This is a genomic window from Streptomyces sp. NPDC002730 (genome assembly GCF_042888805.1).
Classification (GTDB): domain Bacteria; phylum Actinomycetota; class Actinomycetes; order Streptomycetales; family Streptomycetaceae; genus Streptomyces.
On the sequence record NZ_JBIAQG010000008.1, the window covers coordinates 228,338 to 342,734 of the forward strand.

95 protein-coding genes and 8 pseudogenes (2 of these 103 cut by a window edge) are annotated in these 114,397 nt (G+C 68.2%); 56 read left to right on the forward strand and 47 right to left on the reverse strand.

Annotation, left to right across the window (positions count from 1 at the left end; all coding sequences use genetic code 11):
• The 3 genes in view from ACFYXH_RS21750 to ACFYXH_RS21760 are tightly spaced (each overlapping or abutting the next) and all read right to left on the reverse strand, a layout consistent with a single transcriptional unit that may run on beyond the window.
• On the reverse strand, positions 1 to 1,755 hold the 5' portion of the coding sequence (locus tag ACFYXH_RS21750) for a xanthine dehydrogenase family protein molybdopterin-binding subunit (RefSeq protein ID WP_389565328.1). It extends 426 nt beyond the left edge of the window; only the first 1,755 of its 2,181 coding nucleotides appear in the window; its start codon is at positions 1,753 to 1,755; the stop codon falls past the left edge of the window.
• Positions 1,752 to 2,744: an FAD binding domain-containing protein gene (locus tag ACFYXH_RS21755; protein ID WP_389565332.1), complete on the reverse strand. Its 993-nt coding sequence runs from the start codon at positions 2,742 to 2,744 to the stop codon at positions 1,752 to 1,754. Before ACFYXH_RS21755 ends, ACFYXH_RS21750 begins: the two co-directional genes overlap by 4 nt.
• Positions 2,741 to 3,298 (reverse strand): 2Fe-2S iron-sulfur cluster-binding protein, encoded by a 558-nt coding sequence (locus ACFYXH_RS21760; protein ID WP_389565335.1) that lies wholly within the window; start codon positions 3,296 to 3,298, stop codon positions 2,741 to 2,743. Before ACFYXH_RS21760 ends, ACFYXH_RS21755 begins: the two co-directional genes overlap by 4 nt.
• Before the next feature lie 239 nt (positions 3,299 to 3,537).
• On the opposite strand from ACFYXH_RS21760, the gene ACFYXH_RS21765 reads away from it, so the two are divergent.
• Positions 3,538 to 4,179, forward strand: coding sequence for a TetR/AcrR family transcriptional regulator (locus ACFYXH_RS21765; protein WP_389565338.1), 642 nt, complete (start codon positions 3,538 to 3,540; stop codon positions 4,177 to 4,179).
• A gap of 662 nt (positions 4,180 to 4,841) precedes the next feature.
• A complete protein-coding gene (locus ACFYXH_RS21770; protein ID WP_389565341.1) occupies positions 4,842 to 5,822 on the forward strand; it encodes an alpha/beta fold hydrolase in 981 nt (326 codons plus the stop codon).
• Positions 5,823 to 6,085: 263 nt separating this feature from the next.
• Here ACFYXH_RS21770 and ACFYXH_RS21775 read toward each other — a convergent pair whose 3' ends face one another.
• Positions 6,086 to 6,661, reverse strand: a complete 576-nt coding sequence (locus ACFYXH_RS21775; RefSeq protein ID WP_389565344.1) for a hypothetical protein — start codon at positions 6,659 to 6,661, stop codon at positions 6,086 to 6,088.
• 190 nt (positions 6,662 to 6,851) lie between these two features.
• Complete coding sequence (locus tag ACFYXH_RS21780; protein ID WP_389565347.1) at positions 6,852 to 7,076, reverse strand: hypothetical protein; 225 nt, start codon at positions 7,074 to 7,076, stop codon at positions 6,852 to 6,854.
• Between the two features lie 373 nt (positions 7,077 to 7,449).
• Here ACFYXH_RS21780 and ACFYXH_RS21785 point away from each other — a divergent pair, with 373 nt between their 5' ends.
• Complete coding sequence (locus ACFYXH_RS21785; protein WP_389565350.1) at positions 7,450 to 8,460, forward strand: serine/threonine-protein kinase; 1,011 nt, start codon at positions 7,450 to 7,452, stop codon at positions 8,458 to 8,460.
• A gap of 220 nt (positions 8,461 to 8,680) precedes the next feature.
• On the opposite strand, the gene ACFYXH_RS21790 is transcribed toward ACFYXH_RS21785, so the two are convergent.
• A complete protein-coding gene (locus ACFYXH_RS21790) occupies positions 8,681 to 10,258 on the reverse strand; it encodes an alpha/beta hydrolase (protein WP_389565353.1) in 1,578 nt (525 codons plus the stop codon).
• A 1,338-nt stretch (positions 10,259 to 11,596) separates the two neighbouring features.
• Here ACFYXH_RS21790 and ACFYXH_RS21795 point away from each other — a divergent pair.
• Together ACFYXH_RS21795 and ACFYXH_RS21800 are read left to right on the forward strand one after the other, a co-directional pair.
• Complete coding sequence (locus ACFYXH_RS21795) at positions 11,597 to 12,049, forward strand: hypothetical protein (RefSeq protein ID WP_389565356.1); 453 nt, start codon at positions 11,597 to 11,599, stop codon at positions 12,047 to 12,049.
• 460 nt (positions 12,050 to 12,509) lie between these two features.
• Positions 12,510 to 13,652 (forward strand): annotated as a pseudogene (locus ACFYXH_RS21800) (IS110 family transposase); the annotation flags it as partial.
• A gap of 201 nt (positions 13,653 to 13,853) precedes the next feature.
• Here ACFYXH_RS21800 and ACFYXH_RS21805 read toward each other — a convergent pair.
• The 4 genes from ACFYXH_RS21805 to ACFYXH_RS21820 form a co-directional block, all read right to left on the reverse strand.
• Positions 13,854 to 14,096 (reverse strand): recombinase family protein, encoded by a 243-nt coding sequence (locus tag ACFYXH_RS21805; protein WP_389565359.1) that lies wholly within the window; start codon positions 14,094 to 14,096, stop codon positions 13,854 to 13,856.
• On the reverse strand, positions 14,056 to 14,280 hold the full coding sequence (locus ACFYXH_RS21810; protein WP_389565830.1) for a hypothetical protein: 225 nt from the start codon (positions 14,278 to 14,280) through the stop codon (positions 14,056 to 14,058). The genes ACFYXH_RS21805 and ACFYXH_RS21810 overlap by 41 nt, the downstream gene beginning before the upstream one ends.
• A gap of 415 nt (positions 14,281 to 14,695) precedes the next feature.
• Positions 14,696 to 15,865, reverse strand: coding sequence for a hypothetical protein (locus ACFYXH_RS21815; protein ID WP_389565362.1), 1,170 nt, complete (start codon positions 15,863 to 15,865; stop codon positions 14,696 to 14,698).
• Positions 15,866 to 16,172: 307 nt separating this feature from the next.
• The gene (locus ACFYXH_RS21820) at positions 16,173 to 18,605 is read right to left on the reverse strand and encodes a SpoIIE family protein phosphatase (protein WP_389565365.1); all 2,433 of its coding nucleotides are present in this window, start codon (positions 18,603 to 18,605) and stop codon (positions 16,173 to 16,175) included.
• A gap of 409 nt (positions 18,606 to 19,014) precedes the next feature.
• On the opposite strand from ACFYXH_RS21820, the gene ACFYXH_RS21825 reads away from it, so the two are divergent.
• Together ACFYXH_RS21825 and ACFYXH_RS21830 are read left to right on the forward strand one after the other, a co-directional pair.
• Positions 19,015 to 19,245: a response regulator transcription factor gene (locus ACFYXH_RS21825; RefSeq protein WP_389565368.1), complete on the forward strand. Its 231-nt coding sequence runs from the start codon at positions 19,015 to 19,017 to the stop codon at positions 19,243 to 19,245.
• Between the two features lie 552 nt (positions 19,246 to 19,797).
• Entirely contained in the window at positions 19,798 to 20,826 is a 1,029-nt protein-coding gene (locus ACFYXH_RS21830; protein ID WP_389565371.1) for a DUF4232 domain-containing protein, read from the forward strand.
• A gap of 25 nt (positions 20,827 to 20,851) precedes the next feature.
• Here the strand turns inward: ACFYXH_RS21830 and ACFYXH_RS21835 are convergent.
• The 3 genes and pseudogenes from ACFYXH_RS21835 to sbnA form a co-directional block, all read right to left on the reverse strand.
• Positions 20,852 to 21,238: pseudogene (locus ACFYXH_RS21835) on the reverse strand (transposase); the annotation flags it as partial.
• A gap of 171 nt (positions 21,239 to 21,409) precedes the next feature.
• Complete coding sequence (locus ACFYXH_RS21840) at positions 21,410 to 21,874, reverse strand: peptidoglycan-binding protein (RefSeq protein ID WP_389565374.1); 465 nt, start codon at positions 21,872 to 21,874, stop codon at positions 21,410 to 21,412.
• Between the two features lie 548 nt (positions 21,875 to 22,422).
• Positions 22,423 to 23,409: a 2,3-diaminopropionate biosynthesis protein SbnA gene (gene sbnA / locus ACFYXH_RS21845; protein WP_389565377.1), complete on the reverse strand. Its 987-nt coding sequence runs from the start codon at positions 23,407 to 23,409 to the stop codon at positions 22,423 to 22,425.
• Positions 23,410 to 23,963: 554 nt separating this feature from the next.
• Here sbnA and ACFYXH_RS21850 point away from each other — a divergent pair.
• The 7 genes from ACFYXH_RS21850 to ACFYXH_RS21880 all read left to right on the forward strand — a co-directional run bounded on the left by ACFYXH_RS21850 (position 23,964) and on the right by ACFYXH_RS21880 (position 33,532).
• Positions 23,964 to 26,534, forward strand: coding sequence for a Pls/PosA family non-ribosomal peptide synthetase (locus ACFYXH_RS21850; RefSeq protein ID WP_389565380.1), 2,571 nt, complete (start codon positions 23,964 to 23,966; stop codon positions 26,532 to 26,534).
• Between the two features lie 36 nt (positions 26,535 to 26,570).
• Positions 26,571 to 29,081, forward strand: a complete 2,511-nt coding sequence (locus tag ACFYXH_RS21855) for an amino acid adenylation domain-containing protein (protein ID WP_389565382.1) — start codon at positions 26,571 to 26,573, stop codon at positions 29,079 to 29,081.
• A 22-nt stretch (positions 29,082 to 29,103) separates the two neighbouring features.
• A complete protein-coding gene (locus ACFYXH_RS21860; protein ID WP_389565385.1) occupies positions 29,104 to 30,108 on the forward strand; it encodes a TauD/TfdA family dioxygenase in 1,005 nt (334 codons plus the stop codon).
• A complete protein-coding gene (sbnB, locus tag ACFYXH_RS21865; RefSeq protein WP_389565388.1) occupies positions 30,105 to 31,175 on the forward strand; it encodes a 2,3-diaminopropionate biosynthesis protein SbnB in 1,071 nt (356 codons plus the stop codon). The genes ACFYXH_RS21860 and sbnB overlap by 4 nt, the downstream gene beginning before the upstream one ends.
• A 755-nt stretch (positions 31,176 to 31,930) precedes the next feature.
• Positions 31,931 to 32,263, forward strand: a complete 333-nt coding sequence (locus tag ACFYXH_RS21870) for a putative quinol monooxygenase (protein ID WP_389565391.1) — start codon at positions 31,931 to 31,933, stop codon at positions 32,261 to 32,263.
• A gap of 220 nt (positions 32,264 to 32,483) precedes the next feature.
• Positions 32,484 to 32,786 carry a hypothetical protein gene (locus ACFYXH_RS21875; RefSeq protein ID WP_389565394.1) on the forward strand — a complete coding sequence of 101 codons (303 nt, stop codon included), beginning with the start codon at positions 32,484 to 32,486 and terminating at the stop codon, positions 32,784 to 32,786.
• Positions 32,753 to 33,532 (forward strand): alpha/beta fold hydrolase, encoded by a 780-nt coding sequence (locus tag ACFYXH_RS21880; protein ID WP_327327977.1) that lies wholly within the window; start codon positions 32,753 to 32,755, stop codon positions 33,530 to 33,532. The genes ACFYXH_RS21875 and ACFYXH_RS21880 overlap by 34 nt, the downstream gene beginning before the upstream one ends.
• Positions 33,533 to 33,570: 38 nt before the next feature.
• Here ACFYXH_RS21880 and ACFYXH_RS21885 read toward each other — a convergent pair whose 3' ends face one another.
• Positions 33,571 to 33,789, reverse strand: coding sequence for a hypothetical protein (locus ACFYXH_RS21885; RefSeq protein WP_389565397.1), 219 nt, complete (start codon positions 33,787 to 33,789; stop codon positions 33,571 to 33,573).
• 435 nt (positions 33,790 to 34,224) lie between these two features.
• The gene (locus tag ACFYXH_RS21890) at positions 34,225 to 35,043 is read right to left on the reverse strand and encodes an alpha/beta fold hydrolase (RefSeq protein ID WP_389565400.1); all 819 of its coding nucleotides are present in this window, start codon (positions 35,041 to 35,043) and stop codon (positions 34,225 to 34,227) included.
• A 262-nt stretch (positions 35,044 to 35,305) separates the two neighbouring features.
• Between ACFYXH_RS21890 and ACFYXH_RS21895 the strand changes: the two genes are divergently transcribed.
• A complete protein-coding gene (locus ACFYXH_RS21895) occupies positions 35,306 to 35,617 on the forward strand; it encodes a hypothetical protein (protein WP_389565402.1) in 312 nt (103 codons plus the stop codon).
• 333 nt (positions 35,618 to 35,950) lie between these two features.
• On the opposite strand, the gene ACFYXH_RS21900 is transcribed toward ACFYXH_RS21895, so the two are convergent.
• Complete coding sequence (locus tag ACFYXH_RS21900; protein ID WP_389565404.1) at positions 35,951 to 36,493, reverse strand: hypothetical protein; 543 nt, start codon at positions 36,491 to 36,493, stop codon at positions 35,951 to 35,953.
• Between the two features lie 583 nt (positions 36,494 to 37,076).
• On the opposite strand from ACFYXH_RS21900, the gene ACFYXH_RS21905 reads away from it, so the two are divergent.
• The 3 genes from ACFYXH_RS21905 (at position 37,077) to ACFYXH_RS21915 (ending at position 41,058) form a co-directional block, all read left to right on the forward strand.
• Positions 37,077 to 38,588 carry a hypothetical protein gene (locus tag ACFYXH_RS21905; protein WP_389565406.1) on the forward strand — a complete coding sequence of 504 codons (1,512 nt, stop codon included), beginning with the start codon at positions 37,077 to 37,079 and terminating at the stop codon, positions 38,586 to 38,588.
• A gap of 149 nt (positions 38,589 to 38,737) precedes the next feature.
• Entirely contained in the window at positions 38,738 to 40,150 is a 1,413-nt protein-coding gene (locus ACFYXH_RS21910; protein WP_389565409.1) for a DUF2716 domain-containing protein, read from the forward strand.
• 332 nt (positions 40,151 to 40,482) lie between these two features.
• Complete coding sequence (locus ACFYXH_RS21915; protein ID WP_389565412.1) at positions 40,483 to 41,058, forward strand: GNAT family N-acetyltransferase; 576 nt, start codon at positions 40,483 to 40,485, stop codon at positions 41,056 to 41,058.
• A gap of 69 nt (positions 41,059 to 41,127) precedes the next feature.
• Here the strand turns inward: ACFYXH_RS21915 and ACFYXH_RS21920 are convergent.
• From ACFYXH_RS21920 to ACFYXH_RS21945, 6 genes and pseudogenes are all read right to left on the reverse strand, one after another.
• Positions 41,128 to 41,352: pseudogene (locus ACFYXH_RS21920) on the reverse strand (IS5/IS1182 family transposase); the annotation flags it as partial.
• A 141-nt stretch (positions 41,353 to 41,493) separates the two neighbouring features.
• Positions 41,494 to 41,925, reverse strand: coding sequence for an ankyrin repeat domain-containing protein (locus ACFYXH_RS21925; protein ID WP_389565415.1), 432 nt, complete (start codon positions 41,923 to 41,925; stop codon positions 41,494 to 41,496).
• Between the two features lie 323 nt (positions 41,926 to 42,248).
• Positions 42,249 to 43,292 (reverse strand): AraC family transcriptional regulator, encoded by a 1,044-nt coding sequence (locus tag ACFYXH_RS21930; RefSeq protein WP_389565417.1) that lies wholly within the window; start codon positions 43,290 to 43,292, stop codon positions 42,249 to 42,251.
• A 182-nt stretch (positions 43,293 to 43,474) separates the two neighbouring features.
• The gene (locus tag ACFYXH_RS21935; RefSeq protein WP_389565420.1) at positions 43,475 to 43,879 is read right to left on the reverse strand and encodes a hypothetical protein; all 405 of its coding nucleotides are present in this window, start codon (positions 43,877 to 43,879) and stop codon (positions 43,475 to 43,477) included.
• Between the two features lie 535 nt (positions 43,880 to 44,414).
• A complete protein-coding gene (locus ACFYXH_RS21940) occupies positions 44,415 to 45,041 on the reverse strand; it encodes a sigma-70 family RNA polymerase sigma factor (RefSeq protein WP_389565422.1) in 627 nt (208 codons plus the stop codon).
• A complete protein-coding gene (locus tag ACFYXH_RS21945) occupies positions 45,041 to 45,295 on the reverse strand; it encodes a hypothetical protein (RefSeq protein WP_389565424.1) in 255 nt (84 codons plus the stop codon). The genes ACFYXH_RS21940 and ACFYXH_RS21945 overlap by 1 nt, the downstream gene beginning before the upstream one ends.
• Positions 45,296 to 46,087: 792 nt before the next feature.
• Here ACFYXH_RS21945 and ACFYXH_RS21950 point away from each other — a divergent pair.
• The gene (locus ACFYXH_RS21950) at positions 46,088 to 46,558 is read left to right on the forward strand and encodes a GNAT family N-acetyltransferase (protein ID WP_389565427.1); all 471 of its coding nucleotides are present in this window, start codon (positions 46,088 to 46,090) and stop codon (positions 46,556 to 46,558) included.
• Positions 46,559 to 46,975: 417 nt separating this feature from the next.
• Here the strand turns inward: ACFYXH_RS21950 and ACFYXH_RS21955 are convergent.
• Positions 46,976 to 47,110, reverse strand: a pseudogene (locus ACFYXH_RS21955) (site-specific integrase); the annotation flags it as partial.
• A 152-nt stretch (positions 47,111 to 47,262) separates the two neighbouring features.
• Here ACFYXH_RS21955 and bla point away from each other — a divergent pair.
• Complete coding sequence (gene bla / locus ACFYXH_RS21960) at positions 47,263 to 48,204, forward strand: class A beta-lactamase (protein WP_389565430.1); 942 nt, start codon at positions 47,263 to 47,265, stop codon at positions 48,202 to 48,204.
• 21 nt (positions 48,205 to 48,225) lie between these two features.
• Here bla and ACFYXH_RS21965 read toward each other — a convergent pair whose 3' ends face one another.
• Entirely contained in the window at positions 48,226 to 48,465 is a 240-nt protein-coding gene (locus ACFYXH_RS21965) for a hypothetical protein (RefSeq protein ID WP_389565433.1), read from the reverse strand.
• Between the two features lie 174 nt (positions 48,466 to 48,639).
• On the opposite strand from ACFYXH_RS21965, the gene ACFYXH_RS21970 reads away from it, so the two are divergent.
• The 5 genes from ACFYXH_RS21970 to ACFYXH_RS21990 all read left to right on the forward strand — a co-directional run bounded on the left by ACFYXH_RS21970 (position 48,640) and on the right by ACFYXH_RS21990 (position 53,507).
• A complete protein-coding gene (locus ACFYXH_RS21970) occupies positions 48,640 to 48,834 on the forward strand; it encodes a hypothetical protein (RefSeq protein ID WP_389565436.1) in 195 nt (64 codons plus the stop codon).
• Positions 48,834 to 49,292 (forward strand): hypothetical protein, encoded by a 459-nt coding sequence (locus tag ACFYXH_RS21975; protein ID WP_389565800.1) that lies wholly within the window; start codon positions 48,834 to 48,836, stop codon positions 49,290 to 49,292. Before ACFYXH_RS21970 ends, ACFYXH_RS21975 begins: the two co-directional genes overlap by 1 nt.
• A gap of 468 nt (positions 49,293 to 49,760) precedes the next feature.
• On the forward strand, positions 49,761 to 50,111 hold the full coding sequence (locus ACFYXH_RS21980) for a VOC family protein (RefSeq protein ID WP_389565439.1): 351 nt from the start codon (positions 49,761 to 49,763) through the stop codon (positions 50,109 to 50,111).
• Between the two features lie 358 nt (positions 50,112 to 50,469).
• On the forward strand, positions 50,470 to 52,026 hold the full coding sequence (locus ACFYXH_RS21985; RefSeq protein ID WP_389565442.1) for a DUF1254 domain-containing protein: 1,557 nt from the start codon (positions 50,470 to 50,472) through the stop codon (positions 52,024 to 52,026).
• A gap of 362 nt (positions 52,027 to 52,388) precedes the next feature.
• Entirely contained in the window at positions 52,389 to 53,507 is a 1,119-nt protein-coding gene (locus ACFYXH_RS21990; RefSeq protein WP_389565445.1) for a PP2C family protein-serine/threonine phosphatase, read from the forward strand.
• 415 nt (positions 53,508 to 53,922) lie between these two features.
• On the opposite strand, the gene ACFYXH_RS21995 is transcribed toward ACFYXH_RS21990, so the two are convergent.
• Positions 53,923 to 54,321 (reverse strand): DUF6221 family protein, encoded by a 399-nt coding sequence (locus ACFYXH_RS21995; protein ID WP_389565448.1) that lies wholly within the window; start codon positions 54,319 to 54,321, stop codon positions 53,923 to 53,925.
• A gap of 354 nt (positions 54,322 to 54,675) precedes the next feature.
• Between ACFYXH_RS21995 and ACFYXH_RS22000 the strand changes: the two genes are divergently transcribed.
• Together ACFYXH_RS22000 and ACFYXH_RS22005 are read left to right on the forward strand one after the other, a co-directional pair.
• Positions 54,676 to 55,134 (forward strand): hypothetical protein, encoded by a 459-nt coding sequence (locus tag ACFYXH_RS22000; RefSeq protein ID WP_389565451.1) that lies wholly within the window; start codon positions 54,676 to 54,678, stop codon positions 55,132 to 55,134.
• A 407-nt stretch (positions 55,135 to 55,541) separates the two neighbouring features.
• Positions 55,542 to 57,338 (forward strand): VanW family protein, encoded by a 1,797-nt coding sequence (locus ACFYXH_RS22005; protein WP_389565454.1) that lies wholly within the window; start codon positions 55,542 to 55,544, stop codon positions 57,336 to 57,338.
• 976 nt (positions 57,339 to 58,314) lie between these two features.
• Here ACFYXH_RS22005 and ACFYXH_RS22010 read toward each other — a convergent pair.
• Positions 58,315 to 58,929 (reverse strand): TetR/AcrR family transcriptional regulator, encoded by a 615-nt coding sequence (locus ACFYXH_RS22010; RefSeq protein WP_389565457.1) that lies wholly within the window; start codon positions 58,927 to 58,929, stop codon positions 58,315 to 58,317.
• Positions 58,930 to 59,066: 137 nt separating this feature from the next.
• Here ACFYXH_RS22010 and ACFYXH_RS22015 point away from each other — a divergent pair, with 137 nt between their 5' ends.
• On the forward strand, positions 59,067 to 59,972 hold the full coding sequence (locus tag ACFYXH_RS22015; RefSeq protein ID WP_389565803.1) for an alpha/beta fold hydrolase: 906 nt from the start codon (positions 59,067 to 59,069) through the stop codon (positions 59,970 to 59,972).
• Between the two features lie 9 nt (positions 59,973 to 59,981).
• Here ACFYXH_RS22015 and ACFYXH_RS22020 read toward each other — a convergent pair.
• From ACFYXH_RS22020 to ACFYXH_RS22030, 3 genes and pseudogenes are all read right to left on the reverse strand, one after another.
• Positions 59,982 to 60,928 (reverse strand): annotated as a pseudogene (locus ACFYXH_RS22020) (ABC transporter); the annotation flags it as partial.
• A gap of 53 nt (positions 60,929 to 60,981) precedes the next feature.
• Positions 60,982 to 61,359, reverse strand: coding sequence for a cupin domain-containing protein (locus tag ACFYXH_RS22025; protein WP_389565460.1), 378 nt, complete (start codon positions 61,357 to 61,359; stop codon positions 60,982 to 60,984).
• 346 nt (positions 61,360 to 61,705) lie between these two features.
• Entirely contained in the window at positions 61,706 to 62,554 is an 849-nt protein-coding gene (locus ACFYXH_RS22030) for a YwqG family protein (protein WP_389565463.1), read from the reverse strand.
• 853 nt (positions 62,555 to 63,407) lie between these two features.
• On the opposite strand from ACFYXH_RS22030, the gene ACFYXH_RS22035 reads away from it, so the two are divergent.
• Positions 63,408 to 63,851, forward strand: a complete 444-nt coding sequence (locus tag ACFYXH_RS22035) for a GNAT family N-acetyltransferase (protein WP_389565805.1) — start codon at positions 63,408 to 63,410, stop codon at positions 63,849 to 63,851.
• A gap of 479 nt (positions 63,852 to 64,330) precedes the next feature.
• Here ACFYXH_RS22035 and ACFYXH_RS22040 read toward each other — a convergent pair whose 3' ends face one another.
• On the reverse strand, positions 64,331 to 64,759 hold the full coding sequence (locus ACFYXH_RS22040; RefSeq protein WP_389565465.1) for a VOC family protein: 429 nt from the start codon (positions 64,757 to 64,759) through the stop codon (positions 64,331 to 64,333).
• A gap of 979 nt (positions 64,760 to 65,738) precedes the next feature.
• On the opposite strand from ACFYXH_RS22040, the gene ACFYXH_RS22045 reads away from it, so the two are divergent.
• Together ACFYXH_RS22045 and ACFYXH_RS22050 are read left to right on the forward strand one after the other, a co-directional pair.
• A complete protein-coding gene (locus tag ACFYXH_RS22045) occupies positions 65,739 to 67,538 on the forward strand; it encodes an HEXXH motif domain-containing protein (protein ID WP_389565467.1) in 1,800 nt (599 codons plus the stop codon).
• Positions 67,535 to 68,665, forward strand: a complete 1,131-nt coding sequence (locus ACFYXH_RS22050) for an FxsB family cyclophane-forming radical SAM/SPASM peptide maturase (protein WP_389565470.1) — start codon at positions 67,535 to 67,537, stop codon at positions 68,663 to 68,665. The genes ACFYXH_RS22045 and ACFYXH_RS22050 overlap by 4 nt, the downstream gene beginning before the upstream one ends.
• On the opposite strand, the gene fxsT is transcribed toward ACFYXH_RS22050, so the two are convergent.
• A complete protein-coding gene (fxsT, locus tag ACFYXH_RS22055) occupies positions 68,659 to 71,223 on the reverse strand; it encodes an FxSxx-COOH system tetratricopeptide repeat protein (RefSeq protein WP_389565473.1) in 2,565 nt (854 codons plus the stop codon). The genes ACFYXH_RS22050 and fxsT overlap by 7 nt on opposite strands.
• 532 nt (positions 71,224 to 71,755) lie before the next feature.
• On the opposite strand from fxsT, the gene ACFYXH_RS22060 reads away from it, so the two are divergent.
• Positions 71,756 to 72,640, forward strand: coding sequence for a tetratricopeptide repeat protein (locus tag ACFYXH_RS22060; protein ID WP_389565475.1), 885 nt, complete (start codon positions 71,756 to 71,758; stop codon positions 72,638 to 72,640).
• Entirely contained in the window at positions 72,637 to 76,593 is a 3,957-nt protein-coding gene (locus ACFYXH_RS22065) for a hypothetical protein (protein ID WP_389565477.1), read from the forward strand. Before ACFYXH_RS22060 ends, ACFYXH_RS22065 begins: the two co-directional genes overlap by 4 nt.
• Here the strand turns inward: ACFYXH_RS22065 and ACFYXH_RS22070 are convergent.
• Together ACFYXH_RS22070 and ACFYXH_RS22075 are read right to left on the reverse strand one after the other, a co-directional pair.
• On the reverse strand, positions 76,577 to 77,161 hold the full coding sequence (locus ACFYXH_RS22070) for a hypothetical protein (protein ID WP_389565480.1): 585 nt from the start codon (positions 77,159 to 77,161) through the stop codon (positions 76,577 to 76,579). The two genes, ACFYXH_RS22065 and ACFYXH_RS22070, sit on opposite strands and share 17 nt — an antisense overlap.
• Before the next feature lie 861 nt (positions 77,162 to 78,022).
• Positions 78,023 to 80,569 (reverse strand): discoidin domain-containing protein, encoded by a 2,547-nt coding sequence (locus tag ACFYXH_RS22075; RefSeq protein WP_389565482.1) that lies wholly within the window; start codon positions 80,567 to 80,569, stop codon positions 78,023 to 78,025.
• 574 nt (positions 80,570 to 81,143) lie between these two features.
• Here ACFYXH_RS22075 and ACFYXH_RS22080 point away from each other — a divergent pair.
• Positions 81,144 to 81,371, forward strand: coding sequence for a hypothetical protein (locus ACFYXH_RS22080; protein WP_389565484.1), 228 nt, complete (start codon positions 81,144 to 81,146; stop codon positions 81,369 to 81,371).
• Positions 81,372 to 81,734: 363 nt separating this feature from the next.
• Here the strand turns inward: ACFYXH_RS22080 and ACFYXH_RS22085 are convergent, their stop codons facing one another.
• Positions 81,735 to 82,538, reverse strand: coding sequence for an NAD-dependent epimerase/dehydratase family protein (locus ACFYXH_RS22085; RefSeq protein ID WP_389565487.1), 804 nt, complete (start codon positions 82,536 to 82,538; stop codon positions 81,735 to 81,737).
• A gap of 221 nt (positions 82,539 to 82,759) precedes the next feature.
• Complete coding sequence (locus tag ACFYXH_RS22090) at positions 82,760 to 83,338, reverse strand: AAA family ATPase (protein ID WP_389565489.1); 579 nt, start codon at positions 83,336 to 83,338, stop codon at positions 82,760 to 82,762.
• 211 nt (positions 83,339 to 83,549) lie between these two features.
• Here ACFYXH_RS22090 and ACFYXH_RS22095 point away from each other — a divergent pair, with 211 nt between their 5' ends.
• A complete protein-coding gene (locus ACFYXH_RS22095; protein ID WP_389565492.1) occupies positions 83,550 to 83,966 on the forward strand; it encodes a VOC family protein in 417 nt (138 codons plus the stop codon).
• Positions 83,967 to 84,449: 483 nt separating this feature from the next.
• Here ACFYXH_RS22095 and ACFYXH_RS22100 read toward each other — a convergent pair whose 3' ends face one another.
• Entirely contained in the window at positions 84,450 to 85,064 is a 615-nt protein-coding gene (locus ACFYXH_RS22100; protein ID WP_389565495.1) for a hypothetical protein, read from the reverse strand.
• Positions 85,065 to 85,825: 761 nt separating this feature from the next.
• Here ACFYXH_RS22100 and ACFYXH_RS22105 point away from each other — a divergent pair.
• The 5 genes from ACFYXH_RS22105 (at position 85,826) to ACFYXH_RS22125 (ending at position 92,619) form a co-directional block, all read left to right on the forward strand.
• Entirely contained in the window at positions 85,826 to 87,238 is a 1,413-nt protein-coding gene (locus ACFYXH_RS22105; protein WP_389565498.1) for a family 2B encapsulin nanocompartment shell protein, read from the forward strand.
• 178 nt (positions 87,239 to 87,416) lie between these two features.
• The gene (locus ACFYXH_RS22110) at positions 87,417 to 88,667 is read left to right on the forward strand and encodes a family 2 encapsulin nanocompartment cargo protein terpene cyclase (RefSeq protein WP_389565501.1); all 1,251 of its coding nucleotides are present in this window, start codon (positions 87,417 to 87,419) and stop codon (positions 88,665 to 88,667) included.
• Positions 88,668 to 88,699: 32 nt separating this feature from the next.
• Entirely contained in the window at positions 88,700 to 89,557 is an 858-nt protein-coding gene (locus tag ACFYXH_RS22115) for a geranyl diphosphate 2-C-methyltransferase (RefSeq protein WP_389565503.1), read from the forward strand.
• A gap of 365 nt (positions 89,558 to 89,922) precedes the next feature.
• Entirely contained in the window at positions 89,923 to 91,623 is a 1,701-nt protein-coding gene (locus ACFYXH_RS22120; protein WP_389565506.1) for a protein kinase, read from the forward strand.
• Positions 91,624 to 92,007: 384 nt separating this feature from the next.
• Entirely contained in the window at positions 92,008 to 92,619 is a 612-nt protein-coding gene (locus tag ACFYXH_RS22125; RefSeq protein WP_389565509.1) for a hypothetical protein, read from the forward strand.
• A gap of 69 nt (positions 92,620 to 92,688) precedes the next feature.
• On the opposite strand, the gene ACFYXH_RS22130 is transcribed toward ACFYXH_RS22125, so the two are convergent.
• Entirely contained in the window at positions 92,689 to 93,297 is a 609-nt protein-coding gene (locus tag ACFYXH_RS22130) for a hypothetical protein (RefSeq protein WP_389565511.1), read from the reverse strand.
• 354 nt (positions 93,298 to 93,651) lie between these two features.
• Between ACFYXH_RS22130 and ACFYXH_RS22135 the strand changes: the two genes are divergently transcribed.
• The 3 genes from ACFYXH_RS22135 (at position 93,652) to ACFYXH_RS22145 (ending at position 94,823) form a co-directional block, all read left to right on the forward strand.
• Positions 93,652 to 93,918, forward strand: coding sequence for a hypothetical protein (locus tag ACFYXH_RS22135; protein ID WP_389565808.1), 267 nt, complete (start codon positions 93,652 to 93,654; stop codon positions 93,916 to 93,918).
• Positions 93,919 to 94,259: 341 nt separating this feature from the next.
• Positions 94,260 to 94,580 carry a hypothetical protein gene (locus ACFYXH_RS22140; protein WP_389565514.1) on the forward strand — a complete coding sequence of 107 codons (321 nt, stop codon included), beginning with the start codon at positions 94,260 to 94,262 and terminating at the stop codon, positions 94,578 to 94,580.
• A gap of 102 nt (positions 94,581 to 94,682) precedes the next feature.
• Positions 94,683 to 94,823: a hypothetical protein gene (locus ACFYXH_RS22145; RefSeq protein WP_389565516.1), complete on the forward strand. Its 141-nt coding sequence runs from the start codon at positions 94,683 to 94,685 to the stop codon at positions 94,821 to 94,823.
• Between the two features lie 40 nt (positions 94,824 to 94,863).
• On the opposite strand, the gene ACFYXH_RS22150 is transcribed toward ACFYXH_RS22145, so the two are convergent.
• Positions 94,864 to 95,421 carry a TetR/AcrR family transcriptional regulator gene (locus tag ACFYXH_RS22150; protein WP_389565519.1) on the reverse strand — a complete coding sequence of 186 codons (558 nt, stop codon included), beginning with the start codon at positions 95,419 to 95,421 and terminating at the stop codon, positions 94,864 to 94,866.
• Positions 95,422 to 95,514: 93 nt separating this feature from the next.
• On the opposite strand from ACFYXH_RS22150, the gene ACFYXH_RS22155 reads away from it, so the two are divergent.
• Positions 95,515 to 96,672 carry an FAD-dependent monooxygenase gene (locus tag ACFYXH_RS22155; protein ID WP_389565522.1) on the forward strand — a complete coding sequence of 386 codons (1,158 nt, stop codon included), beginning with the start codon at positions 95,515 to 95,517 and terminating at the stop codon, positions 96,670 to 96,672.
• A gap of 417 nt (positions 96,673 to 97,089) precedes the next feature.
• Here the strand turns inward: ACFYXH_RS22155 and ACFYXH_RS22160 are convergent, their stop codons facing one another.
• Positions 97,090 to 97,311 (reverse strand): hypothetical protein, encoded by a 222-nt coding sequence (locus ACFYXH_RS22160; RefSeq protein WP_389565525.1) that lies wholly within the window; start codon positions 97,309 to 97,311, stop codon positions 97,090 to 97,092.
• A 238-nt stretch (positions 97,312 to 97,549) separates the two neighbouring features.
• On the opposite strand from ACFYXH_RS22160, the gene ACFYXH_RS22165 reads away from it, so the two are divergent.
• Positions 97,550 to 98,419 (forward strand): hypothetical protein, encoded by an 870-nt coding sequence (locus ACFYXH_RS22165; RefSeq protein WP_389565527.1) that lies wholly within the window; start codon positions 97,550 to 97,552, stop codon positions 98,417 to 98,419.
• Between the two features lie 520 nt (positions 98,420 to 98,939).
• The gene (locus ACFYXH_RS22170; protein WP_389565810.1) at positions 98,940 to 99,755 is read left to right on the forward strand and encodes a winged-helix domain-containing protein; all 816 of its coding nucleotides are present in this window, start codon (positions 98,940 to 98,942) and stop codon (positions 99,753 to 99,755) included.
• Positions 99,756 to 100,253: 498 nt separating this feature from the next.
• Here ACFYXH_RS22170 and ACFYXH_RS22175 read toward each other — a convergent pair whose 3' ends face one another.
• Positions 100,254 to 100,631, reverse strand: a complete 378-nt coding sequence (locus tag ACFYXH_RS22175) for a MerR family transcriptional regulator (protein ID WP_389565530.1) — start codon at positions 100,629 to 100,631, stop codon at positions 100,254 to 100,256.
• Positions 100,632 to 100,722: 91 nt separating this feature from the next.
• Here ACFYXH_RS22175 and ACFYXH_RS22180 point away from each other — a divergent pair, with 91 nt between their 5' ends.
• On the forward strand, positions 100,723 to 101,172 hold the full coding sequence (locus ACFYXH_RS22180; protein WP_389565533.1) for a hypothetical protein: 450 nt from the start codon (positions 100,723 to 100,725) through the stop codon (positions 101,170 to 101,172).
• A gap of 455 nt (positions 101,173 to 101,627) precedes the next feature.
• Here ACFYXH_RS22180 and ACFYXH_RS22185 read toward each other — a convergent pair whose 3' ends face one another.
• Entirely contained in the window at positions 101,628 to 102,470 is an 843-nt protein-coding gene (locus tag ACFYXH_RS22185) for a helix-turn-helix transcriptional regulator (RefSeq protein ID WP_389565535.1), read from the reverse strand.
• 133 nt (positions 102,471 to 102,603) lie between these two features.
• Between ACFYXH_RS22185 and ACFYXH_RS22190 the strand changes: the two genes are divergently transcribed.
• From ACFYXH_RS22190 to ACFYXH_RS22200, 3 genes are read left to right on the forward strand one after another with little or no spacing between them, the layout of a single operon-like run.
• On the forward strand, positions 102,604 to 102,882 hold the full coding sequence (locus ACFYXH_RS22190) for an Atu4866 domain-containing protein (RefSeq protein WP_389565538.1): 279 nt from the start codon (positions 102,604 to 102,606) through the stop codon (positions 102,880 to 102,882).
• Positions 102,879 to 103,613: an SDR family oxidoreductase gene (locus ACFYXH_RS22195; protein WP_389565541.1), complete on the forward strand. Its 735-nt coding sequence runs from the start codon at positions 102,879 to 102,881 to the stop codon at positions 103,611 to 103,613. Before ACFYXH_RS22190 ends, ACFYXH_RS22195 begins: the two co-directional genes overlap by 4 nt.
• Positions 103,614 to 103,639: 26 nt before the next feature.
• Complete coding sequence (locus ACFYXH_RS22200; protein ID WP_389565543.1) at positions 103,640 to 104,113, forward strand: nuclear transport factor 2 family protein; 474 nt, start codon at positions 103,640 to 103,642, stop codon at positions 104,111 to 104,113.
• Between the two features lie 115 nt (positions 104,114 to 104,228).
• Here ACFYXH_RS22200 and ACFYXH_RS22205 read toward each other — a convergent pair whose 3' ends face one another.
• Complete coding sequence (locus tag ACFYXH_RS22205; RefSeq protein ID WP_389565546.1) at positions 104,229 to 104,789, reverse strand: GNAT family N-acetyltransferase; 561 nt, start codon at positions 104,787 to 104,789, stop codon at positions 104,229 to 104,231.
• A gap of 99 nt (positions 104,790 to 104,888) precedes the next feature.
• Here ACFYXH_RS22205 and ACFYXH_RS22210 point away from each other — a divergent pair, with 99 nt between their 5' ends.
• A complete protein-coding gene (locus tag ACFYXH_RS22210) occupies positions 104,889 to 105,050 on the forward strand; it encodes a hypothetical protein (RefSeq protein WP_389565548.1) in 162 nt (53 codons plus the stop codon).
• A gap of 240 nt (positions 105,051 to 105,290) precedes the next feature.
• On the opposite strand, the gene ACFYXH_RS22215 is transcribed toward ACFYXH_RS22210, so the two are convergent.
• Positions 105,291 to 105,665 carry a VOC family protein gene (locus ACFYXH_RS22215; protein ID WP_389565550.1) on the reverse strand — a complete coding sequence of 125 codons (375 nt, stop codon included), beginning with the start codon at positions 105,663 to 105,665 and terminating at the stop codon, positions 105,291 to 105,293.
• A 312-nt stretch (positions 105,666 to 105,977) separates the two neighbouring features.
• Between ACFYXH_RS22215 and ACFYXH_RS22220 the strand changes: the two genes are divergently transcribed.
• Positions 105,978 to 106,694 (forward strand): Clp protease N-terminal domain-containing protein, encoded by a 717-nt coding sequence (locus tag ACFYXH_RS22220; RefSeq protein WP_389565553.1) that lies wholly within the window; start codon positions 105,978 to 105,980, stop codon positions 106,692 to 106,694.
• Positions 106,695 to 106,738: 44 nt separating this feature from the next.
• Here ACFYXH_RS22220 and ACFYXH_RS22225 read toward each other — a convergent pair.
• From ACFYXH_RS22225 to ACFYXH_RS22235, 3 genes and pseudogenes are all read right to left on the reverse strand, one after another.
• Positions 106,739 to 106,918: pseudogene (locus ACFYXH_RS22225) on the reverse strand (SMI1/KNR4 family protein); the annotation flags it as partial.
• 60 nt (positions 106,919 to 106,978) lie between these two features.
• Positions 106,979 to 107,601, reverse strand: a pseudogene (locus ACFYXH_RS22230) (isochorismatase family protein).
• Between the two features lie 74 nt (positions 107,602 to 107,675).
• On the reverse strand, positions 107,676 to 108,668 hold the full coding sequence (locus ACFYXH_RS22235; protein WP_389565556.1) for a GlxA family transcriptional regulator: 993 nt from the start codon (positions 108,666 to 108,668) through the stop codon (positions 107,676 to 107,678).
• 1,508 nt (positions 108,669 to 110,176) lie between these two features.
• Here ACFYXH_RS22235 and ACFYXH_RS22240 point away from each other — a divergent pair.
• Together ACFYXH_RS22240 and ACFYXH_RS22245 are read left to right on the forward strand one after the other, a co-directional pair.
• Positions 110,177 to 110,650 (forward strand): lamin tail domain-containing protein, encoded by a 474-nt coding sequence (locus ACFYXH_RS22240; RefSeq protein WP_389565559.1) that lies wholly within the window; start codon positions 110,177 to 110,179, stop codon positions 110,648 to 110,650.
• A gap of 314 nt (positions 110,651 to 110,964) precedes the next feature.
• Positions 110,965 to 111,339 (forward strand): hypothetical protein, encoded by a 375-nt coding sequence (locus ACFYXH_RS22245; RefSeq protein WP_389565832.1) that lies wholly within the window; start codon positions 110,965 to 110,967, stop codon positions 111,337 to 111,339.
• Between the two features lie 76 nt (positions 111,340 to 111,415).
• Here the strand turns inward: ACFYXH_RS22245 and ACFYXH_RS22250 are convergent.
• Positions 111,416 to 111,727 (reverse strand): annotated as a pseudogene (locus tag ACFYXH_RS22250) (transposase); the annotation flags it as partial.
• A 101-nt stretch (positions 111,728 to 111,828) separates the two neighbouring features.
• Here ACFYXH_RS22250 and ACFYXH_RS22255 point away from each other — a divergent pair.
• Together ACFYXH_RS22255 and ACFYXH_RS22260 are read left to right on the forward strand one after the other, a co-directional pair.
• On the forward strand, positions 111,829 to 113,337 hold the full coding sequence (locus ACFYXH_RS22255; RefSeq protein ID WP_389565561.1) for a class I adenylate-forming enzyme family protein: 1,509 nt from the start codon (positions 111,829 to 111,831) through the stop codon (positions 113,335 to 113,337).
• A gap of 48 nt (positions 113,338 to 113,385) precedes the next feature.
• A protein-coding gene (locus ACFYXH_RS22260; RefSeq protein WP_389565563.1) for a DUF3556 domain-containing protein crosses the window boundary here: on the forward strand, positions 113,386 to 114,397 show its 5' portion. It continues 758 nt past the right edge of the window; only the first 1,012 of its 1,770 coding nucleotides appear in the window; its start codon is at positions 113,386 to 113,388; its stop codon lies off the right edge, out of view.

Sequence of the window (114,397 nt, forward strand, 5' to 3'; positions counted from 1 at the left end):
ACCGGTGGTGACATCCACCGCGACCTCCGCGAAGTGTGCTCCGAAGGAGTGCCGTTCCTTCTGCGCGAGGGCGCCGATGGCCTCGGCGGTGTTCGACCGGGCGGTGATCCCCTCCGGCGGAATGCCGCCTCCCACGGCCAGTCGCTCCCGCAGTTCGTCCGCCGCGACCGTCACCGCCCACGCCCAGGAGCGGGTGCCCATCGAGCCGCCGGCGAACATCGCCGGGCCGAGGTCGCTGTCCGCGATGCGCACACGGATGCGGTCCGGATCCACCTCCAACGCGTCCGCGGCGACCAAGGTCATCGCGGTCCGTGCCCCGGTCCCGATGTCCGCCGCGTTGATCCGCACGGTGAAGGTTCCGTCCGAGTCCGCGGTCACGGCCGCCGTGGACGGGCCGACTCCCGAGGGGTAGGTGGCCGCCGCCGTCCCGGTCCCGAGCAGCCAGCGCCCCTCACGGCGCAGCCCGGGACGCGGGTCCCGGTCCGTCCAGCCGAACCTGCGAGCGCCCTCCTCGAAGCAGGCGAGCACATTGCGGCTGCTGAACGGCAGCCCGGACACGGGACCCGTCTCGGGTTCGTTGCGTGCGCGCAGCGCGATCGGGTCCATGCCGCACTTCTCGGCCAGTTCGTCGAGGGCGGATTCGAGGGCGAAGGATCCCGGTGCCTCGCCCGGTGCGCGCATCCAGGCCGGGGTCGGCACGTCGAGCCGTACGAGCCGGTGAAGGGTGTGATGCGCGTCGGCGTCGTACATCACGCGCCCCATCGCGGCGCTCGTCTCGACGAATTCATGCACGGTCGACGTAAGACTCTGCGCCTGGTGGTCGAGCGCGCGCAGCCGGCCGTCGGCGTCGGCGCCGAGCCTGATCCGCTGCGCCGTGGGGCTGCGGAAACCGACGAGGGAGAACATTTGACGGCGGGTCAGTACGACGCGGACCGGGCGATGGAGGACGGTCGTGGCCATCACGGCGGCCACTTGGTGCGGGCTCAGACCCTTCGATCCGAAGCCGCCGCCGACGTGTTCGGACCGCACCCGTACGGAGGCCGGATCGAGGGAGAAGAGCTGCGCGAGTTCGCTCGCCACCCAGGTGCTGCCCTGGTTGGAGTCGACGACGTCGAGCCGGCCGCCGTCCCAGCGAGCCGTCGCCGCATGTGGCTCCATCGCGTTGTGGTGTTCCTCCGGTGTGGTGTACTCCTCGTCCACGACGACGGCGGAAGCGTCGAGTTGGGCCTCTACGTCCCCCTTCTCCGTCTCGGCCTGGACCATCGGGGTGTTCTCCGGCGTGTACGCACCGGAACGTCCGGCGAAGAACGCGACGTCGTGCGGCTCCTCGTCGTATCGGACCACCAGCGCCTCGGCGGCCTCCCTGGCCTGCTCGGACGTCTCGGCCACGACCAAAGCCACCGGCCAGCCCACGAAGGGCACCCGGTCGTGCTGGAAGATCCCGAGGACCGGGTTCGGCCGCCCCAGCATGCCTACATACTCGGTGTCGACGCGCGGCGCGTTCTGGTGGTGCAGCACGGTCAGGACGCCGGGCATGGCCAGGACGGGGGCGTCCTCCACGGAGCGGATACGGCCACGGGCCACGGTCGACAACACCAGCCAGCCGTGGGCGAGTTCGGCGAAGGGTATCTCTCCGGCGTAGCGGGCCGCCCCGGTGACCTTGTCGCGGCCCTCCACCCGGGCGTGGGCGGAGCCGACGGCTCCCGTCACGGCGGCGATTTTGGTCGTCGTGGTCGGCGTCGTCGGCGTCGTCATCGGGTTGCCTCCTCGGTGAGTTCGGTCAGCACGGCCACGACGAGGTTGCGTATCAGCGTCACCTTGTATCCGTTCTCGGGAAGCGCCTCGGCGGCCGCCAGTTCGGCATCCGCCGCGGCGGCGAACGACTCCGCGCTCGCCGGGCCGCCGATCAGCACCCGCTCGGCCGCACGGGCCCGCCACGGCCGGGATGCGACCGCCCCGAACGCGAGGCGCACTTCGCGTACGACATCGTCCTGGAGGTCGAGCGCGGCGGCGATCGAGCCGATCGCGAACGCGTACGAGGCGCGCTCGCGCACCTTCCGGTACCGCGAGTGGGCGGCGACCGGGGCCGGCGGCAGCGTGACGCCGGTGATCAGCGCGCCGGGCGGAAGGGCGGTCTCGATGTGCGGGGTGTCGCCCACGGGCAGATAGAACTGGGCTATCGGCAACTCGCCCGGCCCGTCCGCCGTTTCGTACGAGATGACGGCGTCGAAGGCGGCGAGCGCGACCGCCATGTCCGAGGGATGGGTGGCGACGCAGTGATCGGAGGCACCGAGGATCGCGTGGTTGTGGTGCTCGCCCGTGAGGGCGGGGCAACCGCTGCCGGGGACACGCTTGTTGCACGGTTTGCTGAGGTCGGTGAAGTAGCCGCAGCGGGTCCGCTGGAGCAGATTCCCGCCGACCGTGGCCATGTTGCGCAGCTGTCCCGAGGCCCCGGCCAGGACGGCCTGCGCCAACGCCGGGTAGCGACGCCGTACTTCGGGGTGCGCCGCGAGATCGCTGTTGGTGACGGTCGCGCCGATGCGCAGCCCACCGTCGTGAGTGAACTCCACTCCGTCGAGAGGAAGTTCGGTCACGTCGATGAGCAGCGCGGGCCTTTCCACGCCGGCCTTCATCAGGTCGACGAGGTTGGTGCCGCCGCCGAGGAAGCGGGCATCGGGGTCGGCGCCGAGCAGGGCGACCGCTCCGGAGATGTCGAAGGCGCGTTCGTAGCCGAATTCCCTCATGCCGCCGCCTCCTTGACCTCGGCCTCTGCCGCCTCTGCCGCCCGCGCGACCGCCTGCACGATCGACACATAGGCGCCACAGCGGCACAGGTTGCCGCTCATCCGCTCGCGGATCTCTTCGGCGGTGAGCGCAGGCACTCCCGCTTCGGGCCGGACATCGTCGGTCACGGCGCTCGGCCAGCCCGCCGCGTGTTCCTCGATCACGGCGATGGCCGAACAGATCTGTCCCGGTGTGCAGTACCCGCACTGATAGCCGTCGAGGTCGAGAAAGGCCTGCTGCACCGGATGCAGCCGCTCACCATCGGCCACGCCTTCGATGGTGGTGATCGCGCGCCCCTCGGCCGCGACCGCGAGCTGAAGGCAGGAAACGGCCCGGCGCCCGTCGATCAGCACCGTACAGGCGCCGCATTGGCCCTGGTCACAGCCCTTCTTGGTACCGGTCAGATCGAGATGCTCGCGCAGGGCGTCGAGCAGGGTGGTGCGGTGGTCGACGGGCAGCGTGTACTTCTCGCCATTGATGTTCAGGGTGATGGCGCTGGACGTCGATGGGGCCATGATCAGCCTTCTTTCGCATTGCTGATGCGCGTCGAACGAGACGATCCCGGCAGACAGTCCGGGAGGGCGAGGGCGATGCTGGTGAATGAACCAGTGACGAGGGGCACCGGTCCGCCGCACTGGTCGGATCTGCCGCTATGGTGGACCTAACCGGACAGCTGTCCGGTAGTCATCGAACTTAGCGGACAGTTGTCCGGTTAGCAAGGCTGGGCTTGGCTGTGATTCCGAAAGGAGGACGAGTGCAGGAAGAGGAGAGCGTGACTCTGCGCTCGGACGCGCAACGGAATCGCGAGCGCATCCTGGAAGTCGCGCTGGCCGAGCTGACACGGGCTGCGGACGCCCCGCTGAGCGCGATCGCGAAGAAGGCGGGCGTCGGGCAGGGGACGTTCTACCGCAACTTCCCCAACCGCGAGGCCCTCGTCCTGGAGGTCTACCGCTACGAGATGCAGCAGGTCGCCGACACCGCTGCCCAGCTGCTCCAGACGCGCGCACCTGACCAGGCCCTGAGGGAGTGGATGGACCGCCTGGCCCAGTACGCCATGGCCAAGGCCGGCCTGGCCGACGCGCTGCGCAAGACCACCAGCACGTACGGCAGTCTGGCCCAGCTGGGTCACGGCCCGGTGACCCAGGCGGTCACGCTCCTGCTGAACGCGAACGAGGAGGCCGGCACCATCCGCCCGGGGCTGACCCCCGACGACTTCGTGCTCGCCATTGCCGGGCTCTGGCAGATCGACCCGCACAGCGACTGGCAGCCGCGTGCGATGCGTCTGCTGGACCTCGTGATGGACGGGCTGCGGGCGGGGGCGTCCAGAGTGGGCGGTCCTGCGACGGATGAGTCTGAGGCGGACGAGGCGGAGGTGCCGGGGGACGGACGGACCTGAGGTGGGCGGACCTGGGTGGCCCGGATGGACCTGGGCCGGGCGAACCTGGGGCCGGACGAACCCGGGCCGGACGGAACTTGGGCGGGCAAGACGCGGACCGGTCCTGCCCGAGAACGGTCCGCTGAACGTCATCGCGCACCTCCCAGGGCGAGGAGGGCGGCGAGCTCGCTGCCGTCGAGATCGCCGAGGGCGCTCTCTTGCGCTCCAGCAGAGCAGCGACGGTGGGCTTCCACGGTGCCCTCGGTGTCACGAGGTGGTGGACGTTGACGGCGTCTGGCCGATGCGGCAAGCGCCCGCCGCTCAACCCGTGGGCGTTTCACTGAAGCCAAGGGGGTCATCGAGCGCAAGGGGCGCTGGAACAAGTCGCTGCCGGTGGCGCCGGCCCAAGGGGCTGGTTCTGTTCACCGCGATGCGGACCGAGTGTGCGTGGCCGCCCCACAGAAGCTGAGCCAGAACCCGAGATCGGGAGGCACCCGTCCGGCCGGGATGCTTTTGGCGCGGGCAGGAACGTCGGAACGCGTGAGACAGGACCGTCCAGAGCCGTGTTGCTGAAGCGGCAAGAAGACTCGCTGTGCCAGCACCGTTCGCCACATGATCGGTATTGAAGCGTTGCGGGCCGGCACGGGCTCGGCGCATGGCAGGTCGAGAGCCCCGGAGGTTTCATGCCACAGCAAGCCACGGACGTCACTCACCGGCTGGTCTCCTCGCCCGCAGGCCGGATCCACCTGGTGGAACAGGGTACCGGGCCGCTGGTGCTGCTCGTGCACGGCTTCCCGGAATCTTGGTACTCCTGGCGCCACCAGCTGCCTGAGCTGGCCGCGGCCGGGTACCGCGCGGTCGCCATCGATGTACGCGGCTACGGCCGTTCCTCCAAGCCCGGCGACACAGACGCGTACCGGATGCTCAACCTGGTGGAGGACAACGCCGCAGTCGTGCACGCCCTGGGCGAACAGTCCGCAGTGATCGTCGGCCACGACTGGGGGGCGACCATCGCCGCCAACTCCGCCCTGGCCAGACCGGACATCTTCCGCGCGGTAGGGCTGCTCAGTGTTCCGTACATCCCGCGCACCGGACCGAGGCCCAGCGAGGTCTTCGCGCAGATGGGCGGGGACGAGGAGTTCTACGTCTCCTACTTCCAGGAGCCCGGTCGGGCCGAGGGCGAGATCGAGCCCGACGTCCGCGGCTGGCTCGCGGGCTTCTACGCCGCCCTGTCCGCCGACACCATGCCCGCCCCTGACGCACCCGGCCCGCACTTCGTCAGTCGGGGCGGGATGCTGCGCGACCGGTTCCCCGTCGGTCGGCGGCCCGCCTGGCTCAGCGAGGACGACCTCGATGTCTACGCCGGGGAGTTCGAGCGAACCGGCATGGGCGGCGCACTCAACCGCTACCGGAACATGGATCGGGACTGGGAAGACCTCGCCGACTTCGACGGCGCGCCCATCACCCAGCCGTCCCTGTTCATCGGCGGCAGTCTGGACGCCTCCACCACCTGGCTGGCCGACGCGATCAAGGCATACCCCGTCACGCTGCCCGGCCTGGTCTCCACCCACATCCTCGACGGCTGCGGCCACTGGATCCAGCAAGAGCGCCCCGCCGAGATCAACCGGCTCCTGACCGACTGGCTGACCTCTCTACCCGCCTGAAGCCTTCCTGGGAGCCTGGATACGTTTCCGGGCTCCCAGGCCCGATGCGGCAGTGTCTGCCTCCTGCAAGCCTGCCTGCCCCGGTCGCCGGGATTACTCAGTGCTGTCGTAACTCGTCAACATCTGAATCGTCCGACGGCGCTCGACTGCCTCCCGAACCGCTGTCGAAGTGCTGCTCATCAGCGGGTTCTGGCTCCTGCTCAGAGCCGGGCTGCCAGGCCGCACCAGCGGTGCGGCCTGGCAGCCCTTGGCCCTGCGCGGGGTCACCAGGTGTGCGCGACGTCCACGATCAGCTGGTCGCCGGACTGGAGCACCCGGAACGGCAGCTTGGCGCGAACGCCCAGGCCGACCTGGGTCTGCCCCTCGAAGCTCGCCCCGAACTTGGTGTCCTTGAACGTCTTGTATCCGGTGATGTTCACACCCGGCAGCGGCTGCCCAGCCTTGCCGGCGTAGGTCTGCCTACCGGTCGCCGGGTCGTAGCTCGGCGCGGACACATAGACCTGCAGGATGGCGCCGCCGTTGACCGGTATCTGCTCACCGGAGCCGTCCTGGTGGAACTTGTCGACGTAACCGACGTGGTAGCCGAGTTTGCCTGTCGCACCACTGACGTCGAAGACCATGCGGTCGTAGCATGTGTTCTGGCTGGTCTTGATGTTCTTCAGCGGCCTGGAGTCCGAGTCCGTGGCCGACTTGCCGCCGCTGCCCCAGACGGTCGAGCAGGCGGTGGCCGAGGCGGCCTTCCCCACCTGGCCGGTCGCGGCGCCGGCCACCCCGGCCGTGGCCACCAGCCCGGCGCCCGCCAGCGCGAGCGCCGCGGCCGCTGTCGTCAACCTTCGCATGCCTACCTCCAACTAAGAGCTGAGTACGAGTACTTGCGGTAGGACGGCCGGGCTTGTGGCGGCGTTGCGTGTCGGTCGGCTTTTCGCCAACGATGGGGCAAAGCTGTCTCGAAGGCGGCGCTATTGATCACCGGGTGCCTTCAGCGGAGCCGCGCGATGCACTCGAGCGCGACTCCGGGCAACCAGTGAATTACTCAAGAACCGGCCACCCGGGAGGGCGGCAGTCGGTGGGGCGATCAGACGGGCCCACTGTCGGCAGCGTCAGCCTGGAGGGACGCAGCAGCGCGTCGACGGCGCGGGCGAGTTCTTCCTCATGTTCGGCCCGGCTGCCGTGCCGCTCGACGACGCCGCGGATTGGCCGCCAGGTCGTGTCGGTGAGCGGCTGGGAGACCACGGTGCGGTGGATCCAGCCCACATCCGCCCACCCCTCGGGCAGGCGTACCTGGACGCGGGTCGATCCGTAGGGGGCCGTCGGCGGCCGGGCTGGTCTTTTGGCAGAAGGGTGTCCGGGGTGTGGTGGGTGGGTCGGCCTTGAGATCGGGGTTGATCATTCAAGCAGTTGTGTGGATCACTGGATAGAATTTGGGTATGGGTGAGCGGCCTGTCGGTTCGGCTGCGCCGGGACTTGTCTTCGAGGCCGGTTCCGGTTCCGTGGTGATGGGTCGGAGTCGGCACCGCGGGGTGGGTGTGTGGGGTGTGGGTCTGGGCAGGGGCGTCTGCCTCGGTGACCCAGCTGGTGGTCCGTGTGTATGTCTCGCGGCTGTCGCACGGTTGGGTGATGGCGTGTAATGGGTGCGGCGTCGGATGGGATGGGTCTGTATTCGGGTCGGGCTTCGGGTCTGATCGGGGCGCAGATTGCGGGTTACCGGGTGGAGCGTGAGATCGGTCGCGGGGGAATGGCCGTTGTGTACTGTGCCAGGGATTTGCGTCTGGACCGCACGGTTGCGCTGAAGCTGCTTGCCCCGGAGCTGGCCCGCAATGACACCTTCCGTCGCCGTTTCACGCACGAGTCGCGTGTGGCTGCTGCGATCGACCATCCTCATATTGTGCCGATCTTTGAGGCCGGCGAGATGGATGGTGTCTTGTATATCGCCATGCGTTATGTCTCGGGGCTGGATCTGCGGGCTTTGCTCGACCGGGACGGCCCGTTGCCGGTTGCGACTGCGCTGCGTATCGCCGCTCAGGTGGCGTCGGCACTTGATGCGGCCCATGAGCATGATTTGGTGCACCGGGATGTCAAGCCCGGCAATATTCTGGTTGCCGGGGGCACTGACAGCGATCACCCTGAGCATGTCTATCTCACGGATTTCGGGCTGACGAAGAAATCGCTGTCGCTGACCGGGTTCACTGAGGTGGGCGAGTTCGTCGGCACGCTCGACTATGTGGCACCGGAGCAGATTTCAGGACGCCCGGTGGATGGCAGGTGCGATCTGTACAGCCTTGCCTGCGTTGTCTACGAAACCCTCGCGGGTGGGCCGCCTTTCCAGCGGGATGAGGACATGGCGCTGCTGTGGGCGCATCAGTACGATCAGCCACCTCCCCTGAGCGAGAAACGGCCGGGGATCCCGTCGGCGGCGGACGACGTTCTGGCAAAGGCCCTGGCGAAGACTCCCGAGGACCGTTACGGCTCCTGCCTGGAGTTCGTGGCGGCTCTGCGTGCCACTGCGATCGGCGTGGGCAAGGGTGCGCATCCGCCGACACAGGTGGATCCCGGGGTTGTCGAAGCCGCGCAGCACCCCGGGCCGGCCCCGGATCCGCCTGTCTGGGCCCGGCCGGTCTTTGGCCGTCCGCCCGGTTAGGTTCTGTCCTCGGACCATGCTGGGTGGACCATGCTGGGTCTCGTCGTGTTGCCCTGCCTGTATGCACTTCTCTCGGGGTTTGGTGCAGATCTTGGGGAGCGGCAGCGGGGCCTGTCGGGAGTGAGCCCAGATCATCGAGTCCATGTCCCCTTGGCGCGGGGTGTGGAGTGTGGGAACGCGGTCTTGCCCTGGGCCCGGAGTGTGTGGTGTCGGGCCAGTGTTATGAGCAGGTGGTGTCGGGTGCCGGGACTTTGCCGTCCAGCAGGTAGCGATCCACGGCCTTCTTCAGGCAACTGTTGCCGCTGTCGTAGCCGCCGTGGCCCTGGCCGGCAAGGGTGATTTCGACGCCCACGCCGTCGCCCAGCTCCTGTGCCATCTTCTGTGCTCCCTCGTAGGGGGTGGCCGGGTCGCCGGTGTTGCCGATGACGAGGATCGGCGCCGAGCCCTTGGCGCTGACTTGTGGTTTGTCGGTCTTGCCGGTGACCGGCCAGCCGGTGCAGCTGGTGATGCTCCCGGCCATGGCCTCGCCGAAGAAGGGCGAGGCTTTGCGGAACTGCGGCAGCTTTGCCTGCACGTCGCCGTCGGTGTAGCGCTGCTTCTGGTCCGCGCAGCTGATGGCGATGCTCGCGTTGTCGGCGTTGGTGTAGTGGCCCTGTTCGTCGCGGCCGTTGTAGGCGTCGGCGAGCGCCAGCAGCCCGTTGCCCTGGCCGAGGACCAGCGCCTCGTCCAGCGCGGTCGTCAGCGTGGGCCAGTACGCCGTGGAGTAGAGCGCTGACATGATGCCGGTGAACGCCAGGTCCGAGGTGAGCTTGCGGCCGTCCTGGGTGGGCAGCGGCTGCTTGTCGATCTTCTTCAGCAGTGCGGCGAGCTTCTGACTGCCCTCGTCCCCGCCCTTGCCGGTCGGACATGCGGGGCCCTTGGTGGCGGCGCAGTCCTTCATGTAGTTGTTCAGCGCGAGCTGGAAGCCCTTCGCTTGGCCGAGCGTTTCCTGCAGCGGGTCCTGGGTCGGGTCGACCACGGCGTCCAGGACTGAACGGCCCACGTTCTTGGGGAAGAGGTGTGCGTACACGCCGCCCAGCTTGGTGCCGTACGACATGCCGAAGTAGTACAGCTTCTTGTCGCCGAGGACCTCACGCATGAGGTCCATGTCACGCGCGGCGCTCACGGTGTCCACGTGCGGAAGGACCTTGCCGGAGTTCCGCTCGCAGCCCTGGATGTACTTCTTGTCGAAATCGGCTGCGTCCTTCAGCCTGGTGGCGTCGTTTGGCGAGCCGTCACCCGCGTAGTAGGCGTCGATCTCCTTGTCGCTGAGGCATGTCACGCCCGAGCTCTCGCCGACGCCGCGCGGGTCAAAGCTGACCAGGTCATAGCGCGAGTTCAGCGTCTGGAATTCCTTGCCGAGGCTGGGGAGTATGGAGACGCCGGAGGCGCCGGGGCCGCCGAAGTTGAATAGCAGCGAGCCGATGCGCTGGTCCTGGTCCTTTGCCTTGGCTCGGATCAGTGCGACGTTGATCGTCTCGCCGTCCGGCTTGGCGTAGTCCAGCGGCGCCTTGAGGGTGGCGCACTGCCACGCGCCGCCCGGGGCCTCGTTTGTGCCCTGTGCCGGGGTCGGTGCGGCGCACGTGTGCCAGCTGAGCTTCTGTGCGGTCAGCGAACTTGGCGGTTTGCTCGTGGCCGGGGCGGAATCCGACGGCGTTGAGGACGCGTTACCGGCACCCCCGGCGACTGCGGTGGCGATCACTACGATGGTGGCGCTCAGCGCGCCGGCGCCTAGGACCTTGGAGGTTTTGGAGGACATGAGGCAGTTCCGATCTTTCGCACCGGGCGCGAGGAGCGCAGGGCGCGGACTCCTCGGGCGGCCCAGGACGGTATGGCGGGTAACGGGCGGTCCGGTGAGAGGGAGAATCCTCGCTGAGGTTTTCCGCCCTGCCATCCGGCCCCGGGCTCGTTCCGGTGAGGCCCGTACTCGAGTAGGGCCCGAGCGGCACCGCCTCGTCACGCTCCGACAACTCGGGGCTTGACGCAGCCGCAGACGTCAGGCAGGAGCCCGGCGGAACTGCCGCAGGGCACCCGTTGGGGGCCCGGCGGCCGCCGAAGGGGTCACGCGAGCCGTGCCCGGCCACGTTCTCGCAGGCAGACGGCCTGCCACGGGTCGGCGCCGACGTGACACCCCAATGGCTGGTGTGACACCCCAAAGACGGAGCGTGCCCGCCCTGTACCCGGGCGGCCTCCCGGCTCCCGCACGCCCGGCGCCGTCGGCACAGCCAAGGGGCCATACGGCAGTCCCCCGGGGCCATCCGGTCACCCGGCCCTTGACCACGCGAGGGCCGCGGTCCGGGGAACGATCACTGGTCGGCTGGGAGCGCTCTTCAATGCCCGGCGCCGGCGCAGGTCCCGGCGACTGCACCGCCCACAGGGCTGAGGGCAGGTACACCGGTCGGCTGTGGGGTCGACAGAGCCCGGTGCGGGGTACTCGAATCCGCTCGGGCAGCCGCTGCGTTCCAGGATCGTGTCGACGACACCGGGACGTTTGAGCCAGTCGCGGATTGCTTTGGAGGAGTAGGCCTGACGTCAGGGATCTGGCCCGGGCGGCTGTGAGGCCGTCAGTGTCCGGTGCGGGGAATGCGGGTGGTCTCCGGCACTGCCACGCAAGGGCGTGAGTCGCTGACGTTGCCGGGGTGAGCTCGATCGGCAGCGACAGCCTGCGGCTGTCGGCCGTGGGATGGGCTTTGCCGGTCAGCCTCCGCGGGGTGGGCCGAGGGCCTGCCGTGCAGCCCAGCGCTGCGGATCCCTGTGACAGGCACGCCGGACAGCGAGACGCGCCGGTGCGAGTCGCATCTCTTCGTACGGGACTGTGCGCACCCGCCGGTCATGCGCCGGCGCCCGCCGGGTGGCCCATGCCTCCTAATCGCGACCGTCGCGGTCTGTCAAGCCCCGACATTCAGCGGCATGACACGGTTTGCTTGCCGGGGCTTAATTGAGGCATGGGTTCACGCAGATCAGGTGGCCCAACCGCATCGTCGGGAACAGCCCTGGCGGCGCGTTTACGGGACATGTTTCCCGGTCGAAAGGCCCGTGAATTTGCAGGGTCGTTCGTTCAGTCCTTTCACCCTTTCCCACCGGAGGAGAAATTCCCATGGCTCGCATATCCTGCACACGTCGTCTCGTAATGCTTACTGCCTCGACCGCGCTGGCTGCAGGAGGTGCGCTGCTGCCTTCCACTAGTGCATTCGCCGCTGCCCCGGCGCACGTCGGCGCCGTCACCGCGACGGCATCCGATCACGGTGGTCACGGCCACCACGACAATCGAGGCAACCACGGTGGCGGGAAGGGAAACAAGCACGGTGGCGGCGGTAAGGGAGGCCGACATGGGGGTGGCGGGAAGGTTGTCGTCATCATCAACAACACCAACACGAATACGAACACCAATACCACCGGCACTGGCACTGGCACTGGCAATGGCAACGGCAATGGCAACGGCAATGGCAACGGGAACGGCAACGGCAACGGGAACGGCAACGGCAACGGGAACGGCAACACCAACACCAACACCAATACGAACACCAACACCAACACCAACGGGAAGTAGGGCCTGACAGTCGCGGCCAGTTTCGAGTGAGGTCGTGGTCTGGCCGGGTGGCAAAGTCAATGGACATGCCACCCGGCCAGATTGGCATGTCCGGGGGAAAGGGGCATGTGCGGGCTGTTTCGCGCGGTTCTGCACCGTGACGGGAGGTCGGCCACCCGAGTATTTGGCATGAATTCACCTCGAAGAGATCGAGGTTCTTCTCATTCCCGGAGGGAATGTGGCGGAGGAGGTGAAATTCTCATGCGCGGCACTATCCGGACGTGTCGTCCGGTCGTTGTCGCCGCCGTCGTCCTCCCCGCTGCCCGGGTCCTGCGCTGGGGCCCGCAGTCGGCGTCGGAAGGAAGCAGCAGTCGGGATATACCTCCACAGAGCCGTCCGCTTCTCCTGGACTGGTCGTTCCTTGGATGTGGCGATCAGTGGCGTGGCGCGGCCGGGTGAACAGCGCCGAAGGAACCGCGACGTGATCGACACCAGCGGCATCGATGTCTACCTCGGCCTGCACATCGGCGAAGCCGAACACCACGCCACCGCACTAAACCCCCACCGGGAAGAAGACCTTCGACCGGCGCCTGCCCAACAGCGAGCCCAAGCTGAGCGAGGTCCTCGCCAAACTGCAGGCCAAGCACGGCGACCATGTTCGTCACCGTCGACCAGGTCACCTTTATCGGCGCCCTCCCCCTGGCGGTTGCACGGGACCTGGGCTGCCCGGTCGCCTATCTGCCCGGTCTGACCATGCGGCGGATCGCCGACCTTTACCCTGGCGAGGCCAAGACCGACGCCCGCGACGCGGCCCGAGCGATGCCCCACACCCTGCAGTCGGTCGACTTCAACGACGAGACCATCGCCGAACTGCAGGTGATCGTCGCCTTCGAGACGACCTCGCCGCCGAGGCAAACCGCCACTCCAACCGACTGCGGGGGGTGTTCAACCAGCCCCCCCGCACCTGGAACGCGTCATCGGCCCCCGCATGCAGCGCCCCGCCGTGCTCAAGTTCCCGGACCAGCTCGGCTCCCCGGCGCAGATCCGCAAGGCCGGACGCCGGCGCCTGGTCACCCTAATTCGCCCCAAGGCGCCCAAGAGGCCGAGCGGCTCATCGACGACATCTTCACCGCGCTCGACGAGCAGACCGTCGTGGCTCCCGGCACCGACGCGGCCGCACTGATCGTCCCAAGCCTGACCGCCGTTCTCGACCAGCACAAACTGCTGGCCGCCCACTGGATTGAGAACTGCTGGAAGCCCAGCCTCTTTCCAAAGTCCTGATGTCCGCGCCCGGCATCGGCATCAGGACCAGCGCCCGCATCCTCATCGACGTCGGCACCAGTTTCCCCAGCGCCGCCCACCTCGCCGCCTACGCCGACCTCGCCCCCGCGACCCGCAGTTCGGGGGGTCCTCGATCCGCAGCGAACAGCCCTCCCGAAGAGGCAACAAGCAACTCAAGCGCGCCCTCTTCCTGTCCGCGTTCGCGGCCCTGGCCGACCCTGCTTCCCGCACCCACTAAGATCGCCCAGGCAAAGCACCACACACCCAAGCCCTCCTCTGCCTCGCCCGACGCCGGACCGATGTGCTCTTCGCGATGCTCCGCGACGGCATCTTCGACCAACCACCAACCACCAACCACCAACCACCAACCACCAACCATCAACCATCAACCCCGATTTGCCCCTTGACCAAAGTCACAAGGCCACCCCCCCGCGTTTCAACCGAACCCACGGACACAAAAAGCTGATGCACACGGCGCGTGCCTCGAGTTCCGCCGAACTCATCGGCGATTTGCTGGACGGCAGCAGTCGCAAGGAGTCGTCACTTACCGCGCCAACTGCACTTGGCGGGGGAGCGGGCTGGGCTGTTTGGCCGCCGGTGCGCCCTGGGCGCGGACGGCTTGGGGACCGTCCATCGTTCTTTGCGGCATGAGGGTGTGCTCGAATTCCGCGTTTACACCCGGAACCTGAAAGAACATGCGCCCGACGGCGGTGGAGGTGTCGATGTCCTGGCCGCGGACGATGAGGTCAACGTCGGCCCGCCTGGAGGTTCTTGAACAGCTCGACAAGCTTCTCCAGGGAGTGGCCGGGGCGGTAGCGCTTGGTGACGGCGATCTGGTCGCCTTCGCCGGAGACGAGGACGGCCCTTGTCGGGTCCGGGGCGGGCGAGTTTTCCGGACGCCTTGCCGGTGAACGTCTTCTCGCAGCCCGCCGCGCATAGGGCGTCCTGCTGGGATTCGGGGCGCTGGTCACGAGTGGACCACCCGCGCTACGCCGATTCTTACGGCTCGGAATGCATCGGATACGTGGTTGTGCGTGACATAGATGCGGACGCGGGAAGCGTTACGCCGACGACCTACGGGTACGCGCTCGCGGCAGGGGTGTAATGCGAACGATCGTTTCCCTGCGCCTGATCGCCGAGCATGCCTCGGGCAGTGTCAACTCACTCCCAAAGCCAGGCGCTTCCCGGACGGGCCGGTGGCCACGTGGACGATCCGGCTCGAACGCTTGGTGTGATCGCTGCGCCCGACCAGGATGCGGATGAACGCGATGGCGCGGGACGCAGGGCCCCTCTTCGTTCCGGCCTGTGCGCTGCCCGACGGTCATGTGCCGCCGCCCGGCCATGCCTCAGCTATCGTGCCCATCTCCGTATGTCAAGTCCCGAAATTCAGGGGCGTGACGCGATTCGCTCGCCGGGTCCTAATTGAGGCATGGGTTCACGCAAATCAGGTGGCCCACCTGCATCGTCCGGCAAAGCCCTGGCGGTGTGATGTGCGGGACATGCGTCCCGCGGCGAATGGCCCATGAATCGACATGGACCATTCGATAACCCCTCACCACTTCTCACCGGAGGAGAAATCCCATGACTCACACTAATAGGACCCGGCGTTTTCTGATGCTTGCCGCCTCGACCACCCTGGCTGCAGGAGGCGTGCTGTTGCCGTCCGCTGCATTCGCCGCCCCGGCGACGCCACACATGGCCGTAGCCGGTCTGGGCCATCACGTCCACCAAGGCAATGGCAACGGCAATGGCAATGGCAATGGCAATGGCAATGGCAATGGCAATGGCAATGGCAATGGCAACGGGAACGGGAACGGGAACGGGAACGGGAACGGGAACGGGAACGGGAACGGGAACGGCAATGGCAACGGCAATGGCAACGGGAACGGGAACGGGAACGGGAACGGGAACGGGAACGGGAACGGGAACGGCAACGGCAACGGCAATGGAAACGGCAATGGAAACGGCAATGGGAACGGCAATGGCAATGGCAACGGGAACGGGAACGGCAATGGCAACGGGAACGGGAACGGCAATGGCAACGGGAACGGGAACGGCAATGGCAACGGTAATGGAAACGGCAACGGGAACGGCAATGGCAATGGAAACGGCAATGGAAACGGCAACGGGAACGGCAATGGCAATGGAAACGGCAATGGAAACGGCAACGGCAACGGAAACGGCAACGGCAACGGCAACGGCAACGGCAATGGCAATGGAAACGGCAACGGCAACGGCAACGGAAACGGGAACGGCAATGGCAATGGCAACTAGGGCTTGACAGTCGCGGACCGCGTCTCTGGCTGGGCGGCAAGTGAACAGACTTGCCGCCCAGCCAGACTGAAGAATGTCTGCGGGTAAAAAGTGGCACGGGCTGTCTCGCGCGGCCCTGCATGGCGAAGTGAAGTGCTCCAGAGCCTTCGGCGCGGCGTCCGTGTAGGGGGTGTTGAACACGACGATGGCATGGAGGACGAATCCCTCCACCCCACCCAGGCGCAACCCCTTCGGCCCGTCCCCGGCCGTCCACGCCGCCGCATCCGCCCAGCCGGTGGACACATTCCCGACCTCGGCGATGTCGCGGTACTCATTACTTTCTGGATCTCACCGGCATGCTCCCGGTGGGAGTACGCCTTGATACACGGCGGGTCCGGCGGCCCCAGCTGTTCGGTGACGTAGTCGACGACCTCGGCTGGCACGTCTGCCGGGCCGCCAGGAACCGGTGGATCATCCGTATGGTCCCGATCTGGACCCTGGGCTCGCCGGCGGGGTGGCATGCTGCTTGGCTTGCACTGCTTCCCGGCCCGCGTCGTCTGGCAGAAGTACCGCTCCGGCTGCGTACGGGACGGCGCCCCGCGGAACGTGTTCAGCTCCCGGAGAGGGATTGCTCGGCCCAGATGGTCTTGCCGATGGGGAGATGCCGGGTGCCCCAGCGCTGGGCGAGCTGGGCGACCAGCAGCAAGCCCCGCCCTCCTTCGTCGAAGGTCCGGGCACGCCGCAGGTGCGGGGCGGTGTTGCTCGAGTCGAAGACCTCGCAGATCAGGGTGCTGTCCTCGTGGATCAGCCGTAGCTGGATGGGCGGCCGGCCGTAACGGATGGCATTGGTGACCAGTTCGCTGACCATCAGTTCGGTGATGAAGACGGCGTCGTCCAGACCCCAGGCAGCCAGTTGGTCAGTGGCGTTCTTGCGGGCCTGGGCGACGATGGCGGGGTCGGAGGCCAGGTCCCAGGCGGCGACCCGGTCGGCGTGGAGGACCCGGGTGCGGGCGATGAGCAGGGCGATGTCGTCATCGGGGCGATGGGTCAGCATGGCCGTCAGGACCCTGTCGCAGACCGTGTCCAGCGTCGGGGCGGGGTGAGCGAGGGCTGCGAACATCTTGTCCAGGGCTTCGTCGATGTCGTGGTGGCGGGGTTCGAGCAGACCGTCGGTGTAAAGGGCGATGAGGCTGCCCTCGGGCAGTTCGGTCTCCATGGTCTCGAAGGGCAGGCCGCCCAGGCCCAGCGGCGGGCCGGCCGGGACGTCGAGGAAGTAGACGGCGCCGTCCGGGGTGACCACGGCGGGCGGGGGGTGGCCGGCCCGGGCGAGGGTGCAGCGGCGGGAAACCGGGTCGTAGACCGCGTACAGGCAGGTGGTGCCGATGCCTCCGGCGGTTTCGGCGGCGCCTTCCATGTCGGCCTCGTCGGCGGACAGGTGGATGACAAGGTCGTCGAGATGGGTGAGCAGCTCGTCGGGCGGCAGCTCGACGTCGGCCAGGGTGCGCACCGCGGTGCGCAGCCGGCCCATGGTGGCGGAGGCACGGATGCCGTGGCCCACCACATCGCCCACGACGAGGGCCACCCGCGCGCCGGACAGCGGGATCACGTCGAACCAGTCGCCGCCCACGCCGGCCTGGGTACCGGCGGGCAGGTAGCGGGAGGCGATCTCGAGTGCCGCCTGATCGGGCAGCGTATGCGGGAGCAAGCTGCGCTGCAGAGTCATGGTGGTGGTGCGCTCCCGGGTATACCGGCGGGCGTTGTGGATGCTGACGGCCGCTCTGGCCGTGAGCTCCTCGGCCAGCAGCAGGTCGTCCGGTTCGAAGGGCTCCCGGCGCTGGTGACGGCTGAAGAAGGCCACGCCGAGCGTGATGCCGCGGGCGCGCATCGGCACCACAATCACCGAGTGTGTGCCCACCTCGCGGATCCAGGCGGCTCCGGGGTCCTGGGCCGCCCACCGGGCGATGGTGGGGTCGGCCACCTCGTACAGGGCGCCACGGCCTTGGGCCAGGCATTCGGCCACAGGTGAGAGCGCCGGGTAGGTGGTCGTCTCGCCCATCGCAGCCAGGGACTCCGGGCTCCCTTCGAGGACCGACCGCACAGCGGTGCGGCACATGGTGATGAGCCCTGCCGGAGGGGCGGAGGGTGGCTGGTCGCCGTGCTGGGGCAAGTCGAGCAGGTCGACGGCTGCGAAGTCCGCGAGCCGGGGGACTGCGACGTCGGCCAGTTCCTGCGCGGTGCGTGCGATGTCCAGGGTCGTGCCGATGCGGGCGCCGGCTTCGTTCAGCAGGAGCATCTGCTGCCGGGCGACGTACTCCGCGGACCTGGAGTGCGCCGCCAGGCACACGGCGCGTACCCGGCCGTCCGGGTCCTTCAGCGGGCCGAGGGAGGTCGACCAGCCGCGGTCCGGGCTGACACCCGTGGGGCGGATGTAGGCCTCCACGTACTGCGGCTCGCCGGTCTCCAGCGCCAGGCGCATCTTGTTCTCGGCCTCGTTGCTCACGGGATAGGGCGCGATTTCCGGCAGGTGCAGCCCGAGCATCTCGGCCTCCGTGAGGGAAAGCGCGCGCTCCATGCCGGTGTTCGCCCTTACCAGCCGCAGGTCTGCATCGAAGATCGCCAGGATGTCGGGGGACTGGGTGAACGTCCATTCCCTCAGCGCTTCGCTCCCGGGCGTGCGGGGCTTGCCAACCACGGCGGACACCAGGAGCCACTCGGTGACCGGGTCGTCCGCCGTCCGGCGATGCGCGAGCAGTCCCAGCTCCAGCCGGTGGCCGTCCCGGTGCCGCAGCGCCACGGTGCCGCTCCACCTCTCCCGCCCGGCCGCATCCCGCCGGGCAGTCTCGCCGACGTCATCGGCGAGCAGCCGGGCGGCGGTCTGCCCCACGACCTCCGAGGGCACGTAGCCCAGCAGCCGCCGGGCACCCTCGCTCCACCCCGTCACGATGCCCTGCTCATTGACGGTGGCCGTGGCCGTGTATGCCGACTCGGGGGAGGCGTCCGACTCGTCCGGCCGCTCACCAGGAGGGGTGGGAAGTCGCTCCATCGCCGCTCATCTCGCCCTTCGGGAACCTGCACGGCCGGGGCCCTCCTGACAAGCATGATCCTGAGGGGCACGGAGCACCAATCCAGCGCTGTCACGAGGTGCCCTGCCCCAGGCCCCGGCCGCCAGCGATGCCAGAGGAGGCGACCGGCGGCTCAAATGCCGGCCCGGCCCGCCCGTCTCCGCCGCCCCCCCCGCCGGCGGAGACGGAAAAGGGGTCTTCGGAGAGTGATCGTGCACGGCGCGCCTGTGGGCGTGCCCTGTGACAGGCCTGTGACAGTCGGCGGACACCGTCATGAAGTTGCCCGGGCACGCTTTTTGAAAGCGGACAAATAGCCGTATTCAGGCACATGTCCCCTGCTTCCGAGGGTGTGAGCAGTGATGACCGAGCCGATCCGTCGGAGGAAATCCCATGAGCCTCACACTCACCACGCCGTACATCGAAGCCCCCGCACCTACGCTGGCCCCGCGTGAGCGGGAGACACTGCGACATATCGCCGCAGGGCGCACCTACCTGCAAACGGCCCGCCACATGGGGCTCTCCAAGCACACGGTCGACGCCTATCTCCGCCGTATCCGGGCCAAGCTCAACATCAACAGCACGGCCGAACTCACCCGACTGGCCATCTCCCTGGGACTGTGACGCCCGGCTGCCCGAGCGGGAATCCGCAAAGAAGGCGACCCGGCGCCTGTGCTCGTCCCCGGCACACGCCGCGCTGCACGACCGCTGCTCAATGGGCCGGGCCGAGTCCCCATCTCGGCCCGGCCCGTGTCTGCTGCTCGGGCAGGCCGGCGGTGGCGGGCCCGGTCGGCGCCGGCGGCACCGCATGCAGGCCGGGGGGCTGGGGCAGGGCGTCGCCGTCGTGGTCGGCGCCTGGTTCGGTGACGGCCGGGGGCAGGCTGCCCGGGATGCGGTGGTCAGCGTCTGGGAGCCGAGGACGTCCTCGCCGTGCAGACCCTGCACTCAGTTGGTCCGGCAGGTGGTCTCCCGGTACCGCTCACTCAGATCCGGGGGCCGATGGTCACCGCGGTCAGCTCCCGCCCGGTTCGCGCGGGATCTCGGCGAGCTCCGGGACGAACAGACCCTCATCGGTAAGCTCCCGTCCGCACCGCTCACTCGCCTGTGACCGGCTTGTTACTGGAAGTATGGCTTCCGTCACGGCCTGGCGTGGTCTAGCCCTGATCGACTTGGCGAATGCGTAGCGACTCCCTCACCCTTCCCATCGTCGTCGCCGGCGTCCTGCTGCTCTCGGCTTGCGGATCGCAGAAGGGCGATTCGCAGAGCGCCGGCTTGACGCAGACGCAGGGGTCTGACGCGCCGGATCTTCCCGGCAAGTCCTCCTGCGGGGCTCAGCCCTCCGACACGCCGGGCGCGCCCAGCACTTCGGCCCTGCCTGGAGACTCTTCCGGTCTGGAGAAGGACGGAGTAAAGATCACCGGCTCGAGCGGCGGCGCCCGTGCCTGCGCCGAGTTCAAGGTGACCAACCAGGAGACCGAACCCTTCACCTACACGATCACCTTCGAGTTCCTGTCGGATTCCGGAGAGGCGCTGACAGGCACGAAGCAGACAGTGCCGTCCGTCAAGCCCGGTCAGACCGTGAAGCGCACCGTCGCCATGGGCGGACTTCCCTCGAGCCCAGGCGGCAAGGTGCGCGTGCAGATCGCCGAGGTGAGGAGCGTCCCCGCCGACGAAGCACCCTCCGAAGGGGGCCCCTGCCCGCCCTCGGGAGTGCGCGTGTACGCCGATGATGGCGATGCCGCCATGGGACTCCGCGTCGTGAGTCTCCACCTGGAGAACTGCGGCACCCGAACCAACCGGCTCAACGGCTACCCGCAGCTCCAGCTCCTCGACGAGGGCCACAAGCCCGTCAACAGCGTGAAGATCCTCCATGGCGGCAGCGCTGTCGCCACCGGCACCGGAGCCGACGGCGTGCCCCAGCCGCTGGACTTGAAGCCCGGCGAGCGCGCCTACGCCGGTCTGGTCTGGCGCAATACCGTAGAAGCCGGTGTCGGCAATCCCGTGAACGCCCCCTACGTGAGGGTGTGGGAGAAGCCCGGTGCCGTTCCGGTGATGGTGATCCCGGAGCTCGACCTGGGCACGACGGGGAAGGTCGGTGTCGGCCCCTGGAAGAAGGACGAGACGAATGGGCCGGTCACCGGCGGCGCGTCCGGCAGGCAGTCGCCTGAACCTCCATCCCTGTCCGCCGTCCCCGCACAACCGTGAAGGGCCCGCGACTCGCCTGCTCACGACGCGACTGCGTCCACGAGCGGGCTTGCTCGGCGGGACCGAGACGGACCGCGTCGAGCAGTTGGCACCACGAGGTGCGACCGGTCTCCAGGGTGGCGACGAACGAGTAGGGCCAGCCCGGGATCATCAGGTGCTGGTCCCGACCGCGGCCGAAGGTGCGGCAGAACAACCGCTCCGGCCTGCACGGCGCGTCGGGACGCAGCCAGTTGCTCGACATCCACCGTCATGACGAGCCGCACGTCGGCGGCCTTGGGCGGAGGCAGCGCAGCGCATCGGTGAGCTCGAACAGCTCGTCCCGATGCGCGTGCAGACACGCAAAGAATTCGTCCCGGACATGTGACGCGAAAGCGAAGGCTTCCTGCTGGATATCGGGGTGCAGCAGACTCACCTTCGACGGCGGTCTTGGGGCCAGTGAAACCCGCGCTCTGGATCAGCACGAAGGATCACAGCCAAGACCGCCGTCTCCGCCTGCCGAACTCCCGGCTGAGTGACACCATTCGGGACGTTTTTCGAGGTCAGACCGTACAGAACGAGCCTACGCGCTCATACAGAGAGTCGCTCAACACCAGCCGCTGCAGGCATTGGCGAACCGCTTGAACGCGGCCTGGGTCCCCGGTCCCGGGTCCCCGTCGATCGCGCCGGTGTAGCCCCAGCTGTCCTTCAGCAGGCGTTGCAACGCCTTGACCGTGCCGCTTCCGACGATTCCGTCGATCGCGCCGGTGTAGCCCCAGTACGCCCTGAGGTTGCGCTGGAATGCCTTCCAGCTATTGGTGCCCAGCTGGCCGTCGAGCGCGCCGGTGTATTGCCAGTTCGCCTTCAGCCAGCACTGGACGTTCTTGGCCTGCGCAGTACTCAGGCCGAGGTTGACCACCGCGAGCGGGACGACAGCCTCGGAGCTCGCCGCCGTCATCGAGGTCGGCGCGGACGCCGCGAAGCTGGCGCCCGCACTCGCCAGGCTCCCGGCGGCAATCCCGACGACGGCAGTGACACTGACGAGTGTCCTCGTTAAGACTTTCGGTCGCATTCGTCGTTCCCCCTTTGGGTCTGGGGCGGCACCTGGCGCGGCTGGCGCGCAAATCATCGGTCGAGTCGGTGTCGCCCTCTCTTGGTGTGCGCAGAAGCGATCATGGTCGTGGTGGACCTGCCCGCGTCAGCGCGGTACGGACAGAAGCTACCGCTCGGCGAATTGGCTGTCGTCGCCCTCTGCGCTGACGTTCACTCATCCAGGAGCTGACATCCGTCTCCATCAGCTGCAGTAGCGGCAACGGATGTACACCTTCTGCGGAATTCAGCTCAGTCCGCAGTGAGAACTGGCCGATAAAGGCTGCCCGTTAGCAGATCATCGATGCCCATACCCGGCTCCGCCTCGCCCGCCCCCTCGCCGAAGACCTCCGCCGCCCCTGGGATCGGCCCCGACCACCGCACCGGCTCACACCCGCCCAGGTGCGGCGCGGCACGGTAGCCGCATGACCGTTGGTGGTGCGTCTGCGTGCTGCGGCGGCCGAGGTCGCGCTCGGCCTTGGCCAGGTATGTGCCTGCGCAGGGACGGCGCAGGCGCGGTGGTGGCGGGGATCAGGCTGCCTGGGATGCCGTGGTCAGCGTCTGGGAGCCGAGGACGTCCTCGCCGTACAGGTCCTGCACCCAGTTGCTCTGGTAGATGGTCTCCAGATACCGCTCACCCAGATCCGGGGCGATGGCCACCGAGGTCAGCTTTCGTCCCTCCTGCCGGGCCAGCCAGTCCATCGCGCCGCTGACCACTGTGCCGGTGGAACCCCCGAACATAAACCCACGCCTGGCCAGCCGGTGACAGGTCTGGATGGTGTCGGCCTCCGTTACGCACACCACATCGTCGACATAGGACTCGTCCAGCAGCGGCGGGCGCCTGCTGGTGCCCAGGCCGGGAATCATCCGCCGGCCCGGGGCACCCCCGAAGGTCACCGAGCCCACGCTGTCGACGGCCACGATGCGCACCGGCCGGTGCCACTCGCGGAAGTAGCGCGCGCAGCCCATCAGGGTCCCGGTGGTGCCGGCCCCGACGAACAGCACATCCAGGTCCGGGAACTGCCGGGCGATGGCCGGGGCGGTCATGCGGTAGTGGGCCATGCCGTTGCTGGGGTTGGTGTACTGGTTGAGCCACACATAGCGGTCGTCGGAGGCGCACAGAGCGCGGACGTGGTCGATGCGCGCGCCGAGGAAGCCGTCGGCCGGGTCGGCCTCGGTGACGACGTGGACCTGGCTGCCCAGGGCCTCCATCATCAACCTGGTCGCCAGGTTGCAGCGGGAGTCGGTCACACACAGGAACCGGTAGCCCTTGCTGGCTGCGATCATGCTCAGGGCCACACCCAGGTTGCCCGAGGACGACTCGACCAGGACCGAGTCCGGGGTCAGCAGGCCGTCGCGTTCGGCGGCCTCGACCATCTCGGTGGCGGCCTTGAGCTTGATCGAGCCGGCGAAATTGAAGCCCTCGCACTTGAGGAACAGCGGGTGCCCGAAAATCCCCTCAAGGTCGACGTAGAGCTCGTCTTCGTTGAAGTCCTGGGGAACGGATATGACGGGCATGATCGCCTCCTAACCGAAGAATTCGCCGGCGAGATGTCACTCGCCGGAACATCTCCAGTACGCCCGAATCGGAGCGGTTCTGTCATGCCACCGAAATTCGGGACTTGACACACAGCCCCGCTCGTGAATAAGCGGCTGTGGTCGTGCCTGGGTCGGGGGTGAACGATCGCCGGCACCGGTTTCATCTGCGGCTTCCGGTGAGCCGTGGCTACAGCTGTGTCCGGCCCCCCGTGGCCTTCCTTGCCGGTGTACTCCGGCCGGCCCGGCAGATCGCCCGGGCCGGAGGGGCAGTCAGCGTTATCGCTGGGCGATTGTCGCGCGGATGCGACGGCTGCCCGTGTATACGCGGTCGTAAGCCAGGAGACGCGCCGGAACGCAGGGAAACACAAGGCGAAGACCGGCAGCAGGGGCCGCTACCAAGGCCGGTTTGCTGCGTCAAGCCCCGAAATCCAGGGGCAGGACAGGAACTCCCCGGCCGGGCCTACTGGAGAGGCGGGACTCAAGAATCCGTCCGCACTGACCGACGCTGATCGAAACGCACTCAAGGAGCTCACGTGCCAGGGAAAACCATCGAGATCCTGACGGCCGATCCGGCTGAAATCTCGACCATCCACAACGCCGGGTACATCGGCCCGACGACCGGCACCGAGAGCCTCCTGGCCGAGGTGCTGGAAGGCATCGTGCACGTCGAGCAGGTGCCCCTCGACAGTCACTTCTTCCATGACCTGGGCGCTGACTCCCTGGTGATGGCCCAGTTCTGTGCCCGGGTCAGAAAGCGGGCGGACCTGCCCTCGGTGTCGATGAAGGACATCTACCGAAACCCCACAATCCGAACGCTGGCCACCGCGCTCGCCGACGCCGCGCCCACCCCCGTCCCGCCGCCGGCCCCGTCGCCGGCCGAGGTACCGGCACCGGCCGGCACGCTGCGCTATGTCCTCTGCGGAACGCTGCAGCTCCTGATCTTCCTCGGATACTCCTACCTCACCGCCCTTGTCGGCGTCCGAGGCTACGAGTGGATCTCCGCCGGTTCCGGTCTGCTCGACTCCTATCTGCGGTCGGTCCTGTTTGCCGGCGCGAGCTTCCTGGGCATGTGCACCCTTCCAATCCTGGCGAAGTGGGTGCTCATCGGCCGCTGGAAAGCTGGGGAGTTCCCCGTGTGGAGCCTGGGCTACCTGCGCTTCTGGCTCGTCAAGACCCTGATCCGCACCAGCCCCCTGCGCCTGTTCGCCGGTTCACCGCTCTACGTGCTGTACCTGAGGGCACTGGGCGCGCGGATCGGCAAAGGCGTCACCATCCTCTCCCGAGCGATTCCGGTATGCACCGACCTGCTCACCATCGGTGACGGCACGGTCGTCCGCAAGGACGTGCTCTTCTCCTGCTACCGCGCCCACGCCGGCCTGATCCAGACCGGCACGGTCACCCTCGGCAAGGACGTGCTCGTCAGCGAGCACACGGTGCTCGACATCGAGACCTCGATGGGCGACGGGGCCCAGCTGGGCCACGCCTCTTCCCTGCACGCCGGGCAGGCCGTGCCGGACGGCGAGCGCCGGCACGGGTCCCCGGCGCAGCGGACCGAGGTGGACTACCGGGCAGTCGACCCCGTCGACTGCGGCACCTCCAAAAGGGCCGTCTACAGCGTCCTGCAACTGCTGAACACACTGCTTGTGTACCTGCCGCTGGCGATGGGCGGCGTGAGCATACTGCGCGCCGAATTCCCGCAGTTCCATGCGCTGCTGACCCCAGAGCCTGCGGCTTTCACGAGCTGGACGTTCTACCTCGACGCCCTGACCGCCTCCTTCGTGCTCTTCTTCGGCGCTGCGCTCGCCGGCCTCCTCGTCGTGGGCACGGTGCCGCGCGTGCTCAACCTGGCCATCAAAGCGGACAAGGCCTATCCGCTGTACGGCTTCCACTACGGAATCCAGCGGGCGATCGCCCTCATGACCAACAGGAAGTTCTTCGCCACGCTCTTCGGGGACAGCTCCAGCATCGTCCACTATCTGCGCTACCTCGGATACGACCTGTCGCGCGTCGAGCAGACCGGGTCGAACTTCGGCACGGAAGTGCAGCAGGAGAGTCCGTATCTGAGCTCTGTCGGCAGCGGAACCATGGTCGCCGACGGGCTGTCCATCATGAACGCCGACTTCTCGAGCACGTCCTTCCGCGTGTCCCGGGTGTCGATCGGGCCCCGCAACTTCCTCGGGAACCGCGTCGCCTATCCCTCGCAGGGCAAGACCGGCGACAACTGCCTGCTCGCGACGAAGGTCATGGTCCCGATCGACGGACCGGTGCGGGAGGGCGTCGGCCTGCTGGGCTCGCCCAGCTTCGAGATCCCGCGCACGGTCGAGCGTGACAACAAGTTCAACCACCTGGAGAGCGGCGACGAGCTGCACCGCCGCCTCGCCGCGAAGAACAAGCACAATGCCGTCACCACGGGGCTGTACCTGCTGGCGCGGTGGGTCCATCTCTTCGTGATCACCCTCATCGCCATGGGCGCCGCGGACCTCTACCCCTCGCTCGGTGCGTCGGTGATCGCGCTGGCCGGTGTCCTTACCCTTCTGTTCACCGTCGTCTACTTCGCACTGATCGAACGGGCCGCCACGGGATTCAAGGCCTTGAAACCGCTGTACTGCTCGATCTACGAGCCCTCCTTCTGGCGGCATGAACGCTTCTGGAAGATGGCTTCGGTCGATTACGTCGAGGTCTTCAACGGCACCCCCTTCAAGAACGTGATCTGGCGGCTGCTGGGTGTCCGGCTCGGCAAGCGGGTCTTCGACGACGGCTGCTTCTTTCCGGAGCGGACGCTCGTCACCATCGGCGACGACAGCACGCTGAACGCGGGGACCGTGATCCAGTGCCACTCGCAGGAGGACGGTGCCTTCAAGTCCGACCACAGCACGCTCGGTGCCCACTGCACCCTCGGGGTCGGCGCCTTCGTCCACTACGGCGTGACGATCGGCGACGGCGCGGTGCTCGCCCCCGACTCCTTCCTCATGAAAGGCGAGGAGATCCCCCAGCACACCGGGTGGGGCGGAAACCCGGCCCGGGAAATGCGGGACAACAAGGCCGGTCTGCCGGCCCGCCAAGACAGCAACGACACATGCGCCGCCCCGGCAGGCGGCAACTGACACCGCGGCAACAGCAACAAGCGGAGGAAAGATCCAATGGGAACGCAACCGATGCGCACGGAGGCCGGCCGAGAGTTCTGGCGCGGCGTACTGACAGCCGGCGGTTTCACCCCGGCCCCACGATGGACCCTCAACCCCGTGAACGGCGTGGGGGAGTACAAGACGACAGTCCCCGACGACATCATGACGGCGTCGCACCGACTGGCGAACGAGCTGGCACTGCCGCTCGGTTCGGTACTGCTGGCCGCGCATGCCAAGGTGCTCTCTGCACTGTCCGGCGAGCAGGAGGTCACCACCGGCTACGTCGCCGCCGCCGATGCCGGCCGACCGCTGCCGTGTCGGTTGACCACCGCACCTGGCTCGTGGCGGGCGCTGCTGCTGAACACCCATCAAGTCGCCTCGGAACTGCTGTCGCACAAGGACTTCCCGGTCGATGACCTCAGGCGCGAACTGGGCCTGACCCAAGCGCCGTTCGAAACCGTGCTCGACCTCACCGGAGGCGGCGGCGACATCGCCGAGGACACCGTGCTGGAGGTGGGAATCTCACAGGACGGCGACCAGCTCGCGCTGCGGCTGCGCTACCGCACCGACGCCCTGGACGCCGACAGCGCCGCCAGGATCGCGGGCTACCACCTCACCGCACTCGCACTGATCGCCGCCGATCCGGACGCCGGGCACGGGTGGCAGAGTCTGCTGTCCGACTGGGAACTCCGCTTCCAGCTCGAGGGGCTGGCCGGACCGCGCCGGGAGTTGCCGGACCGCCGGGTGCACGAGCTGTTCGAGGAGCGGGTGCGGGCGCATCCGGATGCCGTCGCAGCCGTGCACGGCGAGAGGCAGTGGACGTACCGGGAACTCAACGCCCGGGCGAACCGGCTGGCACGCGCCCTGCTGGCTCGCGGCCTTGGCCGCGAGGGCGTCGTGGCGGTGGTGACGGAGCGCAACCTGGACTGGCTGGCCGCCGTGCTGGCGGTCTTCAAGGCCGGGGGCGTATACCTGCCCGTCGAGCCGCACTTCCCGGCCGGGCGCATCGCGACCACGCTGGCCCGTGCCGAGTGCGGGCTCGTGCTGACCGAACCGGGCAGCACCACCACCCTCGACCAGGCCCTGACCACGTTGCCCGGAGTCCAGAGGCTCTGCGTCGACGCGGCCTACGCGGAGGACCATCCCGACGGTGATCCCGGCATCGACGTCGCGCCGGACCAGCTCGCCTACATCTACTTCACCTCCGGCTCGACGGGCGAGCCGAAGGGGGCGATGTGTGAGCACGCGGGCATGCTCAACCATCTGTTCGCCAAGATCGACGATCTGGGGATCGGCGAGGGGCAGGTGGTGGCCCAGACCGCACCGCAGTGCTTCGACATCTCGCTGTGGCAACTGCTCTCCGCGCTGCTGGTGAGCGGGCGGACCCTGCTGGTCGAGCAGGAAGTCATCCTGGACGTCCCCCGCTTCCTCGACACGATCATCGACGGTGGGGTCGCAGTGCTGCAGGTCGTGCCGTCGTATCTCGATGCCGTGCTGTCCGATCTCGAACGGCACCCCCGCACGCTGCCCGATCTGCGGTACGTGTCGGTGACCGGTGAGGCGCTGAAGAAGGAGCTCGCCGAGCGCTGGTTCACCGCCCAGCCCGGGATCAAGTTGGTCAACGCCTACGGGCTGACGGAGACCTCCGACGACACCAACCACGAGGTCATGGACCGGGCGCCGGACCGGATCCTGCTCGGCCGCGCGGTCAACAACGTCCACGTCTACGTCGTCGACGAACACCTCACACCCGTGCCGCTCGGCGCCCCCGGCGTGATCGCGTTCTCCGGGGTCTGCGTCGGCCGCGGCTACATCAACGACCCCGAACGCACCCAGGCGGCCTACCTGGCCGATCCGCACCACGAAGGCATGCGGCTCTACCTCGGCGGCGACTACGGCCGCTGGCACCCGTCGGGGAAACTGGAGTTCCTCGGCCGCCGCGATGCCCAGGTCAAGATCCGCGGGTTCCGGATCGAGATCGGCGAGATCGAGAACACCCTGCTGCGCCTCCCCGATGTCCGCGACAGCGCGGTGGTGGTGGCCGAACGGGGCGACAGGAGCAAGCAGCTGGTGGCCTTCTACTGCAGCCCCCGGCCCCTCGAGCCCGGCATCCTGCAGGACCGCTTGGCCGTCTCACTGCCCGCCTACATGGTCCCGGCGTCCTTCCACTGGCGGGAAAGTCTGCCGCTGACCGCCAACAGCAAGATCGACAAGAAGAAGCTGTGCGCGCTCGCCCTGGAACTCGGCACAGGCGAGGACGATCACGAGCCGCCGGCCACGCCGACCGAACAGCGGCTGGCGGCCGCCTGGGCGACGGTGCTCGGCATCGCGCAGGACCGGATCGGACGGCGGGACCACTTCTTCGACCGCGGCGGCACCTCACTGTCGGCGGTGAAGCTTGCGATTGCCCTGGACCGCGCCGTGTCCCCCAAGGACGTCATCGGCCACCCGGTCCTCGCCGACCTCGCCCAACTGGTCGACGACAGACCCCAGCGACACGCAACCGAACTACTGGCCTCCTCCTGAACCACATCGAAAGGAAAGCACCATGCCGTACCCGACCCCGGCGTCCCTGCTCAACGTGGACCTGCACCCCGGCAAACCCGCGATCCTGCACACCGACGCCCCCGACGACGCGCCGGGCTGGGCGGCCGAACATCGCCACAACCTGCGCTCCCTCGTCACCGAACACGGCGCGCTCCTCATCCGCGGCCTGCAGCTCCGCGACGCGGACCAGGCCGGCGCCGTCCTCCGCCGCCTGGCTCCCGCCCTGATGACCGACAAGGAAGCCTTCGCCCCCCGCCAGACCTACACCCCGGGCGTGTACTCCTCCTCGACCTGGCCGCCGAACCAGCCGATGTGCATGCACCACGAACTCAGCTACACACTTCACCCCCCGGGCCTCATGCTGTTTGCCTGCCTGACCGCACCCACCACCGGCGGAGCCACCGCCATCGCCGACGCCCCCACCGTGCTCGAGGCACTGCCGCCCGAACTGGTCCACCGGTTCGAACAAGAAGGCTGGCTGCTCACCCGCACCTACAACGACGAGATCGGCGCCCCCTGCGCCGAGGCCTTCGGCACCGACGACCGGACCGCCATCGAGGACTACTGCCGCGCAGGCGCCATCGACTTCGCCTGGCAACCCGACGGCAGCCTGCGCACCCGCCAGCGCCGCCCCGCCGTGACGGCCCACCCGGTCACCGGCCGCCGCTGCTGGTTCAACCAGATCGCCTTCCTCAACGAATGGACGATCGAACCCGAAATCCGCGAATACCTCATCGACGTATACGGCGCCGAGGGACTGCCGTTCAACACCCGCTTCGGAGGCGGCGACCCCATCGGCCCGGACATCATCCAGCTCCTCAACGACACCTACACGGCCCACACCACCCGCGAGCCGTGGCAGGCCGGCGACCTCATGCTCGTCGACAATGTGCGCACCGCGCACAGCAGGGAGGCCTTCCAAGGACCACGCGAGGTACTCGTCGCGATGGCCGAGCCGCTGCGCCTGGCCGAGTGCCCGCCGACCACCGAGGTAAGCGCCGGATGACTACCGTCCGTTCCACCGCAATGGAGCCCGCCATGTCCCAGCCGCACACCGTGCCACCGTTCGCAGTGATCTCCGGCGCCCAGGTCCAGCACGCCCTGCAGGACCGGGAAAAGCAGATCGTGGACCTCATCGAGGCCACCTACCAGCTGCACGCCGCCGGAGAGTCGGTCAACCCGCCCTCCTACTTCCTGCGCTTCCCCGACCGCCCCTCCTCCCGGATCATCGCGCTGCCCGCCTCGATCGGCGGGCAAGTGCGGGTGGACGGCCTCAAATGGATCTCCAGCTTCCCCGACAACGTCCAGGCTGGTATTCCCAGGGCCTCCGCAGTCCTGATCCTCAACGACCACGACACCGGCTACCCCTTCGCCTGCCTGGAAAGCTCCATCATCAGCGCCACCCGCACCGCCGCATCGGCCGCCCTCGCCGCCGACCACCTCACCCGAAACCGGCAACGGCCCACCCGCATCGGCTTCTTCGGCACGGGCCTGATCGCCCGCTACATCCACACCTTCCTGACCGCCACCGGCTGGACCTTCGACGAGACCGGCGTCCACGACCTGTCACCCGACAGCGCCGCCGGCTTCCGCGACTACCTCCAACAGACCGGCACGGCCGGACAGATCACCGTGCACGACAGCCCCGAGGAACTGATCCGCTCCAGCGACCTCGTCGTCTTCGCCACCATCGCCGGCGAACCGCACATCAGCGACCGGGCCTGGTTCGACCACAACCCCCTGGTCCTGCACGTGTCCCTGCGCGACCTCGCACCCGAGATCATCCTCGCCTCAACCAACATCGTCGACGACGTCGAACACTGCCTCAAAGCCAACACCTCTCCGCACCTGGCCGAACAGCTCACCGGCAACCGCGACTTCCTCCACGGCACACTTGACGACGTCATGACCGGACGAGTGACACCCCCCACGGACCGGCCACTGGTGTTCTCACCCTTCGGCCTCGGAGTACTCGACCTCGCCGTCGGCAAATACGTCTACGACGAGACGGCCCGCTCCGGGCAGCTCCACGTCATCGAGGACTTCTTCCACGACCTGCGCCGGTACGGATGACCGGCCCACAGCACCCTGCCGAAGGCCAGGAGCAGGGTGCTCGGCGGCCGGGACAGGCATCGACCGATGTCTGTGCGGAGCCCTGCCCGGGACGGACTGAGGCCGGGATGCGGACCCCTTGATGCTCAGAGGGAGTGCTTCGCACATACGAAAGGGCGCGGGGAGGCGGAGTCCACACACGCCGCCCGGACTTGGGCGGGACGGCCCGTCGGCAATCTCTCTCCGCGGTGCTCACGACACCGCTCCTCCAGGAGCCGCCGAACCTCGTCCGTGGGACCCGAGGACCCGAGGCCGGGTCGCGCGCCCACGCGGTGGCCAGGACCTGCCGTTCGCGGTGGATGTCCGCGGGACGTCGGCCGTGCCTGCGCCCGTGCGGCTCGGTACACACCGGCCACGACTCGTCCGCCGTCCGCAGTAGAGGCCACCCCTGGAACTGTCCGACACGACCGGGCTGCCCGGTCGTGGGCGCAGCCGGTTCGTCGTGTCGCGGTGCGCGGCAATTCCGGGAAGAGCGCCTCGACACCGAGCGGGCGGGGTAAGGGGGCAGCGACCCTGGCCTGCCCGCTGGCTGGCCTACGACAACCGGCGGTGACGCCACTCCGGCGATCGGCGACCTCACCCGGGCCGAGTTCGGCCGGGGATGATCACATCACGTAATCTGTCACGCGTCGCATGAAACCCGGTGTCCACTCCCGACGTTCAACCTCAAGCAGGCGGCGCGCGCATTCTGTGGACAGTCCAGCGAGAGGAATCCGATGATTTTCATCACGGCCAAGTTCAAGGTCCGCCCTGAGTACGCCGACCGGTGGCCTGAGATCGCCGCCGACTTCACCGCCGGCTCGCGCGGTGAGCCGGGCTGCCTGTGGTTCGACTGGTCGCGGAGCATTGACGACCCCATGGAGTACGTGCTGGTCGAGGCCTTCCGAGACGACGATGCCGGGGCAGCGCACGTGCAGTCCGAGCACTTCAAGACCGCGCAGCGGACTCTGCCGCCCCACCTGGCTGAGACACCCCGGATCGTGAACGTAAAGGTCCCGCATGACGACTGGTCACTGCTGGGTGAGATGGCTGTCACCGGCATGGAGTAGCCCCGAGCAGCCCTCTTCCCCTCTTGAGGGTGCAGCTCGATATGTTCGTACTCCTTGGGCCTGGCCTCCCTAATCGTGATGTCCATGCTCCGAAGTGCGCATCAGGGGTACGACAACCGGCCGCCGTATTCCGCCGTCGGAAATGCGGGCGGCCCGTCGTACGTTCCCCCGCTCAGCAGCAGCGGAACCCTTCGCGCGGATCCGCTTCCCGTGTACCCGTGTGCTGGCGGGCAGCGAGAACGGGCTGTGGCTGGACTGCCAGAAGCTCGGCCACGAGGTACTCGCCCACCGGCAGCCGCAATTGGACGTGGCGTACACCGAGATTCCCGGCTACGGTCACCCCGACACGTTCCTCGGCCGGGGCGCCGCCCTCGACATGTTCGGGCACATTTTCGACTTCCTCGGCAAACGGCGGCGACGGACGTCTTCCGGGGCGGCCGGATGCAGCACCCGGGCGTACCCGGACCACACCCCAGGAGGCAACGACCCATGCCGCAGCTCGCTCTCGACGGCGCAGCACTGACGTATGACGACGAGGGCCCCCGTGACGGTGACGGCGTGCCCCTGGTGTTCATCCACGGTTGGACGGCCAACCGGCACCGCTGGGACCACCAGACGGCACACTTCGCCCCGAAGCGGCGGGTCATACGGCTCGACCTGCGCGGGCACGGCGAGAGCAGCGGGTCGGGGGCGCGGACGATTGAAGAGCTGGCCGCGGACGTCCTCGCCCTCCTCGACCATCTGAAGGTCGACCGGTTCATACCCGTCGGCCACTCCATGGGCGGGATGATCGCGCAGACCCTCGCCCTCGGCCATCCCGAGCGGATCGAGCGCCTCGTACTGGTGAACTCGATCAGCCGGATGACCTACAGCCGGGGGAGGGGCCTACTGATGGCGGCATCCACGCTGGTGCCGTTCAAGTTGTTCGTCGCCGCCAACATCCAGCGGGCCTTTGCCCCCGGCTACCCGCGCGAGGAGATTCGCGAGTACATCCGGGCCTCCTCGGCCACGCCGCGGGAGGTGGTCATGACGTGCTACGCCGCCATGCGGACCTTCGACGTCCTCGACCGGGTCGGCGAGATCCGCACGCCCACCCTGTTGGTGCACGGCTACCACGACATCCAGCTGCCCGTCGCGCAGATGCTTCGGATGGCCAAGGCCTACCCGGACGCGCTGGTCCGGATGGTGGACGCCGGCCACGAACTGCCGGTGGAGAAGCCGGCGGAGCTGACTGCGGCGCTCGACTGGTTCGTGACCGACCGAGCATAAGGCGGTAGGCGGCCGAGTGGATCGCCTGCGGGACTTCGTCAAGGCCGTCTGGCCGTCGGGAACTCGGAAGTGGCGGTACGCGTAGGCGCGCTCGCCAGGCGGTTGAACTTGCCGAGAGTTCCCCCCGTCCGCAGCCAGTCCGGCTGACGGGTTGTGATGTCCTCGAAGCGGAAGCGGAAGCGGAAGCGGAAGCGGAAGCGGAAGCGGAAGCCGAAGCCCATGGGCATCGGTGTCCGTGCGGCGGATTCTTGGGACATGGCCGAGTTACCGGCACGAGATCCCGGTGGGCAGCCCCATGTTGCGCGCAGTTCGTTGCCGGTCCGGGCCGCCCAGGGGCGGGAGGGTCGCCGAGCGCCAGGTGGGCTGTTCGCTGAGGCCGCGGCAGTTCGGCTCGTTCAACGAATCGTCGCCAGACCCGGGGTACCTGCCATGCCACTCATGGCGATCTCCCGCTGCTGTGGCGTCAGTGACGCAGATCCGCCCGGTGGAGTTGGGACTACCCGCATCGATGAGGCAGTCCCTGGACGCCTTGGACACCGCAGCTGGGCGTGACCTCCTGCGCCGCCCTGTGTGACGCGCTGGCGCAGTGTGGTCACGCACGCTTCGAGCCGGCCGCGCATGGTGTCCACGAGTCCATGCGGGGCCGACGTCCGCGGCCTCGCGTTCGGCAGGAGTCGGTGGCCGCTTCGTGCTCAGTTGGTGAGGGCGCGCAGGAGGGGGCGCAGGGCCTCGGCGAGCGCGGCCGGGTGCGTGAGGTAGGGCACGTGCCGGCCCGGGAGTTCGAGGAGTTCGGTGTGCATCTGGGTGGCCAGCCACTGCGATTCTTCGTACCCGTGGTGGTAGACCGCACTCGGGTCGCGGTTGTCGGCGCCGGCCGTGACGATGCGCGGGACCTTCACACGGGAGAGTTCCTCAGGTGTGGGCAGGTACTCGATGAAGGCCCCGAGTTCCATGCCGAGGAACACCTCTGCGTTGGACAACAGCCGTTCACGGACCTGTGGTTCGACGGCCGCCAGGCCCTCCTCGCCCCAGGCCCAGCGGAGCAGAGCTTCCAGCGCACCCGCCAGCCCATCCATCGCCATGCCCTTTTCGAACAAGGCACCCATGAGCCTGCCTACCTCATCAGGGTCGGAGCTGACGGAGATGAACGGCGGCTCATGGAAGATCGCCGCGCGCACCACTTCGGGGTGACGCAGCACGAGGTTGGTCAGAATGACTCCACCGCCGCTCGCACCGAACACCACGGCCGGAGCGAGACCGAGTCCGCGCAGCAACCCCGCAGCGTCATCGGCCTGTTCATCGACGGACGTCGAGAACCAGTTCTCAGGACGCGGACTTCGCGAGTTGCCCCGCCGGTCATAGGACACCATCGTGAATTCGTCCGCGAGCGCCTCGCCCGTGCCCGTCCATAGCCCGGCGTCGCCCGTGACTCCCGAAATGCACAGCACCGCAGGACCGCGTCCACGCTGCTCGTAGTAGACAGTGGCGCCGCCGATGCCGATGGTGCTCATAACGGCCGCCTTCCCGGAATTCGGCCCCCGCCTCCACCGCGCATTCTGCCCTGTGGCGACTTTGCCCGGCCGGAGGCACGTAACGAGATTTCCTGACTCAGCGGCACCACCGACCGGGCGCCGCCTCCCGCCGGCGGCCAAGGCCTCGGTGGTCCGTAGGTGCGTGACGCACGAAGGAGCTCCGGCCAACCGGGACGGGATGACATGGCCGTTTTCTTATGGAGCATCGCGCAGATCAGAGCGAGGGTGATCTGATCAGCGCATGACCAATGAGCACTGTGCGACGCGCACCCACATTGAAGTGTGGAACGGGCGGGTACTGCCGGACGGGCTGGTATCGATCTGCTTCGGCACCGTCCTGCGCGGTTCTCTGCTTCCCATCGTCGTCTGGCTGGGAATCGCTGCCTTCGTATATTTCGTCTACAACCCGCTGGTCGCAGTGGTCGAAGGAGCCCTCTTCCTGATCTCCTTCTCGGTGGGCTTCGCGCTCCGAAGAAGGTTGAGGCACTCGATAAGGTGCAGCATTTACGGTGCGGTGGGAGGGGTGCTCGACAAGTCGATGGCGGGGTTCTGAGCCGTTCCGCTGCCCGGCTGACCGGCGGCGAAGGCGACGACCGGCTTCTGGCCCGACGATGTTCTTCGTCCACGTCCGCAAAGGTGCCCGATGCCCTGTCCCACGGAGGGCCGCTCAGGTGGGCCGCAGGGCGTCACCGCCAACCGGCTGGCACGGCTGCGGTGGTGGCACCGATGGAGCGGTCGGTGGCGTCGACGGTGGAGTCCTCGACCCGGGCCTCGTCCAGGACCCGTCCAGCTCGGGTCTGCGCCAAGGTGTGCATTATGACGGGGAGCCCGCCCTTCCTCCCACACAGCTACGGCCCAATCCCCCGGCACAGCCAGAGCGCAGGGGTCAGGTACTGGTGGGCAGGGGGTCGTGGGGGAGTTGGGCGAGTATGAGGCGGCCGTCGGCGCGTACGTTGCATTCGCTGATGGTCCGGGCTGCCTGGTGGACGTGTCCGTGTCGGGTTTCGAGGCGGAGGGTGATGGTGACTTCACCGAGGCCCTGGCGTTGTCCGTCCTCGGCGGCGAGTCGGCGGTAGAGGGTGTTGGGCCAGTGGTCGGGGTCGCTGTCCTGCCACACCTTCACGGCGACGTCGTGGAAGCGGCATTTCTGTCCGCCGTGCGGCTCCTGCAGAAAGGAGTGACTCAGTGGCAGGGTGCCCAGCAGGGGGACGAGGCGGGTGTGCAGTTCATGGGTTTCGACCAGCCGGTGGCGCTGCCAGTGTCTGCCGGAGGGAACAGTCATCCGCACCGTGGCGAGCAGGTAGGGGTGTCCGGCCGGGGCGGTGACGGGAAAATCCGCCCGCCACACCGGCCAGGGCGGTACCGGAGGATCGGGCTCCGGTAACGGGCCGTTCCGGCTGGTCAAATGCACCCCGTGTTCGGTTTCCACCAGCAGATTATGACCCGTGCCCCGCCGTCGCGGGCGCGAACACCGATACGACCGGTGCCCGTTGGGACTGCTGGGAACGGCGCCTACCTCCTCCGCCGCTGCGGGTGCACGCCGTGCCGACTGCGGGCGCGCACCGGCGGGACACCCGGCCTGCTGTCAGATGCGCACCGGCCTGAGCTCGGCCGCACCGCTCAGCGCTGCGGTCAGCAGGTCGACCTCCTCCGGCGCACCGGCGATCTCCACACCGTGAGGTCAATTCCCGCTACAGCAAGCACAGTTCCTCCCACCCGCGTACAGGCACGGCGGCGGGCCCCCAGCGAGGCGGGAAGACGGATCGTGGGCGGCCGGCATCCGGACGGTGATGCCGCCGCCCCCGACCGAGCCCACGTGCTGAAAGATCGCCAACTTCGATCTGGGCCCCCAGCGCGCCGACACCGGCTCGACGATCTTCGCACCGGACGGGAGCTTCTACACGTTCTTCGGGTGCGACTATGCGCATCACGAACTGAGCCACGAGCCCACGGAACCTCGTCGACGTCGAAATCCACGAGCGATTCGATCACGGTCCCGGCAAGATGCCCCTGTGAACCATGTCCTGTGCGGGCTCGCCGCCAACACGGCCCTGCCGTCCGAGCTGGTCGACCGGCTGATCGCCGTCGCGGACGCAGACATTGCCGCGGACCTCGCAGATCGCGCGGACCTCAGCCATGCGCAGGCGATTGCGCTGGCCGCGCGCGTTGAGGAGACCGCTGTGCGGCTTGCGTACGAGGGTCGGCTGACCGCCGCCGACGTCGATCCCGTGGCACAGCCGTACGCCGCGCTCGCCCTGCTCGACGAGCGTGCCGGCAGCCCGGAGTGGGCACGCCTCTTCGCGGCAGATCCAGTCGTCGAGCGCCGGGAGAAGTTGGCCGCTTGCTCGGACCTCCCACCTGATGTGACGGAGACGCTCGCCGCCGACTCGGACGTACGGGTCGTCGCGGAGCTCGCGTTGTGGACGACGCCGGAAATGGCTGCCCGACTTGCGGGACATCCGCATGCCGAGGTCCGCCGCGGGGTGGCGGCCAACGAGGCGACGCCACCGGCCGTGCTGGCGGCGCTGATCACCGGCGAGGGTCTGCCTCCGGCGCAGTGGTGCCTGGTCTGCGACCGGGAAGAGACGCCGTTCGTACACGATCCGCTATGCCCGCGGATCGACTGCGATCTGCGGTCCGGCGCCTCCTGCGACGGCTCCCACGAGTCCACCGTGCACGAGATGCAGCAGATGGCGCTATGGAATCCGGCCACGCCGACCGAAGCCGTCGTCGGCTTCGCCGACCATCCTTCGACGCTTCTGCACTGGGCGCTCGCCGCCCGGCGCGACCTGCCGGTGGAGGTGTGCGGACGGCTCGCCGTTGATCCCCGTCCCGGTGTTCGAGCCGACCTCGCCGAGAATCCCGCGATCGACGACGCCCTGATCCGCGCGCTGGCCGCCGACCGTGGCCACGACGTGCAGCGCAGGCTCGCGCGCAACCCACATGTGCCGCTCGACGTGCTGACCCACTTGGTCGGCGCTACCAAGATCGGCTCAACTCTCCTGCCGCGGATCGCCGTTGCCTCTCCCGCCGAGGTCAAGGAGCTGGCCGAGTCGCCGAATCCGACCGTGCGGATGCTCTTGGCTGAGCGACGCGATCTGCCGACTGAGATCCGCGACGCGCTGGCCGCCGACCCCGACGCGAAGGTGGTCAAGTCCATCGCGCCGCACCCGGGCCTCTCCGAAGCCCAGCTGCGCGCCATGGTCGACCGGCACGGAGTCCGGGTCGTCGCCAAGGTGGCGGCCAACCCGGACGCGTCGCCGGCAATGCTGGAGGACCTGGCCCGGCACGAACCGCCGGTGCAAAAGGCGCTCCGTGAGGTCGCCCGGCACCGCAACACGACGGCCCCGTCGCTGCTCGCCTGCTTGGTGGACAAGCAGGCGAGGCTGATAGCTGCCGGCCACCCGGCGCTGCCGCCGCCGGTCATAGTCGAACTGCTCGCCGACGACGACTGGCGAGTGGTGGAAGCGGCGGCTGCCAACCCTTCACTGCCGCGTGCCGTGATGTCGGTGCTGGTGCCCTAGTCGGGCGGGGCATGCGTCCAGTACAGCCCGCCGGCTGTCATCACGGTCCTGGCGATCCGCGCCCCCGACGGGAAAAGAGTGGCTTGTGTCGGCGACCGTCCTGACAATGGTCATGGTCGTGCACGGGTACATGCCCGGCTGAGGATTCGATGGACGGGGTGGACGCGCTGCTGGCGGCGTATGACGAACAAGTACGGGGACATGTGCCGGAGCGGGCGCCCGTGGGGGCCGTGATCGAGGGGGACGGCACGGTCTTTCGGACCCACTACGGCACGCACGGCACGGTCCACCATTCTCCGTTGACCGGCGGGACCGGGCCGATGGAGGTGACTGGGCTGATCCGTCGGCAGCAAGCGGCCTTCGCTGCCCGCTTCGAGCCGGTCGAGTGGCGGGCGTACGGCCACGACCCGGTCCCCATGGACGAACCGCTGCGCGCCGCCGGTTTCACGGCCGTCGGTCCGGAACGGACGCTGCTGATCGCGGACCTCGACGACGTGACGGGCGCGGTAGCGCCGGCGAAGGGCCTGCGGGTGCGGCGGCTGAGCTTCGGCTACCACCGGGCTGGGGAGATGAGTCGCCTGGTCGAGGCCGGTGGCCCGTACGCGCGCGGCCTGGCGGACGTCCGCGAGGACCACGGGAACAGTCTGAACTGGGGCCTGAACGTCCAGCTCTTGGAGGCGGAGACCCGTCTCGTCGGCGTCGGCTGGGCGGAGGTCGTGGGGCCCACGGAGTTCGTAGCCGTGTGCGGTATGACCGGCCCGCACGCCGAGTTCCTCCCGCACTGGGTCCAGTGGGCCCGCAACAGCCATGGCCTCCACCTGGGCATGGGCCCGGCGCCGGACCGCCGCTATCTGACGGCGGAGGCACCGGACGGCCCGGTCAAGGATGCCCTCCTCGCAGCCGGCTTCCGCGCCGTGTCGACCGTGCGCACCTACTGCTGGACCCCCCAGGGGCCGCAGCCCGCGTCCACCCGCCCGGTGAGCATGCTCCTGGACGACCGGGAACACGACGCGCTCTGCGACGACTTCGAGGCCCGCTTCGCCTTCAAGCCCAGCTACACCTACTACCCCGGCATCGAGGAGCCACCGGACTCCGTCACCTGGCACGTTGGCGACATCACCGACACTTGCCGTATCCACCGGCTGATGCGCAACCTCCCCGACGACCACCGGGTCAAGCGACTCCAGGCCGTCGTCGAACGCGGGCTGCGCGCCCGTCTCCGCCCCGACGAGCCGCTCTTCTCGGTCAGCTGGTGGCATCAGGGATACCGCTTCGACCCGGCCCGCGTCGGAGGCCCAGGTCAGCCGACGTGGCCGGGCGCCGCCTGCTGGGGAGACGAGTACTACAAACTCCTCACCCGTGACCTGCGCATGGGCACCTTCTGGCACCCCTGGGAAGAGTCTCTGTGCGTCTTCGGTGCCGACCTCCTGGCCGAGGTCGAGGACGACCTCACGGCCGTCCTCGGCACGGTGATGCGCCGCGGCGGCCGTAACACCGGCAACGTCTGGACGTACGAGTCGACGAGGGGACCGACTCCGGCCCAGGGGCACCGAAGTGCGTGATGCCTCGGCGCCGCACGGCGAGCCGCCATGTGAGGCGCTCAGCATGACGGAGCGCTGACACGAGCCGATCGGCTACTGAACCTTGACAAGGGCTGCGTTCGGGCGGATGTCGTGGCGGTGGCTGACTGCGGCTGCGGTACCGCTGGTTGGTGCGGGGACCAGCGGCCGGCCAAGGCCCGTACCCCAGGGCCGTCAACGGGACGACGAGCGACGGTTGGCCCCTGCGACGTTCAGAAGTGGTTGGTCAGCAGTCGAAAGCCCATGATCGGCACACTGGAGCGTGTTTCAAAATCCCGTTGCCTACAGTGGCTGCTGCATACGATCCTCCCGGCATGGACCTTCCACTGCAGAAGATCGAACTGGACGACCTCGCGCTGCGCGCATTCAACGGCGAGGCGGACCTTCCGGAGCTCTTCCGGGTCATTGAGGAGTCCCTGGAGCACCTGCGCCCGTGGATGCCCTGGGTTGCTGAGCACAGCCTGGCCAGGACCACCGACTTCCTGGCCGACCGCGCGGAGCGCTGGGCGAGCGGTGATGAGTTCACCTACGCGATCGTGTTGGACGGGGCCATCGTCGGCGCCTGCGGACTGTTCCGGCGTGACGACACCCCGGACAGCAGCCGCGAGATCGGCTACTGGCTGCACCCGGCCACCACCGGCCGTGGCGTGGCAACCCGAACCGCCCGCGCCCTGGTCGAACAGGCCTTCCGTCTTCCCGGCATCGACTATGTCGAGGTCGTCCACGACCCGGCCAACCTTGCCAGCGGCGCCGTCCCGGCCCGCCTCGGCTTCACAGAGCACCTCCGCCGCCCCGCCGAGCGCCTCGCCCCGGCCGAGACCGGCGAGGTTCAGATCTGGCGACTGACTCGCCGTCAGGCGAAGACCTTGACTGCCGCTGAGGCTTGTTGACGGGCACGGGCGGGAGATCCGGAGCGGCCGCAGGGCAGGCTCTTGTGCCCCACTCGCCTGTTCGTTCGCTCAGGCTCCGGCATTTCTCAGCCACAGGGGCAGCGACCCGATGACCACGCCGGCACGGTAGCGGACGGCGAGCTTGTCGAACCGGGTCGCGACGGCCCGGAACTGCTTCAACCGCGCGAAGCACCGCTCGACCACATTGCGGCCTCGATAGGACCCTGCGTCGAACACCGGAGGCCGGCCGCCTCCATTGCCCCGACGAGTCCAGCTGGGGGCCTGGTCGCAACGGTGGTGGTCAGCCCGCCCCGGGACCGGCCGAGCGCCTCGCGACGTGCAACTGCTGCCGGATCATCCGGTAGGGCCTGTTGCGAAAGTGGCTCGTGGTGAGATCCAGCGAACTGGCTGGAGCCCTGATGACGAACGGCGATGCTATGTGGTTCCCGCGGGGGTTGCTCCCGCTGTGGTGAGGAGAGCGACGGTTTCGGGATGGGGGCCGTCGATCGCCCAGTTGATTGGTGAGCGGCCCGTGCCGTGATCTTCACGAAGGTTCGGATCGGCGCCGCGCGCCAACAATTCGCGCACCGTTTCAGTGTGTCCCCAGCATGCGGCTGCGCACAGGGGCGTGCCTTCCGAGCCGAGTCCGCTGCTCTCGGTGTCCGGGGAGGCCCCGGCCGCCAGGAGCAGGCGGGCGATCTCGGCTTCTCCATTCACGGATGCCACATACAGAGGAGTGGTGCCCTCGCTGTCCGCTCGGTTCGGGTCGGCCCCAGCCCGCAGAAGCGCCTTCACACGGATGGTGTCGCCCATCAAGACTGCTACGAATAGGTGTTGGGAGAGCTTCTTCCGCTTCCGCTGGTTCATGGGTGCCGAGGTTAACGACTGGGTACGCGGCGGGGCCACTTATATCCACTCGTTGATGGCGGCGCCCACCACGGTCGCCGCGTAGCGAACGGCAAGCTTTCCGGCGCCCACGCGACCACCACCGCAACGACCTTCCGCACCGCCCTGGCGAGAGGGCTTCCGCCCAGGCTCCGACCAGATGCCAGGACAGTCGAGCAACCCCGAGCCGGCCGACCCGCTACACAGAGGCTGCCAAGAGGGAATCAGATTCGCCGTGTTGGTGGTCGTCGCGGCTGGATGTGTGGCGACGTCCGATCCGACCGGTGAGGCTGAGCGTGCGGGCGTTAGCGGAGGTGGATGCGGTCGCCGGCTACCGGACTGCTGGTGCGGGTCAACTCTCGTTGCCGCCATGCTCCGGGCGGGTCTCCGTGATGGCGCCGGAAGGCTGCGGCGAACGCGTAGGGCGAGCCGTAGCCGATCACGTTGGCGATTTTAGCCAGGCCCAGCTCGCCGTTGCGTAGGTAGTCGCGGGCCAGGGTCATTCGCCAATCCGTCAGGTATTGCATCGGGGTCCGGCCGAGCGCGTCTCGGAAGGTTCGTGCGAAGGCCGCCCGGGACAGTCCGCTGATCTCGGCAAGCTCGGGGACCGACCACGGGCGCCCGGCATCCTCGTGTATGGCTTCCAACGCTGCGTTCAGCCGGGGATCTGCCGACGCCCGGTACCAGCGAGGTGCGGTGGTGCTCTGACGGAAACTGGTACGGATGGCAAGAACCAGAAGTATGTCGAGGCGCCGGTCCAGCACAGTGGGCTGACCTGGCTCAGGGGAAGCCAGCTCACGGGAGAGCAGGCCAATCACGTCGCGCAGGGGATCGCCGACGGCCGCCGAGAGTGGCAGCACCTGGGGCAGCGCATCGAGCAGGCCGCTGCCAATGTCGCCCGAAAACCGGTAGGCGCCACACAGGAACACCGTGGCCTGTGAGTCGTCCGAGCGTCCGTCGCGCCGGTGATGCGCCCGGAACTCCTCCGGTTCGAGGCAGTCGGCGCCGGGTTCATGGCAGATGTAGTGATCGGGGCCCCCGCGGACAAGTGTCACGTCGCCCGGTGAGAGCTCCATTGGGCTCTGAGAGTCGTCGTCGAACCACAGCCACCCCCGCCCCCGTACGACAGCATGCACCGCGAGCGCGACTACCTGGACCCCGTCGCAGTCTTCAACGCGATCGGATGGCCTGCACAGTAACGGCTTCGTCGTGCTGTACGTGCCGACTGTCGCGCTCCCGTGCCCAGCCGCTGACTCATTTTGGTGTCCAGGCCAACGGCGGGCTGCGGGGGAGCGAGCCAGGCATCGAGTGAGATCGACGAGGGCCGCCAGTGAGACGTACCAGCTCACCAGGGGCGAGAATCAGTATGCCGAGGTGCTCGATGACGTACTCACGCACGTCATCGAGCACCTCGTCCGGCGTCCCAGTCGCAGGCATGCAGCAGCTGCTGGATCCGGTCGGGCAACCGTGCCCGGTCTCCTCCGGCAACTCCCGGCCGTTCTTCTGTCTCAGCGGCCGCGGTCCTGCAGTATTAACCGGGGCTGCCGCAGTACCAGTTGCCCGCCGAGGTGCAGACCGTCACCTGAATGCGGCGTACGTCGTACGGTGTGGTTCGGGAGAGCGAGATGCCGGCCGTCATGCCGTTCGTCGCCCGTCCACTGGCCTGGCGGTTGACGGTCGTCCAGGCACCGTGGTTGTACTCCTGCCAGCTCACGTAGACATATGACGTCGACGGGTTGCCGGCGTAGTCGGTCACTGAGCCGCTGACGCTGAAGCCGTTGTTGTTCTCGTCGACATAGCCGCTGCCGCGGGCGAAGCTGTTGCTCGCCGACCAGCCGCGGTCGGCCACCTTCGCCTCCGCCTGAGTGGTCGCGGCCATCAGCGCCAGTACCGCCAGTGCCCCGCCTGCCGTGCTTCGTAACGCAGTCCTGCGCATGCTTGTACACACCTTTCGCTTGAGCTTGGGGAGTGGGCCGACGGAGATGTCTGTCGGAATGCCAGGAGCATGCTGGTGTTCGGCGGGGCGGAACAAGGGCAGGGGGCTGTCCCGGACAGGTCCGCGCTGTCCGGGCTGGTCAACGGCATGTCCCACGCCGCCCCCGGACAGCCGCATACTGCCGACTGTCGCTCACCTGCCCAGCCGCTGACTCCATTTCGTGTCCAGGCCAACGGCGGGCTGCAGGAGGCCGAGCCAGGCATCGAGTGAGATCAACGGGCACCGCCAGCTGAGATGTACCAGCTCGCCGGGGCGAGAATCGGCATCACGAGTGGGTCGAAATCCTGGACCGGCACTTCCCGCCCCAGAAGCCCGGCCAGGGCACGGCCGGCTGACTCTGACGCTCCGATTCCGGCAATGCCGTGGCGGCCCGGTTGGTCACCGGGGCCGCCACGGGCGTGCGTCGGGTCGCTGGGCTTCGTCCCTGGAGGCCTGCCCAGCAGCGGGGGTCTCGCCGGGCGGGGCGCGTACGACGTCATTCTGCCCGAGCGGGCCATGGGACCGGGTGACGGAGAGCAGGGTCGGCTGCGAGGCGTTGCCGTGCCTGGTGGAGGTGGACGCGGACGGTGCTCGGTGCGATGCGTAGTTGGCGGGCGATGTCGGTAGTAGGGGTGCCGAGCGCCCACAGCCAGGTCGCGTGGCGCATGCGGTGGGGGAGCCGGTTGAGCGCTTCGGCCAGCGCGCTGTTGCCGAGGCCCTCGATGACGGCCTCCTCGGGGCTGCGCTCGACCTCGTTGGCATCCAGCGGGGCGCCCGTGGTCACTTCCAGCCGGAAGCGGCCCGAGGTGAAGTGGTCGGAGATCAGGTTGCGGGCGATGGTCATCAGCCATGCTCCGAAGTCCCGGCCCTGCCAGGTGAAGGTGCCCAGGCGCAGCAAGGCGCGGACGAAGGTGTCGCTGGTGAGGTCCTCGGCCGTGGCCTTGCCGCCGACACGGTAGTAGACGTAGCGGTAGACCGCATCGCAGTAGGCGTTGTAGAGCAGGCCGAAGGCGTCGCTGTCGCCGGCCTGGGCGCGCTCCAGCCACAGGCGGACGTCTTCGGTTCCCTGGACGACCGGCCCCCCGCCCGACGAGCTGGGGGCCGGCTGGAACGACGCAGACATCACCAGCGCACGGACGCCGCGACGGCGGCTGGTGTGCGCAGGACCATCCAGAGCGCTACACCCGCATGGACCAGGGCGGCGAGGCCACCGGCGAGTGCGGGGCCCCCAACGGCCGCGCACACGGTGGCCGCCGTCAGGATGACGATGACGACCACCACGCGCACGGGGGTAGGCCGGGTGTGCAGCCGTCCGGGGTGAGGCTCGCTCCAGAACATGGGACGGTGAGCGAGTAAGGAATGCAGGGCACGGCGCATGAGGTGAACTCCTGTGTCTGAGAGGGCCTTTCACCGTGCTCCGGCCAAGGACTGCGGCGGAAAGCCCCGCTGATGCTGACTCTTCGGAGTGTGCGCCCGGTCACACTCGTCGTCCAGATCCGCAGGTACGTGGAGAAGCTCACAGGCATCCGCCTAAACGCTTCCTGCGGCGGGATCGTTGAACAGTCGCACAGGCCGGAACGGAAGACCGGCCTTGCGGCGCGACGGGTGCGGAGCGTATCCGCGTCTGAGAGAGACCCGTCGTCCTGCTCCGGCCAAGAGACTGGGACGGCGGGTCTCCGCCACAGGCCCGACCGAACACACGGTTGCAGGCGGTGAGACAGGGGGCACCTCGGACAGAACTGATTGAGGGCAGCCGTAGACGCCTGGATCGCCGACGCAGCTACGCGGGTGCTGGTGAGCCGCCCCCACGCATCCATCAGACGGTTCCCCATGGTGCGACCGCCGGGCCACCCGGCCCGTCACCGGGACGCAGTTCCATCCGGCGTCGGTTGATGTCGGTCCACACGGTCTGCCATCGTGCGAGCAGGAAACCGAGTTCGTCGCCCAGTTTTATGAGGCGGTAGCGGCTCTTCCATCACTTGCCATCGGGCACGCCAGTTGAAGAACACCTCGACAGCGCCCACCGCGGTCGCGAGGGCGACCATGGCGAAGGCGATGCGCCCTCAGATGTTGAGTGCCCACTTCCGAACCTCCAGGCCCGCAAGTCATTCGACGGCACCATCTCAAACCAGGTCGACGTAAGACCCTAATCCGTCCTATGCTTATTACATGCCACTTGTGCAGCAGGCGGTGGAGGATGACGTCGCGGAGCTCGTACGCCTGCGGGCGTTGCTGTTTGACACCCTCGGCGGCGACTTTTTCAACCCCTCGTCAGCAGACGACGACTGGCGGGACACCCTTGCCGCCGTGCTGAAGGAACAGGTGACAGCGGACGCCGTGCGGATCCTCGTTGTGCACGGCGACAACGGCCTCGCCGCCTGCGGCATCGGCACCATCGAGCAACGGCTGCCCGGCCCGCACCTGCGCAACGGCCGGATCGGACACGTGATCGGCGTGGTCACTGATCCGGCGTACCGACGGCGCGGCCAAAGCCGCGCGATCATGCAGGGCCTACTCGACTGGTTCCGGGAACGCGGGGTGGCCCGAGTGGACTTGTATGCCTCTCCCGACGGTGAACCTCTTTACCGTGCGCTCGGCTTCGCCGACCACCCGGACCCCTCGCTGTACTGGCGTCCATGACAGGCGCCCCGCCGCACCAGGCAACAGCAGAGGGGAGTCTGGTGATCCGGGTGCGGGACAAGCTGGGGCCGCTGTTCCGCGACGAGGAGTTCGCGGGAGCGGGTGACGGGCCGGTCCCTCCAGCGCTTCAACGTTGCCCCTTTGACGCGTAGCTGGGTCACCCCCTGCGTTCCCCGCAGGAGGGCGGATTCGTCCCCGTGGACGCCGTTGCCTTGAACACGGCTGGTGCAGGGTGATTACGAACTTCTCACCGCTGTATAGCGACGCATAGTGGACGTTGAGCTCGACTCGGTGACGGATCAAGTCCGTGAAAGCCGCGTGGGCCTACGGGATGTAGTCCTTGACACTCAGAAGGTACTTGTCGTGGCCGGTGGTCAAGACTTCTGCCCGCCCCAGATGAAGCTCGTGCAGGTCTCAGCCCGTGCCCGGCCCGCGCACGGCTGTGTGCTCGTCGAACAGCGCGAGGGCCTGCCCGTATGGAAGCCGGGCGAAGCCGGTGTCCGGGCACACGTCCCGAGGACTGACGACCTTCCCTGGCCCGGGACGGCGGTGAGGTTAGGACCTGTTGCGAGAGCGTTGGTCACATGCCCCTTTCGTAGGCCCCGTCCCACGGGCCGTATGGCACGCAGCCCACCGGCGCTGCGCCAGGACGGTCACACCCGCAGCGAAACCAGCCGGGCCGCCAGCGCGTGTTGAAGTACGTCATGATCGCCTCAGAAGGGAACGCGTTGCACACCACAGGACCACGCCCCTCCCGCCGCACCGCACTCGCTCTCGGCGCCGGCACGGCACTTTCCGTCGCCCTGCCCCTCGGCGGGACGGCATACGCCTTACCTGGCGGGGATGACGGCATTACCTCACGGCTGAGGGAGCTCGAGCAGCAGCACAGCGCCCGTCTGGGCGTGTTCGCCCGCAATATGCGCTCAGGCAGGATGGTGGCGTACCGCGCGGACGAACGCTTCCCGATGTGCTCGCTGTTCAAGACGATCGCCGCCGCGGCCGTTCTGCGCGACCTCGACCACGACGGCGAGTTCCTGGCCAAGCGCATCCGGTACACCGCGGAGTACGTCGAGAAGTCGGGCTACTCCCCGATCACCGGCAAGGCCGAGAACCTCGCAGGCGGCATGACTGTCGCTGAGCTGTGTGACGCCGCCATCTGCCACAGCGACAACACCGCGGGAAACCTGCTGCTCCGCGAGCTTGGGGGACCGACCGCCATCACCCGCTTCTGCCGCTCGATCGGGGACGGCAAGACCCGGCTCGATCGATGGGAGCCCGAACTCAACTCGGCGGAACCGTGGCGCGTGACCGACACCACCACCCCCCGAGTCATCGGCCGGACCTACGCGCGCCTCACGCTCGGCGACGCGCTCACATCCCAGGACCGGGAACGGCTCACCGGCTGGCTGCTCGCCAACACGACCAGCGGCGACAGATTCCGCGCCGGCCTTCCCGCCGACTGGATTGTGGCCGACAAGACCGGTGGCGGGAGGTACGGCGGCAACAACGACGTAGGCATCACTTGGCCGCCGGACGGCGCACCGATCGTGATGGCCGTCCTGACGACCAAACACGAGGAAGACGCGGCGGCCGACCATCCGCTGGTGGCCAAGACCGCCGCATTGCTGGCAGCGGCACTCACCTAGGGTCGGTTGCGGAAGTGCTGGTCACAGCCACTCGTTGAGGGCTGCGACCAGCACGGTCGCCTCGTAGCGCACGCCAAGCTCGTCAAACCGGGCGGCTACGGCACGGTGGCGCTCGAGGCGGCTGATGCCGCACTCGACCGCGTGCCGAGCCTTGTAGTCCCCCGGGGCGAACTTCGGCGGACGGCCGCCGCGGGGGGACTCCCCGCAGTGCCTGGTCCTGCTGTTCGCCCAGCCCGTCAGCCGAATCGTCCGTATGACCACCGACGATGTCCTCCGCGATGGCCAGCACGTCGCACTGCGGGTCGGCGACCCGCCCACCCCAGTCCCCGAGACGGTAGCCGACCTCCTGCTCGACCACCTCCAGGCCCTGCCCGCCAGCCCCCTGCCTTCTACCAGAACTCGCCGCTCTTTCCCGGCCGCCGCGCAAGCCAGCCCATGAACCCCGCCACCCTGCGCGACGCGCTACGGGAACTCGGCATCCCCGCCGAGAAAGGCCGCACCTCCGCCATCCGCCAACTCGTCCTCCGGGCCCGAGCCCCCGTCATCGCCCAGGCACTCGGCCACATCAGCTGCGTGATCTCTCCTTCGGGGGCAACGTGTGGCCGCCAGGCCGCGTCCTTCTGGCTGTGATCGAACTTCTCGACCCTTCCAGCCCTGACGACTACGAAGGGGCCGTGCGGCCAGGCCCGCTGTGGCGCCACGCCTTGTGGGTGGCGGCCATCACCGTCCTCGGGGTGGGCCTGGGTTGGGCCGGCGCCTTGTTCCGTATCGGCCCCGAGGAGTACGGGCTGCCGTCCGCCGCTCCGGGGGCACTCTGGCCGTATCTGGTCGCCTGGACCGCGACCGGCCTGGCGGCGGCAGCCGTACTGCGGGCTGCCGCCGCCAGGGTGCCTGTCTACGCCCCGGGAGGGACCGCGGCCGTGCTCACCATCCTGGGCACCCGGCTCTCGCTGGGCTGGCGGCCGGAGGCACCGGTGCTGGGTGCGATGGCTGGGGCCGCGCTGACGGCGGCGGCCATATGGTGCGCCCTTGCGCTGCGCTCCGGCTCTCATGGCAACCGCGGCGGGGGAGGTACGTCTGGCGGGTGAGGGGGGAAGTCGACGTCACGAAGCCTCATGGCCATGTAGACCGACGGGGATGCGCTGGGGCAGCGGGTTCAGGAGTCCGTGGAGGGTTGGGTGACCTCGGCCAGGACGGCGTTGAGCAAGTGGGGGAAGCGGGCGTCGAGTTCGGCCTGGCGCACGGACACCAGGCGAGTCTTGCCGCTGGTGCGCGTGGAGGTAATGCTCGCCTCGCGGGATCCGCCAGTGGTTCGAGAGCGTGGAGCGCGGAACGGTGATCCCTTCAGGGCTGCACGTGACTTCACCGTTTGCCGCCAGGCACCGCAGTAGCTTCAGACGCCACGGGGTCACCGAGGGCATGCAGCACGGCCGCCAGGTCGAAGTCTGCGGGCTTGGGCTGACTCAGAGTGCGCACGTCTCTCCTCCTCGGGCCTGCAACTAGTATGATCATCAGTTCAAGATTTCGAGATCATCGAACTGATCTTGGAGGTGGGCATGAAGGTGCTGGCGACGCTGGCCCGGCTGTACGTGGATGACATGGACCGCGCGCTTCCGGCCCTGCGCGACCTGACGGGCCAGGACACCCGGATGCGGTTCCCCTACGGCGACGTGGAGGTCGCCAGCATCGGCGGCTTCCTGCTCGTTGCGGGCACCGACAAGGCGCTTGCTCCGTATCGGGACGTCCAGAGCACGGTGCTCGTCGACGATCTGGACGGACTGAAGAAGCTCCTGGACACGCACGGCGGGGAGATCGTCTCCGGCCCGAACCAAGTGCCGACCGGGCGCAACGCCACCGTGCGACACCCCGGCGGGGTCATATTCGAGTACGTCGAGCACTCCGCGTAGGCAGTATCACTTCGATCGAGTGGTGTTCTGGTCATGCTCAGCAGGCGGATAAACGGGTTCTTCTCTCGTGACGGGACTGCCAGCACGACGCTATGCCGGTCCGCACTGCTCCGTAGTGCCTTGATCGATGCTTTATATGCGTCCATCGCAGCCATCTCTTCCCCTGCTCCCGGTAGGAATACAGGCCTGGAGGCGGAACGCCGAATGGGGTGAGGACCGCCGGCCCGAGCCGCTGGCCTGGTCGCTTGAGCGGGTCACCGGATCTCGTCCGCGTTGGCGCTCGTCTGGATGAGTCCTATGGTGAGAAGTGGTGCAAAGGCTTTTCCCACGAGGTGTTCACGACGGGGAGGACATGATCATGTCCGAAGCCACGCGTCACGGACCGCTTCGGCGGACGCACGACGATGCCGCAGGCGTCACGGCCACCATCAACCGGGCAGCGAGCGCCGCGGGCGCTGCAGGTCGGGCCGCGGCGGATGCCGTACGGCACCCCCAGGCAGTGGTGGACCGGTTCCGGCATCTGCCTCACGCGCTGCCGCTGGTCCGGCAGGCGGTGGCACCCATCCTGACCGGACGGGTGCGTGACTGGCGTGGGGAGTACGCCTACACGTTGGGTGAGCAGGCATTCGTCTACGGTTTTCCGTACATCTACAACGCCCGGCTGCGTCACCAGTGGGTGACCCAGCCGCGTGACCCGGCGACGGTGCCGTATGCCGCGGTCAACCATTTCTGGCACGCCCAGCGGCTGCTTGACGCCTCGTACCGGGACGGCGGTTGTCCGAACAACGACACCCTGTACTCGACCGCGTGGGTGGACCTGCACAGCGAGCCGGTCATCCTCGCGCACCCGGACATGGGTGATCGCTACTTCTCCTTCGAGCTGATGGGCATCACCTCCGACAACTTCGACTACATAGGTCAGCGCTCCACGGGATCGAAGGCCGGCCATTTCGCGATCGTCGGTCCGGACTGGAGTGGGAAGCTTCCCGATGGTGTGCGCCGTGTCGCGACCGCGCCGAGCCCGTGGATCCTGATCCTCGGCAGGACGCTGGTCGACGGCGAGGACGACGTGCCGAACGTGCAGACGCTCCAAGCCCAGTACCAGCTCACTCCGCTCAGCTTCTTCGGCAGGGGCGGCGGGGCCGTTGACCCGGCGCGGCTCCCGGCGAGCCGCGAGGTGCTGGCGCCGGTGGACCCCGCGCAGGATCCACTCGGCCCGTGGAAGACGCTCAACGCCATGCTGGCCGAGAACCCGCCACCGGCGCACCACGCGATCCTCCTCAAGCAGTTCGCCGAGGTCGGCATCGGTCCCGGTCTCGACGTCGAGGCCCAGCCTGAGGCGGTCAAGCAGAACCTCATCCGGGCTGCGACTGTCGGTACGCCAATGCTCAAGCAGCAGATGCTCAGCGGTGAGTGGGCACATGTGGTGAACGGTTGGCATTATCCGCCACCGCAGATGGGCCGCTTCGGCGACGACTTCCTCAAGCGCGCCGCCGACCAGTCATTGGCGGGCATCATGGCCAACGATCCCGACGAGGCGGTCTATCTGCTCAACTACGACGACGCCGACGGGCACAAGCTGTCGTCTGGCCGGTACGCGCTGCGCTTCGGTGCGGGCGCGATGCCGCCCGTCGACGCCTTCTGGTCCCTGTCCGCGTACGGCGACGACATGAACCTGATCCCCAACCCAGCCGGCCGCTACTCGGTCGGGGACCGCACGCCTGGGCTCGTCATGGACCCTGACGCTGGTCTGACCCTCCATCTGCAGTCCACATCACCGGGAGAGGACCGTGAGTCCAACTGGCTGCCCACGCCCGAAGGCGACACCTGGTTCGTGATCCTGCGCATGTACCGGCCGCACCGCGAGGTCGTGGACGCGGTATGGGAATGCCCTCCGCTCACCCGCGTCGACTGACTGGTCAGTGCTGGATGGCGGCCTTGAGCAGGAAGATCCTGCGCGACTGCCGACCCGGGGGCGACAGCGTCCACCACGCATGCTGGGCATCGCAGCCTGCCCAACCTCGTCCTTGCAGGAGAGACGAGCAGCAGGCAGGGCAATGGACACCCGTCAAAGATCATTTACGGGACAAGCCTTAGCATCTCGCGCTCGCTGGTCGAGGTCGCGCCGCTATCGGACTCGGTCCGCAAGGCCCAGCGCCCAGCTCCAACGGCGATCGGTCCAACCTCGGTGGCAGAGGACAGCGGAGGTCAAAGAACAAGATGAGTGCATGTTCCCTTTGAGCTCGATAGCCGTTTCAGATCTATATGATGCCCTTTGTGATCACGTCCGGACGGCGCCGGAGCCGTCGTCTTCAGTACGGCGGCCGGTGGGACGCTGCCCAGCTCTCACCCGTGATCCTTACCGTCCTCATCGCCGGCCTGGCCTTCTCCACACCGAGGGAGATCGCCTTCAGCCGCCTCCTGCCCGCTGCACCCGCCCTCGCCGCCGCGATGTGGCCCGTGCTCCCCACGGTCCTGCTGGGCGCGTTCTGCCTGCTGGTCATGATTGGCCTCAGCTTCTTCTACACCGACCTGGGGACGCCATACACGGCGGCTGCGATCGTCGCGGTCACCTTGGCGGCCGCATATGCAAGCCATGTCCGACTCCAGCGGGAGGAGACACTCTTCCACGTCCGGCTCGTCGCCGACGCAGCCCAGAAGGTGCTGCTACGCCCCCTCCCGCGCCGCATCGCGGGCGTCGAGATCGAGTCGCTGTATCTGGCGGCCCAAGAGCAGGCCCGGATCGGCGGCGACTTCTACGAGGCGGCCGACACGCCGTACGGGGTCCGGCTGCTCATCGGCGACGTACGCGGCAAGGGCCTGCCCGCGGTGGGGGCGGCCGCTGCGGTGATCAGCTGCTTCAGGGAGGCCGCGTACGACGAGCCCGACCTGAGGGGCATCGTCCATCGGCTGGAGACCAGCATCGCCCGCCACAGCGACGCGTTCCCCGCCCAGGACCTGCCGGAGCGCTTTGCTACCGCTATTCTCGCCGAGATCCCGCACGGCAGCGGCCAGGTCAGACTTCTCAACTGCGGGCACCCCCCGCCGCTGCTCGTGCACCGCGGGGAGATCCGTGTCCTGGAGCCCACCACCCCCTCGCCGCCCCTCAACCTCGCGACGCTCATCGGAGACCGCTACTTTGTCGACACCGTCGCCTTGGCCCCGGGCGACCAGCTGCTGCTCTATACCGACGGCGTAACGGAGACCCGGGACCGCTCTGGCGAGTTCTTCCCGCTGCCGGACTGGATGCGGCGGCAAGGCCCGGCGCCGCCCCGCGAGCTGCTCGACCGGCTTCACCGGGACCTGCTCCACTACAGCGGCGGCAGGCTCGACGACGACATCGCGGCCCTTGCCGTGCGGTGCCTGAACACCCGGGCGCAGGAGCACCCAGAGTAGTTGGCTGGAAGCGGTGGGGCCCCCCGTCGCGACACTCCGGCCAAGCGGCGACCGCCACCGCCGGGGACTGTGGCGGCCGATGGTCCCTTGCGATGTCCCCCGAACCCGGCGTTTGTGCCGGGGCTGCATCAACCTCGCCACCTCACCCGGCAGACGAGGCCCTGGCCCGGCGCATGTTCCCCTTCTACCGTGCCTGCCCTCACCAGACACCAGCGTGACCAGAACGCGTTGACGCAGGGACTGTTCTCACCCCGTCCCGAGCTGCCCCCCACTCACGGAGTTCTGGCTTCCCCGCCCGGAAGACCGGCCGACCCGGCTGACCCCTGCACCTCGGGCGGGGAAGGCACCGTCCGAGACGGCCGTCCACCTCGACAGGACCTCATCACCGCTCGGCTCCTCACACCTGTTACGAGCGCTACCGGATGAACCGGGGGAGCCATTTCGCCTTGTAGCCGGGGTGCCAGGCGTACTCGGCGGCCAGCTGCCGCACCGCGAAGCCGAGTCCGACGGCACGGCCGGAGGCAAAGTCGTCGTCCGGCCGGTCGGCGTCCCGGTCCGCCACCTCCACGTACTCGCCGAGCAGGACGCGACTGGTCTCGATGCGGGCCAGCGTACGAGCCGGATCCTGGAGCGCGATGTGCCGGTCGAAGCCGGCTCCTCTCACCGTGAACGCTATGCCGGACGTCCTGTCGTGCACCTCTCCTGGAACATCCGCCGGACACCTCCAGCTCGCGCCGCCGGCGTCCCACGCGACCTGCTCCTCCTCGGCAAGCCGCGCTTCTATGAAGGACACCATGTCTGCGTTGCCGGCCATGCGACGGCGCTTCCTCTCGTGACGTGTTATGCGGGACTGCGCAGTCATTCTGGGGGACCTCGGACCTCGTGATCCAGCCCGCAGCCGCTCCCCGCCGCCGACGTACGGCCGATCACGAGGTCGACAGACCTGCGGCACTGCCCGCTGGGCGCTGGCGACCGGTCACGCAAGCGGCTGTCCGCCCAAGAGGGGAGCAGGGCAGGGCAGCGGTCGAGCGGTGCCCCGTGCCTTTCCGGACTGAGCACCCGCCCCGTTTTGCCGTTCGGTGCGCTGAAGTCCCGCGCCTGGCTTGCTGTACAGGTTTGAGATCGAGGCCGTCTGGACGACGCCAACAGTGCCTGCCATGTTGCTCTCATGACGTCGCGGGGGAGTGATCAGGAAGCCTTGGCCCTTGCTCTTGACCATGCATGGCGTTGGTCTGAGAACCGCCGCGGGCGGGCGTACCAGGTACTCAATGCACTGTTGATCTGCATCGCGATCATGGCTACGGCCTATGCTGCGGCTCTCAACGCCGACATGCATGGTGTTGCCGGGCTGATCAGCTTGTTGAGTGGCGCGAGCCTCCTCGGGGCGTATGCGGAGAGCACGCGGCTTCGTGCCTCGGCCCTCTTGGCTGAAGATGCCATCAGGAAGATCGAAGAGCGCCTGGCGACTACTCTCGCGCTCGAATCACTACGCCTGGTAGAACGCGAACAGCCCCTCTTCGCAGCGAGCAGGTCGGCCTGGCCCTGGTCGGTGTCGAAGTCTTTGGTGACCATCGGTGCGCTCGTGTCACTCGTTGGAGCCATCTACACCTGGGTGGCAACCCCTTAGAGCCAAGCACGAGGCCTGCTCGGATGACGGATCAGTCATCACGCGGCAGGTGGACGTGGAGGCGCTGGATCTCGACTTCGTGGCCGCGTTCGCGGAGCGCTCGGGCAAGGATTTCAGTGAGTCCGCTGGCCCTGCGGCGACCGTCGGCGCATCCAATCGCGATGCGCCGGGGACCGGCCGGGTGGCCGGCGTTGTCCGTGAGGTTGCCGATCAGCTCACGGGCTCCGGGGGTGTTGAGGGCGACCTCCCGGGTCCGAGTCGACCGAGCATTCCTCAATCGTGACGGAAATTACATTTCTCCGATTTCGTCTATTTTGTGGACTATTCTGTGCGAATTCGCTTGTGCAGGTCTGGCTCTGGCTGGCCAAACGCACCTTTCCGGCCCGTCGGCGCTAGAGGGAGAGACCATGGGACGCGCACGCAGCAGAACCGTCAACTGGCGGATGGTTCTGCCTGTCGCAGGTGGGGCTGTCGTGCTCGGATTGGGTGGCCTCTACGTCGCTGCGCTCGTGGCCGGCGACGACATCGCCGAGGGCACAACGGTGCGCGGTGTCGACATCGGCGGAATGGGCCGAGCGGAGGCCCAGCGGGTCCTGCACCGAAAGCTCGGGCCGGTCTTCGCGGCACCGGTCGCGATGAAGATCGGTGACCGTATCGAGAAGGCCGATCCCGGCGCGCTCGGGCTGTCCCTCGACACTGCAGCGACCGTCGACCGTGCCGCGAGCGCAGGATCCGACCCGGTGACAGCGATCGGCAGGCTCCTCGCCTCCGGCGGCCGGGACGTCGAGCCGGTGCTACGTGTGGACGAGCACAAGAGCCGGGCGGGAATAGACCGTATCGCCGCGGCCGCCAAGCGGCAGGTGCGTGATGGGGCGATATCGTTCGAGAACGGCAGAGCGAAGGCTGTCGCTCCGGTCACCGGCGTCACCGTGATCGCGGACAAGGCCCTGGACACCATCCGCCACGGCTACCCCAACACGACGCATGCCACCCCCGTCGCGATACCGGTGAGGCAGATGCAGCCGCGCATCGGCCCGCACGAGACCGAGCGAGCCATGAATGAGTTCGCCCAGCCCGCGATGTCGGGCCCCGTCATGCTGACCCTCGCCGACAAACGCATAGCCATGGCCCCCGCCACGCTCGGCAAGCATCTGACGATGAAGCCCGACAGCCGAAACCGCCTCGTGCCGAGCCTCGACTCCAAGGGGCTGTTCGCCGACCCCGCTGTCTCCCGCCCGGTACGGGACGCCTCCCAGAGTCGGGACGCCGTGCTCCGTCTCGACGCCGACGACCGCGTGGTGGTGGCCCAGGACAGCAGTGTCGGGCGGCACGTCACCGCGAAGGCGCTCGGCGAGGCCGTGATGCCCCTGCTGACCCGCTCCGGCCCGGCCCGCACCGGCGAGATCGCCTCCGCAGTGGTCCAGCCGAAGCTCACGAGTGCATCGGCCCAGCGGCTCGGCATCAAGGAGAAGGTCTCCTCCTTCACCGTTGCGTTCCCGGCCGCCCCCTACCGCAGCACCAACATCGGCCGCGCGGTGGAGCTCATCAACGGCTCGGTTGTCCTCCCCGGACAGGAGTGGAGCTTCAACCGCACGGTCGGCGAGCGCACGAAGGACAACGGCTTCGTCGACGGCATCATGATCAACAATGGTCAGTTCGTGAAGTCGCCCGGCGGCGGCGTCTCCGCAGTCGCCACCACCATGTTCAACGCCATGTTCTTCGCGGGCGTCAAGCCCATGGAGCACGGCGCCCACTCCTTCTACATTGAGCGCTACCCCGAGGGCCGCGAGGCCACGGTCGCGTGGGGCACCCTCGACCTCCGCTGGATCAACGATTCTGGTCACGCCCTCTACATCAAGGCCGAATCCACTGACACGTCGGTGACCATCACCTTCCTGGGCACGAAGAAGTACGACGAGATACGTGCGACCAAGGGGCCGCGCGCCAACATCAAGCCGCCGGGCACGCGCACAGGCAGCGGCCCGCAGTGCGAAGTCCAGAGCCCACTCCAAGGGTTCGACGTTTCCGTCGGCCGCGTCTTCGTGCAGGACGGCCGGGAAATCAAGCGCGAAGACTTCAAGACCCACTACACGCCTCGCGACAAGGTCACGTGCACCCCGGAGGAACCGGCCACCGCAGTGGCGGCGGGACGATCGGACGCATCGCGCGCAACGGCAACGAGCGACCACGCCCCCCTCGGCTGATTCGAATCCGCTGGGTCCGCACGGCAAGCGCGCCGTCCCTGTCGGGCCACGGTCGGGCCTGTCGGCTCAATGGCAGGGCGGCTTCGAGTTGAGGGTGGGTTGGCGCTACGCGGTCCCCGGGCTGTACTCGGGTGCGTGCAGGGTTACGGCGCCCTTGCGAAGGATGCGAGGAGGGGGGAACCGAGGGCGAAGTGAGGTTCCCTGAGTGTGCGGATGACCTGGGGCACGGCCTCCAGGCGGGAGCAATCCCGCGCAGCACAGCTTCACAGCACTGCCTCCCCGGTCGACGTTGCCTGACGACTAGTCATGAACCTTGCCGATGTGCCCCATGTGGGCGGTGCACGGGACGCCGACGGAATGAGCGGCAGCGCGGGGAGGTGCAGTTGCTTTTGCACGTCGCCTGGTCTGGCCTGACAGCCTTGGGCCTGGACCGGCCGACGTAACGGATGAGTATCTACTGCACCGTCCTCGTCGAAGGCCAGCGCGACGATCCCGCCGCCCTGCTCCACGCTGACTGCTCATTGCCCAGTGACCGCTCCCTACGGCCCCTGCTCAGCCGAGTCATCCGGGACGTGCGGGAGAGCGCCTTCCCCGAACTCGCCCGCCGCCGGGACATCGCCGCCGCCTGGGGCCCTGTTCATCGTGGTGAGGCCTCAAGTCCGCTCCGCTGCCCATCACTTGCTCCGGGCATACTGCTTCGAGTTTGAACCTCTCCGCCCCCTCACTTCACTCGGCAAGAGAGTTATCGAGGCTGCAACTCCGGCTGGCCCCGGCTCGGTCGATCCGAGACCTCGCTTCGATGTTCGGCGGGAGGTGTCCTACTCCCTGCTTCCCGAGCGCTGGGGCCGTAGGAGCTTCTGCGCCTCCCCGCCCGGAGGGCCTGCGGCCTCCTTGTGCCCCGGCCTCCGTCGATCACGATGACGAGAGTCTCCAGCCGGGGCACCAACGAACCCGCGCGGGAATGTTCGTTGGATTCTCAATCATTACGCCCGCCCTGAAAAAGCCGGTCCAGGTGGTAGCCCAGAACCGTATCGGCGGACTCCGGGCTGCGTTGGCCGACCAGGATGCTGGTGCCAAGTCCCGCCGACATGGCGAGCAGGCTGATCGCCTCCGCACGCGCATCCACATCGGGGCCGATGAGCCCGGCGTCCTTAGCCTTATGCAGCAGTCCGGCCACCGTGTCCTCGGCGGCATTGGGGTTGTCCATGAAGGGCTGCGCGGCAAGCGTCTTGTCCGTGACAGCCAGTACGGCGTACGAGGTGTAGACGAGGTGGAAGGTGCGGCTCTCTTCGTCGGTCGGCAACGATGCCATCAGCAGCGCCTCGATCATCGCGCGCGGCCCCGGGTCGTCCCCGGCGGCCCGAACCCGGGCGGCGACCCGCTCGCCGAATCCTCCGGCCAGGTGTTGCAGCCCGTAGAGCAGCAATTTCTCCTTGGTCTGGAAGTAGTACTGCACCAGTCGCAGCGAGATCCCCGCCTCTGCGGCCACATCGCGCATCCCCACGGCGTGCAATCCGCGCCGCCCGGCGACCCGGACGAGTGCTTCGGCGATCTCGGTGCGCCGTACATCGTGGTCCACGCGCTTGGGCATTGCCGGGTCTCCGCTCGTCGGTTCCTCTGCTCTGAGGCCTGTCGGGCCATCTTCATGATACGGCCGTACCATCATTATGGTACGGTCGTATCACGAAGAACGGATGCTCCTGGAGGTGGCCCACCGTGCCCGAGACCATGACCCGCGCCCGTACCCAGCGTGATGTCGGTCGCTACGTGAACGACGCCTTGCGTGACCGCTACTTCGCGGCCTGCGACGCGGTCTACGCCCTGGGACCGGCCGCGCGTGCGGAGATGGATGTGGAGACCCGCTTCGGGACCACGCACGTCTACCGGTACGCCCCCGCGGACCCCGCTGCCCAGTCCCGCACCCCGATCGTCCTAGTGCACGGGGCGGGCAGCTGCTCCGCCATGTGGTATCCGAACACCGCCGCGCTCAGCGCCGAACGCCCGGTCTACGCGATCGACACCCCCGGCGACCCGGGCCGCAGCGTGCAGCGCGAACCCATCCATCAACCCGAACGTGCCGCACAGTGGCTGGACGAGACGCTGGCCGGCCTTGGCCTGGACCGCGTCCACCTCGTCGGCTCCTCCTATGGCGGATGGCTCGTCCTGAACCAGGCGCACCGCAGGCCCGGCCGCCTTGCCTCGGTCACTCTGCTCGATCCCGGCGGACTGGAGAAGGTGGGTCTCCGCTTCTTCGTATGGATCTTTGCCAGCCTCTTCGCGACCTTCGCACCCAAGGCGCTACGCCCGCGCCTGGCAGCCTGGCTGGAGCAGCCGGTCCTCGTCGTGCCCGAGCTGCGCACGATGATCAGGTCCAGCGTCCGCGCCTACCGCATACGCCGCCCGGCTCCGCTTCCTCTCATAGAGGACGAACTGTGCACCATCCGCACTCCGTTCTACCTGCTGCTCGGCAAGCGAAGCCTCCTCGTGCACCCGCAGCGGCAAGTGGAGCGCGTCCCGCGCCTGATACCGGGCGCCCGCGCCGAGATCGTCTCAAACACCGGCCACGGACCGCAGATTGACCACGCAGAGCAGATCAATATCCAAATCCTGAACTTCATGGACTCCGTCGGCTGACCACCATCCGAGCACTTCGGCGACGTTCCGCCCCCGGTAACGGACCTGCAGCGTCTCTCCGTTGTAGCGCGCGCCGTGGCAGTGCGGGCAGGGCGCGTACCTACCGGGCAGGAAGGGCAGCTCCACGGCCACGAAGCCTTCGCCCTGGCAGGTCTCGCACCGGCCTCCGGCGACGTTGAACGAGAACCGCCCGGCCTTGTAGCCTCGCTGCCGGGCGTCGTCGGTGGCCGCGAAGAGCTTCCGTACGGAGTCGAACTGACCGGTGTAGGTAGCCAGGTTGGAGCGCGGGGTGTGGCCGATCGGCTTCTGGTCCACCTCCACCAGACGGTCCACGGTCTCCACGCCCTTGGCCACGGCGGCTGTTCCCGTGCCGGCCCCGCCGCTGCCCACCTCGTCGGCGTCTCCGTCTCCATCGACGCTGCCCGCCGGGGCCTCGGCGCCCAGGTGCTCGGTGTGGACCCCGGCGAGCACCTGGCCGATCAGCGTTGACTTTCCGACCCCGACGCCCCGGTGACCGCCGTGAACACCCCCAGGGGCAATTCCACATCCAGGTCCCGCAGGTTGTGCCGGGTGATGCCCCGCAGGTGCAGTCAGGCGGACGGCTCGCGCGGGGTGCGCACGGCCGCGGGGTCGGGTCGGGACTCGAAAGGAACCGGCGGGTGACCGACTCGGCGACGGATGCCAGCCCGCCCACCGGGCCGCTGTGCAGGACCCGGCAGCCGGGCTCGCCTGCGTGCGGCCCGACGTCGACGATCCAGTCCGCTCTGCGGACCATGTCCATGTCGTGCTCGACGAGGTACACCGAGTTCCCTGCCTCGCGCAGCCGCACCAGCACCGTCAGCAGCGCCTCGGTGTCCGCCGGGTGCAGCCCGGCCCGACGGCTCGTCCAGGACGTACACCACCCCGAACAGGCCCGACCGCAACTGGGTGGCCAGCCACAGCCGTTGCAGCTCGCCGGGGATGCGGTCGGCGCCTGGCCTCCCGCGGCGACCTCGCCGCGCGCGGGGCCTCACAGGCTGATGTGGTACGCCTTGCGCAGCGTCTCGTGCACCGTCCACGTCGTACGGTCCCCCTCGCGCAGGATGCACGCGTCCCCCGGCCCGACCTCCAGCGTGTCGCCGCCCTCGACCTCGATGGTGGCGCGCCCGCTCACGACGACGAACAGTTCATTGGCCTCGGTGTCGGTTACCACGCCCGGCGTGATCTGCCAGATGCCGCGCAGCTGCTTGCCGTCTTCGGACTCCCACAGGACCCTGCCGGTAACGGCCGGCTCTCCGGAGACGATCTGATCGGGGTCGAGCGGCTCGACCTCGAGTTCGGCGTCCGGAATGTGCACAGCGAACGAAGGGGAAGTGGGCCCGGCAGCTGAGTGTTCAAAGGTCGTCATGGCGCGTCACCTTAGCGGGCGGGAGATCTCCGGTGCGCGGCGACCGTGCCCCGCGTAGCCGCCGGTCGGCGCGTCGTCTCAGGCACGCCCGAGTCGTGGTCGGCCGCCGAGCCGACGCCGACAGCAAGCGCCGCGCTGGTGCCGGCGGGTTACTTTCGGGTTCTCCCACCACTGACCCACCGCTTCGCCGGGCTCGTCCAGGCCGAAGCTGGTCGCGGGCCAGCATCCGGGACACCAGCATGAGCTGCCCAACCTGCGGAGGACGTTGGCCGCGCGGTCATGCCCGTTCATCCGGCAGCAGGGCGGGGGGCTGACGCACCGGTCGGCCACGGCGGGTGGATTCGTGTCAGCCGCACTGCCAGGTGAACATCGCGCGATCGAAGCGGCGTTCGGCCAGGTCTTCGGGACGGATGAGCCAGTAGAGGGCACCACAGTCGCCCCACATCATGTCGGCGTCGTCATCCGTGTCGAACTGAGCGAGCAGCACCCAGCGGAGGGCCTCCTCCTTGATGCGGGGGTCAGTCCACGGCGGGCTGCCCAGGGCGCCGCGGGCGACTTCGGCCTCCACCTCGTCCTGCACCGGGTGCGCGTGGCCGCCGACGCGGTGCTCCGTGCCCCCGGAGTGGTCCCACAGTGCCTCCTGGAAGTCCTCGTCCCACACCGGGTGGTCGTCGGCCATGGGCGCGAACTCCCGGTAGACCACCGGGTGCCAGAGGTACGGTGCCGTCGTCTCCACGCGCGCCGTCAGCGGCACCTCGGGGTACGGTTGAATCCCTTCCGGCGCCGCCCGCTCGGTGACGGGGACGCCCGCCGGTATGTACAGCACGCGCGCTCCCGCCCAGCTGTCGGGCTCATGGGGCGCGACCACCGCACAGCCTTCGTCCAGCTGCCCGTCGAAGTAGAAGAAGGCCAGCGTGCCGTCTGGCGGCAGGGCGATGTCGAGGGCGGCGGAGGGGAGCGCGGCGCAGTCGAGTGAAGCGATGAAGGAGAGCGGGCCGTGCCCTTTCCATACAGGCCACTCCTCGACCTCCGGTAGCTCCGGCAGGCCGCCGAGCCGGCCGACGGCTGGATCCGTACCCGTGGCTTTCTCCAGGCACAGGCCCGGACGCAGCAGGCCGATCCACCGCTCGGCGATGTCGTCGGGCAGGTGCTCGCGGGCGAGCGTGTGCAGCGCGTTGACGGTGCTCTGTGTCATGGGGTCCATGATGCACGGACCCACTGACAACGGACCATCCGCCGCGTGAGCTCGCAGGTCAGGCCCAGGCTCCGGCCCGCACCCTCGGGGTCGCCGGTGATGCGACGGTGCGCTCGGCGGCGTACATCCGGGTCCATTCGTGCGCGGCGTCGCGGAACCCCTCGACGAGCGGCAGCAGCGGCGCGGCAGCCGGGCCAGGCGGGCCGTCTCCTCCAGTCGCCAGGTCGCCAGGGTGCGGTCAGCCAACTGCACTTCGAGCAGGGCGACCGCGGGCGCTGTGGAGCCGCCCAAGCGGGCTGCGGAGACCGCCGCGGCGACGGCGAGTTCACCGTCGGCGTCGTGGGCGGCGGCGTCGAGGAGTTCGGTCGGGTTCGGCGCCCGTCACGCCCCAGTCGCCGAGCCTGCGGGCGACCAGCACCGGGCTCGGCGGGAGCGCAGCAGCTCCTTGAGTTGGGGCAGGAGCGCGGCGGCCGACCGGGGGTGAGGGTGACGAACAGTTCGTCCAGCTCGTAGAGGGAGGCGGCGCTGCGCCGGGCGAGCCGCTGATGGTCCAGACGCCCGGCCTGGGTGGCGAGCGCGGTCAGCGCCCCGGCCGTGGGTTCGGCAGCGTCGGTGAGAGGAGCAGGATGATCTACCGTCCGCGTGTCCACCTCCCGCTCAAGGAGCGCAAGAGCATACGACGTGGTGCGCGATAAGGACTGCTCGTGAGTGGCCGGTGATCGATCTTGCTGCGCACGTCGTCACAGAGGCCCACTGACATAATCCAGCCGTGGATGCGAGAACAAAGGCGGACGAGATACAGGCGGGCCAGGTGGTGCCTGGCTTCAAGCCGGACCGGCCCATGGAATGGGTCATGCGCCCCGCGGAGCCAGCAGATGTCGAGGCGATCGCGGAGCTGCGGGCCATGGTGATGCGCCCGGACCTGGAGCGGTTGGGTCGGTTCGACGAGCATCGGGTCCGGCAGCGGCTGCGGGATTCCTTCTCCCCGCAGCACACGTCCGTCATCTTGGCCGATGGCGCCTTCGCGGGCTGTGTCACATTGCGGCCGGCCGAGGACGGGCAGTGGCTGGAGCATTTCTATCTCGCCCCAGGTATCCAGGGCCGTGGGCTCGGTTCGGCTGTCCTGCGAACGCTGCTGGACCGGACCGATGTCGACGGCGTGCTCGTCCGCCTGAACGTCCTGCAGGGCAGCGCCGCCCGGCGGCTGTACGAGCGCCACGGGTTCACTGTGGAGGTTCAGGACCCGATCGACATCTACATGGTGCGATTGCCGGGTGCGGGAGCCCTCGGAACGTGAAGAGGACAGCGGGCGTTCATGGGGTGTGTTATCCGTATGGGTCCGTGCGACCTTGTCGCATCCTGCCATCACCGGCATCTCCCGCTCCCATCTTGGATCTTGGTGATCTAGTCGAGGAGTTGGGCGCTCCGTGGACTGCGCGCTGCAAGTCCGCGCTGCAGCACCGGCGAGGCAGGAAGCGAAGGCGGCAGGCCGGAGCCGGGCAGATGACGCTACGTCACCGGGACCGAACCCCGTTGATCGTCCTCACGGAATGTGTGCCTGATCCCGCAACTCATGAACAAAGCCACTCGGTATCGGCGCCACCGCCACGAAGGGCACGCAGCTGATCCAGTACACGTGCAACGGCAAGCAGGATGAGAGCTGGGAGCAGATTCCCCGCCGAGCGGCTCACCCCGCTGGCCCAGGCGTGGCCCGGGCCACGAAGTTGGAGAGCCACTCGGCAAGGAGTGCCCGACGGACCGCCGCCGGGCGGCCTGCTAGGGGCGGACGTAGGGCCGAGTCATGATCTCCATGTTGTGGCCGTCCGGGTCGTCGAAGTACGCGCCGTGACCGCCGAAAAGACGGTTGACCTGGCCGGGTTCGGTGTGGCTGGGGTCGGCGTAGTAGGTGACCCCAACCGCCTCCAGACGGGCGATCATGGCGTGGAACTGCGCGTCAGGCACGAGAAACGCGTAGTGCTGCGACTGGATCGGCTCGTCCCGCTTCTCGTAGTAGTCGAGCGTCACGCCGTTGCCGAGGTCGACGGGCAGGAACGGCCCGAACGGAGCGCTGACCTTCAACCCCAGGATCGCGGCCATGAATTCGGCCGACAGGTGCCGGTCTCTGGCGTAGATGGCGGTGTGGTTCAGCTGGACGGCGGTCGCCGACAGCTCGGTTTCGTGCGGGTACTGCTGGTCGTATGTCATCGGTGGTGTGTCTCCGGGTCTTTGGGAATGGCTGAGACGGGGCCCGTTCACGGGCGCCGGAAGCAAAGACGCGGAGAAGTGGGCGGGCCTCTTGCCCGCCTCGCGCTCACGCCGAGGCCGGGAACCTCACTCGTGCATGGCCCATGGCCGACCCGGCAGTCACCCGACCGACCCTAGTGGCCAATCATGGGCTGGGGCAACGCGGTTCCTCTGCTGTGCTCCGGCCGCAGGTGAGCCGCCGTTGGAATCCGTCGCTTCGGTGACGAGCGGAGCCAGATGAGGAGAGCGGCGGCGGTGACGGTGCCGAGGTAGACGTATCCGCGCTCGTCGTGACGGTTGCCACGGCTCTGAACTGTTTCAGCCTTCCGATGGCCGACTCCACAGTATTGCGATACTCAGCAGCGGGCCCAGGGGAGCGCTGGCGTTCCCTCTCGCCCCGTCCGCTCCGCGGGCGAACCAAAGGGCGACCCGTCCGGCTGTGCGTGGTGGCCGGAGGAGACTCGAGGGACTATTTGGACGGCTGACGGCTGACGGCTGACGGCTGACGCGGGCCAGGGCCCGGACTGCCCTGTCAGTGAGCGGGTTTGATACCAAGCATGCTGGCAGGTCTCGGACGCTGCTCCTGCGGACCGCTTTCCTCTTGCCGCTGCGGGATGGTCCCGTATTCCCCCACATACGAGTCACGCTCGGAGAACGAGGCTACGATTGAGGTCGAGCCTCCGCCGGGGCGCAGAGGCGGAGCCGGGCTCATCATCTACCGCGGCGGTGTTTGCGCTGCGTCGTTCGCATGGGGGCGGCGGATGGAGCAATCAGGGGAAGTTCCACAGTCGAGTCTTCCGAAACTGGCTGATTTGCAACTGTCGCAGATAGATGATCTGCCGTCGGCGGGACTCCGTGCATCGGTACGTTTGTTGCTGCAGAGAATCGAAGACGAACAAGAACCGCTCTACTCATTCAATGCGAACATCTAATCGGGCATATGAAGATCGGTATGCATGGGCTCCTCCAGGCGGACCTGGCCCAGCTCGCCGAGGGTGCTGGCGATCCCAGGACCCTCCTGCGCCTGTGTGAGGCGGAACGCAGTAAGCACATTCTGCTCCTGCACAGTGTGATCGCCGAAGCGGATCGGCGTTTCCCCGCAGCCCATGACGAACTGGAGTTGGCCGGGGCGTGGGCGTTGCTGAATCGCGTCCAGCAGAAAGCTCCCGACATCCTCACCAAGGTGCTCCAGATGCCGCAGCTCGGAGCCTGGGCCGTCGACTGCCTGCTGCGCCTGGGACACGTGGAGTCCGACAGCCTGGCACTGAGGGCGGACCTCTCCCAGGCTGGGGCATTCGCTGCAGTCGCCGGTGTCCGGGCGGGGCTGGACTTCAACCTGCCGGTGGCGTTGCCAGACGGACTGCTCGTACTCCCCGGTCTCGGCTCGTTATGCACGCCCGTGCGAGGATACGCCCGGCTCCGGCATTCGGGCGTTCGGCTGGAGCTCGTCACCGGCGAGGCAGCCATGGAACTTCCTGCAATGCGCCCGCCGTCAGTGGTCGCCCGGCACGCCGGGTTGTCAATCGAACTCGACGTCGACAGTTTCACGCCGTATCTGGACCGCTACCGACACCCCCGCCTGGCGACGGTCGACCACAGGGAACTGCGGCAGTGGTCCGAAAGGTTCGCCGGTGCCTGGCGCATTCTCGCCGCGCATCACCGCAACGACGCAGAAGCCATATCTGTCTCCATACGTACGGTTGTGCCCCTGCAGTCCGATCGGATGGGATCAACCGTCGCCGCCACCTCTCCATCGACATTCGGCGCGGTCGCTACCTCGTTACCGTCCGACGACCTGACCCTTGCCGAAACCTTGGTGCACGAATTCCAGCACCTGAAATTGTGCGCCGTCCTTGACCTTCTTCCACTGGTCGACTCGGGGAAGGGCGAACTGGCCTACGCACCGTGGCGTGACGACCCGCGCCCGTCCCGGGGGCTGCTGCACGGTGCGTACGCCTACCTCGGCGTCACCCGGTTCTGGCGTACTCAGCGGTGGCACATGCCGGCCGATCAGGCGCTGCGAGGTCACGCGGAGTTCGTACGACGCTGTGCCGAGACCTTGGGCGTCGTTAAAAGCCTGCTCGCGTCGAGCCGACTTACCGCCGAGGGGGAGCGCTTCGTCGCCGCAGCCGGTCTCCAGCTGCGCCGGTGGCAACGCGACCCGGCTCCCAAGGCGGCCCGCCGCCTCGCCCTGCGCGCCTCGTACGAGCACCGGACGACATGGGAGGCTCGCCACACCGTGGTGGACCCGGAGTCGGTGGACCGCTTGGTCGCGCGCTGGACGGCGGGGCGGTCTCCGGACGTCGCCGAGTGGTCCAGCGTGCCGTCCTGGATCCGATCCGGTGGGGTGCAGTGCTCCCACCCTCGCGGGATGCTGCTGACCCTGGGATATGTGGATCCGCCGCGCGCCCGCCAACTACTGGACGAGGAAGCGCAGGGCGGCCCAGCGAACTTGGGCCTCAGCAAGGCAGATGCCGCGCTTCTGGGCGGCGACCTGCTGACCGCGGTGGCCGCCTACCGCAGCGAGATCCGGCGGCGCCCTGTGGAGCCCGAGGTATGGGCCGGTCTGGCCCTCGCCGTCAAGTGGTCATCCGACCCGGCTGCGGCATTCCTCTGCCGCAGGGTTCCGCTGGCCATCGCCTTGCACGCTGCGATCCATAACACCACTGGCGACCTCACCGATCCTCTGGAGCTGGCCGACTGGCTCGCCAACAACGAACCCCGCAGGAGGGCCTCATGAAGGCCGTACCGTTCCGCCAGTTCGTTCTGAAGGTCCACAGCCGCTGCAACCTGTCCTGCGACTACTGCTATGTGTACGAGATGGCTGACCAGGCGTGGCGTAACCAGCCTCGCCGGATGAGCGAGACCACGGTGAACCATGCGGTCGAGCGAATCGCCGCACATGCCGTGACGCACCGACTGCCGTCGCTCGCCGTGATCCTGCACGGCGGCGAACCGCTGATGGCAGGCACCGGCTTCCTTGCCGACCTCGTACGGCGGCTGCGGGCCACCGTTCCGGCCCAAGTCGAGGTCAGCATGCAAACCAACGGTGTCCTGCTCACCGAGGAGCGACTGAAGACCTTGACCGACATTGGCGTCAAGATCGGTGTGAGCCTCGACGGGGATGCTCGCGCCACCGACCGCCACCGCCGTTTCGCCGACGGCCGGGGCAGCCACCGCCATGTCGACCGCGCCCTGCGGCTGCTCGGACAGGACCGGTTCAGGAACGCCTTCAGTGGCTTGCTGTGCACGGTCGACCTGGAACACCCCCCGCTGACCACATACAAGGCGCTGCTGGCCTATGAGCCTCCCGCAGTCGACTTTCTCCTCCCGCACGGTACGTGGGTGCACCCACCACCCGGGCGGGAAGCCGACTCGGTCGGAACCCCGTACGCGGACTGGCTGCTACCCATTTTCGACCGGTGGTACGACCAACAGGAGACCTGGGTCCGGCTGTTCGGGGAAGTCACTCAGTCCGTTCTGGGCGGCACGCCCGCGGTCGAGGGCCTCGGCCTGCGGCCCTCGACAGTGGTCGTCGTGGACACAGACGGGTCGATCAAACAGCTCGATTCGCTCAGCGCCACCTACCCCGGGGCAGCTGATCTCGGTCTGAACGTGTCGGCCGACTCGTTCGACACCGCGCTCTCCCACCCTCTGACCGGGCTTCGCCAGGGCGGCATCAAGTCCTTGGCAGCGCCTTGCAGAAGCTGTGCGGTAGTGCGGACCTGCGGCGGGGGGCTGTTCACCCACCGCTACCACGGGTCCACGGGCTTTATCAACCCGTCCGTGTACTGTCCTGACCTACTACGCCTCATCTCCGTAGTCCGGGACCGGGTGTCGGCGGATCTGGCTCGGGCTGCTCAATAAGGCTCGATGTCGATATTGACACGCCCACGCTGCTGCGCGATCCGAGCGACCGGATGCTCCAACGTCAGCGCATCCTTGTAACGGCGCAGGATCTCAGCCCGCAATTCCTCGGCCCGCGCCTGATCACCCGTGGCCCGCCGGTCCAAGCTGAGGTTGGCACCCATAGCGAGGGTGTCCGGATGGTTCTTCCCAAGGAACAGGCCGCTCGCCTCGTAGCAGCGCTCGCCCAGCTCTCGCGCCCCTGCCATGTCCCCGACCGCGGCCAGGTCGCTGGCGAGATTGGCGGTGGCCTGCAACGTAAAGGGATGGTCGGGTCCGTAGAGCTCGGTCATACCGCGCATTGCTGCTTCATTCAGAGTGCGAGCTTCCTCGGGGCTGTTGCGGCTCCGCAGGACGAGCGCGAGGTTCACCATGGTGGCCCAGCTGATGTCACCCTTCGGCGTGTCCAGCTTTGGGCACAGTGCCAGCGCCCAGCGGCCCAACTCTTCGGCCTCCCGCAACTGATCGGTGACTCTGAGGTCGTTGATCCGGTTGATGTAAGCCCGCAGGGTGTAACGGTGCTCCTTGCCCAGGAACTCGGTATACCGCTGGACCGCCTTTGCGCTCTCCTCGAGCGCCTCGTCGTAATGACCCGCTTTGCGCAGCGCTACCGCGAAGCTCTTCTGCGCGTTCAGCGAGTCAAGGGTCTCCGGCCCGGTCCGCTGCGTGAGGACCGTTATGACATCCCGTGCCACGTCGAGGGAGAGGTCGTAGTCCCCGCAGCCGCGCAGGTCATGTGAGACCGCGTCCTTCGACGTCAAGGTGCGCAGGTCCGTCGGCCCGAGCACGCGCTCGCGCTCTGTGTAGGTGAGCTGGTCCTGCTCCAGTGCCTCGCGAAACCGGCCCAGGCGCCGGTAATCCGCGCCGAGGTTGTTGCGCACGTTCAGCGTGCGCGGATGGTCCGACAGGAATACGCGCTCGAAAAGGGGAAGTAGTTTGAGGTCCAGTTCCAGGGCATCTGTAAACCTGCCGAGCGTGCGCAGGTCGCCACCGTAGCTGTTGGCGCAGATGAGGGTGACCTCGTGATCCTCGCCGAAACTACTGGTCAGCAGCTCGAACGTTTCCTGATTCAGTTCCCGCGCTTCCTTGGATCGGCCCGACAAGCGCATGGCGATGCCGACCTCGACGGCAAGCTGGAGCACCTGCTCGTCGTCGCGTCCCCACTTCTCGCGCCACGCCCGCAGCGCTTCCTCGCCGAGTCGCAGCGAGTCTTCGTGACCGCCCCTCAGGTGCAGACGGCGTACCTGGTCGATGGTGAGCTGCCGCAGATCGCGGTTTTGGGTGTGGAGTGCCCCCGCCGGCCTGAGGTGCTGGAGCGATCGGTCGTACTGGGCGTCGTTGCTCTCGCGATCGGGGTTCTTCGGATTGGTGGCCGCCAGAAGAGCGTGCACCGCCGTGCGGTACTCGTCGCAGTCCTGAGGCCGCTCGATCTCCATCTGTCCCCGGGTGACGCGCTGCACCACTCGGTGCACCATCACCACGTTGCGCTTTCCATCGATCTTCGCCAAGGAAAAGCGGTGCAGTCGCCGGGCGGCCTGGCGAAAGCGGCGGGTGTCGCCGAGTACATCGGCCAGCCCGGGCGGCGAGTGCACGTCTCTGCCGCCGGTCAGGAACAGCTCCTCCGCCATGGGCTCCGGCGAGAAGAAGGCACACAAGTTGAACAACTCGGATGCGTCCTCGCCCAGTTGATGGCTGGAGATGCTCCACGTGGCGGCCACCGCGTGGGGGTAGTCCATATCGACTTGTTCACTGAGGAGCGCATGCGCGTTCTCCTCGAACATCCTCAGGTAGTCCCGCACCGGGGCCCTGGTCTCGGCCAGATAGGCCGCCGCATGTTCCGCGGCGATCGGCAAGTTGTCCAGCGCCACGGCCAGGCGTACGGCGTCCTCGTGTCGACTGCGTTCAGTCTCCGGGCTCAGCGCGTCGCCCTGCTCGTTGCACGGTGCCAGGTCGGGGACACGTTTGCGGAGGAACTCGACGGTCTCTTCCTGCGAGAACTGGGTGACCTCGATGCCCTCGGCCTTGGTGTGGCGGCGCCACTGCTGCTCACGCGAGGTGATGATCACATGGCCGTGTGGCCGGCCGACGGGAAGATAACGCTTGATGACCTCGGGCTGCGTCGCGTTGTCGAAGATGAGAAGCCAACGGTCGTAGCGCTCGCCGCGCAATTCGTCCATCACGGCCCAGATGGACTTGTCACGCTGGCCGTCCGTGTGGGTGATGCCCAGCCGCTTGCCCAACTTGACGAAGGCGTCCCGCACCCGGTCTTCGTGTTCCGAACGCACCCACCACACGATGTCGTAGTCCCTGGCGTAGCGGTGGGCGTACTCCGCGGCGATCTCGGTCTTTCCGATACCACCCAACCCGAAGACGGCCTGAGGCGGTTGGCTGAGGACTTCGACTGCCGAGTGGTTCAACCTCTGCCTGAGTGTCCGCAACTCCTCCTCTCGTCCGGTGAAGTGCGAATTTCTGGCCGGGATCTCCTCGCCAAAGATCGGACTGCGGGTGAAGGCTTCCACGAGGGCTGCTCCCTGGTTGTTTACTGCGTGCTGGACGATCCGGCTCTAGAAGTCGCACGCCACCAAGCCGTCTCCGTATGGTACGGCGTGAAGCGCGAGTGGGGGCGGGCACGGAGGCTTCCGCTGGAATCTCTCAAAGCGAACGAATTGGCGGACTTCACTCGTTCAGGTGTTACCGGAGGAACGCAATTCGTTTTCCGTGAACTGCGTTCCCTGCGGGGGGCTTGCCGGTATGTTGTGCATCGCGGCCGTGACGTGTCTGTTCGTCCGTGGGATAGGCCGGGACGGTCCTGGTGGGACGCTTGGGGACAGAGACGCGGATGGCTGAGACTGATGGCATGACGAGGCGCGGGGCTGTCATCTCGATTGACAAGTCGAGCGGCCGGGCGAAACACTTGTATGCAGGACTGCTTGGATGCCTGGTCGGGGAGCCACCTGTTTGGAGGCGGCCATGAGTGAGGCGCCTGCGCACTCCGTCGCTGAGACTTCCAGCACCACAGGGATCGATCTTGCGCCGTGGTATGGGTTATCCATGCCCTACCGCGAACCGGTCCCGGCGCCGCTCCAGCAAGAGGAAGTTCCCCCGCAGACAGCCGACGAACTGCGAGTAGCCGCAGAAAGTGCATATTGCGCGGCGGATTTCGAGGCGGCAAAGCGGCTCATCCTGGAAGCCGCCGACGGCTACCGTAGAAGGCACGACGAATGGGGTGTAGCCGACGCCCTCGCCGTGCGCGGCGCCATCGCTCGCTTCGCGGGCGATACCAGCGTCGCGATCGACTACTACCGGGAAGCGTTATCGCTCTTCACCGTCGTCGGTGACTTGTCGTCCACTGCTCGCTTGTACCGGGCCCTGGCCGAAGTGCGGTTCACCACCGGTGACTACGAGCAATCCGCCGCCGTGCTGTATGAAGGGCTGGCCCTGCTGCCGGACGACCCTGTGCTACTGGAAGGCCTCGGATACGCTCAGTGGTACGCGGGGCAGGAGGCCAATGCCCTCACCTATCTCACGCGGGCGCTGGCCGTCGCGCCGGACAACCAGTCAGCCCTGCTTGCACGAGGGCAAATTCATGCCGATCTTGGGCACCCACACGCCGCCCTCACTGATCTGGACCGCCTGTCGGTGTCCGAGGATGACCCGCCGGACCGACGAGCCGATCTCAAGTCCGCCCGCGGAGTATGCCTCATTGCGATCGGCCGGTCGGACGACGGCGAGGCCGAGTTGAATGATGCCCTGATCCTCGCCCCGCACCGGGCACGCACGCACCGGAGGATCGCCGACGTCCGGCTACGCGCAGGAGATGTCGAGCGTGCCCGCGCCGCCCTCCGCGCAGCTGTCACGGCGGCCGATCGGCTGCCGTCGGCCCATACCGGCAGGATCCGACGTCTTCTCGACCGGCTGTCGGAGACACGAGTGTGACCTTCCAGGCCCGAGACCGGCGCGCTCTGCTGGTTGCTGTATCCGGCTTCACGAGATCCGACGACGAGGCACTCGCTGACCTCGACTTCGCAGCCAGTGCCGTCCAAGAACTCGCAGCGGTGCTCGACGAAGAGTTCGGCTTCTCCGTCACCACCGTCACCGAGCCAGGCATCACCGCGGTCGGCCTCGGCCAACTGGTGCGGGAAACGCTGGAGGCGGCCGGACCCGACACCGCCCTGCTGGTGCACTTGCTGACGCACGGAGAGGGCCGTGACGGATCCCTCTACGCCCTGGGCGCCGATGCGGTGCCGCACGAGAGCACGGAGATCGGAGGGTGGCTGACCGGGCTCCAGCACGTCGAGGGCCGGCCAGTCGTCCTGTTCACCCTCGACCTCTGCAACTCCGGGACGGTAACGCAGCTGCCGTGGCAGCCGCGGTATGACAGGACCGGTCGACGAGGCTGGGTCATCGCCGCCTGTGAGCCCGACCGCGACGCCTTCAACGGGCACTTCACCAAGGCGCTCACTGAAGTGCTGCGTGACATGGCAGCACAGCGCCTGGACCTGGCGCCCCGCACCGCGTACATACCATTGGGCACTCTCGTGGACACTGTCCGCCGTGCTGTCGTAAGGATGGCCGACGCCAACCGCATCTACCGGCAGTACGTCACCGCCAGCCGGGTCGAGGTCACCGACCAGCCAGTCGTGCTGCCACTGTTCCCCAATCCCGCCTACCTCGCTGAAAAGCGGACCGCGGAGGCCACCGCCGACGCTTTCCACCGGCCCCTTGACTCTGTCCTCAGACTCAGCTCCTTCCTCGACCAGGCGGACCACGGACCGGATCTGCGGCACTTCGTCGACTCCGCGATTGGACTGGACGAGGTCCACGACCCTCGCGAGGGCATCGGCAGCGGCTTCAGCGGCCGTGCCCATGAGCTGCGCCGCCTGTCCCGCTGGCTCGGGGGCGAAGGTGCCTCGCCGATATCCGTGGTCACCGGCAGCCCCGGGGCCGGCAAGTCTGCACTCCTCGGCCTGCTGGTCTGCGCCGCTCACCCACGGCTACGCGAGCCCACCCGGGCCGTTTGGGACAATGTCGCGGCTGCTCCCATGCCGCTCGAGCGCCTCGCGGTCGCCCACGCCCGATACCGAGGACTCGACGCGATCGCCACCTCGCTCGGTCGCCAGCTCGGCCTCGGCGACCCCACGCCCGAACAGTTCCTCACTGCCCTGCACGCGCAGCCGCACACCCAGCCGCCGACGCTGGTAGTCGACGCACTCGACGAGGCCGACAACGTCGCAGCCACATCCGACTGGCTCACACGCCTGGCCACAGCGACCCGCTCCGGCACCGCCGCCGTGCGGATCCTCGTCGCCACCAGGAACTACGAGGAGAGCGCAAAGCTCAGCAGTCTCGCTACCGCCGCCGGCCACTGCTTCGACCTCGACGACGTACCCCCCTCCGTTCTGCTCGCGGACTTGCACGCCTACGTGAGCGGACTGCTCCGCAGTGTGCCCGAGTTCCGCAGCCGCCATCAGATGACCGGGGCATTCGCCGGCGCCCTTGCAGAAACCCTCGTTGCCCGACGGGGCAGCGGGTGGGGCGAATTCCTGGTGGCCGGCCTCTACACCCACCACTTCCTGGCGTCGTTCGACCCCGGCTCCGGAAACGACGCCGCCGAACGCTTCGGAGCATCAGCGCCCCGCACGCTGCCCGAGGTCCTCGATCTGGACCTGGCCCGCCCGAGCGCCGATCCGTGGCTGCGCCCCGTTCTGACGGCCCTCGCGCACGCGCGCGGCGACGGCATGCCAAGCTCCGTGATCCAGCGCGTCGTAGCGGCTCTGAACCCCGGTCCTCCCCCCTCGCTCACGGACATCCAGACAGCCCTGACCGAGGGACACACCTACCTGCGCCGCTCCGTCGACGAAGACGCGGTCGCCGTCCACCGGCTCTTCCACGGTGGACTCACGCATTACCTCCACCGCAGGCAGGACGTCGAGCCGGTGTTCCACGCCCTTCTGGACGGACTCGGGCCGCCGGGCCGCCGCCAGTGGTCCGCCGCCGAGCCCTATGTACTCCGCCACACCCTGGGACACGCAGGCCGCAGCGGCGCAGCGGCGGACGTCGTACTCACGGACCCCGGATACCTCCTCCACGCCGCCCCCATTACCTACCTGCCGTCACTGACAGGATCGGTGCGCCGGGTCGTGACGCGATGGCACGACGCGCGGCGTACGGCCGACCGACGCACCGCCCTGGCCTTGGCAGCTGTCGAGGAAGGTCAGCCCGACCTCGCCCGCCGCGTGGCAGACCTATCAGGGGAACAGCCCCTACCCTGGGCCCCGCTGTGGGCGGCCGGCAGTGAAGCAGACGACACGTTCTCCACAGGGCTGGCCGTTGCTGTCCTCACCAGCCGCGGTGATCTGCGCTCGTGGAACTGGCACCAGCCCCGGGCCAATGAGCTGGCCCCAGCGGCACCACGCGCCCTCGGGCTCAGCCGCGTCAATGGGCGGAGTGTTCTGATCGTAGGCACCTCACAGGGGCAGGTGACAATCACCGACCGCTCGGGCCGTGCGACCACCTGGCCCCGGCAGAGCGCTGCCGTTACGGCGCTGGCCTCGGTCGACTACGCAGGAGGTTCCCTCGTCATCAGCGGGACCAGCGCAGGTGAGGTCACCACACGCGACGTGGCCTCCGGCGAGCGGGTGGGTCCGCCGGTCACGGTCCCCGATGGGCCACCGACCGCGATCACAGCTGTCGGACACGGCAGCTCGGTAGCCGTCGGCTGCGTCAGCCGCTCGGGCAAGCTGTGGAGTTGGTACTGCGGTGAGCCAAGTGCTCCCACGCCGCACGTCTGGACGACTTCTTCCGCCGTCTGTTCCACTGCGATCGGCCACTCTGCCAAGCGTCTCGTCCTGCTGGCGGGCCGCGCCGATGGCGCCACAGCAATCTGGGACGTGCAGACCCATACCCAGCAGCGGTTGCTCGAAGGCAGCGGCGGGGCTGCGAACGCCGTTGCCATTGGACAACTGAGGGATCAATGTGTCGCGGTTGTCGGCAGCCAGGACGGCTCCCTGACGGTGTGGGACCTGGCCACCTTCCAACGAGTTGGGGACCCCATCCAGGTCGATCGCGAGCCGGTACGGGCCGTTGCTCTTCACAGAACGCGGGACGGAGATCTGCGCTGCCTGGTTGGCGGAGACGGCCCCACGGCACTGTGGAGCCTCAACCGTCGAGCCCGGCTGCGCGACTTCGGTCACGACGGTGCGGGCCATGTCGCCCTCATCGGCCCTGATTCCTCCGGTATTGGCGCGGCACCCTCTGCAGCGCCCTGGGTGACCGCCGTCGGGGCCCTGACCACGGTGGGCAGGACCGGTAGGGGAGCGGTGGCCGTGTACGGCGATGAGGAAGGTACCTGCCACGCGGTGGACCTTGTGACTGGTTCCCCTGTGCAGGAGCCGCTGCTCGGCGACGGCGATCCCGTGGTCGGGGTGGAGGAGATCATGCTGGGCGGCACGCCGGTGGCCCTGGTGCGGTCGGCGCGTGGCTGCCGCATCTGGGATGTTGATACTGCAGCGCACGCCCGGCCGCCCTGGCAGGAGGCGGAACAGGTCACGAAGGATCCTCGGCAGAGCACAGCTTTCGTGGGTGGCGAACTGATCACCGCCGACGCCGACGCCGACGGTCATGTGAGAATCGGCGAGCACATGGTGGGGAGCCATCGCGGCGCCGTCACCGTCCTCGTCACCACACATCTCGCCGGCCGTCCCGTAGCCCTCTCGGGTGGCGTCGACGGCGCAGTGCAGATCTGGGACCTCGAAGCTCGCCGGCCTACGGCCCGGATGGACTTCGGCCTACCGGTCTTCGCTATCACGCCGATCGGCGACGGACTGCTCCTCGTCGGCGCAGGAGGGCGCGTCTACGCACTGGAGCACCTGTCTAGGCGCTCCCCGTAGTGACATGCGGCAGGATCTCCTCGACCAGCTCGGCGCAGCGCAGATAGTTCTTCGCCGTATGCGGGTCGACGAGATGAATGCTCGTCTCGCGGTCCCGCACCACACCCATGAAGCGTTGCGACATCCCGTGCCTCGGCACGGCCACTGGGTCACCACGGTCCGCAATATTCACCCACGCGGCCGCCCCAGGCGGTTTGGCCCCGCGCCCTTGTGGCACGGGTGACAGCCTCTCAAACACCACAGTCCGCATCGCCAGAGGACTGCCCATCGTCACGAACAGCTCGACCTCGAGATCGGGATGCGCGCTCAGCGTCTCGTAGGCCACGACGCTGCCGAGCGAGTGGGCGAGCAGTACGCGAGGGCGGTGGCACCGCAGCATCGTGGCCACCCGGTCCTGCGCCTGGAGCCGCGCGTCAGGGGACTCCGGATCGAAGTACGCGGCGAGTTCGCCCACTGTCGCGGAGACGATCCGCAGGGACCGCTGACCGAACCGCTCGGTGAACCACTGCACCATGGAGCGCAACGCGAACGTCAGACGCCCCTGGGGCACGAGCGGCGCAGCTGCCACGCCCACCTCCGCCAAGCGCACTTCCTCGATCCACGCCGCGAGCAATTCCTGGCCGAACGGTGTGAGCCGCCTCGGATCCTCGCCGCCCATGCGAACGCCGCGGAACAGGCAGTCGGAGTAGTACGCGACGGGTATCGGACCGGGAGGGGCTAACGCGGCGTCTACCTTCCGCAGACCCCGCCCCACCCACCTGGACCAGTCTGCTCCGATCGCCCCGATCGCCCCAGGCATGTCGAACGCTGCGTCCTTCAGGTACTGGTAGTTCCAGATGCCGTGAACTCCCGACAATGGAGTGACACCCACGCCGCCCCCCAGCGTTGCCCTCTCAAGGCCAGACAAGCCCTGCTGCCGAGCCAACTCTCCGCGCCCGTAACCGGATCCGTGGAACCTCCGGCACTGCAAGGGACGCTAGCAGCACGGCATACGGCCGCGCCAGGAGCTCGGAGGGAAGGGCACTCCAGCCAAAGGATCCGGCTCCACGGCCAAGAGGTGTGCTGTTGCACAGCAGCACCTACACTCGTCTGCCCTGTTGTGTACCTGCTCCCGAGGCTGACGGAGGCCAAGCCACGATGGCCGAGGCGACTTCACCACGGCGGCCGACAGAGCCCGCGCAACCATTCAGCAGCAAGCCGATCCAGACGACGAACCCGCACCGTGCCCGGCCCGCAGTCACGACCAAGTGCGCACCACCACCAGCCCCTTCCGAGTGCCGGGGCAGCCGCTCGTGATCGCGGACGCTGCGACGGGCGTTCATCAGCCAGCGATGGTCCGTTCGACGGCCAGTGAGCCGGTCAATGCCACGAGCGGTGGGGCGCCATCGCAAACTGGCGCTGAAAAAAGGGACGCTGAGGACGCTTGGCGTCAGTGCAGGTTGAGCATGGTGGCTTTGCTGGGCACTCCTTGGGCGTTCAGCGCGAAGAGGAAGTATGTGCCTGGAAGCGCCACGCCCGGGTCGGCCGGCACCGTGACCTCATAGGCCCCCGTGCCTGTCTGGCGGAAGGTGAGCGGCACGCGGCGCTGGTCGTTGTCCGTGGAGTGGGTCGCGGCGCCCGCCCGGACCAGTGCGAACGAGGTGACCTCCGAGTCGGTGGTCACCGCGAGTTTCTCCCCGTTGGCCGCGTGGGCCGGGACGCCGCCGCTGATGACGGGCCGGGTTTTCTCGGTGCCATCGGCGTTGAGGAGATAGGGCGGGGTGAAGATCGCCCCGTCGGCGTGGTTGGTGGCGCAGGCGCCGCACAGGCCGCCGCCGCCGCTGAAGATGCGGCCGTCGGGCAGCAGGTTGGCGACGCTGTGGTAGTTGCGCGGCACCGCCATCGACGCCATCCGCGTGAACCTGCCTGTCGCCGGGTCCCAGATCTCCGGGGTCATCGCCGAGGTCGCGTCGCTGAACGGGACCGGGTAGGACTGGCCGCCGAAGACCGCGACCTTGCCGTCCGGCATCACGACGCTGTTGCCGAAGGCGCGGGCGTAGGCCATGTCGCCGGTGCGGGAGCTGACCGGCGTACCGCCCCCGTTGAGGTCGACGGTGTAGGCGCGCCTGGTCGCCTTCACGTTCTCGTACGCGGTGGCGCCGCCCAGGGTGAGCAGCTTGCCGATGTCGTATGCGACCGCGTTGCCGTTCATCGCGTCCGGGCTGTCGGCGCGGGTGCCGGCCGCGGTGATGCTGCCGTTGCCGCTGGTGGAGATCCAGTTGATCTGCTTGCTGGGGCCGAGGTGCAGCACGCGCCCCATCGAGGTGGCGTGCAGCCACTGGTGGTTGTCGGCGCGGTAGGGGCCGCGCGGGTCGGCGGTCATGGTCGTGGCGACGGGGACGCCGCTGAGCTTGCGCCATGTGCCGTTGGCGGAGGACCAGACCTCACCGCCCTTGCCGTCGTTGCCGCCGCTCCAGGATCCGCCGAGGACGAAGGCGTCACCGGTGGAGAGGAGCGTCATCGCCTGGTAGCCGCGTGCGACGTTCATGTCCGCGGTCGAGGTCCATGCGTCGGTCGCGGGGTCGTATATGCTGGCGCGCTTGGCGTTGGAGCCGCCGGTGACCAGGACCCGGCTGTCCTCGAGCACCGCGATGCCGGGGCAGAACATGTCGTGCCCGGTGTTGTCCACGCGGCGCTGGGTGACGCGGCCGGTCGCGAGGTCCATGATCGCGGTCTGGGTGTAGCCGTTGCTGCCGCCGAAGCGGTCGACGCCGTACGCGGACCACGCGAGCATCTTGTTGTTGGGCAGCACCGCGGTGGCGACGGGGACCAGCGGGAAGCCCGTCACTTTGCCCCACATGCCGTGGGCGGCGGGGTCGGCGGGACCGCTGACCCGGATCTCGGCCGCTGAGGACCACGGCCCGCGGCGCCCCGCCTCGGTGGTCGCGGTGAGCCGTACGTAGCGCGCGGTGACGGTACGCGTGAAGGTGGCGCCCTTCAACATGTCGTCGTCCTTCCAGGTGCCGCTCGCCACCGGAGTGCTGAAGGTGGTGCCGTTGGTGCTGGTGGTGACGGTGTAGGCGCCGATCCGGCCGTTGATGCCGGTGCGGCGGGGCTCGTAGGAGAGGGCGGAGACGGGGCGGGCCGTTTTCATGTCGATGGTGATGCTGTGCGGCAACGTGGTGGCCGTGGGTGTCCACTTGCTGTGCCACATGGTGTCGGGGTCGGCGTCCAGGGCGCGGGCTGGACTGTGGTTGCCCCTTGCCGTCTCGTGGTCGCTTGCGGTCGCGGTCCAGCCGTCGCGGGGCAGGTCGACCACGGAGGCGGTGGTGCCCGGATCGCCGAGCAGGTTGATCTCGCCGGCGCTGGTCCAGGGGCCGCGGCTGCCGGCCTCGGTGGTCGCGGTCAGGCGTATGTAGCGGGCGCCCTTGGGCGCGAAGCTCAGGGTCTTGACGGTGTTGTCGTCGGCCAGGGTGCCGGTGGCCACGGCAGCACCCCACGCGTCTCCGTCGGCGCTGAGGTGGATCGCGTACTCGCCGACCCGGCCGTTGATGCCGGTGGCACGCGGCTGGTAGACCAGCGCGGAGACGACCACCGTCTTCTTCATGTCGATGGTGATGCTGTGCGGCAACGCGGTGGTCGGGGCGGTCCACTTGCTGTGCCACATGGTGTCGGGGTCGGCGTCCAGGGCGCGGGCTGGACTGTGGTCGCCCCTCGCTGTTTCGTGGTCGCTTGCGGTCGCGGTCCAGCCGTCGCGGGGCAGGGTGGGCGCGGCGGGCTCCATGGCGGCGGCGGGGGCGGCCTGGTGGTGCGGGGCCGGCGGCGGGGACGTCGGGTCCGCCGCGGGCAGAGCCTGCGGCCCGGCGCTCGCGCTGCCGCCGAATATGAGGAGGGGGAGGAGTGCCGCGAGGGTTGCGGTCAGGGCCAGCAGGAGCAGGCTCCGGGATCTGAACCGGGACAGTCGCCTGAGACGCAACGGTGCGAAGCCACGGATCATGTCGACGTCCCCCCCACGAATAGGGCGTCGCCTTCCGCGGCGACGCCACGTGGGACATGACCATGGCAGTACGCCCCAGGGTTGTAAAGACTCTGCGGTCATCACGAACAGCCACGACGTGACGGGCGTCAAGCGGTGTTCGTCGTAAGAGGTTCAGCCCGTTCTGGGCCGCGATTGGACGATCCTCTGGCCGCACGATGGCGGTCATGACGGGAGGGGGATCACCGAGACCTGGCACCTGCCCGAGTGCTCGGCGGCGGCCGTGGCCGGTCACACGAGGGGTGGTCTCCGCTTCCATGCGGCGCGTACGGATTCACGCATGTCGTGGCCGTTCTCGGATTCCCTTTCCCCTTTCGGGCTCGCCGCGCCGGCAACTGGGTATCTCCTTCCAGGAGATACGGGGGCGTGGATGACGGCGGATGAGCAGAGCTACGGCCGTGCTTGGCTGAGAGCCCGACAAGTCGCGGCGGTCTGTCGCGTGCGTCAAAGCTGCGTCCACGAGGTCGCCGCAGCTCACGATGTACGGTGCGAGACGCGGACGGGCTACGGCACGTGGGGACCGAGCACATCGCGGGTGTATCACTACGAGGATGTGCTGCACCTGGCTGCTGCCCTCGACAACGGCACAGCATCCGTCGACCCGAGCCGGCGGACCGATACCCGTCAAGGGCGGCAAGCCCAGCTGCGTGAGCAGCTCACGGGATGCGGGTGCCTCCTGTTGATCGTGCTGGTGTTCGTCGTGTTGTGCGTGTGGGGGCTCTCCACCGACCAGCCAGGGGGCGAGCCCTCGTACTGGCATTGAACCTGACGCAGGTCACGTCGCGGCGTTGCTCAGGCCGGCAGTTGGCCGGCGACGGCTGGAGCGGGGCTCAGGTCAGCGGCGGGAGAGCCAGAGGGTGCAGAGACTGATGGGAGCGGTACCGGCCGCCGTGCTCATTTCGTGGACGAAGGCCGTATCCGCCCCGTGCCGCAGACGCCTGCTCTCAGGCGTGTGAGCCGGGCAGCGCCCCTGTTTCTCTTCGTTCTGACCCGGCTTCTTGAAGGGGCCGTTGCCCGCAGGCTCGATGTTGTTGGGGCTCGTAGATGGGAAATTCCCCACTTCTGTTCTTGGTTCCTCACTTCGGCGAGCCATCTGCGAGCGCCCGAGCGGTGGGCCAAGGTCAGATCAGGGGTGTATGTGCTTCAACGTGAATTCGGGCAGGGCGTACGGGCCGGCTTGCGGAGCTGCGGGGTCGGCAGGGATGTGGGCGTCGGTGATGCGTGCTGCGTGTACTTCGGCGTTGTCGGCAGGTGTGTAGGCCAGTTCGGATTCCGTGGGGAGTTCCCAGAAGCGGCGGGTGTTGGCGGAGACGGCGTACACGGTGGCGAAGCGAGTGGAGAGAGGGGCGGTGAGTGCGGCCCTGCTGAAGCCGACGGCATCCTGCGGGCTCAACCAGGTCGCGAGGTGGCGGGGCTCGGTGGGGGCCTCCTCGAAGCTACCGATGCGCAGGCAGATCACGGAGAGGCCGAACTTGTCCGCATAGAGCTGTCCCAGGGCCTCGATGGCTGCCTTGCTCACCCCGTACAGACCATCCGGGCGCACCGGTTCTTGCGGGCCGGTGAGATGCGCTGTGGGATAGAAGCCGGTCACGCGGTTGCTGCTGGCCAGCACTACACGTGGAATCGCCGTGCGCCGGGCGGCTTCCAGGACATGGTGGGTGCCCAGCACATTGGCTTCCAGGAGGTCGGGCAGCGGTGCTTCATCCGGCAGCCCGCCCAGGTGGAGCACGGCATCCGCACCCGAGAGCGCCGCTTCTACGGCGGGCGCATCTCGTAGGTCGACGGTGTGGACCACCTCGTTTGCTGCCTCTTGCTGAAGCGGAACGCGATCGAGCAGGACCAGCTGGCTCACCTCTGTGCGCAAGGCCTGCCGCACGACCGAGCCGATATTCCCTGCCGCACCAGTAACGACCACCGTTCCCAGCCCCACTGCGCCTCCCCTGCAAGACCTCAACCGCGCCCTCGGGCCGACGATGATCCTCTCATCTCCGGTCGTCGCGGCGACTGGGGACCGGGTTCGCCACCGTATGCCGTCGATCAGCTGCCGCGGCGTCCCTATCGGTGGCCGGCCAGGCTTCCTGCCCCTGGGTAACAGCGGCTCCAGCCGGAGCCCTGTGTATCCGTCAGATCTCCACGCGCCACCGGTGATCATCACAGAGCGTGATCCATCTCGGAAGTGGATGCCAGGCCGGTCACGGACAGGACCGCCTCGACCGTTTCATCGAGCGACTGCGCCGCGTTGTCGATCCAGGTTCCCTCCTGCTCGAGCTCTGCGCGCATCGCCGCGTCCAGCGGCGCCCAGTCCGTAGCCAAGACCTTCTGCCGCGCCTGGTTGCGCTGCCACGCTGTCGCCGGGCCCGGAGCCAGGATGACGATGTGGAGCGGCTTGGCCGTGAACGTCGTGCGGTAGAAGTCAAGGTGGGAACGGCGGACCACGACGTCGTCGAGCACGGGGATGAAGCCCGCCCTTGCGAAGCTGTCAGCCAGAAGACACGCGTTGCGAGCCCGCAGGAAGATCTGCCGGTCGGCTTCCGCGTTCTCAGTCGGCGAGGGCCATTGGCCTCCGCTGACGATCATCTGCTGGAGTGCATCCACCTCAACATGGGCCGACATCCCAAGCCGGGCAGCCAGCGCAGCGGCCACCGTGGACTTACCGCTCCCGGGAATGCCGGTCAGCAGGACAGCCCCGGCAGCCGGCTCGCGGTCGATGGGTACCAGGTGCAAGGTCATGCGAATCCTCCGTGCGGCAGCGATCAAGGCCTTGAGAGGGTAGATGACCGAACTGCCCCATAGCCCCGGCGAGCTCGGCCGTCCACAGGATGTAGGCGGCCGGCGGATGCAGCGGGATCGAAGCCGTCCAGAAGGCGATGGAGATCACGACGGCGGGGGTCGACCGGGGCTACTGTGCAGTCCTGACAAACCATCACGAAAGGATCGTGCTGTGGCCTCTCGACTCAACCCCTACATCAGCTTCGCCGGTGACGCCAAGCAAGCCATGGAGTTCTACAAGGACGTCTTCGGCGGCACCCTGACGGTCCATACCTTCGGCGACTTCGGCTCCGAGGCGCCGCCCGCGTACGCCGACAAGATCATGCATGGCCAGCTGGAGACCCCGAGCGGCTTCACGCTCATGGGCGCCGACAACCCTCCCGGCATGGAGCGCAAGCCCGGCAACAACTTCTCCGTGAGTCTGAGCGGCGACGACGCCGATGAGCTGCGCGGCTACTGGGAGAAGCTGTCCGATGGGGGAAATGTGTCGGTCCCGCTGGAGAAGCAGATGTGGGGTGACGTGTTCGGCATGTGTACGGACAAGTTCGAGATCGGCTGGATGGTCAACATCACTGAGGCCGGGGCCTGACGCTCCCTGGCATCGTCCCCAAGGGCCCTGCCACCGGTGTCGGGCTCTTGGGGCGGCCCGGGATCAGGGACAGCCGTCGTCGGCCGGCACTGCTCCGTACGCGCGGGATGGTGGCCCACCACCCACCACCCAGCACCGTCGGGCGGCGAGGCGGAGCTTTTGCGACGTGGCGAGCGGGGCGAAGCCTGCGATGCCGCGGCCGTTGGTGACCAGGACAGCGCCGAGGAACTGACGAGCCGTGCCGGTGAGCACCACCGCGGATGCCCGGAAATCTTCGAGACTGCCCGGACTTCGGAGTGACAGGACACCAGGCGCCGAGTCGGTAGCCGTCACGATCCACGTACTTCTGTGGGTTGAATGTTGCCGTGCTCGGCGAGGTAGGCGCGGGCTGCGTTCAGGCCGGGGCCTGACGCGGCGAGCGGCAGCGCGGACCCGCCGAGGTGGGCGGGGCCGCGCTGTCGCTCGCGTCTACAGGCGGGCCGGTCAGTTGGTGACCGGCCACTCCAGCGGTTCCTTGTAGAAGCCCTGGGTCAGCTCGACCGCGGCTGCCTTCTGGCCCTCCGGGATGAGGAAGGCGGTGCAGATCTTCTCCGACTTGCCCGCGCTCAGCTTCTTGTCCGTGTCCGGCGCTGGGCAGTTGGGCCATTTCGCCTCACCCATCAGGACGATGAGGGCACGGGTGCGCTGGCCGTTGACCGTCTTGACGACGAGGTCGTCGTCCATGTCGCCGATCTCCATGGCTTTGCCGCTCTTGTGAGTGAGCGTCGACCAAACGTAGACGGGTATCTGTGGGCCGTCCTTCGTGTCCTTCTTCAGCCCGGAGTTGTCCATGTCGGCCTTGGTGCCGGTCTGCACCTTGGTCGGTGTGACCGTGTACTTGGCGCCCGACGACTTCTGCATGTCGCTTTCCTTCTCCGGGCTGGCCTCACCCAGACGGAAGGTCTTCTTGCCGTCCGACGCGTCCGAACCGGAGTCGGTCGCGTGGGAGCCGGAGCCGGCCCGACTCTTACTCGACCCCGAGTCGTTGCAGCCGGTCAGTGCCAAGCCCAGCGCCAGAGCACACACCGCCGCCGGGATGGCACGAGTCCACGTACGCATCTCATCTCACTTTCCCCGTTGAATTCCCCGTTGTCCGGCCGGGGCAGCTCGCTCACGCGGCCAGACCCTCGATCTGCCGCACGATCTTGCCAGAACAGAATCATCACCTCGCGAGGGGGCCGCACCGCCGTACCGGCGGCGAGGTGTTGAGGGCGTGATCGCCCAGCTGCTCACCGCGCAGCTCCGAGCCACGCAATCCACGCGCCGTCGGGCGTTCTCCCGCAGTGCCAGTCTCGCTGGCGACCGGCGGTAGGTTACGGATGCCAGTCGGGCAATTGCCGGTCGTTTCCAGGGCGGGGCGGTGTTGACGCCCTATGCGCCGGAGGCCGAGTTGCCTGGCTTGCTTCGCACGCCCTGACCTGAGGACGGGCGACTACAACGGCGTGGAAGGCCTGGATATGAAGCGGTTCCATATCCCGCAGCATGGGAACTGAGTACTGGCCCCAGCCGCCACCGATGCGCACGCGCTGATCGACCCGGCCGTCCGCGTGGCCGACGTAGACCCACATCACGCCGGACTTGTCGACGGCCATGAGGTCGGCGTCTTGCGTGCCGCCGAGGTTCCAGCTACTCCACCCGCGCCGGGATCACCTACGGCGCCGGCAGCGATCGACCGCATGTGGACGTTTGTGCGAAGAAACGACACGGTTGCCTGGCTACCCCGGACAGGAAAGGGGCATTCGCCTTCTTTCGTGTGATGACAGGCGAAGTGATTAAGAAGGAGGGTGAGTCGGCACCTACAGGAGAGCTGAGGATCACGTATGACCGTTGAGGCCGACCGGGAAGCCGTGCAAGCACAAGCGTCCGGGCAGCAGAGTCTGGCGACGTCCGCCGCGCGGAACCTGGCGACGACCGCGAAGTCCGTTCCGCAGATGCAGGAGACCTCCTCGCGGTGGCTGCTACGGATGCTGCCGTGGGTGGATGTGCAGGGCGGAACCTACCGGGTGAACCGGCGGCTGAGCTACGCCGTGGGTGACGGGCGGGTGACGTTCGTGCAGACCGGCGGGCGGGTCTCGGTCATCCCGGCTGAGCTGGGGGAGCTGCCGGCGCTCAGGGGGTACGGCGACGAGGCGGTGCTGGGCGAGCTGGCCGGTCGTTGCGAACAGGTCGACTGCGTGCCGGGCACGGTGCTGGCCCGTGCCGGCGACGCGAACGACCGCGTCTTCCTGCTGGCGCACGGCCGCGTCGACAAAGTGGGCACCGGACCGTACGGCGGAGACGCCGTTCTGGGATTCCTGGCCGACGGCGCCTACTTCGGCGACCAGTGTCTGACCGAAACGGAGCCGGCCTGGGAGTGCACGTTCCGCGCCACCACCGCCTGCACGGTGCTGGTGCTGTCCAGGAGGGACGTCGACAACCTCGCCGCACGCGCCCAGTCGCTGGGCAGCCACCTGGACACGGTCGCGGCGCTCCCGCAGCAGCGCACCAACAGGTACGGCGAGGCGGCGATCGACCTCGCGGCCGGACACGTGGGCGAGCCACTCATCCCCCACACCTTCGTCGACTACGAGCCCAAGCCGCGTGAGTACGAGCTCTCCATCGCCCAGACGGTCCTGAAAGTCCACAGCCGCATCGCCGACCTCTACAACGATCCGATGGACCAGACCGAGCAGCAGCTCCGTCTCACCCTTGAGGCGCTGCGTGAGCGCCAGGAACACGAGCTCGTCAACAACCCGGAGTTCGGGTTGCTCAGCAACTGCGACTACGCGCAGCGCCTCCAGCCCCATGACGGGGTGCCCAGTCCCGACGACATGGACGAGTTGCTCTCGCGGCGGCGCGGCAACAAGTTCTTCCTCGCCCACCCTCGGGCCATCGCCGCGTTCGGCCGCGAGTGCAACAAGCGCGGCCTGTCCCTGGGGCGGGTGGACATCGGCGGTCACCGCGTCCCTTCCTGGCGCGGCGTGCCGATCTATCCGTGCGGGAAGATCCCCGTCAGTGAAGCTCGTACGACCTCGATCCTGTGCATGCGCACGGGTGAAGACGACCAGGGCGTGATCGGGCTGCGGCAGTCGGGGATCCCGGACGAGATCGAGCCGAGCCTGTCGGTGCGGTTCATGGGCATCGACGAGCAGGCGATCATCTCCTACCTCGTCACCGCCTACTACTCGGCGGCGATCCTGGTCCCCGACGCTCTCGGCATCCTGGAGAACGTCGAAGTCGGCCGCTGGCGCTGACCGGAGCCGACAGGCACCTCAACCGCCCCGCTGCCCCGGCGCGGTCGGCCGCACGCCGTCCGCGGCCGCTCGGGTTTCGCCCACGTATGACAACCCCACGCAGGCAGACCGCGCATGCCTCGCACGCGCGGCCACCAGCAGGCGCGCCCACCCGCCCCATCCGAAAGGCACTCCTCGCATGACCCGAACCAGTGGCGCCGGCGTCCCCCCGTGGACGTGGGACGGGCCGCCGGCCGCCCACCCACCAGTCCTTCCCACGGCCCCGACACCCCGTACGACCGCGCAGGCCCTACCGGCCGCGCCCTCGCACGTCGCGCTTGAGCGCCTGCTGGCCGGCCCCGCCGGGCTGGGCACGGCCGCCGCCCGCGCCATCCGCTCCCTCACCCCGTCCACGGCGTCGCAAGTGGCGCAGTCCGCCCGACAGGACGAGGTCCCACCGTCCGCCACGCAAGACCCCTCGGCCGGCCAGGGCACGGCGGTGCGGATCCCGCCCCTGTACTGCCCCGACGCGGTGCGTGACGACCCCGCCCTCGGGGAGGAGGTCAACAACCGTCTGGTCGACTGGGCCGCGGAGATCGGCATCTTCACCGGCCGCCTCGAACGCCTGCGCTCGCATCAGTTCGGGCGCCTGTTCATGCTCGCGCATCCCGACTGCGACGACCCCGACCGCCTGCTGGCCGCGGCCCGCTGCGGGCTCGCGGAATGGTCCGTGGACGATCACTGGGTCGACGAGGGCGACGACACAGAACCGGAGCTCCTGGGCTCCCGCCTCGCGATGGCCCACGCGGTGGTCGACCCCGTCCGCCTTCCCGCCCGCTACCTCGCGCAGTTCGAAGAACTCGTTCACCGGCAGCCCGTCCTGCGCGCCTTCCGATCCAGCCTCGCCCACCTGTCCCGGATCGCCAGCACCACCCAAGTGGCACGTCTGCGCCACGAACTCGCCGTCATGTTCGTCGGATACGGGCAAGAAGCCGAATGGCGCAGCAGCGGCCGCAAGCCCGCGGTGTGGGAGTACCTCCTGCACCGTTACGAAAACGCCTTCTACCCCTGCATGGTGCTGATCGACCCGGTCGGCGGCTACGAACTGCCCGCCCACGAGTTCGCCGACCCCACCGTGCGCCGCACCTACCTCTACGCAGGCATGGCCAACGTCCTGCTCAACGACCTCTACTCGATGGCCAAGGAAGACCCCGGAGACACCAACCTGCCCAACCTCATCGCCGCCGAGGACAACTGCTCCCTCCAAGAAGCCGTCGACCGCACGGCAGCCATCCACGACGAACTCATGCACACCGTCGAGGCCGACTGCGCCGTCCTGGCAGCGGCCGGCTCCCCCCAGCTGCGCCGCTACCTGGCCGGTCTGTGGGCGTGGATGGGCGGCAGCAAACAGTGGCACGCCACCAGCGCCCGTTACCAGAACGCGAACTGAACCCGTACAGAAACCCGTAAAAGGAGAAGCCCATGACCGTCCAGGACACCACCACCCATCCCCTGCGCAGCCTCTACCAGAAATCCGTCGCCAACTACTGGAACCTGGAGAGGAACCCCGTCAACCTCCGCCTGGGCGAGGTCGACGGCATCTACCACCACCACTACGGCATCGGCGACGTGGACTGGTCCGTCACCGAGGGCCCTGAGGAAACCCGCCAGGAACGGCTCACGGCCGAGCTCCATCGCCTGGAATGCGCCCAGGCCGACCTGCTGATGACCCACCTCGGCGACATCACCCCTGCGGACCGCCTCATGGACTCCGGTTCGGGCCGCGGCGGCAGCAGCTTCGTCGCCCACAGCCGCTTCGGCTGCCGCGTCGACGGCGTCTCCATCTCCGAAACCCAGGTCGCCTTTGCCAACGGCCAGGCCAAGGAACGCGGCGTGGAGGACGAGGTCCGCTTCCACCTCAAGAACATGCTCCACACCGGCTTCGCGAGCGACAGTTTCCAGGCTATCTGGAACAACGAGAGCACCATGTACGTGGACCTGGCCCTCTTGTTCCCCGAATACGCCAGGCTCCTCAAGCACGGCGGCCGCTACGTCACTATCACCGGCTGCTACAACGACGCCTACGGACTGCCGTCCCGGGCCGTCAGCGAGATCAACGCCCACTACATCTGCAGCATTCATCCCCGCAGCAGCTACTTCAAGGAAATGGCAGCCAACCGCCTCGTCCCCGTCAGCGTCATTGACCTCACCGAGGCCACCATCCCTTACTGGGAACTGCGCGCCAAGTCACCCCTGGCCACCGGCATCGAGAAGGCCTTCCTGGACGCCTACAAGGACGGCAGCTTCCAGTATCTGCTGGTCGCAGCAGACAAGGTCTGAACCGCGCCGGCCACCGAGCCGCCTGGCCCCAGCACCTCGGCCGGCCCCCAGGGGAGAGCCTGTTCACACCAGCTCATGAGGGCTCGCTCCTGTCTGATCCCAAGACGCTCCCATAGACCGCTGTTTGCGCCCTGCACCGCCGCGAGGCTCGCCGGTACTGCTCGAACATGTCCGGACATCGCAGCTATCCCAGTGATCTGTCCGATGCCCGCTGGGAGTTGATCGAGCCGGTGCCCACTCCTGGCAGCACGCAGCCGATGACGCCGGGTGACTCCGGTGTGCGCCATGGGCAGATGCTGCCGACGGCCGATGATTGGGGGCGCCCGGTCTGCAGGGTGTCACCGGCGTCTCGTAGGCTCCCGGCCATGAGCGACGGGGAATCCGGCAGACGGGTCATCGATGGACGCTTCGAGCTGGAGGCGCGGCTCGGTGGCGGCGGTATGGGGATGGTGTGGCGGGCGCGTGATCTGGTGCTGGACCGGGCCGTGGCACTCAAGGAGGTGCGGCCGTCCGATCCGGGGCTTGCGGAGTACGACCCGGAGGCGGCGGCGATGCTGCGGGCCCGGGTGCTGCGGGAGGCGCGGGCGCTCGCCCGAGTGGACCATCCCAATGTGGTGACTATCCACCACGTGGTGGACGACGGTGGACTCGCCTACCCGTGGCTCGTCATGGAACTGGTGACCGGCGGATCGCTCCAGGACCGGCTGGATAAGGGGCCGATGGCGCCCGTCGAGGCCGCCCGGCTCGGGCGAGAGGTGCTGGCCGCGTTGCGAGCCGCGCACGACGTCGGGATCCAGCACCGGGACGTCAAGCCCGCGAACGTGCTGCTGCGGCCGGACGGCCGCCCGGTGCTCACCGACTTCGGCATCGCCGCGATCAGGGAGTCGACCGTCCTGACCGCGACCGGGTCCATCATCGGCACGCCCGACTACATGGCCCCCGAGCGGATCTCCGGCGACGACGGCGGGCCCGCCTCCGACCTGTGGTCGCTGGCGATGATGCTGTACGTCGCCGTCGAGGGGAACAATCCGCTGCGCAGGGCGACAACGCTGGCGACGCTGGCGGCCGTCCTCCGCGAGGAGCTTCCGCCGCCTCGCCGGGCGGGGCCCCTGACCGGGGTACTGGCCGCCGTACTCGTCAAGGACCCGGCCGCGCGGCCGGACCCGGATACCGTCGACCGGATGCTCGCGGCTGCCGTGGAGGGCGGCCCGAGCGCTCCGAGGGGGACCGGCGAGCCCACGTCGTACCGGCTGACGCCCCCGCCGGGAGGGGCGACCGGGCCGTCCGTACCGGCAGGCTTCGGGCAGCCGACTCCGCAGCACGCCGTGCCGGGACCGATAGGGCCGCCGACTCCCTACCCAGCGGGCCCGACGCGGCAGACTCCGTCCCCGCCGAACCGTGGGAAGCACCGGATCGCTGTCGCGACGTCCATCGTAGGCACCGTACTGGTCGGCGTCCTGGTGTGGGCCCTGCTGCCGGACGGCAACAAGCAGGGTGGCGACACGGCGCCGAACTCACCAGGTGGTTCCTACGTCACCGGGTCGCGGACTCCGACACCGACTCCCACGCCCACTTCCACGCCCACTTCCACACCCTCGAACTCCGTCGCGAAGAACGATCTGCTGACACCGGACGGCATTCGGACGGCGGTCAAGGAGATCAAGGCCGCGACGGGCACCGACCGTGCGTCCGACCTCACCGTCTACCCGGAGTACGTGTCCGTGGACATCATGGTCAAGGGCAGCAACACGCGGTACGACAGCTACACCTACCGCGTCGGCCAGGGAGTGGTGAAGGGCATCATCAGCAGCACGCTGTCGGGCGGCGACCGCCCGTTCAGCCTGGACGATTTCGACTGGGACGTCGTCCCTGCCCTGCTGAGAAGGGCGGAGAAGGACCTGAACGTGAAGAAGCCGACCATGCGCTACCTCGTGGTCCGGCCCGCCGACGAAACCTTCGACACCCCTCTCGGCCTGGCGGTCTACTTCGCCGACGACTATGCCAGCGGCTACCTGGACGCCGATCTCAAGGGCAAGGTGACGCGGGTGATGCCTGCCGAGAGCTGACCCGCCGTCGGCTACGCGCAGGCGGCGTGGCTCACAAACGCGGCCCAGGCCTCGGGAGTTACGTCCTCGCCGGCCACCGGCCGGTACGACTTCGGCTGGGGGAGGCGGATGACTCACCAATGATTCCCTCTCCCGGTGATGCGGAGAGCCGCACACAACGGCAGGCAGTCTTCCGCAGTATCACCCACGATCCAGCAATCACCCGTACTGGGCAGGCATGTTCCGCGGGGTGGAACGACCCCGTACGCCCCACAGGCACACCGTCCCGCGACACGGAATCCGCCTTGGCCACATCACACGGAGGGGTTGCCTCCCGACACATTCCTCACGACAGGTGAGTAGAGTCCGTCCCCAACACCCCCACGCACACATCAGGAGCCCCTCATGCCCACACAGGAGAACACCACCCTCAAGACCGAGTACGCCGACAAGGTGCGCGCCGACCTGGAGAGGAACCGTTCGGAACAGGAGCGCATCCGCGCGGAGATCGAAACGCTGCAGGCCCAACTGGCCACCCTGGAGTCCGATCACGCTCTCCTGGAGAGCATGAGCGCAGCCCTGGGAGATGAGACCGCAGCCGCAGTGCCCGCACCCCGCCGCGGCAGGAAGGCAGCCGGCATCACACCGGCCAAGAAGACGACCGCGAAGAAGACCGCCGCAGCGGCCAGCAAGCCCGCAGCGAAGTCCGCGGCGAAGAAGTCCGCGGCGAAGACGGCCGTGCAGAAGCCCGTGGACATGGTGCCGCTCACCGACCTGATCCACCAGCACCTCAGCGGCCAGAGCGAGCCGCGTACGGCCCGCGAGATCGCCACAGCCCTCGCCGAGACGCACCCGACCCGCAACATCAGCGACAACCTCGTGCGCACCACCACCGAGCGTCTGGTGGCCCGCAGCCGGGTCGAGCGGGCCAAGCAGGGCTCGACCGTTTACTACACGGCCATCAAGACCGAGACTGCGCCTGAGCCCGCCGAGGAGACCACCGCAGCTGCCTCCTGATCTCAGGCTCCCGCTCCCGCAACGGCATCGGGGCCCGGCAGGCGGCAGCTCACCGCCGGGCCCGGGGTGTCAACGCCGCTGCCCGCCACGGGGAGAGCGCCGCTGGGCGCGCCGGGCCTGACCAGGTGCACGACGCGCGTCATCGTCCCCGCCGGCGGGGGTGGGGGAGGAGAACCCGACCGCCACAGCAGCCGGTGCGGCGGGCGACGGAACACGCTGCTCGGCCCGCTCGGCCCGCTCGGGCCTCTTCAACGATTCTGGTGCGGCCGGGCGGGCCGTGGGGGCGGGGAGGCCGACGACACGCGTGTGGGTCATCAACGGCGCACACACGGTGCACACTTCAGCGAGGTGCCACACCCGGCCCACGGCCGGATCATGTCGCAGTACCAGCACCGTTCCGCCCGAGCAGTGGACCCGCATGCCCTCGTGGGCGGCACACTCCGCCGCGCGACACTGACACGAGGCGTAGGCACGCACCCTCGCGGCCTTGGCGTGCGAGGCCGCGTGCAGGGCGGCGAACCGGCGCAGCCCGGCCACGTCCCGTGACCGTGCAGGCATGGTGCAGGCACCCGTCGAGCAGGACACGGTGGCCGTCCGGTCGGCATGGCCGGTCAGCCGTACCGTCCAGGTCCGGCCCTGCATACGCCCGGTAGGGGTCTCAGTGGGGGGAGTGCTCACGCGCAGCCGTCCGTTCGAGGAGGTCACAGGGTGATGTCGACAACATGATGACTTCCCCGCCGCGTCGACGTCAGCACCTGCCGGCGTCCACGAGTTGGAATCCCGCACGGTGAGTCGCCGACCCGACGGCCGTCCCGTCGGGTCGGTGCCGGTCAGCCGTCTGCCACGCGGAACACTCCACCCACACCTTGACCGGCAGCGTGGAACCGCGATGTGTGGATGCCCGTGGCAAGAGCGCTGTACCGCGGATACGGGCACTGTGCCAGAACCGGCTGCACCGGCACCTCGCGTGCCGTGGAGCGGGAGTCCTCCCGGGCGGTCCGGTTGTCAGTGGTGGTCGGGATGATGGTGGGCATGGACGAGTTGATGCGGGGCCGGGTGTACGGGGCGGACCATGAGGACCCCGATCCGGGTCCCCAGCCGGGCCACGTCTACCGGGAGCTGGTGGGTGGACCGCTGGACGGGCTGCTGCTGGATGTGACCGGATGGAGCGCGACCGAACTGGCCGCCGGCGCTGCTCTTCCCACCGAAATCAGTGCCTTCGGGCCCGGCGGGCGAGCGACCTACGGGCCACGCGCCGATGACGTGAGGCATTGGGACTGGCGGGGCGACATCCGCTGACCCGTCCGCGGGCTTGCGGTCCCAAGGGCTGACGCGCCGAGCGGCACCGGCGTCCCGTCCCGGCGTCGGGAGGCGCCACTCGGCTCGGGCGGGGCGCTCGACCAGGCCGAGGACGGACGCGGAGGTGCAGGGGCCGGAACAGGGGCAGCGGATCGGGCCAGGACGGGTTGCGTGGAGCCGGCGGCAGCAGGAGTTGGAAGGGGCAGCGGCGCACACCGGTCCCCCGGGGCCGGGGACGGGTTCGTGCCCGAAGGTCTGCGTGCTCGGTGCCGTTGCGCTGCCCGCCTCGTGTGCCGGTCCGCTGCTCTGGCTGCGTCCAACGGTCCGGAGAGGGGCCGGTGGTGGGCGCCCGGCCGCCGACACACTTTGAGGTCGTCGCCTTCGGCACGGAAGAAGTCCCGCTCATCCCGGCCCTCAAGGCCGCTCGGGCGGAGAAGGATGCGGCCGACGGCCGCATCCGCCGACTCCTCGCCTGCGCCCGGAAGTTCCACGCGCCCCGCCGCTACTCGCTCAACGAATTGGGGGGGGCCGAGGCCTCCGGCTACACGATCTCGGGCGTGCGCACCGCGTACAACGATGCGGTGGTCGACATGGTGGGGAGCCAGATCGACCGCAAGCCCCGGGACGTGGCCCTGTCCGCTGCCGACGGTGAGCAGTCCTGACCGGAACGGGCGTCAGCGCGGGCGGGGACCGCTTCGCCCGCTGCCAGGCCCGCTACGACGACCTCGTCCGCTACGAACGCGACCTGATTTGGCCACCTGGACGTGAGCGACCATACGTACGTGGTCGTCTCCCTGGTGCCGGACTTGAGCGGCGACTTCACCCTCGACACCATGGCTCTGCGTGCCTTCCGGGAGGAGACGCTCGACGCCGCCTTCCGCGCCGGCTTGAAGGCTGACTCCTGACCTTCCGGTCTCCTGCTTCTCCAGGACCTCTTCATGGGGGTTACCGCAGTGCGGCCGCGATCAGCCCTCGGATCTCCTCCTCGGGTACGCTCCCGCCGCCCAGCAGCCGGTCGAAGACCAGTCCGTCCACGCAGGCCAGCAGGGTAAGAGTGCGGCCCTCAGCATCGGTCACGCCGTGCGCGGCCAGGAAGTTGCGCACGGCGTCCCGTGCGGCGTTCTCGCGCGGCACGAGGATTTCCCGCAGTTCTGTATGCCGCGCGCTCTCGACGGCGCATGCATAGTGCGCGAGGGACCGCTGCCGCCCGTCTCCCGTGAGCCGCCGCTCGACGAAGGCAGCGATCTGGGCTGCCAGTTCATCGATGTTCCGCGGCGCCGACGTCTCTTCCCCCGCCGCCTGGAGCTCCGCCTGGTCGCGTTCGACAAGCCGTCGGACCAGCCCGGTGAGCAGTGCCTGGCGGGTGCGGTAGTACGCGGATGTGGTGCCCGGCGGCATGCTTGCCGCCCGGTCCACGGCGCGGTGGGTCAGTCCCCGCATCCCGACCTCAGCGAGCACTTCAATGGCGGCGTCGGCGAGAACGGTACGTCGATCTGTGGTCACGACCCCTTTCTACACCTGTAGAGATGAAGAGGGTACGCTTCTCTACACCTGTAGAAGAGCGTGGCAGGGGCGTCGGAAGGTAGGGGGCCTGGCATGGGCAGCAGTGCGGTGGTTGTCGGCGGAGGCATCGGTGGGCTGGCCGCGGCGATCGGCCTGCGCCTGATCGGCTGGCAAGTGACCGTCATCGAACGCGCCCCCGTCCTCGACGACGCGGGCGCGGGCATCTCTCTGCACGCCAACGGCATCCGCGCCCTTGACGCCATCGGCGTCGGCGAAGCGGTACGCGCGGCGGCACAGCCGCAGTACACCGGCGGCACCCGTACCCCGGGCGGGGGCTGGCTGGCCCACATGGATGGAGCCGCGCTGGAGCGCGAACTGGGCACTCCGATCGTCGGCATCCCGCGCGCCGCGCTCCACCGGCTGCTCCGCGAGGCTCTGCCGCCCGAGTCCCTGGTGATCGGGGCCGAGGTAACGTCCGTCGACCGCTCCGACCCCGCCCGGGTGCGGGTACCTCTCGATGACACCGTTCTCGACGCGGATCTGGTCGTGGCCGCCGACGGCATCAACAGCCGGCTGCGCACCCAGCTCTTCCCCGGCCACCCCGGGCCCGCCTACAGCGGGTCGACGGTCCTGCGCGCCATCACCGAGCACCCGGTCGATCTGCGGACCGACTTCGCACTGACCTGGGGGCAGGGCGCCGAGTTCGGCCACATCGCGTTCACCGACGGCCGCGCCGAGTGGCACGCCGTCCTCAACTCACCCGCCGACGTGCGCTACCCGGACCCCCTTGCCGAGATGCGGCGCCGGTTCGATGACTGGCACGACCCGATCCCCGCGCTACTGGACGCGACCCGGCCCGAGGCCGTCCTGCATCACGACATCAACGAGCTGGCCACCCCCCTGCCCACCTATTCCGTGGGCCGCATCGCCCTCCTCGGCGACGCGGCCCACGGCATGACCCCGAACCTCGGCCAGGGCGCTTGCCAGGCGCTGGAGGACGCGGTCACACTCGCCGCCGTACTCGCCACCGAACCCGCCGTCGAGGTGGCGCTGACCCGCTACGACACCGAGCGCCGCCCACGTAGCCAGTCCGTCGCCCGCGCCGCCCGCCAGGCCGGCCGCATGGGGCAGCAACTGACCCACCCGCTGGCCATCGCCCTGCGCAACACGGCGCTCCGGCTGGCTCCGTCCCGCGCGAGCGTCCGCACCATCCTGCGCCATGCCGACTGGACACCCCCGCAACTGAGTTGACGGTAGGGGCGCAGGCGTACGGCAACCAGCTTCACGCCACGGCCGGCAAGGCACCGCCGCAACTCGTGAAGGGGGGCCGACCAGGTTCCCGGCTCCCACCTTCGGTTTCCTGCTGATGTGCCCAGCGCGGGAGGAGGCGTTGTACTCCGGTTGCGGGTCCGCCGGTTCACAACCGCCCACCTCACCAGGACAACCTCTCAGGCATGTGGGCCATGGCCGAGGCCTCAAACGGCAGAGGCGATTGCAGAGAAGCCGTCCGGCGGAGCACTATCGCTCTCGACGCTTGTGTGCAGCTCTTAGGTCTGGAGCACTCAGGAGTTGGAGGGACGGGCGGTCGCGCCCCGCGCGTCCGGAGCACCGGTCGGCGTCCCGAGGGGTGCCGGCGGCCAGGGATGTTCATGCCGGGCTTCCGAAGGCTCAGTTGCCGATGAGGCTGTTCAGCACGGGCACGCTGCCGCCGAAGCCGGCCAGCCCGGCGAGCGCCGCGCCGGCGGTGTTGCCGGTGCTGAAGTAGGTGAGGACGCCGGCGATCGCCCCCACGAAGGCGGCCATCAGGAGGACGATGGCGGTACGGGCAGGCAGGAACGGTTTCGGGTCCTCGGGCCCCGGGGCGGGGGGCGGCGTCGGGACGGCGGTCACGTGAACTCCCGGTGGACGCAACGGTTTTCGATGCCGCTCATACGTCGCATACGTCCAGTCACCCCACGGATTTTCTTGTCTCGTACCCGTTCTGAAGAATCTTGGAACAGTCCGTGGGGTGCCCGCGAGAGGCGCACTTACAAGGGGTCGTCTGCGTCACCGACCGGCACGGGAGCTTGCGAGTGGGCTGGCCGGGCGGGGATGGAGTCGGCCCCGTGCATCTCCAGGGGGCGGATGGATGACGACCGGAAGGGGCGAAATGCAGGGCGACGACGCGGGCGGAGTGTCCGCGGCCGCGCGCGCCCGGGACCTACAACCTCCAGGTGAACCCGAAAAGCGCGACCTCGGGGCACCCGTCTCTGCCGACGATCTGTGTGAGATGGATGCCCGGCATCACCATGACGCCCGGCGGCAGCAGGAGAGCATCGACCGGAGAATCGCGGACGAAGAGATGATCCGGGTCCTCTCCAGGGCCGGCTTTCAAGGCTCCCTGTACGAGAGGTTCGCCGAAGAACTCGCCCGGTACGGAATCTCTGTGCTGCGAGGCTGGATGCACTCGGGGTTCATCTTCAAGCTCGTCGCCCGGCGCGGCTATGGGCTCAACCCCCACGAGCTGGAGCTGGAGGAACTGGTCTCCAACAGCGATCTGCGAGAGGAGCTGGCGACCATGACCGTAGCCTGCGCCCTGCCTCGCTTCCGTCAACGTGCATTCGTCGAAGGCGGCTGGCAGATCGAGGGCGGAGCCAGCATCACCACCTACTTCATGGGCGCCTGCGCGTACGACTTCCCCAACGAGTTCCGAAGGCACCGCGCCGGCGAGGAACGACAGCGCCGCGTGTTGCGGAGAGAGCAGCATTTCTACGAGCCCGCGGTCGGCAAGCTGAGCGTGGCCGAAGAAGTGATCGGAAACCTGCGGGTGCTGGACATCATCGGAGAGGTCAAGGACCCACGAACGCAGGCGGCCGTGGCCCTGACCGTCGACCGTTACTCGCAGGAAGAGATCCGCCAGCTGCTCGAGGCAGAGAGCGTCCGGGCCGTTGAGGGACTCTTATACCGGTGGCGACAGAAAGAGAAGAAGCACCAGGGAGCGGGTGAGGACCGTGGATGACCAGGACTTCGACGCGCTGATGGAACGATCTTCTCTCGGGTCCTCAGGGGCCCGGGAACTACGCGAACGCACCTCTCCGACAAATGCCCGGACGGTTCGTCAGGTCATGGAGCTGCGCGACGTCACCCGCCACTCCGGCGACCCTGCGATCGAGCGAGCCATACGGGAGCTGGCGCGCGCTCTCCTGACGGACGCCGGCCACCAGGCGGCGGTGGAGCAGGCCATTCGGCACTTGCTGAACGCAGCTGCCTCTGCCCCCGCCGTCGATGAGCGGGCAGTCCGGCACATCATTGCGTCCCACCTGAGGTCTGTCCCTGACCTCGGGGCGGACCCCGGCACAGATGCGCAGATCTTCGAGGAAGACTGGCTCCGCCGCGCCGCTGACGCCGGCAATACCGGCGCCGCGAACAACCTGGGCGTGCTGCTGGCGGAGGCGGGGCGGACCGAGGAGGCGGAGGTGATGTACCGCCGCGCCGCTGACGCCGGCCACACCGGCGCCGCGAACAACCTCGGCCTGCTGATGCACAAGGCTTACACACCCCAGTCGCCCCCCAGGACTGGCCGGCGATCCCTGCTCGTGCTGACGCACGCTCCGGGACCCTCCACCGACGTGCTGCCTGCCCTCGGACTACTCCTGCACCAGGTCCGGGTCGCGCCGACCGAGACGTCGGCCCTGATCCACGCCCCGGGCCCGGACGTCATCCTGGTCGACGGGCGTCGAAACCTGCCACAGGTGCGCTTGCTGTGCCAGCAACTGCACTCCGCTCAGCCCCGCTGCCCACTCATCGTTGTCGTCACCGAGGGCGGTCTTCCGGCCGTGACCGCAGACTGGGGCATCGACGACGTTCTCCTGGACACCGCAGGCCCCGGTGAGGTCGAGGCGCGACTGCGGCTCGCGAAACCGGGACGACACGCAACAGGACGCCGACAGGCGACCACACGCACTCCTGCGACGGGGGAGAGCCGTACCAGCGAACTGGCGATTGACGAGGCGGCATACAACGTGACGCTGGGGGGCCGCGTGCTGGACCTGACGTTCAAAGAGTTCGAACTGCTGAAGTACCTTGCGCACCATCCCGGCCGGGTCTTCACTCGCGCCCAGCTGCTACAAGAGGTCTGGGGCTACGACTACTTCGGCAGCACACGCACCGTCGACGTCCACGTACGGCGGCTGCGCGCCAAGCTCGGCCCCGATCAGGCGTCGCTCATCGGCACCGTGCGGAACGTGGGTTATCGCTTCGTCGCCCGGGAGAGCGCCCAACCAACTGCCGAGAAGGCCGTGAGGGAGCAAGCTCGAGCCGAATGGAGGCCCTGCGTCGACGCGTCCGTGCGGTGAGGCACCCCGGCCACCCCGCGTGCCGCCTTCCTGGGGGCACAAAAAGGAATGCTGGACCCGTCGGATCGCGCGCCACAGGAAGGTCACAACGACGGTCCGATGCGCTTCAGGGGAGTCCCCACAAGGCTTCGGCGCCGGAACCTCGGCCGGATCAGCACGGGACACCGGCGCGGTACGGCACCGGTGTCCCGTGCTGATTGATCCACTCCTGAGGGGCTTTCGCCGTCGCGCCAGTTGAAGCGGACGCAGTCCTGGAACCACTGGTCGGGCAGTTGGCGTGGTCGCTGTCGATCATCTGGAAGCCGTGGCCGAGGTCACCGACGACGTCGTGCAGCAGTTTTGGACCTAGTGCTCCGGACCGTCCCCGCTCGAAGCGGGAAGAACACTTCCCGCTTCGCGAGCTCATCGGACGCGGTTGGGCCACCCCGGCTCGCGCGGGAAGAACGACCGGCCCTTGGTGTCTCGTCCGGGGGAGTCACCGGCAGGCCCGTGACGTGCTCAACCTCGTGCTCGGGCGGGTCGGTCGACTGCACGCAATGGGCATCCGGTGCCGACGCGCGTAGCGAGTTCGGTCCGCAGGGTGGCGAGTTCGGCCATGCGGGCGTCGATGACCTGGATCTTCTCCTTGAACAGTGCGGACAGCGCTTCCGCGGCGTCCGGCGCTTCGCGTAGTTCTTCGCCGTGCCGCGCGATCTCGGCCAGTGAAAATCCGAGTACCTGCGCGGTGCGGACATAGTGCAGCCAGGCCACTGTCTCGGGCGGGAAGTCGCGATACCCGTTGGTCAGCCGCCGGCCTGTGACGAGGCCGACCTTCTCGTAGAAACGGATGGTGTCCCTGGTCATGCCCGCCTGCGCGGCCAGCTCTCCGATACGCATGACCCTCCGTCGGATGATGGGCTTGACCTTGGAGCGTACTCCACTGTTTACCGTGAGGCGTCGCTGCCCCGAGACCAGCAGGAGCCTCAAAGTGATCCGTCTCTTAGCCCCCGCACGTCCCGCCTATCTTCGCGTCGTACGCGTGAGCGCCTGGTACGACCTCATCGTCACGGCGGGATTCGCGACGCCGTGGACGTACGCGCTGGTGCACGAAGCGCTGTCATCGTTGGGCAACACGCTCAGGCTGGGCGTCCTGCCCGAACTCGACCCGATGCAGACCCTGTACGCGAATCTGATGGGTTCGGTCGTGGTCGTCTGGGCCGTCCTGCGCATCGTCAGGCCGCTGCCGGTGCACGGACTGCTCGACGGCATCGCGCGCACACTGTTCGCGGCATGGCAGGCGTACGCGCTCGCCCATGGCGCCACGCAGTTGCTGTGGCTGTTCCTCGGCGTCGAGGTGGCGTTCGGCCTCGTCCAGCTCGTGCCGTGGTGGCGGAACCGGCACACCGACCTGGTGGACGACTATGCAGGCCCGGCCTGAAAGAAGTGTTGTTCTCGAAGAGAAGATGTGGCTCCACGCAGTCACGGGGAACTCGGCGGCCGCCCCGGCGAACGGCTGTGCCGGAAGATGTGACGCCGTGGTCCTGTGGAACACCCGGTGTCTGGACGCGGCTGTCGCCCAGCCACGACCTCAAGGACGATGACGTGGCCCGGCTGTCCCAGCTGAAGGACCGGAACATCAACTTCCTGGGCCGCTGCCAGTTCAACATCACCGCCAGCGGCCCCGGCCGGGGCCAATGTCCGGGGCTGGAGGACTTCACCTCAATCGAGTCGCCGTCCCCACAAGCCCCAGTACTGAGTGCGGTATCGGCGACGAGCCGCCTCATCCTTGACCGGTGGCTCCGGAGACTGGACCGTGGAAGGCAACGGGCGGCCTGTCCCGACCCTGACACGCCGACCTGCCCTCTCGGCGCGAGCAAGCTGGTGAGCACAGGGCTACCGCTCTGGGGTCGATTCTCGGCGGCGTGTGGCGTTGAGGCTGCCGAGCAGGGAGAGCGCCTGGGAGCTGGGACTTCCTGGTTCTGCGTGGTAGATCACGACCTGCTGACCAGGTGCACCGCGTACGTCGAAGGACTGGTAGGTGAGTGACAGGGTTCCGACCTCGGGGTGGATGAGTTCTTTGGCGGCGTGGGTTTTTCCGTAGATGGTGTGCGAGGACCAGAGCGTGGCGAATTCCTCGCTCGTTTCGGTGAGGACGCTCACCAGTTCCTGCAGGCGTGGGTAGTGCGGTTCGAAGCCGGTGGCCTGGCGCAGGCTGGAGACGACCGCCTCGGCCGCACGGTGCCACTGCGCGTAGAAGCTGCGGCCTGCGGGGTCGAGGAAGGTCATGCGGGCCAGGTTTTCCGCTTTCCCGAACGGAGAGAAGAGCGCGTCGGCCAGGCTGTTGGCTGCCAGGAGGTCCAGGGCCGGGTTGAGGACGAATGCCGGGGTGTTCGTGTACCCGTCCAGCAATTGACTCAGCATCGGGCTGACCGTCTCTCTCGGCTGTGTCCGGTGACCGTCCGGCAGGGTGTCCGCCAGCCGGTACAGATGGTCACGTGCCTCGCGGTCCATACGCAGGGCGCCGCTGATCGCGTCGAGAATCTGCGGCGAGGGGCTGTGCTCGCGGCCCTGTTCCAGACGGGCGTAGTAGTCAGTGTTCATGCCGGCCAGGACGGCGACCTCCTCCCGCCGCAGCCCGGCCACCCGGCGCCGACCGTAGGAGGCCAGCCCGACGTCGCCGGGCCGCAGCCGTGCACGGTGTGCCCGAAGGAAGTCCCCGAGATCGTTGCTGGTCACCTCTTCAGGTTAGACCGATCCCCGGCTGTGTACCTGGGTGTGCCGTACCCGGGCACAGCCTGTCCTGGCTGGTCCTTCCGCCGCCGCCCAGACTCCGGAGAGCGAGCTGGACGGAAGTACGGAAGGGAATGCGATGAGGGAACAGTCGAGCCCTGCGGAAGGGGCCGGTGAGAGGGCGGATGTGGTCGGTGTGTGGGTGACCGCGGACGGGCACATCCGGCAAGAGCTGCGTGCCGACGGCCGTTACGACGAGGCTCGCGGGACGCGTCGCAGTGCCTATAGCGGCCGTTACACGCTGACCGGCAGTCATCTCGACTATGTCGACGACACCGGGTTCACCGCCACCGGCGACATTCGTGACGGTGTGCTCCACCACGAGCACCTCGTTCTCCACAAGGAGGAACAAGCATGACGCAGACCACCAAGGCCGTGGCCATCACCGGTGCGAGCAGCGGCATCGGCGAGGCGACCGCACGCCGTCTGGCGGCGGACGGGCACCGGGTCTTTCTCGGCGCGCGCCGTACCGGCCGACTGGAGCGGCTGGTTGAAGAGATCACCAAGGACGGCGGCACCGCCGCCTTCCGAAAGCTGGATGTCACCGACGCGGCAGACACGCGCGCGTTCATCGATGCGGCGCTTTGCGAGTACGGCCGGATCGACGCCCTCGTGAACAACGCGGGTCTGATGCCCCTCTCCCCGCTGGAAGCGCTCAAGACCGATGAGTGGGACCGCATGATCGACGTGAACGTGCGGGGAGTCCTGCACGGTATCGCCGCCGCCCTGCCCGCGATGCGCGCACAGGGCGGCGGGCACTTCGTGAACATCGCCTCCGTCGGCGCGTACGAGGTCTCTCCCACCGCCGCCGTCTACTGCGCCACCAAGTTCGCCGTCCGCGCGATCTCCGAAGGGCTGCGCCAGGAGTCCGCCGGGGACATCCGGGTCACCCTCGTCTCCCCGGGCGTGACCGAGTCCGAACTCGCCGACAGCATCTCCGACCTGGAAGCCAGGGAGGCGATGAAGACCTACCGCGCCGTAGCACTGCCTGCCTCGGCCATCGCGGAGGCCATCGCCTACGCCATTTCCCAGCCTTCGCAGGTCGACGTGAACGAAATCGTCGTCCGGCCCGCCGCGAGCGTCCAGTGACCCGGCTCGGAAGGAAAGGAGCCGATGTGCAACCCACTGCCGCCGACTACGACAGCCTGGTCCGAAGACTGCGGGACCTGGAGGACAAGGAAGGTCTGCGCACCCTCATGATCCGCGGGTGGAGGGCGCTGGACCGCAAGGACTGGCAGACCTGGATCGACTGCTGGGCGGAGGAAGCGGTGCTGGAGTTCGGGCCATGGGAGAAAACCCACGGGAAGGAGGCGATCCGGGCGAAGGTGGAAGAGGCGGAATCGCCCTACCCGAGCATGCAGCATCACATCCTCAACATGCACTTCGACGTAGAGGGCAACCGGGCGACCGGCATCGGCTACATGTGGTTCGTCGCTGTCACCGCACGCGGAAAGACCTGCTCCCCCTACTCCATGGGCGGTCCCTACGACTGGGAATTCCGTCGGGGCCCGAACGGCTGGCTCCTCGTCCGCCAAAGGCTCGGCGTCTGGTGGACCGACGGTGAGGACAGCCTGAAGACCTTCGAGTAGACGCGGTCCCCCAGATACGCACATTCCGCGTCCGAACCTTCCGGGCGGGGAACGCGGCTGCCCGAGCGTCGCTGTTCCACCGACAGCCCGCCCCCGGCGCCCCTTGTCGCGGCCATCAACGAGTGGCTATGACGCGCAGGTCACCCCGTGGCAAGGCCAGCTCATAGCGGCTGACCCAGGTGGCCGGACCATCCTCCAACCGCTGACCAGGAGCACCGCCCACCGGCACGTCTCCGCGGTGCGCGAAGCCATGGGCCTCGTAGTAGGCACGCAGCCGATCATTGGACGTCACGCAGTCCAGCCGCAGGGAGTTGGCGCCCCGCTGCCGTGCGGCATTGGCTGCCCAGTCGAGAATGCGGGCCCCGATCCCCGCCGCCCATCGGAGCACGGCCATGCGGTGCACGTAACCCGCCGCGCCGTCGGCATCCGCCCACAGTGGATCCGACCAGTCCATGGTGACCGTCCCCGCCACCTTGTCCCCGGCAGCCACCAACCACGTATCGCCCCGAGAGATGGCTTCCTCCACCCATGTGGCCTCAAAACGCGCAGGCCATTGTCTGATCCCGCGTGCGTTGAGCCATCCCGCCGCCTCATCCAGCACGCTCAGCACCTCGTCCATACGGTCGACGCCGACACGCTGGAAGACGACCTCCACGCCATGCCAATCCGCTGTCATGGCCTGAATGATCGCAGCACTTCCGATACACGCCCCAGGTAGTGCCAGATGGGCTGGCGCTCACCGTCGGAGGCGGGTCCGGCCGGTCAGTCCGACCAGATGATCGAGAGCCTGCTGGGTGATGTAGTGGTCGGGGTCCGCGAATTTCGGGTGCCGGCGGATGAGGCAGTTGTCGACGCCCTGCTACTGGAGGTGGGCGGCGAGGGTGCCGACCAGCAGGTGATTGTCGACGAGGGCGTCGGTGAGCGCATAGAGCAATAGGCGTCGCCACTCGGCCGGTTGGCTCGCGTGACTGCGGCCCAGCCCCACTGCGGTGTCGAGGCACGCGTGGTCGAAGGACACGTCAACCGGATCAAGATGCTCTTGTTCATGCTCCCGTGTGGCGCTGTCCGGGCTCTTCGCCCCTGACACGAGCCACGCACGTGCGGTTTCCGGAGAGACGGAAGGCCCATGCTCCCTCAACAGAGCACGGGCCTTCGTCATGTACGACCGGCGCAGGCGTCAGCCCAGCTCTCCTCGCTCGACGCAGAACTCGTTACCCTCCGGATCGGCCATGACGACCCAGCCCCTGCCGTCCGGCAGGGTGTGGTCCGCGAGCTGCCGGGCACCCAGCTCCAGGGCCCGCCCGACCTCCTGGGCCCGGTTGCGACCCGTCGGCTGCAGGTCGAAGTGGACGCGGTTCTTGGCCGTCTTGCCCTCCTCTACCCGTACGAACAGCAGACCTGGACCACCGTCCGGGTCCTCGATCAGCGCCTCCGGATCACCCGGTTTGTCCTCGTCGGACACCGGGCGCCCGAGCAACGCGCTCCAGAACTGGGCGAGTTCGTACGGCTCGCCGGTGCAGTCGAAGGTGATGTGGCGGATGGTGGGGTTCAACGGCCTTCTCCCTGGGGTCTGTTCACGTCGTCGCTCCGCAGGATGTCGGACGCGCAGACCACTGTCGAACGATTTCCGGTCGCCGCCTCACACCACGTGCGGTTTTTTCCTCCGTGAAGTTGGACGCCGGGATGCCCTGGCCCTGGAAGCGGGACGGAAGCCTTCGAACGGCCCCAAACGGCGTCAGGTGATCTTCCGCCTCCACGATGCCCCCCGATCCCGCCACGGGAGGAAGCCCTCTTCGAGATCTATCTGGTGGCTCACAGTCGCCGCCAGATGGCGGCCCAACCCCCACGCGGACGTACTTGCCTCATGCCTCTCCCGGACCTGGACCACCTCATCGCAGAAGTAGACAGGACCTGCGACACCGCACACCGCTCCGGAGAACAAGGGCAGCCCGACTGGCTTGCCCTGCTGACGGTCGCCGCCCAGCTCGGTGGCCAACTACAGGCCCTGGCAGACGACTTGGTCGAAGAGTACGTCGAGCACTGCCGCATGCACGGCTGCTTATGGACCGACATCGGGTCCGCTCTGGGAGTGACTCGGCAGGCGGTGCAGCAGCGCTTTCACGCACCCCACAAGCGATACAGCCCCGAGGCGATGACGGAAAACCTCTGTCGGGCGATGGTCCACGTGAAGCAGGCGGCAGTGCACCACCGCAACAACTGCATCGGCACCGAGCACCTTCTGTGGGGTCTCACCGCCGAGGAGAACAGCGCCACCCGGCTCTTGCAGGCCGCTGGCGACTCACCCGACGCCGTTCACCAGTCCGTCGGCACCCGGCTGAGCATGGGCGCCTCCCAGGCAGCCGAACGCATCGGATGGACTCCCCACTCCCGCAAGGCAATCGACACTGCGGAAGCAAGATCTGAGCAACGCGGTTCCGACCACATCGACTGCGATGACCTGCTGGTCGGCCTTGCCCAGGTCGGCCGCGGAGTGGCCGCAACGGTCCTGGCCGACGCCGGCTTCAATCTGACGGCCCTCAACGACACGTCCGCAGACGCTCACCCATCGGACCACCGGTGAACACATCCCCGTGGGACATGAAGGCGCGACCCCCAGTCGGGCTCGTACGAGGTGGCTGCCTCCCAGGGGCCGAAGCCGTCGGCCAGCAACCACAGGGAGGCACCTAGGCTGCACGCGACGACGCCGGTCTCCCCTTCGGAGCCGAGGAAGACGACAGGCTGCTCGACCAGCGCCCGACCTGGGCGGATCAGCCAGAACGCGGCGTATTCGCCGGTGTCATCCTCGCTCTGGCTGCGCGGCAGGGAATACGGCCCTGTCGCGCATCGCGCATCGCGGGCCCGGGGTCAGGCGGGGAGGGCTTCGACGGTGGGGACGACGGTGCCGAACAGGTCGGTGATCGCGGTCAGGGCGGCGGCCTGGAGGGTGGCGGCGGGCAGGACGGTGCCGTCGGGGGTGGTGAGGGCGCGGGTCGCGGTGGTCTCGGCGACGACGGTAGGCCGGTAGCCGAGATTGAAGGCGCCCTGGGAGGTGTAGTTGACGCACATGTGCGTCATAAAGCCGGCCAGCACCAGGTCGTTGCCCCTGCCTGGTTCGATACCCAGGTCGCGCAGCGTCTTCTCCAGTTCCGTGGCGTGGAAGGAGTTGGGGAACTGCTTGACCACGACCGGTTCGCCTTCTGTCGGGGCGACTTCGTCGCTGATGGCCCCGACGTGGGCGCGGATGTCGTAGGGGTGTCCTCGCCGCCGTCGTTGATGATGTGGATGACGGGGGTGCCTGTGGCGCGGGCACAGTCCAGCAGGCGGGCGCCCGCCGCGAGGGCTTCCTCGGCGCCGTCCAGGGCCATGACGCCGGTGCGGTAGGTGTTCTGGAAGTCGATCATGATCAGGGCGGACTCGCTCAGCCGGGGCGGGTGGTTGTCCAGGCCGATCACGTCGCGCAGGGTCGTCGAGGGCTGATTCGTGCTCATTGGGTGCCTTTCATGGGGGAATTGGGCATGGCGAAGCTATCTGCCTCGCCTGCGTGCTGGGGGGGTGGAGCGGGTCAGGTGGTCTGGGCGCGGAAGCGGCGGCGGTAAGCAGCGGGGGTGGTGGCGAGCTGCCGCCTGAACGCCCGATGCAGGGTTTCCACCGAGCCGAGCCCGGCAGCGGCCGCGACCTGGTCGAGCGGGCCGTCGGTGGTCTCCAGCAGGCGCCGGGCAACCTCGACCCGGGCGGCTTCGACGTAGGCGCCGGGACTGCTGCCCGTCTCCTGTTTGAAGACGCGGGCGAAGTGCCGCTCGCTCAGGCACATCCGGGCCGCAAGGGCATCTGCCGACAGGTCCCCGTCGCAGTGGTCGGCGATCCACAGCCGCAGGTCGTCGATGTCACGGCGGTCCGAGGCGGGCCGGCTGAGGGGGACGGAGAACTGGCTCTGGCCGCCCTGGCGTCTGAGGTACATCACCAGCTGCCGCGCCACTGACAGGGCTACGTCCTCGCCCAGGTCCTCGGCCACCAGAGCCAGAGCCAGGTCCAGGCAGGCGCTGATCCCGGCCCCGGTCCACAGCCGGCCGCCATCGGTGCGGACGAAGATCGGATCCGGGTCGACCGTGACGGCCGGGTGGTCGACCGCGAGTTGGGCGGCGGTCGACCAGTGGGTGGTCGCCGTCTTCCCGTCCAGCAGCCCGGCCGCCGCCAGCAGGTGCGCGCCCACACACACCGACGCCACCCGCCGGGCGTGCGGGGCGGTCTCCTTGACCCAGGCCACGACATCGGGGTCGATGCGGGCGGTGGGGCCGTCGTCGGTCATGTCAACCGCGCCGGGCACCAGCAGCGTGTCCACCTGCCCGCCGACCTCCTCGAAGGTCAGATCGGCCAGCAGTCGCACACCCGCCGACGTCCGCACCTCGCCGACGACCGGCCCGGCAAGGCGGACCTGGTAGCCGGCGCGGCCCGCGGTCTCCCGGTTGGCCAGCGCGAACACCTCGGCCGGGCCGGTGACGTCGAGGAGATCGACATCAGGGAAGACCGCGATGACGACACGGTGCGAGATGGGCATGAACCCATCCTCACCGCCACCACCAATGACCGCAATGACGGTTCCCTGTCACATCCAGACATACGGCTGGGTCGAAGGTGCCTACCGCGTGCCCGAGCGCCACCAACGGTGGCGAGACGACTGGCCAACTACCGATCGGAATGGCCAACTATCGGTCGGCATCACACCAGTCGTGGCTGACTACCCAGGCGTGGTGCCAGTTCGAAACGGCGGAGCCGGACCAGATCACCTGAGACCACATCCGGCATCCAGTCACCCAGGACCAGATCAACCGAGATTCCCAGCATGCCTACGTCTCAACTGATCCGGTCCCCGCGGGTCACAGTTCTGGGGCAGTGCCAGATCGTTTGAGACGGGACACCGATGCTGCCCTGCTGAATCTCATCCAGCGGGGTGGAGCGCTGTTAAGGGACTGATGCGGGTGGGGGCTCGGTGCTGCCCGGTGAGGTGGGCGTCGATGCCGGCGAGGTTGATGGCGGCGCCGGTGGGCTGGTGTTTGGAGACTGGTTTCGGCGAGCCGTCGGTAGCGGGATCTGCGCAGGCGGCAAACGTTGAACGCCCTGGGAGATGGTGCACCGCGGCTGGGGGGAACTGTCTCTGTTGGAGAGGGAGATCGGCCGGGTGTCCGAGGCGGTGGGGAGGAGCTGTGCCGGCCGCTGACCAAGGGTGAGGCCAGAGATGTGGCGATGCGGGTGGCGGCGGGGCTTTCGAAGCCGAGTACCGCCGTCCCCCGGCAGACGGACCGGAGTTGAGGGGGTTCAACGAGCGTGCGGGGTACGGGTGACGGGACCGTGGGGAACGTCCGGCCCGGGCGTGCCGATGGTCTGGCTGCGCAACCGTAGGCGCCCTCTGCTTCGGTCCACCCCCGCTGGCGCGGGAAGAGCACTTCCTGACCTGCGCTCTTGGAGGGGCCTTGCCGCTGCTTGACCACGGTCTTGCGGGGGTCCGGCCGGTGCGCTTCCACGCTGATCCGCCGGGAGCGGTCGCATTGCAGCCTCAAGCCGTCGCGGATGGTCCTTGATCAGTCAATGGTGTCCGTAGCCTCGGTCGCCCTCATCAGGAGTCCGGCGGGACCTCGGCTCCAACAGCGTGTACCCGGTCCTTGTCAGAGCGAAGGCTTTTCCTGTCGCATGCATGTGCGACATCGTCTCGCGTGTGCGAAGAAATGTGCAGAAGCGTCGTTACCGAGTTTCTGTCCGCCGAGCGGGTGATGTGCCGGGTGGCGCAACCGGTGGTGCGCCGGAGCATGCAAGGGCTTGCTTTTGATCATTGAGCGGATCGGTGTAGCGGACAGTGAATGTCAGGGTCACGCTCGCCGCATATGCGGATCCGATACGGGCGCTTGTTACGGAAATGTCCGCAAACGGTAACGTGCGCCGGTTGGCCTGCCGCCGGCCGCGCCGGGCGCCCCAGAGTTTGGGTCCTCGGACCAGCACGGTCCGGGAACCCGCACCGCACCACCAGCTCACATCGGCTTGTGGAGCACCGTTCTTGAGGAGACGTCACCTATGTCTGCTTCTCGCACCGCCCGCCGTATCGCCGCGACCGCCCTCGCGGCCGGCGCCGTTGTCTCCGCCGTCGCCCTGCCGGCCTCGGCCGACGACAACGACCGCGGCCGGCACCACCAGCGTTCCCAGGTCGTGATCGGCGGCGTGCAGGCCGACAGCCCCAGACGCGGCATCGGCACCAACCGGTCGCTGAACGCCGAATGGGTCGATATCACCAACAACACCCGCCGCAGCGTGGACCTCGACGGCTGGACCCTGCGCGACGCGGACGGCAACCGCTACCGCTTCCATGACGTCCGCCTCCCCGGCCGCGCCACCGTCCGCATTCACACTGGCGCCGGCCGCGACACCCGCACCGACCTCTACCAGGGCCGCCGCACCTACGTCTGGGACCGCTCCGACACCGCGACTCTGCGCGACGACCGCGGCCGCACCGTCGACATTGAGTCCTGGGGCCGCGGCCACCACCACTGACCCAGCCGGTGAGGGCCGTCCGACCGTCGACACCGGATGACCCAACCCTCCGTGAACCGTGTGCCCGGGCAGCCTGACCTGCCCGGGCACACGTGCCGTGCGCCCGCACCACCGACCCGAGCGAAAGACTGCTACGGCACTCAGCAAACAGCAGCGCACAGCTCCCGTGGCGGGACGTGTGGTTGATGCGGTCAAGGGCCCCGTTCGATCGACCTGAGGATGAGGCCACGGCTCAAGCCCGTCAGGTGCCCACCGCCGAGGCCGCAGCTCTACGACCTCGCACACACCAATGGGGAGGGGAGATCGTTGTGGCTATGAGACTCGCGGGGCTGCCCGGCGGAGAGTGGATGATCCCGGACGCGCAGGGCCGGAAGCACAGCTACGACTCAGAAAACGAAGCCTTCGAAGAACTCCCCGAGTACGGGGAAGGCGCCACGGTGTGGACCCGCGAGGTCTATCGGGCTCTGCTCATCACGAGGTCGGTCGACGGCTGGCAGCAGGTCCCCAACGCCCGCGGACAGTGGGCCCGTGACGACGGGTCCGGTGCTCCTGCGCTTCGTTCGCACGCCGAGCGGGAGCATCCCAAGCTGGTTTGCCACCCAGGACCAGTCTCTGCCGAGGGGCTCCGCCGTGCGGGCTCGAGCACCGGTACTGCCAGGGCCCGACCGCAGAAGGCGGTCGGGCCCTGATCCTCCGCGGCCGCGATCGCCGCCCCGCCCGAGTGACACGGACACTCAAGCGACGGTTGAAAGAGATCCACGAGGAGTATGTCGGGATGAAGTGCAACTGGAAGCGGGGATGTGCCGGCAACCATTTGTGCACCGCGGGCGCCTCGTGGGCGGAGAGGTTGTCGCAGATCACGTGGACTGCCAGGCCGGGTTCGGTCCGGCCGTCGCTCTCTCCGAGGAAGTCCCGGAAATCGACCGCCCGATGCGGGGCGGACAGTGTGCTGATCACCTTGCCGGTCGCGGTATCCAGGGCCGCGAAAAGGTCGACGGTGTCGTGCCGGACGTAGTCGAAAAGGCCATCGCCAGTCCGGCCGGGTCGAGCGTGCCGCGTGCCCTGTGCCCCGCGCACAATCGGCGTCGGAGGAGTCGTCTTCCGCGCCCATGGGCCTGCGACGCTGCGCGTTCGTACTGTCTCTCTTCACACGCAGCGGACGACTGTGAGGACCTGAGATGCACTTTGCGGAACTGCCCGATGTGCGAGCAGCGCGCAGCCCGAATGCGCCCAGCCTGGCCGACGATGTGTTGGACCTGGACAATGCGGAATTTCTGGCCGAGGTGCGGGCGGCCGCCGCGTGTTTGAGGCAGCGCGGGATCGGGAGCGGCGACGTGGTGGCGGTGATGCTGCCCAATCGCGTCGAATTCGTGGTCGCGCTCTTCGCGGCCTGGCGGCTGGGCGCGGCAGTGACCCCGGTGAATCCGGCACTGACCGCCAACGAAGCCGAATACCAGATGGCCGACTCGGCGGCGAAAGTCGTCGTCGGTCAGGATGATGACGGCCTGGACCTGTCCGTGCCCAGGATCGATGTCGCGGAGCTCCGCACAACCGCTGGGTCCGCAGGCACCGCGAACGCCGCGGGGGAGGCATGGGGCGGGCGGGGTGAGACGCCACCCGCCACCGACGCACTCGCGCTGCTCATCTACACGAGCGGCACGACGGGAAGGCCCAAGGGCGTCATGCTCTCCCACGCCAACCTCGAGGCGATGTCCACGATGATGATCGAGGTGTCGCAGGTGGCCCAGGACGACCACAGTTTGCTGATCCTCCCTCTCTTCCACGTCAACGGCATCGTGGTCAGTGTGCTGTCGTCGCTGCTCGCGGGGGGCAGAGTCACTGTCGCCGGACGCTTCAAGGCCGAGACGTTCTTCCGTACCATCGAGGCGGTACGCCCGACCCGTTTCTCGGCCGTCCCCGCGATCTATGCGATGCTGATGGAACTCCCGGAATCGGAGCGGCCCGACACCTCCTCCGTCCGGTTCGCGGCATGCGGGGCCGCGCCGATGCCGGCCGAGCTCATCGAACGCTTCGAGGGCCGCTACCGGATCCCGATCGTGGAAGGCTACGGCCTCTCGGAAGGCACGTGCGCGTCGACGTCGAACCCCCTCGACGGCCTGCGTAAGCCCGGCACCGTGGGCCTTGCCATGCCGGGCCAAGAGGTTGCCGTCATGGATCCCTCAGGCCGCCTACTGCCGCAGGGCGCTACCGGTGAAGTCGTTGTCCGCGGCCCGAATGTGATGCGTGGTTACCTCAACCGGCCCGGGGAGACCGCTCGTACGGTCGTCGACGGCTGGCTCCACACCGGTGACGTCGGCCAGTTCGACGAGGACGGCTACCTGGTGCTGGTGGACCGAATCAAAGACCTGATCATCCGCGGTGGGGAGAACATCTACCCCAAGGAGATCGAGTCGCTCCTCTACAGCCACCCGGGGGTGTTCGAGGCGGCTGTCGTGGGGCAGGCGCACGAGGTGTTCGGTGAAGTGCCCGTGGCCTTCGTCGTGTTGCGTCCCGGCGCGACCGTCACGACCGAGGGCATCCTTGAGTACTGCCGCGGTTCGCTCTCCCGCTTCAAGCTCCCGGAGCGGGTCATCGCGGTGGAGACACTCCCCAAGAACCCCGTCGGAAAGACGGACAAGCCCGCTCTGCGGGCGGAGCTCGTCTCCCACGCGTTCCCGGCCGTCTGAGCCGCTTCCTCCTCTGTTCCGCCCCCGGGCGAGAAATGAAGGTTCGTCATGGGATTCATCACGCCGAATCTGGCCGACTTCGACCTGAAGAAATGGCGGTCGCGGCCGTATCTGCAGCGCATTCGTCCACTCGCCCAGCACTGGGCCGAGAACGGCTTCGGCACACCGGGGGCGGTCTACGTCCTCTACCTCCTCAAGATCGTGGGCTATGTGCTCGGCGGCGTCGCCGTCACCGCGGCGACGCCAGGACTCGGGTCAATTGGTGACGTCGCGTCATGGTGGACCGAACCGATCGTCTACCAGAAGATCGTGATCTGGACGCTGCTGTTCGAGGTGCTCGGCTTCGGGTGCGGATCGGGACCCCTGACGCTGCGCTTCGTGCCGCCGGTCAGTGCCTTTCTGCACTGGCTGAGGCCCGGCACCGTCCGGCTGCCTCCGTGGCCGGGTCGTGTGCCCCTGACCCGGGGCACGCGCCGCACCGCATTCGATGTGGCGCTGTACGCGGCTGTCATCACCTCGGCGGTGTGGCTGCTGATCTCCCCGGCAAACGCCGGGCCGGTGCCCCGCGAGAACGCACTCGGCCTGATCGAGCCGGTCCGGCTGATTCCCCTGGCTCTCTCCCTCGCGCTGCTCGGGCTGCGCGACAAGACCGTGTTTCTCGCCGCCCGCGGCGAGCAGTACGGGCTGACGCTGCTGGTCTTCTGCTTCCCGTTCACCGACATGATCATCGGGCTCAAGCTCGTTATGGTGGCGCTGTGGTGGGGCGCGGCGACGTCCAAGCTCAACCGCCACTTCCCGTTCGTCGTGGCCATCATGATCAGCAACAGCCCGCTGCAGCACGTCAAGTGGCTCAAGCGCAAGCTTTACCGGGGTTACCCGGACGACCTGCGCCCGTCCAAAGTGTCCGGCTTCGCCGCCCACATGGGCACCGTCATCGAGTACGTGGTGCCCCTGGCACTCCTGCTCTCCGACGGCGGCATCACCACGACCGCCGCGCTGACGCTCATGGTCGTCTTCCACCTCCACATCATGTCGACCTTCCCCATGGGCGTGCCGCTGG

Excerpts from the sequence above, each read along its gene's own strand:
- ACFYXH_RS21855 (WP_389565382.1), top strand. The coding sequence starts at position 26,571 with ATGGGAACGCAACCGATGCGCACGGAGGCCGGCCGAGAGTTCTGGCGC.
- ACFYXH_RS22100 (WP_389565495.1), bottom strand. The coding sequence starts at position 85,064 with ATGCGTACGTGGACTCGTGCCATCCCGGCGGCGGTGTGTGCTCTGGCG.
- ACFYXH_RS21890 (WP_389565400.1), bottom strand. The coding sequence starts at position 35,043 with ATGAGCACCATCGGCATCGGCGGCGCCACTGTCTACTACGAGCAGCGT.
- ACFYXH_RS21870 (WP_389565391.1), top strand. The coding sequence starts at position 31,931 with ATGATTTTCATCACGGCCAAGTTCAAGGTCCGCCCTGAGTACGCCGAC.
- ACFYXH_RS21880 (WP_327327977.1), top strand. The coding sequence starts at position 32,753 with ATGCCGCAGCTCGCTCTCGACGGCGCAGCACTGACGTATGACGACGAG.
- ACFYXH_RS22205 (WP_389565546.1), bottom strand. The coding sequence starts at position 104,789 with ATGACAGCGGATTGGCATGGCGTGGAGGTCGTCTTCCAGCGTGTCGGC.
- ACFYXH_RS21795 (WP_389565356.1), top strand. The coding sequence starts at position 11,597 with ATGGCTCGCATATCCTGCACACGTCGTCTCGTAATGCTTACTGCCTCG.
- ACFYXH_RS21950 (WP_389565427.1), top strand. The coding sequence starts at position 46,088 with ATGCCACTTGTGCAGCAGGCGGTGGAGGATGACGTCGCGGAGCTCGTA.
- ACFYXH_RS21895 (WP_389565402.1), top strand. The coding sequence starts at position 35,306 with ATGACCAATGAGCACTGTGCGACGCGCACCCACATTGAAGTGTGGAAC.
- ACFYXH_RS22245 (WP_389565832.1), top strand. The coding sequence starts at position 110,965 with ATGAGACTCGCGGGGCTGCCCGGCGGAGAGTGGATGATCCCGGACGCG.
- ACFYXH_RS22175 (WP_389565530.1), bottom strand. The coding sequence starts at position 100,631 with ATGCGTATCGGAGAGCTGGCCGCGCAGGCGGGCATGACCAGGGACACC.
- ACFYXH_RS21785 (WP_389565350.1), top strand. The coding sequence starts at position 7,450 with ATGGGTGCGGCGTCGGATGGGATGGGTCTGTATTCGGGTCGGGCTTCG.
- ACFYXH_RS21935 (WP_389565420.1), bottom strand. The coding sequence starts at position 43,879 with ATGCGCAGGACTGCGTTACGAAGCACGGCAGGCGGGGCACTGGCGGTA.
- ACFYXH_RS22115 (WP_389565503.1), top strand. The coding sequence starts at position 88,700 with ATGACCGTCCAGGACACCACCACCCATCCCCTGCGCAGCCTCTACCAG.
- ACFYXH_RS21970 (WP_389565436.1), top strand. The coding sequence starts at position 48,640 with ATGAACCCCGCCACCCTGCGCGACGCGCTACGGGAACTCGGCATCCCC.
- ACFYXH_RS22135 (WP_389565808.1), top strand. The coding sequence starts at position 93,652 with ATGGACGAGTTGATGCGGGGCCGGGTGTACGGGGCGGACCATGAGGAC.
- ACFYXH_RS21820 (WP_389565365.1), bottom strand. The coding sequence starts at position 18,605 with ATGGAGCGACTTCCCACCCCTCCTGGTGAGCGGCCGGACGAGTCGGAC.
- ACFYXH_RS22035 (WP_389565805.1), top strand. The coding sequence starts at position 63,408 with ATGCGCCCCGCGGAGCCAGCAGATGTCGAGGCGATCGCGGAGCTGCGG.
- ACFYXH_RS22255 (WP_389565561.1), top strand. The coding sequence starts at position 111,829 with ATGCACTTTGCGGAACTGCCCGATGTGCGAGCAGCGCGCAGCCCGAAT.
- ACFYXH_RS21760 (WP_389565335.1), bottom strand. The coding sequence starts at position 3,298 with ATGGCCCCATCGACGTCCAGCGCCATCACCCTGAACATCAATGGCGAG.
- ACFYXH_RS22010 (WP_389565457.1), bottom strand. The coding sequence starts at position 58,929 with ATGCCCAAGCGCGTGGACCACGATGTACGGCGCACCGAGATCGCCGAA.
- ACFYXH_RS22030 (WP_389565463.1), bottom strand. The coding sequence starts at position 62,554 with ATGACACAGAGCACCGTCAACGCGCTGCACACGCTCGCCCGCGAGCAC.
- ACFYXH_RS22110 (WP_389565501.1), top strand. The coding sequence starts at position 87,417 with ATGACCCGAACCAGTGGCGCCGGCGTCCCCCCGTGGACGTGGGACGGG.
- ACFYXH_RS21910 (WP_389565409.1), top strand. The coding sequence starts at position 38,738 with ATGGACGGGGTGGACGCGCTGCTGGCGGCGTATGACGAACAAGTACGG.
- ACFYXH_RS22210 (WP_389565548.1), top strand. The coding sequence starts at position 104,889 with ATGATCGAGAGCCTGCTGGGTGATGTAGTGGTCGGGGTCCGCGAATTT.
- ACFYXH_RS22050 (WP_389565470.1), top strand. The coding sequence starts at position 67,535 with ATGAAGGCCGTACCGTTCCGCCAGTTCGTTCTGAAGGTCCACAGCCGC.
- ACFYXH_RS21770 (WP_389565341.1), top strand. The coding sequence starts at position 4,842 with ATGCCACAGCAAGCCACGGACGTCACTCACCGGCTGGTCTCCTCGCCC.
- ACFYXH_RS22125 (WP_389565509.1), top strand. The coding sequence starts at position 92,008 with ATGCCCACACAGGAGAACACCACCCTCAAGACCGAGTACGCCGACAAG.
- ACFYXH_RS22015 (WP_389565803.1), top strand. The coding sequence starts at position 59,067 with ATGACCCGCGCCCGTACCCAGCGTGATGTCGGTCGCTACGTGAACGAC.
- ACFYXH_RS21985 (WP_389565442.1), top strand. The coding sequence starts at position 50,470 with ATGTCCGAAGCCACGCGTCACGGACCGCTTCGGCGGACGCACGACGAT.
- ACFYXH_RS22090 (WP_389565489.1), bottom strand. The coding sequence starts at position 83,338 with ATGACCTTGCACCTGGTACCCATCGACCGCGAGCCGGCTGCCGGGGCT.
- ACFYXH_RS21790 (WP_389565353.1), bottom strand. The coding sequence starts at position 10,258 with ATGTCCTCCAAAACCTCCAAGGTCCTAGGCGCCGGCGCGCTGAGCGCC.
- ACFYXH_RS22220 (WP_389565553.1), top strand. The coding sequence starts at position 105,978 with ATGCCTCTCCCGGACCTGGACCACCTCATCGCAGAAGTAGACAGGACC.
- ACFYXH_RS22005 (WP_389565454.1), top strand. The coding sequence starts at position 55,542 with ATGGGACGCGCACGCAGCAGAACCGTCAACTGGCGGATGGTTCTGCCT.
- sbnB (WP_389565388.1), top strand. The coding sequence starts at position 30,105 with ATGACTACCGTCCGTTCCACCGCAATGGAGCCCGCCATGTCCCAGCCG.
- ACFYXH_RS21860 (WP_389565385.1), top strand. The coding sequence starts at position 29,104 with ATGCCGTACCCGACCCCGGCGTCCCTGCTCAACGTGGACCTGCACCCC.
- ACFYXH_RS22060 (WP_389565475.1), top strand. The coding sequence starts at position 71,756 with ATGCCCTACCGCGAACCGGTCCCGGCGCCGCTCCAGCAAGAGGAAGTT.
- ACFYXH_RS21980 (WP_389565439.1), top strand. The coding sequence starts at position 49,761 with ATGAAGGTGCTGGCGACGCTGGCCCGGCTGTACGTGGATGACATGGAC.
- ACFYXH_RS21840 (WP_389565374.1), bottom strand. The coding sequence starts at position 21,874 with ATGCGACCGAAAGTCTTAACGAGGACACTCGTCAGTGTCACTGCCGTC.
- bla (WP_389565430.1), top strand. The coding sequence starts at position 47,263 with ATGATCGCCTCAGAAGGGAACGCGTTGCACACCACAGGACCACGCCCC.
- ACFYXH_RS22045 (WP_389565467.1), top strand. The coding sequence starts at position 65,739 with ATGAAGATCGGTATGCATGGGCTCCTCCAGGCGGACCTGGCCCAGCTC.
- ACFYXH_RS22105 (WP_389565498.1), top strand. The coding sequence starts at position 85,826 with ATGACCGTTGAGGCCGACCGGGAAGCCGTGCAAGCACAAGCGTCCGGG.
- ACFYXH_RS21925 (WP_389565415.1), bottom strand. The coding sequence starts at position 41,925 with ATGAACCAGCGGAAGCGGAAGAAGCTCTCCCAACACCTATTCGTAGCA.
- ACFYXH_RS21755 (WP_389565332.1), bottom strand. The coding sequence starts at position 2,744 with ATGAGGGAATTCGGCTACGAACGCGCCTTCGACATCTCCGGAGCGGTC.
- ACFYXH_RS22000 (WP_389565451.1), top strand. The coding sequence starts at position 54,676 with ATGACGTCGCGGGGGAGTGATCAGGAAGCCTTGGCCCTTGCTCTTGAC.
- sbnA (WP_389565377.1), bottom strand. The coding sequence starts at position 23,409 with ATGCCCGTCATATCCGTTCCCCAGGACTTCAACGAAGACGAGCTCTAC.
- ACFYXH_RS22195 (WP_389565541.1), top strand. The coding sequence starts at position 102,879 with ATGACGCAGACCACCAAGGCCGTGGCCATCACCGGTGCGAGCAGCGGC.
- ACFYXH_RS21995 (WP_389565448.1), bottom strand. The coding sequence starts at position 54,321 with ATGGCCGGCAACGCAGACATGGTGTCCTTCATAGAAGCGCGGCTTGCC.
- ACFYXH_RS22025 (WP_389565460.1), bottom strand. The coding sequence starts at position 61,359 with ATGACGACCTTTGAACACTCAGCTGCCGGGCCCACTTCCCCTTCGTTC.
- ACFYXH_RS22040 (WP_389565465.1), bottom strand. The coding sequence starts at position 64,759 with ATGACATACGACCAGCAGTACCCGCACGAAACCGAGCTGTCGGCGACC.
- ACFYXH_RS22170 (WP_389565810.1), top strand. The coding sequence starts at position 98,940 with ATGCACAAGGCTTACACACCCCAGTCGCCCCCCAGGACTGGCCGGCGA.
- ACFYXH_RS22240 (WP_389565559.1), top strand. The coding sequence starts at position 110,177 with ATGTCTGCTTCTCGCACCGCCCGCCGTATCGCCGCGACCGCCCTCGCG.
- ACFYXH_RS21945 (WP_389565424.1), bottom strand. The coding sequence starts at position 45,295 with ATGCGCCGTGCCCTGCATTCCTTACTCGCTCACCGTCCCATGTTCTGG.
- ACFYXH_RS21915 (WP_389565412.1), top strand. The coding sequence starts at position 40,483 with ATGGACCTTCCACTGCAGAAGATCGAACTGGACGACCTCGCGCTGCGC.
- ACFYXH_RS21830 (WP_389565371.1), top strand. The coding sequence starts at position 19,798 with ATGCGTAGCGACTCCCTCACCCTTCCCATCGTCGTCGCCGGCGTCCTG.
- ACFYXH_RS22155 (WP_389565522.1), top strand. The coding sequence starts at position 95,515 with ATGGGCAGCAGTGCGGTGGTTGTCGGCGGAGGCATCGGTGGGCTGGCC.
- ACFYXH_RS22120 (WP_389565506.1), top strand. The coding sequence starts at position 89,923 with ATGAGCGACGGGGAATCCGGCAGACGGGTCATCGATGGACGCTTCGAG.
- ACFYXH_RS21775 (WP_389565344.1), bottom strand. The coding sequence starts at position 6,661 with ATGCGAAGGTTGACGACAGCGGCCGCGGCGCTCGCGCTGGCGGGCGCC.
- ACFYXH_RS22165 (WP_389565527.1), top strand. The coding sequence starts at position 97,550 with ATGACGACCGGAAGGGGCGAAATGCAGGGCGACGACGCGGGCGGAGTG.
- ACFYXH_RS22075 (WP_389565482.1), bottom strand. The coding sequence starts at position 80,569 with ATGATCCGTGGCTTCGCACCGTTGCGTCTCAGGCGACTGTCCCGGTTC.
- ACFYXH_RS21885 (WP_389565397.1), bottom strand. The coding sequence starts at position 33,789 with ATGTCCCAAGAATCCGCCGCACGGACACCGATGCCCATGGGCTTCGGC.
- ACFYXH_RS22190 (WP_389565538.1), top strand. The coding sequence starts at position 102,604 with ATGAGGGAACAGTCGAGCCCTGCGGAAGGGGCCGGTGAGAGGGCGGAT.
- ACFYXH_RS21825 (WP_389565368.1), top strand. The coding sequence starts at position 19,015 with ATGAGCCTCACACTCACCACGCCGTACATCGAAGCCCCCGCACCTACG.
- ACFYXH_RS22235 (WP_389565556.1), bottom strand. The coding sequence starts at position 108,668 with ATGCCCATCTCGCACCGTGTCGTCATCGCGGTCTTCCCTGATGTCGAT.
- ACFYXH_RS21940 (WP_389565422.1), bottom strand. The coding sequence starts at position 45,041 with ATGTCTGCGTCGTTCCAGCCGGCCCCCAGCTCGTCGGGCGGGGGGCCG.